Here is a 115,343-nt window from a genome sequence, read left to right as displayed (position 1 = left end):
CTGATATAAAAAGTGATAAAACCATTGAACGGATCGTTGTTTTTTATTCTGATGGAAGTTTCAAAAATTTCGAGAATTAACTCTATTCTTTTATTAGCTTTGCCTTTTAATACTTATGCTATGCGATTTTTAGTTCTTCTTCTACTTTTCCTTCTATTTAGTTGTTATGAAACCCCTCGAAACTGTAAAGATTATAAAACTGGTGAATTTTTTAGTGAAGTTGTTATAAACGACCAACTGTTTAAGTCTTCCTTTAAAAGAAGCAAAAATTTACAGGTTGAAGTTTATAATAACAAAACAGATTCATCACAGCTTAGATGGATAAACAATTGCGAAGTTATTTTTAAAACCATCAATCCAAAGAATATGGCAGAACAAAAGGATATTCATTTAAAAATCCTAACAACAACAGATTCTTCATATACTTACGAATACTCTTATGTAGGTGAGGTAAAAAAACAAAAAGGCATTGCTTATAGAGTAAAATAACGACTAATCAAATGGGTACAAAAAATATTCTATTAGATTGAATTTGAGTTGTTTATCTTGAGTGATTTCATAAGTCAAAAAAATCTCTCCCCAATACTCACCATCCGAAAAATCAGCAATAATCCATTTATGGTTTAACATTTTTACAGTGTTAATTAGCATCTTTCTGCCTTCACTAGCGGCGTAAGGTACTATGGGGTGGTCTCCTTTAACTTCATTTAACCTATAAAGCTCATCTTTAATAAAAGGAATCAGTTCATCAATATTATAGCCTTCATCTTCAAAATAACTAATAGCATCTTCGTTTCTGTCTAAATTAAAATGAGACACTTCAATGATATCATTTTGCAAAACAACTACTGAATCTTTATATTTTTCCAATTGTGCTTTATAGCCCACTAATTTGTTGTCCATATCTTCAAATACGCGCTTTGCATTTACATATTGAAACAATATTAGCAGTATGGCAAACACAAATAAATACATAAAAATTCTTGACTTCATCTTCTTTAATTTTAAATGGTTAACCGCAAGCCATCATAGGCTAAAAAAACATGTTCAGGCAACGACTTTTCAACGTCCTTATGAAATCCTAACAAATGACTAATATGCGTTAAATAAGCCTTTTCAGGGTTTACTTTGTTAATAAATTGCAATGCTTCCTCTAGGTTAAAATGCGACTGATGTGGTTTTATACGCAATGCATTCACAACCAAAACCTTAACGCCTTTTAACTTTTTTACTTCTTTGTCCTTAACGGTTTTCATATCGGTTAAATATGCAAAATCATTAAATCTATATCCAAAAACTTGTAGCTTGTTATGTTTTCCGTTTATAGGGACTACTTCCAAATCGTTCAGCATAAAAGGCTTCTTTTTAATGCGATTTGTAATAACCGTTGGAGCTCCAGGATATTTGTTTTCTGTACTAAAAATATAATCAAACCTTTTGTATAGTGCTTTTAGAACACGTTTGTGGGCATAAATAGAAATATCCCCTTGTCTAAAATAAAAAGGTCTGATATCATCCAAGCCCAAAACATGATCTGAATGTTCGTGTGTAAACACAATACCATCAATTTTATCGCACTTGGCTCTTAACATTTGATATCTAAAATCCGGACCACAGTCCACAACATAAGTATAATCACTCCACTCTACTAAAATAGAGACCCGTAAGCGCTTGTCTTTTGGGTTTTTACTCAAACATACAGGGTGTTTGCTTCCTATAATCGGAATGCCTTGTGATGTGCCAGTACCAAGAAAAGTAATTTTCAATTTTTAATAAAGTTTCACACAAAAATAAGCTTATTTTTATTTTTTGCCTTACTTATTTAATACCTTTGTGAATATTAGCAATAACCTATAATTGATATGGAAATAACCATAAAAGGAGACAAAGAATTTGATGATATTCCATCGTTAAAATCTAAGGCACTGAAAATTAATCTTAATGCAAATATTTACGGAACATTTGCTGAAATTGGAGCTGGACAAGAAACTTGTCGTCATTTTTTCAGAGCTGGTGGTGCTTCTGGAACCATTGCCAAAGCCATGTCTGCTTACGATAAAGATTTTAGTGATGCTATTTATGGCGCGGAAGATGATGGCCGTTACGTAACAGAAGCACGTTTACGAAAAATGCTTACCCATGAAATGGAACTCATGGAAAATAGATTAACTCGTGAAAAAAATCCAAATAAAATATTTTTTACTTACGCTAATACCGTTGCTACCATAGATTTTGCCAAACAATTTAAAGGCCATGGTTGGGTTGGTATTAAATATCAAGTAGAAGCCACTGGTGATTATAACGAAATTATTTTGCATTTGCGTTTTAAAGAAACAGATGCACGTTTGCAACAAGAAACACTTGGAATATTAGGGACAAACTTAATTTACGGTGCGTTTTACAAGTATAATGAACCTAAAAAATTGTTACGTTATTTATATGATCATTTAGATAAAGATCGATTGGAAATTGACACCATAAATTTTTCGGGTCCCGTTTTTAAAGATATTGATAACCGATTAATGAGCTTGCAATTGGTTAAAAATGGCATGACAGATGCCGTAATGTTTGGGCCTGATGGCACAAATGTACTTCCAGCAAAAGTGTTTTACAAGAAAAATATTTTAGCGTTACGTGGTAGTTTTAGACCTGTAACTAGAGTAAATATGGCTATGTATGAGAAATCATATGAAATGTTTATCAAGGAAAACAAGGTTGATGTTAATAAAACGGTAGTCGTTTTTGAAATTACCTTATCTAATTTAAGGGCTGAAGGTGAAATTGACGAACAAGATTTTATAGATAGAGCCGATTTGCTTTGCTCGTTAGGGCAGTCTGTAATGATTTCCAACTTCCAAGAATATTTTAAAGTTGTTGAATACTTTTCTAATTACACTAAAGCCAGAATGGGGCTAGCTATGGGCGTAAGCAATTTGATTGATATTTTTGACGAGAAGTATTATCGTCATATAAGCGGTGGTATTCTTGAAGCCTTTGGGAAATTATTCTTTAAGGATTTAAAAGTATACTTATACCCTATGCTCGATCCGAATACCGGAGAACTCATTAATAGTGAAAACTTAAAAGTATATCCACGTATGAAAGAATTATACAAATTCTTTAAATACAATGGAAAGGTTATTGATATAACGGATTATGATGAAACTATAATGAACATTTTTTCTCGCCAAATATTACAAATGATTTCTGATGGTGAACGTGGTTGGGAAGATATGGTTCCAGAAGGAACTGCAGAGCTAATCAAGGATTACCGCCTATTTGGCTATACCAGAAAACCTTTAACTTTAAGTAGAAAAAGAAAATAAACGATTTTTATTATTATAAACAAAAGCGGCTATTTTATAGAAATAGCCGCTTTTAATTTTTATGCTAATATTTGGGCAGCGTGATCTTTAGTTTTTACTTTTTCAATAACACGTTCTACGACACCTTTTTCGTTAATCAAAAAAGTCATTCTATGAATACCTTCATATTCCTTACCCATAAATTTTTTAGGTCCCCATACACCAAAAGCATTAATTACAGTTTTATCTTCATCAGCTAAAAGCGGGAAAGGGAATTCATATTTATTTTTAAAATTAGCTTGTCGCTTTGCAGAATCTGCACTTACACCTAATAATTCATAACCCTGGTCTTGCAAGACCTCATAATTATCTCTTAAATTACAAGCTTCAACGGTACATCCTGGAGTACTCGCTTTTGGATAAAAGAAAACCACTAATTTTTTTCCTTTATAATCGCTCAATGAAATAGTATTTCCTTGTTCATCTTTTGCCGTAAAATTCGGGACAGCATCACCTTGTTTTAATGTGTTCATAGTATTAACTTTGATTTTTAACAAAAATACAATTTATGACTAAAAAAGAGAAGGTTAACTTTGTTATTAATGAACTTTACAAACTCTACCCAGAAATTCCAATTCCTTTAGATCATAAAGATCCATATACTTTACTAATTGCTGTATTAATGTCTGCTCAAAGCACAGATGTAAGAGTGAATAAAATAACACCATTATTATTCAATAAAGCCGATAATCCATACGACATGGTTAAACTTACTATAGAAGATATTCGAGATATTATAAAGCCTGTTGGATTATCCCCAATGAAAAGCAAAGGCATCCATGGGTTATCAAAAATACTTATTGAAAAACATAATGGTTTGGTTCCTCAAAGTTTTGAAGCTTTAGAAGAACTTCCAGCCGTAGGACATAAAACAGCAAGCGTGGTCATGTCTCAAGCTTTTGGAGTTCCCGCATTTCCAGTTGATACACATATACATAGGCTAATGTACCGTTGGAATCTAAGCAATGGTAAAAATGTAGTTCAAACCGAGAAAGATGCCAAACGATTGTTTCCAAAAGAGTTATGGAATGAGTTACACTTACAAATCATTTGGTATGGACGTCAATATTCACCAGCAAGAGGCTGGGACTTAGACAAAGATATTATTACAAAAACTATCGGGAGGCAATCTGTGATTCAAGATTATTATAAAAATAAAAAGTCCTGATAATTTTTATTTTATCAGGACTTTTTGAAAACTCAATTTAGAAGTGCTTCAAACTTCATATTATTACAACTTATAACATTTAAAGCCTTTGAATAATTTAGAAGAAAATTAACCGTCTCTTCTTTCGGTTCAAGTTTGTTTAATTTTTTAATAGAATTTTCAGAGTAAAGTTTTGCCATTTTATACATTTATAGGGTTTATTCAAACCAATAACGTAGCAAAACTCACTTTATTGTACACTTAATACAAAAGCTGGTAACATTAGTTTGTTAAAACTATGTTGTGTTTATCTATTATCTTACGCAAATTAATTAATGCATAGCGCATTCTTCCTAATGCAGTATTTATGCTAACACCTGTTCTTTCAGATATTTCTTTAAAACTCATATCCTTATATATACGCATTAATAGTACTTCTTTTTGATCTTCAGGAAGTTCATCAACCAATCGTCTAACATCATTTTCAACCTGCTCTTTAATAATCGTTTTTTCAGCATTTAAACTACTATCACTAAGTACAGAAAAAATGCTAAACTCACCAGTATTATCAAATTTAGGCATGCGATTATTTTTTCTAAAAAAATCAATTACCAAATTATGCGAAATACGCATAACCCATGGCAAAAACTTACCTTCTTCATTATAAGCACCACGTTTTAGTGTCCGAATAACTTTTATAAAAGTATCTTGAAAAATGTCTTCTGCAACATCTTTGTCATATACTTTAGAATAAATAAAACTGTAAATTTTTTGCTTGTGCCTAATGATGAGTGTCTCTAAAGCTCTTTCATCGCCTTTAATATAGTTGCTAACCAATATAGCATCCGTAATAATTTCGTGTTGCATAATAATTACTTTTAGCGCACAGAAGAGGGCTTCTTTGCTTGGGGTTACATGTTTAAAAGTAATGTTCTGCGTATAGGCGAGTGTTTATTTAATAGCTTATTATGTTTCAAATATAACAACAATCATTCCTAAAATGCAAAAATTAACACCTTTTTTTAACATTTTATTCGATAATAATGCATTTTTTATGCTCAAATACTTATAGTATCTTTGCAAGATTATTTCCGTTAAAATCCTATGAACACTGCTATTTCAGAAGTAAACCCAAAAGAAAACATCATTATAAAAGGTGCCAAATTACACAACCTAAAAAATATTGATGTTGTTATACCAAGAAATAAGTTAGTGGTTATTACTGGTTTATCTGGTTCTGGAAAATCCAGTTTAGCCTTTGATACGCTTTATGCTGAAGGCCAAAGACGCTATGTGGAAAGCTTATCAAGTTATGCACGTCAGTTTTTAGGACGACTTAATAAACCTAAAGTTGATTATATAAAAGGAATTGCTCCTGCTATTGCCATTGAGCAAAAAGTAAATTCTACCAATCCGCGTTCAACCGTTGGTACAACAACAGAAATTTACGATTACCTAAAACTATTATTCGCTAGAATTGGTAAAACATATTCTCCTGCTTCTGGCTTAGAAGTAAAAAAGGATACAATTACAGATGTCTTGAATTATTTAAAAACCTTTACTGAAGGTAAAAAGTTATTACTCCTCGCTCCTATTTACCTAGAAGAAGGACGAACCATAGAAGATAAACTAAAAGCCTTGCAACAACAAGGTTATGCAAGGGTTAAAGTAAATGGTTCAGTAGTCAGAATTGATGAAGTCGAATCTATCAACAAAAAAGACACTATACACTTGGTCGTTGATAGAATCATCACTAAAAACGAAGAAAATTTTTATAATAGACTGGCAGATGCCATACAAACAGCCTTTTTTGAAGGTAAAGGCGAATGTATTATCGAAACGCTAAACGATAACAAACAACACCATTTTAGTAACAAATTTGAATTAGATGGTATTAATTTCCTAGAACCTAATGTTCATTTGTTTAGCTTTAATAACCCTTACGGCGCATGTCCGAAGTGTGAAGGTTATGGTGATATTATTGGTATTGATAATGATTTAGTAATTCCAAATACAGGGCTTTCAGTATACGAAAGTGCCATTTTTCCATGGCGAGGCGAAAGTATGAGCTGGTATAAAGACCAACTCGTAAATAATTCACATAAATTCGATTTTCCAATACACAAACCATATTTTGAATTAAGCGATGCTCAAAAACAACTCATATGGGCTGGAAATCAATATTTTGAAGGTTTAAATTCTTTTTTTACTGAGTTAGAGTCCAAGGCTTATAAAATTCAAAATCGTGTGATGTTATCGCGTTACCGCGGAAAAACCAAATGCAAATCCTGTGATGGTAAACGCTTACGTACTGAGGCCAATTACGTGAAAATAGCAGGGTCGACCATTACCGATCTGGTTGAAATGCCATTGGATAAATTAACAAATTTCTTCAAGCAATTAGAATTAAACGATTACGACACAAAAATTGCCAACAGGCTATTAAAGGAAATAAATAACCGATTATCATTTCTTGCCAATGTAGGTTTAGACTATCTAACATTAAACAGAAAATCAAATACCTTATCTGGAGGTGAGAGTCAGCGTATTAATTTAGCAACCTCTTTAGGAAGTAGCCTTGTGGGTTCTATGTATATTTTAGATGAGCCTAGCATTGGCTTACATCCAAAAGATACAGAACGCTTAATATCCGTTTTAAAATCATTACGCGATTTAGGAAATACGGTTATTGTGGTTGAGCATGACGAGGACATCATGAAATCTGCCGATATTATTATAGATATTGGTCCAGAAGCTGGAACTTTTGGAGGTCACGTAGTCGCTAAAGGCACCTATACAGATATTTTAGCATCAGAATCTTTAACAGCTAAATATTTAAATGAAGTGCTAAGTATTGAGGTTCCTAAAACCAGAAGGGCCTCAAAATATAGTGTTGACATTATAGGCGCCAGAGAAAATAACTTAAAGAATATTGATGTTAGCTTCCCGTTAGGTATGTTAACCGTAATTACTGGTGTTTCTGGTAGTGGCAAAAGTACACTTGTTAAAAAGATTTTATATCCTGCACTCCAAAAGAAATTAACCGATTTTGGTGATAAACCAGGCCAATTCACTGCCTTAGAAGGCGATTTCAGCAACATAAAACATATTGAGTTTGTTGATCAAAATCCAATTGGTCGCTCATCGCGTTCAAATCCTGTAACTTATATTAAAGCGTATGATGATATTCGTGCACTTTATTCAAAACAGAAACTCAGTACGATTAGGAACTACCAAGCCAAACACTTTTCTTTTAATGTAGACGGCGGACGTTGTGAAACTTGCAAAGGTGAAGGTGAAGTCACTATTGAAATGCAATTTATGGCAGATGTACATTTGGAATGCGAAACCTGTAAAGGCAAACGCTTTAAAAAAGAAGTTCTAGAAGTGAGATATGCTGGTAAAAGTATTGATGATATTTTAAACCTAACCATTGATGATGCCGTTGCATTTTTTGATGCTAACCAACAAACTAAAATTAAAACCAAATTGCAACCTCTGCAAGATGTAGGCTTGGGCTATGTTACTTTAGGGCAAAGCTCCTCTACCCTTTCTGGTGGCGAAGCTCAACGTATTAAACTGGCAACCTTTTTAGGAAAAGGAAATAACAAAGACAAAACACTCTTTATTTTTGACGAACCTACTACAGGTCTTCATTTTCATGATATTCAAAAATTGTTAAAGTCATTTAATGCGTTGATTGAAAAAGGACATTCCATTATAGTTGTAGAACATAATCTGGACCTTATTAAATGCGCTGACCATATTATTGACTTAGGCCCTAAAGGTGGTTTAACAGGCGGTAATCTAGTGGCATTTGGTACACCAGAAGCTATTATTAAAGTAAAAACTTCTGAAACCGGGAAGTATTTAAAAGAGAAACTCTAAAATACTAAACGCATTTCAGAATCTATCGAATAGCTGGCAGACCTTAACAATTTCAATAAAACAAAAAGGACCCTACTGCCATCATGATAACTGCAATGGGTACCACAAAAGTTAAATAAATAAAACTAACAAGGCAGGTTTTAAAAAAGCTTATAAAGTAACCTTGCTTATAAAAATTCTTAATGGCCAGAAACAAATAGAAAAATGTAGATAAAGCTATAAGAATACTTATAAAATCTGGTATTTTCCATATTAAATTAGCCAATAGGATTATACTAAAAACCGTAAATAAAAATGAGTAAAAATAAAAGCTAAATACCAAATGATGCGCAAAAGCACCACGCCTAAAAAACAGGATTTTTAAAATAAGCGCAAAAATGGGTAACAGTACAAATAAAGATATGGGTATATTGTCATAAAACGCTTGTAAAATCCCTTTGCCACTATGTTCCTGAAACTTCAACATTTTTGAATAAAACCTGCGTTTAAAAAATCCAGCATCATCTTCCATGCCCATGGCCCTTAATTTTTCAGCTTCAGGAGCGTTTATTTTGATTAACGAATCTACTTTTGTTTTATCATAATCAAATTCAAACGTATTAACACTATCCCTTTCTATAGTTGCATTTGTTATAATAGAATCTAGAGCTTTTAAATTGTTTTTATTAAGGCTTTTAATGATTGTACTATCTTTTAAGGTCTTTGATAGCTCTGTTAAGGCCACGGAATCTATGAGTTTGGGATCAATAGATTTCACAACATTATCACTTTCAAATCCTTTTTGAAGTGCTGTGTCAAAATCTTCAACAGATTGTCTGGCTATAAATGAAAACAAAAAGAAAAATACAACCGAAATAAACAAGTACAACTGCGCCGGATGCAAGTACAACAAACGTTTGCCTTCAATAAATTTACTGGCTAAATAACCAGGCTTAAATAATAGCGGGATAAAGCTTTTAAAAAAGCGAGCATCAAAAGAAAAATAATTACTTATGGTATTATAAAACAACACCTTAACAGTTAATTCGTCTTTGGCTTGTTGACCGCAATGTGGGCAAAACTTAAAACCATCTTCAAACTGTTGTTCGCAATTTTTACAAGTTTCTAGGTTGTTTTTCATTAAAAATGATTGGTTTTTATAAAAGTAAGGTTTTTTATTAATAAACATTATAAATCTATTCTATTATCATGTCGATATGAGGAATGGTATGATGACGACTATTACTGTTTTAAACAAAATGGTTAAGTGAAGAAACGCAAAAAGAATAAAAGATAATTTTTTAAGATTAAATCTAGAAACAAAGAACTCGAAGTTATATAACTTCGAGTTCTTTGTTTCATTTAACGGTTTGTGTTATAATCAAAGTGCATCAAGTCCCTCACTGTATCTATAAAGATTCTCCCTTAACCTAATCATAATTGGACTTTTTGGATTATAAGAGTTTACAAATCCCTTCATATCTTTGGTTAATACATTAAGATCTCTTTGCAAAGAAAATAAATCGATAGAGTTACTATAATTTATTTTAGACCGTTTTACATTCTCTTTTAAAGCTGATGCATATCTTTTTTCAATCCATACTTCTCTTGTCTGATCTTCATTCCTAATCGTGATTTGAGAATAATCTGAATTCGTCTGAAAGTATTCTGAATTCTTTCTACTTAAAAGAATATGAAAATTACAATATAGAGTTGAAAAGTAGTTTGATTTTGGCTGATGATAATTTCTGGCCTTCGAAAACAATCCATAATAAATATATTGAAAGAAGTATATGTTTGATTCGTCTGTCATAACATCTTTCATTGAAATCCTTTCATCTAATGGAAGTTTAGACCGTTTTATTTCGAATTCTTTTTCAAACTGTTCTTGTCTCTTTTTCTTTTCGGCTCTTAGCTTATTTTGCCGCATTTGTTCTTCCTTTTCTTCTTTTTGGATAAGTCTTTCTGTATTGGATGCTACTTTACTTTCAAACCCTGAGGTCGGTTTTACTACAAATGATAAATCACCATTTGTTCTATTAACAAAAGCATTAAAGTTATGTTCACCTTTATTGTATAATTCGATTTTATTAATATTTGGGAGATAGCAAAAAACTAGTGATCCTTTATTTGAAAAAATTTCATTTATTTTTTTTCCAGTCTCTTTTTTAATGGTGTTATAAAAGTTTGAATCGGTAGCATTAGGATTTCCCGAGTATGAATAATTTGCTTTAATAGTATTTATATTGAACATATCTTCTAACTGATTAACTTTAGTTGATATATTTATGCCTCTAATACCATAATTATAAAGCACCATTTCATCATCTTTATAGACATTTCTCATTATGGATCTTCTTCCAATGTTTAAGTTGCCTGCACTATATCTATCTTTAAGTTTTTGTAGATAATAGTCTTCAACCATTTTTGAAAAAGAATTAATTCCATCAATCTTTAATAGCTCAATATTTCCTAAACTATAAGTCTTGTAAATTATTTTAGGTGTATTGTTTTTTGCAAATTTTAATTTAGAGCCTTTTCTTAATTTTAAAGGGTTATTCCCATTATCTTGTATATAATTTATTTCTAAATAGACTTCATTCCCTTTCCTAATTAACTTTCCGTCAAAAAGGACAGATTTAGATGGGCCTTTATTTTTTTTTCTTTCTAAAATCTCAACCTTACCAAAGGCTATCTTTATTGGTCTTCTATAATAGGCGTTTATATCAGTTTCATAAACATGAATTTTAACTGTTTTTTTTTCTGTTTTATTTAGCTTGATTTCCGAAGTATATATACCACTAAATTCATTATCCGTTAATGGAATATTGAGTAAATCTGAGTAAGTATTCTGTGCTGACACCCAATTGATAATAACAAATAGATTAATTGAAATAAAAATAATTTTTTTCATTGTGTTAATTTCAAATGTTTACCAACTACTTGATATAAAATCTTTTTAATGTTTTATATCTAATGTTAAACGAATTTCAATAATTTTTCTAACAAAATCAATGTTTATCATTTCAACTTAAAAAAAGTTGTTAACTATTTTCCTAGGATTTACAGTCCATTAAATTTTACTCTCATTTTTTGGCACACTGTTTGTAATTACCAAATCGTATAACACCCTAAAACATTCTATTATGAAAAAACACATATTTTTATTAGCAGGTTTAATCCTTACAGGATTTACCGTTAATGCCGACGCACTTCATACTAACACCAATCCAACATCAACGTATTACGGAGGGTATAGTAATTCTTTCATCTTTAATGTGGATGGTGTTGAGTTTTCGGTATTCCGAGATGGACAATTCGATTTTAATATTTTAAGAGGAAATTCGCGTTTAAATGTTTCTATTGGATCGCCTAATGTAAACTTTAGCTTTAATTCAGGTTACGATTATAATGCTTATGTGCAGTATGATGAATTTGGAGCCATTATTCAAATAGAAAACATTCCTATTTATTATGATTACTACGGGCGTATCAGTCAAGCTGGAAATATAAACATATATTACAACAACTTTGGTTACATAAACCGTATAGGTGGATTGAATGTGTTTTACAGAAACCATGTATACTCACATTATACTGGATATATAAATGTGTATAACAGAGGATATATTCACAGACCATGGCACAGATTCTATAGCATTCCCGCTTATAATTACTGTGTGGTTTACAACAGGCCTTACAGACAATATTACAACCCAGTGCGTTATACCTATAACAGACCGTTTTACAACAACTACAGGCCTAGAACTGCTATTGCGAACAGACGTGGCAACACTATTGCAAGAAACAGAGGTTATGCAACCGTTAATAGAAGTAAAAGAAATGTAACGCAAATAAACAGAAGCGCTAATTCTAGACGATCTGTTGCTCAAAACACTACGGTTAGACGTAATGATAATACAGCAAATAGAAGAACAAGTACATCTACAGTTAACAAAAGTGCTAAAAGACTTAACAATACAAAGTCTACTCATATTGCAAAAAGAGATGTTACAAGAACACCTTCTAGAAGCAGTTCTCAAATTAGTAATACTAAACGAACACGACAAATCGTTAACACTAGAAGTACAAGACCTAGTAACAATATAACGAGAACAGTAACCCGTACCAGAAAAAATACGATTACCCAAAAACCAAACCGTTCAAATTCTCGTACATACACTAGAAGCAATAATAACACTAGAAATACACAAGTAGCTCAACGTACCATAAATAAACCGAGGGTTACACAAAATAAGCGTACTTCTGGCAATAATATAAGATCGACAACAAAAAGACGATCATAATAACTTTGGTTGGTTAGTTAAGAAAGCCCTGCAATATGTTTGCCTCAAAGCGACGTTGCGGGGTTTTCTGTTTTTAATTTCCTGCAAAAGCAATGACTACTTCAATTTCAAATAGCGTTTTATAAGTAACGATATATCTTCTGAAAAATTAAACTTATAAACTACAAAAATATAGATAACAGTAATTAAGATAGATTTTAATCCAATGTTAACAATGGGATGAAACGGAAACTCCCAGAAATAAAACAGCAATATACTTGCTACTATAAAACTTCCTATTTTTAATGTGTACCAAGTGAATGGAAAAATTTTAAATTTCCTGTACACAAAAAATAACTTGATGGAATTATATATAAAAACAGCCAAGAATGTAGCTATACCAGCGCCATTTATACCTAATAATGGAATAAAAATAATGTTTAGAATAATCATTAAAATTACCAGAATAACACCTAATACGAGCACGACCCTATAATAATCACTATTAAACAGAATAGCGTTATTACTGCCTAAAAGGGAATCGTACAATTTAGCAATACCAATTATAAACACCACAAACAAACCACCGCTAAACTCTTCTGGAATAATATAGTATAGTTGATTGATGTTCAAGATAATCAATAAAAAAACAAAGCCTCCTACAATAAATAGATTTAAAGAACTGCGTTTATATAAATCCTCTAAAGCGTCAAAATCTTTTTCATTTAAATACTTAGCAGATAATGGTAACAATATTTGATGCATAGCACGTTGGGGCACAGAAATAACCGCTGCAATATAAATAGCCACACTGTAATAGGCTATTTCCTTAATTTCAATATAATGTCCAAGCATTACTTTATCAATATCTAAAAGTATGGTAGCAATAGAGCCTGCAATTATTATTAAAAGTGAATATTTTAAGACACTAGACAAATTATTTAAACGCTTAAATGTAATGACCGGGAGTTTTATACTAAATGCATACGCGCTCATAATCAGCATTCTAAAAACATAAACCACTACTAGTCCAGCCATAAACTGCTCAAGGTTAATGACTTCAAAATGAAATAAAAACAACAAAACCATTGCACCAGCTCTATGGAACACTTCTTTCATAAAGTTTCCAAAAACGGTTTGCATTTGCACTTTAGCCCAAGCAAAAAACACTTCAAAATAAGCCAATGCAATTGCGATAAAGAATGTATGCCATAAATACCCTTTGATGATTTCATTTTCCCGAGAAAGAAAATCGCCAATACAATCATAACTCGTATAAATGATTAAAAATAAAGGCGTTATAATAAGTGTTGGCAAAACCAACATGAGCGTTAAAAAACTATTTATGGACACTCTTGTTTTAAAAGATGAATAAAATTTAACTAATGTATTGTGTACGCCAAATCCCATTAAAGGCATGATTACATAAGCTAAAGACAGCATATAGCCTACCATACCGTAATAGTCATCACTCAAAAATTCGGTGTAAAGAAACAGGGCGTTAATTGCTCCAATAAGAAACCCCAAATAAGTGTAAATAATGTTTTTAAAGGATTGTGAAGCAACGAGTCCCATTATAATAGTTTAGATAGCATTTGCGTAAGCGACTTTCTATGATACTTTTGCAACCCTATTGGATGCGATTGTAATGTTTTATTTTGAAAAGCCTTATAATGCTCTAAGATAATTCTTTTTAACGATTCGTTATCGTCATAATTAAAGTAACTACCCGTATTCGTTTCTTTAATGATTTTTTCAACATCGGCTCCTTTTGGTCCAATCGCCACGATAGGTCTGTTTGAAATCATGTATTCAAATAACTTACCAGGAATAATGCATTTAGTGTCTTTTGAATTGATTTCAATTAACAATAATATTTGTGATTTTTTTTGAAAATCAATAGCCTCTTTATGTGATACATAACCTATATTATTTATATAATCACTTAAATTATTTTTTTCAACAGAAGCCATTACGTTTTCACTTACAGAACCAATAAAATTCAGTTGAAAATCTTTTGAAAAATCAGCGTTTTCATTTACTAAATTACTTAGTGCTTTCCATAATATTTCTGGGTTTCGTTTTGATAATAATGACCCGATATGGGATAACGTGAATTTTGAATCTAATTTAAAAACTTCAGAAGATTCGTTATCATAACCATTAGTAATAACGGTAATAGGGCGCTTTGTTAGTTGTTGAAACTCGTTTTTGGTCGTAAAACTGGTTACAATAATCTGGTCGGCTGCATTTAAAACCTGTTTTTCTAAAGATTCATGCTTAGCTTTTGAGGATGCTGTAAGCTTCAATTGCTTATGATAACCAATAGTTGTCCATGGGTCTCTAAAATCTGCTAACCACTTCACACCCAGTTTTTCTTTTAGTTTTAAACCAATAAGGTGCAAACTGTGTGGTGGCCCTGTAGTTATAATGGTTTCGATATTTTCTTTTTGAATGTATTCTGAAAGATAGTTTACCGAAGGCTTTACCCATCCTACTCTGGCATCAGGAACAAAGAAATTACCGCGCACAAAAAGCATGATTTTCTCAATGAAAGATTGTTGCTTATTATCTGCAATAATGCCTTTACTAATAGTTTTTGAAGTTTTTTTCGAAAACAGTCCCGCCCATTTATATGGCTCATTTATGGGGTGTTTTAGAATAGTAATACCATTTGAGACTTCTGAAACTAAACTTTTATCTATTAAAGGATAGTTAGGTTTTTCAGGAACATAAACAATCGGAGTAATATTAAAATCTGGCAAATATTTTACAAACTTTAACCAGCGTTGTACTCCAGGACCGCCAGCTGGTGGCCAATAATACGTTATAATTAAAACGTTCTTAAGCCCTCTCTGTCCTTTTTTGGACACCTCTCCCATTGAGAGAGTATCACTCTGCAGATTCATTAGTTCTTCTAAATTTATAAAACAAACCACCAAGTAACAAAAACCCTAACAAAACAGAACTTGCTAATGCAATATTACTACCTGTTTTAACAACATCAGGGTCAAATCTAAACTCTATGGTGTGGCTTCCTGACGGAATGGCCATACCTCTTAAAATATAATTTACACGGATATGGTTGATGGGCTTTCCATCAATATAAGTCTTCCAACCATTGCCATAATATACTTCTGAAAATACAGCAAATCCATCATTTGAGTTGTTAGATTGATATTTCAAATAATTAGGTTTTACTACTTTCAATTTTATTGAAGCCAAAGAATCGACCAAAAATTCATTACTATAATCCTCATTCTCTCTTAATCCTTGAGGCTGGTAAATGGCCTTATTTTTATTATCCAAACTATCCAATAAGGTAATTTCTTCATTTGCAGAATCAACGCTTTCTAAAGTTTTAACAAACCAAGCATTTCCATTAGCATCATCATTCTGATAAGGAAATGGATTTCCTTTTTCATCCTGTGCAATAATATATTTAGTATTCAGCATACTCAATACATTGATGTTATTTTTTGAGATGTAAAAATTAAAAACTTCGCTATAACGTCTTAATTCCGCAGCATTATACCCATTTAATGAGTTGTGAAAATACGAGGGCTTTGATGGCCCTGAAACCAAATCAAAAACCCGATAATGTGTGGTATCTCTTAAAATATATGTATCGACTTCACTGACCTCAAACGGCTTACTCATTTTTATTCCTGAAACAAAATCATTGTTGTTCACGTAACGTCTACCAACACCAACCAAATCGAAAAGAACAAGAGCGCAAAATATAATAATTACCCACTTTTCTTTTAATTTATCTTTTAAAAACATATAAATAGTGCCTGCGGATAACAAGACCAAAATCAATGTTCTTAGTGTATCTTGAGTGTAAACAGTTTTTCTATCTGCTCTAATAGCATCAATAAAGTCTTGTCCGTAATTTTGGCGGTAAAAACCATCATTCGCTCCAACAAAATCAAATAAGGACGATTTAAACAACAAAAAAGCAACTGCTATTCCTCCTGTAATTAAACAGGTATATTTTAAAGCATTCAGCTTATCTTGTTTCTTTTCAAAATCATTAAATAATCGCACTAGTCCAAAAATTGCTAAGGCTGGGACGCATAATTCTAAAATAACCTGAATAGAACTAACAGCTCTAAACTTGTTATAAAGCGGCACATAATCAATAAAAGCATTGGTTAAAAGCCCAAAATTCTTACCATAAGACAACAATAATGATAACACTGTTCCGCCAACAAGCCACCATTTTAATCGCCCTTTTACTAAAAACAAGGCGAATACAAATAAAAACAATATTACAGCCCCAATATAGGCTGGCGCTTCTACGATAGGTTGGTCGCCCCAATACATAGGTGCATGTTTAGATTCTTGTAAGGCTTGGCTTGTGGTCGCTCCTAATTTTCTAAAAGCTTCGTAAGTAGCAGAGTCTTTACCAACATCTTCACTATTCCCACCACCCATAAAGCGTGGGATAAATAAATTGAATGTTTCTGCAATACCATAACTAAATTGGGTGATATAATCTCTATCTAAACCAGATGTGACTTCTTTTGGAGAGCCATTAGGGTTTATAGTCAATTCACTCTTGCTACGCTTACTTTCTTTCACATATTCATTGGTTGCTAAGATGTTTGTAGCATTTAAAGCAATAGAAATGACTACTGCCCCTACCAAAATTCCAACCGATTTGAAATAATGTGGCAACACCTTTTTTTTATAAGCATCAACAAGATAAGCTATTCCCAAAATTATGAATAACAACATTAAATAGTAAGTCATTTGAAAATGATTGGCCACTAGCTCCAATCCCATAGCTACGGTAGTTAATAAAAATCCTTCTATATATTTCTTCTGAAAAACTAGCAAAACACCACTTAAGACCAATGGCATATAGGCAATAGCATGTGCTTTACTATTATGTCCTACACCAAGGATAATAATTAAATACGTTGAAAACCCAAAAGCTATTGCGCCTAGTGCGGCAAGTTTAAAATCGACTTTTAATACCAGTAAAAACACATAAAAACTTAGCAAGTAAAGGAATAAATAATCAGCTGGACGCGGTAAAAACCGAAGTGCTAAATCTAATTTTTTAATATAATTATGAGGATATCTTGCGCCTAATTGGTAAGTAGGCATACCTCCAAAAGCACTGTTTGTCCAATATGTTTCTTCTCCTGTGGCAGCTTTAAAATCTTTTTGCTGCTTATTCATGCCAATGAATTGCACGATATCGTTTTGATATATAACCTTACCTTTTAATACAGGATTAAAGTATGCTAAAGAAATACCTATAAAGCCAATTAAAATAAGAAAATGAGGAAGTAGTTTTTTAATTGAAAATTGCATGAAATAGTTTTAAGAAGAATGATTTCGAAAATTAATCAATTTCTTCGTAATCAACATAATCTCCAACATCTTTATTTGAAGTTTTAGCTTTTGGGATTTTATCAATAGTAACCTCGCCTTCTTTTTTAGGTTTTTCTTGTCGTTGTTGACCTTGAAATCCACCAAATTGCTGACCAAAACGTTGTTCTGCCTTTTTAGCAACAAATTTTATTAAAAATGGCGAAAATAAACGTGCTAGAATTTTTATTCCAAAATAAACTAGAAGGATAATAAGTACCATTCTAATAAAGCCAGTTGCAGATGCAAATTGTAACATAACCATAATTTTATACAAAAATACAATTCTAATCATTTAAAAAACGCTCAAGAATGATAAAAAAAGTATAAAATATCTATATTTGAAACGCGTTTGATAAATACTGTTATTCATATAATTAAACCAATGACTATGAGCCCTTTTAAATCTATCCTATTTTTTTTGTTGAGTTTAATAACCACACAAGCCTATTCGCAATACACCGATGTCATAAATTCCAACAGACCAGGCACTTCTAGAAGCGCTTTTTCTGTAGGCACTAATGTGGCACAATTAGAAGTTGGCCCATATATTATAAACGAAAAAAGAACACCTACTGTAGCAAATGAAGTTTCAGGGTTTGGAATTGACTTTGCCGCTCGTTATGGGCTATTGTTTGAGGAATTAGAAATAAACGTTGAAGGGACTTACCAAAACGATACTAAAACATTTGCTTCAAACCTTTCTGCGGAAGAAAAACGCTCAAACTTCAAGTTTTTAGCTGTTGGCGCCAAATACTTAGTCTATGACCCTTACAAAAATGCTGAAGAAGATAAACCTAATCTTTATAGCTGGAAAGCAAACAGACAGTTTAAATGGAAATCTTTAATTCCTGCTGTTTCTGTATTTTTAGGGGCTAATTTTGATGCAAAAACCAACCCTTACACGGCTCCTGGTATTGAAGGTTTTAGTCCTAAAGTCATGATCGCAACTCAAAATAATTTTGCGGGCGGTTGGGTATTTGTAATGAATTTAATAAAAGATAGAATTGGAACTGATCAATCTGATTTTCAATACATATTAACCTTAACACATTCTTTTAATCCGAAATGGGTTATATTTGGCGAAACACAAGGTATTCAAAGTGATTTTTATGCCGATAACCTTTTTAGATTTGGTGGTGCGTATTTATGGGGGAAAGATTTTCAGCTTGATACAGCATTAACGTTCAATACCAAGGATACGCCATCAGTTTTTAGTGTGAATTTTGGAGCTTCTTACAGATTAGATTTTCATAAAGATAAAGAAGCAGATAATGATACTTCTGCCAAAAATGAAGGGAAAAGAAGAGCTAACCGAAAGGGTAAAAAGAAGAAGAAAAATAAAGAAGATCAAACACCTGAAGACACTGTTAAGAAAAGAAAAAAAGACGATATTGATTTTGATGATGACTAAGCCGTCAAAACATATCACTACACTATGATAACAATAAAAGAAGTACATACTAAAAAAGACTTAAAAGCTTTTGTAAAGTTTCCTTTTAAGCTTTATAAAGATTCTAAATACTGGGTTCCACCTATTATTAGTCAAGAAATTAAAACCTTTAACAAAAAAGAAAACCCAGTTTTTAATGATGCCGAAGCAAGATTGTTTTTAGCCTATAAAAACAATGAAATTGTTGGTCGAGTGGCAGCTATAATAAATTGGTTAGAAGTAAAAGAACAAAACCAAAAGAAAATGCGTTTTGGCTGGTTTGATTTTATAGATGATATAGAAGTCTCCCAAACACTTTTAAATGAGGTAGAAAAAATAGGAAAAGCACATAATCTGGAATATACAGAAGGCCCAGTTGGATTTTCTAACTTAGATAAAGTTGGTGTTATGACCGAGGGTTTTGAATCGATTGCACCAATGGTTACTTGGTATAACCATCCATATTACATAAAACATTATGAGACGGCTAACTTCAAAGTAGAAAAATCATATTCAGAAAGTAAGTTTCCTTTTAAAAATGTGAAGCCAGAATTCTTTTTTAAAGCACAGGAACTAATCAAAAGGCGCTACCAACTAAAAGCATTAAAACTTAACAAAACTGAGGAGGTTATGCTTTACGCTGACAAAATGTTTGACTTATTTAATGATAGTTATGCATCTTTATCCTCTTTTGTAGCTATTAATGATATTCAAAAAGATTATTTTAAGAAGAAATTTATAAGTTTTATAAATCCAGAATACATCAAATTTGTAGTCGACAAAGGCGATAATATGGTTGGTTTTGCTATAGTTATGCCTGCTTTTGCAAAAGCACTACAAAAAACCAAGGGCAAATTATTTCCTTTTGGGTTCAAGCACATTATGGATGCGAAAAAGAATAGTAAAGATGTTATTTTTTATTTAATAGGCATCCATCCTGATTACCAAAACAAAGGGGTTCATGCAGTAATATTTAATGAATACTACGAAACATTTAAAGAGAAAGGCATTGAAACTTGCTTTAGGACACCCGAACTAGAAGACAATGAAGCTATACACAGAATATGGAAGCATTTTGATCCAATAGTTTATAAACGTAGAAAAACGTTCAGAAAAAATATCAATTAAAAAAGAAAGCAAGCATCCAAAAATAAAAAAGTCCGATTTATAATTAAATCGGACTTTTTTATTACTATTATTTTTATAATTATTCGCCCATTGCTGCCATTACTGCAGCTGAAAGACGCTTGTAAGTTCCATTTTCTAACCGTTCTCTAATCGCATCAAAAGCATCTAAGGTTTCAGATACATCTTCTAATGTATGCGTAGCCGTTGGTATTAATCGAAGCAAAATTAATCCTTTAGGTATTACTGGGTAAACTACTATAGAACAGAATATTCCATAATTTTCACGCAAGTCTCTAACCAATGCCATAGCTTCTGGAATACTTCCTTTTAAGTAGACTGGAGTGACACAACTTTGGGTTGTTCCAATATCAAAACCACGCTTTTTTAAGCCTGATTGCAATGCATTAACATTCTCCCATAACTTGTTTTTTAGTTCGGGCATAGTTTTAAGCATTTCTAAACGCTTAAGCGCTCCAACAACTAATTGCATTTGCAATGATTTTGCAAACATTTGAGAACGTAAGTTGTATTTTAAATAATCTACAATCTCTTGATCACCTGCTATAAAAGCACCAGTGCTTGCCAACGATTTTGCAAATGTTGCGAAATACACATCAATATCATCTTGAACACCTTGTTCCTCTCCTGCTCCTGCTCCTGTAGCTCCTAATGTACCAAAACCATGTGCATCATCGACAAATAACCTAAAATTGAATTTCTTTTTAAGGGCTACAATTTCTTTTAAACGACCTTGCTCACCTCGCATCCCAAAAACACCTTCAGATATCACTAAAATCCCTCCACCAGTTTGTTCAGCCATTTTAGTGGCACGTTCTAAGTTTTTCTCTAAACTATTTACATCATTGTGTTTATATGTAAAACGTTTACCCATATGTAATCGTACACCATCAATAATACAAGCGTGTGCATCAACATCATACACAATAATGTCATCTTTAGCAACCAAAGCGTCAATAGTAGACACCATACCTTGATAACCAAAATTTAAAAGGTAAGCAGCTTCTTTACTAACAAAGTCAGCCAATTCATTTTGAAGTTTTTCATGCAAATCTGTATGACCAGACATCATTCTTGCTCCCATTGGATAAGCAGAACCATATTGAGCAGCAGCTTGAGCATCTACTTTTCGTACTTCAGGATGATTAGCCAATCCTAAATAATCATTTATACTCCAGGTAATAACATCTTTTCCTTGAAACTTCATACGATTAGAAATTTCTCCTTCTAATTTAGGAAACACAAAGTACCCTTCTGCCTGAGAAGCCCATTTTCCTAATGGTCCTTTGTCCTTATAAATTTTATCAAATAAATCTTTCATGTATTATAATGGTATTGCTATTAAAATTAGGACATAACTACAACTGATCAAATACTTTTTAGGGAACATAAACGTTTTAAGCGTTTAAGAAAATTAAAGAAATTTTAGTCTTAGTTAGTTACTGCAAAATTAATTATTTATCTGCTTTGAACATAATTTTTAAGGCTCTATTATCGATAAATTAAAAAAAGAGATGGTATTTTACCTATATAATAAAACACCATCTCTTTTTAATAGTTGTTTTTACTATTTTATATACTGAATATTTTGTGCAGCTGCTTCATTTTTACTGTCAAAAAACCCTTGTTCATTCATCCATTTATCAGAATAAACCTTACTCATGTATCTTGCGCCGTGATCTGGAAATATAATAACAACGTTATCATTCTTTTTAAATCGGCCTGCCTCACCTAACTGTTTAATAGCTTGCATTGCGGCACCAGAAGTATAACCTACAAACATACCTTCTGATTTAGCAATTAACCGTGCTGTATGAGCACTATCTTCATCAGTAACTTTAACAAATTCGTCTATAACATCAAAATCAGTAGCTGTTGGTATTAAATTTTTACCTAATCCTTCTATTCTATATGGGTAGATTTCTTTTTCATCAAACTCTCTAGTTTCATGATATTTCTTTATCACTGAACCAAAAGCATCAACACCAATAACTTTAATATTAGGGTTTTGCTCTTTTAAATATTTTGCTGTACCAGAAATAGTACCACCAGTTCCGCTACAAGCAACAAGATGTGTTATTTTACCTTCTGTTTGCCCCCAAATTTCTGGACCAGTTGATTTATAATGTGCATCAATATTTAATTGGTTAAAATATTGATTAATATACACTGAACCTTTAATTTCACTGTGTAAACGCTTTGCTACTTCGTAATAAGAACGCGGGTCATCTGCACTAACATGAGCTGGACAGACATATACTTTTGCTCCCATCGTTTTTAGCATGTCTATCTTATCTGGAGACGATTTAGAACTTACCGCCAAAACACAATCATAACCTTTTATGATACTCACCATAGCAATACTAAAACCAGTATTACCAGAAGTGGTTTCTATAATAGTATCACCTGGGTTTAGTATACCTTTCTTTTCGGCTTGCTCTATAATGTAAAGTGCTATTCTGTCTTTTGAAGAGTGTCCTGGGTTAAAAGATTCAACTTTAGCATAAAAGTTACCTTTAAACTTGGAAGCTATTTTATTAAGTTTAACAAGCGGTGTATTGCCTACTAAATCTAATACATTATCAAAAACTTGATTTCTGTGTTTCATAAATGCTTTTTAAAAATCGTTATATCTTTAAAAGATAAATACGACTTAAACGGCACAAAAATAAAACTTTTTTTTTTATTAACCATGAATTCCTTCTAAATCTAGTAAAAAGGCATATTCCATCGCAACTTCCTTTAAACTTTCAAAACGACCTGAAGCACCGCCATGTCCTGAATCCATATCGGTATGTAACAATAACTTGTTTGTATCTGTTTTTAAGTCTCTCAGCTTAGCTATCCATTTAGCAGGCTCCCAGTATTGCACTTGAGAATCGTGTAAACCTGTGGTTACAAGCATATTTGGATAAGCTTTGGCTTCTACATTATCATATGGCGAATAGGATTTCATATAATTATAGTATTTCACATCATTAGGATTGCCCCATTCGTCATACTCTCCTGTTGTTAACGGAATTGTATCATCAAGCATTGTAGTAACCACATCAACAAAAGGGACAGCTGCTAGTACACCATTATAAAGCTCTGGATTCTTATTAATAATAGCCCCCATCAATAAACCTCCTGCAGATCCTCCATAAGCATATAAATGTTTATTTGATGTGTATTTTTGTTTTATTAGATGTTTTGAGCAATCAATAAAATCATGAAAGGTATTTGACTTTGTTAGTAGTTTACCATTCTCATACCAAGCCCTTCCCAAATATTCACCACCTCTAACATGTGAAATGGCGTATATAAAACCTCTATCAAGTAAGCTTAAACGAATACTAGAAAATGAAGGGTCTATAGTTGAGCCGTAAGATCCATAAGCATATTGTAATAAAGGACTGGAACCATCAAGTTTTATACCTTTTTTGTAAACTATGGATATAGGCACTTTTACACCATCTCTAGCTATAGCCCAAATACGTTCGGATTTATAGTTTTCTTTTTTAAACTTGCCTCCAAGAACTTGTTGCTCTTTTTTAATCTTGTTCTGTTTAGTTTTAAAATTATAGTCGATTACAGCGCTTGGTGAAGTCAACGAATTAAAACCATAGCGCATAACATCGCTATCAAAATCTGGGTTATTGCCCAAATAAGCCATATATGTTTTAGAATTAAATTGTAAACAATAATCTTCCTCCCCATCCCAACTCATAATTCTTAAATTATTTAGCCCGTTTTCTCTTTCATTTATTACTAAATGTGTTTTAAAAATTTCAATATCTTCAATTAAAACGTTCTTTCTATGTGGAATCACATCATGCCAATATTCTTTTTCTGTGGTCTGTTCATTCGTTTTAAGAAGCTTAAAATTAGTAGCACCATCACAATTAGAAATGATATAAAATGAATCCTTATAATGTGCAATATTATATTCTAAATCTTTAGTTCTTTTTTGAAATATTTTAAATGCTTCATCAGGCGTATCAGCGTTTAAAATTCTATATTCAGAAGACAAAGTACTTGAGGATCCAATAACAATATACTTTTTAGATTTTGTTTTGTAAACAAAAGTGTTAAAGGTTTCATCTGCTTCATGAAAAACTTCTGTATCCGTTTTAGAATCTGTGTGTAGTTTATGCTTAAAAATCTTATGAGAACGCAAAGTCACTTCATCTTTCATAGCATAAAACAGTGTTTTATTATCGTTAGCCCAAGTTACACTACCTGTAGTATTTATAATTTCATCGGTATATATAACTCCTGTTTGCAGATTTTTGACTTTAATAGTATACTGTCGCCTACTAACCACATCTGTTGAAAAGGCAGCCAATGTGTTATCTGGACTTATAGAAATTCCACCTAAATTAAAATATGCATGGTCTTTTGCCATATCATTACAATCAAATAGAATTTCATCTTCAGCATCTAAATTTTCCTTTCTCCTAATATAAATGGGGTAATCTTTCCCTGCTTCATACTTAGTAATGTACCAGTAACCGTTTAACTTGTATGGCACTGTAGAATCATCTTCTTTAATTCGCCCTTTCATTTCTTCAAACAACTCATTTTGAAAAACTTCAGTATGTTGCATAACATCCTTTGTGTAGGCGTTTTCTGCATTCAGATAATCAATAACTTCTGGATTTTCCTTTTCATTTAACCAATAATAATTATCTATTCTTAAATCATCATGAATCTTTAATTCTTTTGATACTTTTTTAGCAATTGGAGCCTGAATTGTTTTTTTCAATGAAGATGTATTTATTAATGAATTTAAGGCTTCAAAAATAGAAAAATTAAATAGTTTTGTATTGAATAACTAAATATTAAAAAATTATGTTTGGAGATATGATGAATATGATGGGGAAACTTAAAGAAACCCAGAAAAGAGTTGAAGAAACAAAAAAGCGATTAGACACTGTTTTGATTGACGAGTCTAGTCGTGACAATAAACTTAGAATAACACTAACTGCTAATAGAGCTATTAAATCTATTGAAATTGATAATGAATTGTTAGAAGACAAAGAGCAACTCGAAGATTATTTAATTCTAACACTAAACAAAGCCATAGAAAAAGCTTCTAAAGTAAATGAAACCGAATTGGCTGCAGTTGCTAAAGAAGGCATGCCCAATATCCCAGGGATGGATATGTTTAAATAGTTAACAACATATGGATTGTTTTTGTATAAGAATTATAATAAATTGTACTAATAATTACCTAATTATCTGTCCGTGTATTTGTTTATTCTAAAAAACACTATTTTAAAACTTATAAAATGTAAATAAAATCGACCAAGTGTAATTGAAAACTCATAGGTCTAATAGTTTTACATTTAGTCTAAAAAAACGACCGCCACATGCCATATATAATATATTTGTAGGGTAAATTGTAAAAAACTATTAATATATTATTAAACATTTAACCAAACTTTTTCTATTAGCGCTATTTGTAATAGTCGCTTCATGTCAAGATGAGACATTAACAGAAAACTCCGAAAACACGTCTTCATTAGCTGAAATAGAGGCAGAATTAGAAGATGAGATTATCGTTTCTGACGGAGAAGAAGATGCAAGTCTTGTTCTTAACGAGGATAGTGAAATTATACTACAAAAAGAGCTTACTTTTTCTTCATTCAGTAATTCTACAAATGGAAGTTCTCCTAAAGCAATTAAAGAATGTAAAATTATTGATGCAGATAGATCGCCTTTTGGTGCTTAACAACAAGCTGCTAACTTTTGGTGGTCCAAAGATGGTGGTAACGATTATTTTGACCGATCTACTTATTTTTCGTCTACCGAGGATAACAAGTTAGTATTTACAGAATATGACAACGGAACAGCAAACATTAAAGGTTCAACTGTTTACGGAACTTGTGTCGTTGAAGTTAATGTATGGCTTAAAGATAAAAAGACATGGGCTGAATGGTCTGCTATTGGAGGCGAGCATAAATTTGAAGGAACTGCTGGAGATGCTGCCAACAAAGAAGATTTAAACTATTACGTAATTGATTCTGAAAGAAGTAGAGTAACTGCTAATGGAGGAGATTGTGTACAAGAAGGCACATTTGGCTTAGAACAAAGACCTGACCCTAATGATGGTAACACCCCTAACTATGGAGCACATATAGGTCCTGGTGGTGCAAATTACGATTCTAATATTGGTGCTAACGGACTTAGTACTTGGGGTTGGTTAACCGATTTAAGTAATAATAACGAGCGTCTTTATGTCATTGATTTTAACTTCCTTCTTGAATGTAAGGATATTGAAGAGTGTAAACCATGTACTGGTAAAGTTGATAAGTTAAAATTAAAGTTTGACTGGTGCAGAAGTAAAAGAGTACGCGTATACCAAAAAAGAGAAAATACATGTTACGGAACTAAGGTTTTTGATAAGGTATTACAGCCAGGTGAAAAATTCACTATAGAAGGTAAAAACACAAATGGTACATTTGGTAAATATATTTACATATATATAAACCACTGTTATTATACCAAAATTAAAACCAATTGCTACTTACAAATTGGCCCTGGATATTCTAAAGGTGTATTTGATCTCATTAGCGGTACAAGTACAGAAGGTGGAGAACTTTGTGAGTATGTTAAACCAGATTACAAATGTTACAGACACTGGAGTTGTAAATACTACAATAACTGTAGATATACATCATACTACGGTCATTAAAAAACACTTTAAGTGAATATATAAAAGGAGGTAATATTGATATTACCTCCTTTTATATATTATTAGATTAATAAGTACTTGTTTTGAATTAAGCTTCCAATATCCATTAAAAAAATGGATGTTTCTTAGAATGTATTTGAAATGGATAAGCAAAAGGGGGATAGCGAAAATTAATTCAAAATATCTAATAATGCCGTTATTTGATTAAAATCACTGACATTATGATGGGCTAAATACTTTTCATCAAAATTTGAATCTATATTTTTATGAATATTTAAACCATTATCCAATACTCTAATAGTTGTCCAATTGAGGCTATTTGGGGTAACGAAATCCTTTTTAATGTTATCGCCTATATAATAATAGTTAGCATCACCAAAGGTTTTTTCAAAGTACTTATAGTTTTTTGGATTGGGTTTTTCACTTCCAAATTCTTCCGAAACAATAATCTCTGTAAAATAATCTGCTATATCTAGAGCTTCTATCTTATTTCTTTGCTGTACACATCTTCCATCTGTTAAAATTCCCATAGGAACCCCTTTTGAATGTAAAAGCTTAATTAATGCAAGCCTGTCTTTAGATAATTTAATATTGGGTTTGTGATTTCTATATAGATATAAAAAATCTTTAATACTATATGAAGTTTGATATTTTTTAATGATGTCTTCGAATACATTTTTTTTGCCATCAAAAAGTTCGATCATATATTGATAAACAACAGGCTGATCAAGACTTAATTCATCACTAATAAGTAAAGCAATTTGATTATAGGCTGATTTTAAATAATCTCTCTCATTGTATAAGGTGTCATCTAAATCGAAAACAACAACTTTTTTAGCCTTCATAACCATGAACTAAAACTTCGTCATCATAACGAAGCATTAATAAATTATCTTCCCAATCGTGATGATATTCTAGCGTTTCGTTATAAATATATTCTTCAAGAATCCATTTTGGGTAATTTCCTCCAGCCAAGTATGACAATGGATAGCCTCCTCCAAATCTAGGATTGATTTCTATACCTTTAAGCGCTTCTGTTTCTTTATGCATAAATAATTGCAGTGTAATACACCCCCTAGCGCCTTTAATTGAAGCAAAATTATCCTCCACAAATTTTTTAATCCTATTCTTTTTGGTTATGCCTTTACTTACCTCTCCACCTCTTACTTCTATTCGTTTTCTTGGTATGACACATTTTAATTCGCTGTCTTTACTATAATATAAATCGCATGTGTATTCGTCATATAAGTCATGATCTAAATATTCAAAAAAGTATAATGAATCATTCTTGAAAAAATAGTCTAAAACTTGATTTTCGGTTTTCACTATATAATTATCAACACTATTACTCCCATTAATTGGTTTAACAAACATAGGTAACTTATAATCATCTTTCTGATATACTTGAGGTGATTCTAAATTATACTTTTCAAAGAAAACGGTTGATTTTAATTTGCTTTCAGCGATTTCAATAAAATACTCATCTGAAATTACAATAGATATATTATGGTTTAAAAAGCGTTCTTTATTTTGAGCTAACACTATAAGTTCCGTATCTATTGTTGGAATTATAAGTACAATATTGTTTTGAATACATTTATTAAGTAAATCTTCTATATAGCGTTCATCGCTCAACAAAAAGGTATCAAAATAACTATCTGCTACTTGAGCAGCCGATGACAATAATGGTGATGCATCTGACACAAAAACTTTAGAGTTTGCTGCTTTCGCTTTTATTTCTTGTTTAAAGGCTTTAACTAAGGACACCCTTCTTCCTGCAGATGTTATTAAAATATTATTCATTTTGGTTGATTTTATTGTAATGCACCTTAGGGTAATTTTAAAAAATTCAATATAAAATATGTAGTAAATATAGTATAAAAAGGTAATGACTAGCATTAATTTTATAAAAAAATTCGTCAGTTATTCTTTTTTTATACTTATAATATTTCTTGTTGCATTTTTTAGTGAAATTATTAAATATAAAATAGATTCCTTGTTTATTATAAAAACCAATAATCTATAATATAATGAATTATATTCATGTCCAATAAAATTAGTTATCGGGTAGGCCTTAACCTCTTTAAATAATGCTATCTTTTCTTTAATATATTTGGTTTTAAAATGTGCTGTAATCATATCCGTAATATTAAAAAAGGTAAATACGTCTCTTCTAAAAGTAATGTTATTTATAATTGTTTTATTATAAATATTTGATTCTTTTTTTAATTCATTTATTAATTTACTGGTATTTGAAATCATCATTTGTATGTATCCAAACCGTTTAGATATTATTTCAAAATTATTACTACGCATTAAAGAGTCTTGGGTTTGTACATAACGATGTATAGAACAAGGGACATATGCCACTGTTTCTGCTTTTAAAAATACCAATAGTGTAAATAAAACATCTGCATTATATTCGTTTTTGTTAAATGTGATATTTATCTCATCTAAAAAATCTTTCTTTATAAAATACCACCAAATCTCATGTCTTGAATGTCTATTGTTTTCTACAAATTCTGTTCCGGTACTTATTATAGCATCATGCGTTCTTATGGGTTCTAATAATTTATAATCCGTTAAATCTGATGTTTCTTTAGTTTTAAATCCTAGAATATCTAATTGGTTATCTGTTACAATTTCTAGTAATTTACCTAAACTGTTATGAACTAAATAATCATCGGCATCTAAATTATAGATGTATTCCCCTTTTGCTAACTTCAATAATTTATTTCTTGTTGTATAAGCTCCAGAATTAGATGCTACGTGTAATACTATATTTTTATGTGCTTTTAAATAATTATTAACAATTTTAACGGAACTATCATTGGATCCGTCATCCATAATAATAATTTCATAATCCTGTTCTGCTAAATCTTGATGTATTAAACTCTCTAAACAATTACCTATGTAGTTTTCTGCATTATACATAGGAATTAATATACTAAGCTTCATATAAAAAAATATAATTATTGACTAAAAATATGAGTATTACAAACAACCAATAAATAAATTCGTTAACTGGTATAATTAAACTTTTAAAACTATTGGGTTTGATTACTATATCTAATTTTAATTAAAATTATGACTTGTAGAGGCTATAATTTTTTTAATGTTCCAATAAGCTTTTCATGCATAGAACCTATGTAGTCCATATGCGTTACCATTCTTAATTTACGGCCTCCCATACTTATAATATAAATATTTTCATTAGCAAGACGTTGTACAAACTGATTTTCATTTACATCATCATTCAATTCAAAAATAACAATATTAGTTTCGATAGGCTCAACCATTTTAATGGTTGATAATTTTTTAAGCTCCTCTCCTATTTCTTTTGCTTTTTTATGGTCATCTATTAATCTATCAACATTATAATCTAAGGCATACAATCCTGCTGCTGCTAAATATCCAGCTTGACGCATGTTGCCACCAAAAATTTTCCGAATTCTAATAGCATTTTCCATGATTCCAGAATCTCCAACCAAAACAGATCCCACTGGACAACCTAAACCTTTACTTAAACATACCGATATGGTATCAAATACAAGCCCATATTGCTTAGTGGTTTCTTTTTTAGCCACTAAAGCATTCCATATGCGCGCACCATCTAAATGAAATCCGAGTTTATTATCATCACAAATGTTTCTAATCTTTAAAATCTCATCATAATCCCAGCATGCTCCTCCACCTTTATTTGTTGTGTTTTCAATTTCTACTAAGCTCGATTTGCTATAATAATAAGCATCTGGATTTATAGATTCTAAAACTTGTTTCGCACTAAACATACCTCTATTACCATCAATTAATTTACAAGATACGCCACTATTAAATGAAGCACCACCAGACTCATAATTGTAAATATGTGCATATTTATCACAAATAACTTGGTCTCCAGGGTTAGTATGCAATTTCAATGCTGTTTGATTGGCCATAGTGCCACTTGGAAAAAACAAGGCCTTTTCTTTACCAAACATTTTAGCTATTCGCTCTTCTAGTGTATTGACTGTTGGATCTTCTCTAAAAACATCATCACCTACTCGAGCTTGCATCATGGCATCCAACATGGCTTTTGTAGGTTTTGTTACGGTATCACTTCTTAGGTCTATTATCATATTTTTAATTTGAGGCTAAATATTTATACTATACATGGTAAAGTTTTACAATCTAAAAAAACTTTTATGTAATGGAATTCTAACAATTTAACGAAATTTCTGGAACTACAACAAGAAATTTATTTAATAACACCAATTATTTGTAATATTAATTTTTAATTATCAAACGCTATTAATAAATTTTAAAATTATGAAAAAAATTATTTTAAGCATGTTAGGGATTTGTTTTTTATTCCTTTCGTGTGAAACAGAATTTGTAGAACCTCAAGAAGAGGAAGCACTACTTACAGCATCTTCATCTAGCGACCATAAAAAAAAGAAAAAAGATGAAGAGGCTAAATACACCGAATGTATCGTAATTGATGCCGATAGATCGCCTTTTGGGGCACAACAACAAGCTGCCAATTTTTGGTGGTCTAAAACAGCTGATGGCTCAGACTATTTTGATCGATCAACGTACTTTTCATCAACCGATACTAATACTTTAGTATTTAGGGAATATGAAAATGGAACGGCTAATATATTAGGAAGTACCGTATATGGTACTTGCGTTGTAACTGTAGATGTATGGCTTAAAGATAAGAAGACTTGGGATGAATGGTCTGCTTTAGGCGGCGGACATAAAAAAGAAGGTACTGCTGGAGATGCATCGAATTCTGAAGATATGCATTTTTATATCATAGATTCTGCTAAAAGTACGGTTTCTGCTAGCGGTGGCGATTGTGTTCAAGAAGGTACATTTGGCTTAGAACAAAGACCTGATCCAAATGATGATAGTACACCAAACTTTGGAGCACATATTGGCATTGGTGGTGCAAATTATGATTCTGACCTTAATGCTATTGGATTAAGCACTTGGGGTTGGTTGACTGACAGACCTACATCATCAGATAATTGCAATGATTGTGATGGCAAAATCACTGAAATGTCTGTTGCTTATGATGGACCAGCTGGAGCCACTGTAGTTGTTACAGGAGACAAAGGAGGTTCTCAAACTTTTAATAACGTTCAACCTGGCGATACACTTACTGCTACATTAGGTGATGTCGGAAACTGGTGGTATTGGTCTGTAAATGGAGAAGATGATGCCAGTATTCATACAAGTTGTTCTGATGATATTTTAGGAAATGTGGATGCCGAAAAAAGTGATTTTGGAAGCTTAGGCAATTATCCAAATCCAGAACAAGATAAAAACAATGGAACTTTCCTTGTTGTTAGTCATACCGATGAGAATAACAATATATGTTCTAATACTCCTGGAGAGCGCCTTTGGTTAATTGATTTTAATTTCAAAATAGAATGTCCTGAAGTAGAATGTCAACCATGTGAAGGTAAAGTTACCGAGTTAGAACTAGAATATAATGGTGATGCTCCAGCAGATATAGTTGTAAAAACAAAAGGAAAAGGTAAGGATAAAGAAGGTGCTGTTGTATTTGAAGGTACAGTAATGCCTGGTGAAACATTTAGTTTTATTGGCAATGATGATAAAGGTACTTTAGGTACTGAAATAACCATTTATGCTAATGGATCTGTTGATGAAAAAATCCATACGAGCTGCTCTGTTCCAATTGGCCCAGGTGCTATATTTGGCGATTATACTGTTATAAGTGGTGCAAGCCGTGAAGGTGGTGAATTATGCCCAGAAGAAACACCTCCTGGTGACGATTGTAGCGAGTGCGAAGGCAAAGTTACTGATTTAGAGCTACAATACGATGGTGGCATAATAGCCGATATTGTTGTTAAAACAAAAGGAAAAGGTAAAGATAAAGAAGGTGCTGTTGTATTTGAAGGTACCGTAATGCCTGGTGAAACATTTAGTTTTGTTGGCAATGATGATAAAGGTACTTTAGGCACAGAAATTTCTATTTACGTTAATGGAAGTTTAGACCAAAAAATCCATACGAGTTGTTCTGTTCCTATTGGTCCTGGTGCTGTTTTTGGCGATTATACCGTTATTAGTGGTGCAAGCCGTGAAGGAGGCGAATTATGTGATACGGATTACAGTGAAGAAGATGAAGAACAAAATGATGATTGTGATTGTGATGGCAAACTTACTGAATTAGATTTATCGTATTCTGGAGCTAGTGCTTTAATTACTGTAAAAACAAAAGGAAAAGGTAAGAAGAAAAAAGGTGAGGTTTTATTTGAAGCCAATGTTAATAACGGAGGTATAATACAGCTAGTAGGAAATGACAAAAAAGGCACTTTAGGAACCGAAATTAAAATCTATATTAATGGTTCTGAAGCTGTTAAGATTCATACTAGTTGCTCGGATCCTAATGTTGTTCCTGGTTATAAGGTTGGAGACTTTGAGGTCATTCGAGGCGCAAGTCGAAATAATGGCGAGTTATGTGCCAATGATGATGGCGGTGGTCATTAATAAAACTTTATAGTCAATTAAAAAAGCCTAAGACGTAATATTTCTTAGGCTTTTTTATATTATAGAAGTTAAGCTTAAGTATAAAGTTAAAACATTGATTCTGTTTAAAATTTATAACAAAACTAAATCTATAATGTAAATACTTTATTTAGGCAATTAAGCGGTCAATCAATTTAATATTACAAAAAAACGCAACCAAATTGGTTGCGTTTTTTAATTTTAAGCTTGAGTCTTCCGACTTCAAACTTTATTTATTTCACTTCTTCGAAGTCAACGTCTTCAACGTCATTCCCTTCTGATTGAGCTTGTTCTCCTGCTCCTGCATCTGGTCCTGGTTGTGCTCCGCCTTGAGCTTCTGCTTGTGCTTTGTACATTTCTTCAGAAGCAACTTTCCAAGCTTCATTTATTTTATCTAAAGCTGGAGTAATAACTTCTAAATCTTTAGTTTCATAAGCTTTTTTCAATTCCTCTAAAGCATCGACGATTGGTTGTTTTTTATCATCAGATAATTTATCACCAAACTCTTCTAACTGCTTTTCTGTTTGGAAAATCATAGAATCTGCTTCATTTAATTTCTGAGCTTGTTCTGCTGCTGCTTTATCTGCTTCTGCATTAGCTTCAGCATCTGCTTTCATTTTCTCGATTTCCTCTTCACTTAAACCAGAAGAAGCTTCAATACGAATATCTTGTTTCTTACCAGTGGCTTTATCTTCAGCACTTACTTTAATAATACCATTAGCATCAATATCAAAGGTTACTTCAATTTGTGGTGTTCCACGTCTTGCTGGTGGAATATCACTTAAATGAAAGCGTCCAATTGTTTTATTATCGGCTGCCATAGCACGTTCTCCTTGTAACACGTGGATTTCTACAGATGGCTGATTATCTGCTGCTGTAGAGAATACTTGCGATTTTTTAGTAGGAATGGTAGTATTGGCTTCTATAAGTTTTGTAAATACATTACCCATAGTTTCAATACCTAAAGATAAAGGTGTAACATCTAAAAGTAATACATCTTTAACATCGCCTGTTAATACCCCACCTTGTATACCAGCTCCTAAAGAAACAACTTCATCAGGATTCACACCTTTACTTGGTGCTTTTCCGAAAAATTTCTCAACAGCTGCTTGTACTGCAGGAATACGTGTAGAACCACCTACTAAAATAACTTCATCAATATCAGATTTTGATAAACCAGCTGCTTTTAATGCAGACTCACATGGTTCAATAGTACGTTTTACTAAATCATCAATTAATTGTTCAAATTTAGAACGTGTTAACGTACGCACTAAGTGTTTTGGTCCGCTAGCAGTAGCCGTAATATAGGGTAAGTTAATTTCTGTCTGAGCAGAAGATGATAATTCAATCTTCGCTTTTTCAGCAGCTTCTTTTAAACGTTGTAAAGACATTGGGTCTTTACGTAAATCCATGTTTTCTTCAGCTTTAAACTCATCTGCTAACCAGTTAATGATTTTTTCATCAACATCATCACCACCTAAATGTGTATCACCATCGGTAGATAATACTTCAAATACACCGTCACCTAATTCAAGGATAGATACATCATGTGTTCCACCACCAAAATCAAAAACCACTATTTTTTGATCGGTTCCTTTTTTATCCATACCGTAAGCTAAAGCAGCTGCGGTAGGTTCGTTAATAATACGTTCCACTTTTAAACCCGCAATTTCACCAGCTTCTTTAGTCGCTTGACGTTGCGAATCGTTAAAATAAGCAGGTACTGTAATTACAGCTCTACTTACATCAGTACCTAAATAGTCCTCAGCAGTTTTCTTCATTTTTTGAAGAATCATAGCTGATAATTCTTGTGGTGTGTATAAACGTCCTTCAATATCAACTCTAGGGGTATCATTATCGCCTTTTACTACTTTATATGGTACGCGTTCTGCTTCTTTTTTAGATTCAGAATATTTATTCCCCATAAAACGCTTAATAGAATAAACGGTTTTAGTTGGGTTTGTAACGGCTTGTCTTTTTGCTGGGTCTCCAACTTTAATTTCACCATCTTCCACAAAGGCTATTACCGATGGTGTAGTACGTTTACCTTCTGCGTTTGGGATAACAACAGGTTCGTTACCTTCCATTACAGAAACGCAAGAGTTGGTTGTTCCTAAATCGATTCCAATAATTTTACTCATAATATATTTTTTAATTGTGTTGAATGTTCATTTTTAAATTCGAATTGTATAAGTCAATCTTTATGCCAACTCAAAAATGCTGACACAGTGTCAGATTTCATTCAATTTCCAGTCACAGTCGCAGTAAACAGTCTTACTCCTACACAATTAAACTTTGGTCTTAGGTCATTTATATTCTGTTTTTTTTTCTTTTGGCCTAACCACAAGGATTGGTCCGTGTAAATCTGCAAAATCCGTATTAAAATATATAATACTATTATAGCACTAAACCACCATTTATCTCTGCCTAACCTCTACAAACCTATGCGTATCAACCCCAAGAACTCTCATCCATCAAAATTCGTATCAAAAAAACATAATGCTATCAAAACAATCTATCTATATTTGTCTACACGATAACGATTGCCTAATTATGGAATGTATTTCTGTTTTTGATATGCTTAAAATTGGCGTAGGCCCTTCAAGCTCACATACACTTGGCCCCTGGCGTGCTGCCGAACGTTGGATTACAGAATTAAAGGACTCTGATAAATTTAATAAAATAGAATCCATTTCTGTAGATTTATATGGTTCGTTATCCCTTACAGGAAAAGGGCATGCCACAGATTTAGCAATCATGCTTGGGTTAAGCGGAGCAAACCCAGAAACAATCCCAGCAAAACAAATCCATAGCATAATTAATACTATTAAAAATACACAAACCCTTCTTTTTAATAACGAACAATCCGTAGTATTCCATCCTAAAACTGATATTATTTTTAATAAAAAATTTTTGGCCTTTCATGCCAACGGACTAAAATTCTCAGCAAATTACAACGGTAAAAAAACAACATCTACCTTCTACTCTATTGGTGGTGGATTTGTAGTGAAAGAAGAACGCAAAAACTCAAAAAAGAATTTTGAAATAAAATGTTCTTTCCCCTATCCTATTGATAAAGGCATCGAATTGCTTCAATATTGCAAAACATTAAATAAATCCATCTCAGACATTGTTTTAGAGAACGAAAAATCAATTCGCTCCAATACAGAAATTGATGCTGAACTAAAGCGTATTTGGGACATCATGTTAAACTCTATGTATACAGGTTGTCATACAGAAGGTCATCTTCCAGGCGGATTAAATGTAAAACGTCGTGCCTATGATATGCACAAAAACCTTCAAGGTACGTCGCCATATAACACACCTGTTGAATGGATTTATGCCATTAGAGATACAGAAGTTAAATTTCGGCAAATATTAAAATGGGTAAGTTGTTTTGCTTTAGCTGTTAATGAGGTTAATGCGGACTTAGGTCGAGTCGTAACGGCCCCAACCAATGGGAGTGCTGGTGTTATTCCTTCTGTTTTAATGTACTATTTAGTCATTGAAAATCACGATGGTAATTTTGAAGATATCAAACGTTTTTTATTAGTCGCTGGAGAAATAGGGAGTATCTTTAAAAAAGGTGCTACAATTAGTGCCGCTATGGGTGGTTGTCAAGCAGAAATTGGTGTATCGTCAGCGATGGCTGCTGGCGCGTTAACCGAATTACTTGGTGGTACACCAGAACAAGTTTTAGTAGCAGCAGAAATTGCCATGGAACATCACTTAGGGTTAACCTGCGACCCCATTTGGGGTTTAGTACAAATACCATGTATTGAACGTAATGCCATGGGTGCCATTAAAGCCATAAATGCTGCAGAACTGGCTTTGGATACCAATCCAGAAAACGCAAAAGTACCATTAGACAAAGTCGTAAATACTATGTGGGAAACCGCAAAAGATATGCATTCCAAATATAAAGAGACCTCAGAAGGCGGATTGGCTGTTGGTGTTTATTTAGCAGATTGTTAATCTATTTTACATTTAATTAAACTTCATAATAATATATTTTCATTAATTTAACTTAATAACATATTTGTTCAAGTAGTGTTAATTTTGAAATAATATTAAAGAAATAATAGCTTTTGATATTTGTACAACATCAAATATTAAAAGACATGAAAGATTTAAAAATAATTATAATTCTCTTAGTTTTACTTGTTTTGTCATTATTAATAAAACAAAAACAGTCCAATAACTTAAAAACAGGCGACATTGCTTTTATAGGTTTTAACGCATCACAAAATGACGGTTTTTCTATCATTACTTTAGCAAACATAAAACCAAATAGTATTATTTATTTTACAGATTCTGAGTGGAATGGCACACGTTTTGGGGCTGATGAAAGTAATATGTCCTGGAATTCTGGAAATACTTTAATTACTAAAGGAACAACAATTGTTTTCGATAATATAAGTAAACATCCAAAAGTAAACTTGGGAACAGTAAAAAACACTATAAAGTTATCAAAAACTGGAGAAGCTTTATTTGCATACCTTGGTAGTGCTCCAAAATTACCTAGTAAATTTTTAGCAGCTGTTGCCACCAATAGTTCAAGTTATGGTACACTTGCTAATACAGGATTAATAGAAGGTTTTACAGCAATAACATATCCAAAAGGTACTTTTTTTTCTGAATTAAACAATACTATTTTTTATACGAATAATGGATTCTTGCTGACCTTAAACAACATGAACAATTATAAACTAGAAACAATTAGTAATTATTTAAAAGAAAGCTTAGCTAATAGCAAGTAATATTTAATTCTCACAGCTTTCTTTACGGCGCGTATCAATCAAATAAATAATTTTCCACTGTTCTCCATCCTTAAATAACTGAAAAGAATTAACACCACAGTGACTAAACGCACCATTAAACCAAAACTCATAAGGTGTCCACGCATTAGCCATATTACCATCTACTTGAATACTATAATCCAATAAACGTTCATCCCATTTTTGGTCATCGGGTCTATTGGCAATAGCCGATACCAATTTAGTAGCATCATCAGTTACTAAAACATCTTTACCTGCTTTGTTTCTATAAGCTGTTTGCATTAATAGCTTATCTGCCATAACAGATTTCATCAATACCGTATCACCTTTATGAAAACCTTCAAAAAAAGTATCAACTGCTTTCTTTACTTCAAGGTTTTCATTAGTTTGTCCAAATAAAGTTGTCGTAATTAAAAGTGCCAAATAAAATATTATGCGTGCCATAGTCTATAAATTTTAAGCTAAAATAACTGATAACCAACAATCAAGACTTACCTTAAAGAAAAGTTTAACAGTATCTTGTTTATTTAGTATTTTTACATGCTAACTAAACTAAAAGGAACATGTCTGTAGCTAAAAAAGAATACAAGCGTATCACTGTAAAAACATTAGTCGATATGAAAGCCAATGGTGAAAAAATATCCATGCTTACGGCTTATGATTATACTATGGCAAAAATTGTTGATGGTGCAGGCATAGATGTTATTCTTGTAGGCGATTCTGCAAGTAATGTCATGGCTGGACATGAAACCACATTGCCTATAACACTAGACCAAATGATTTACCATGCATCGTCTGTAATTAGAGCAATAGATAGGTGTTTAGTAGTGGTTGATTTACCTTTTGGAAGCTACCAAAGTGATCCCAAAGAAGCTTTGCGATCTGCCATTAGAATCATGAAAGAAAGTGGTGCACACTCAGTAAAAGTTGAAGGTGGTCGCGAAATTAAGGACTCTATAAAACGTATTTTAAATGCCGGTATTCCTGTTATGGGACATTTAGGTTTAACACCTCAATCTATTTACAAATTTGGGACGTATACCGTGCGTGCTAAAGAAGAGCAAGAAGCTAAAGATTTAATTGAAGATGCTAAAATGCTTGAAAAAGTAGGCTGTTTTGCTATTGTATTAGAAAAGATTCCTGCTGAACTCGCAAAACAAGTGGCCGAAAGTGTTAGCATTCCAATTATTGGTATTGGAGCCGGACCATATGTTGATGGTCAAGTTTTGGTTCTTCATGATATGCTTGGTATGACACATGAATTTAATCCAAGGTTTTTGCGCCGATATTTACATTTATATGAAGAAATGACTAAAGCTATTTCGCAATATGTTGACGATGTAAAAACTCAGGACTTCCCCAATGAAAGTGAACAATATTAATAGTTGTTAGTTGTTAGTTGTTAGTTGTTAGTGAAAATTTGTAAAATTCGTGTCAAAAAAAATCCTTTCAAATAAAGACAACCTCCAAGTTTTATATGAAGACAATCACATCATCATCATAAATAAACGTGCAGGCGATATTGTACAAGGTGATAAAACGGGCGACAAACCCCTAAGTGATGTTGTAAAAGAATATATTAAATACAAATACAACAAACCTGGAAATGTATATTTAGGTACTGTACATAGGCTAGACAGACCTACCACTGGACTTGTTATCTTCGCAAAAACCAGTAAAGCACTTCCAAGGCTCAATAAATTATTTCTTTCTAAAGACATTAAAAAAACATACTGGGCCCTTGTAAAGAACATGCCACAAAAAGCCGAAGACACATTGGTTCATTGGTTAAAAAAGAACCCAAAAAACAATAAATCCAAGGCTCACCCTAAAGAAGTAACAGATAGCAAAAAAGCGATTCTTCATTATAAATTATTAAAAACATTAGATCATTATTATTTACTGGAAATTAATTTAGAAACAGGTAGGCATCACCAAATACGTACACAGTTATCAAGTATTGGAAGTCCAATTAAAGGGGACTTAAAATATGGCTTTAATAGAAGTAACACTGATGCTAGTATTAGTTTACATGCTAGGCGTATAGAATTTGTTCATCCCGTAAAAAAAGAACCCATTTCAATTGAGGCGCCTCTACCAAATGATGCTATTTGGAATGCTTGTTTGGTATAATTTAAATATCTTTAAAAAAAGATTTCGTATTGAATGACATACTACATATAATTGATAAGCAACGAGCGTTTTTTAAATCTCAGAAAACAAAAGATTTAGAATATAGGCTATCACTTTTAAAAACCTTAAAGGTTGAGATTTTTGCTAATGAACAAGTTGTACTTGACGCTTTGAATAAGGATTTTAAAAAGTCTGGATTTGAAGGGTATTTAAGTGAATTTGGACTCGTTATAACTGAACTAGATTTAGCTATTAAAAACCTAAAAAAATGGGTAAAACCAAAACGTATAAAAGCATCTTTGCTAACGTTTCCTTCTAAAGATTACATATACCAAGAACCTTACGGTAGCATCCTTATCATGGCCCCTTGGAACTATCCATTTCTTCTAGCCATGGAACCTCTAATTATGGCCATTGCCGCTGGAAACACCGTAGTTTTAAAACCTAGTGAATTAACTACAAACACATCAAACGTCATTAGTGCTATAATCAAAAAGGTGTTTCCAAAAGAAGTTGCTATGCCTGTTGAAGGCGGTGTAGAAATCTCAACTCAGTTATTAGCTCAAAAATGGGATTATATATTCTTTACCGGTAGCACAAAAGTTGGTAAAATTGTAGCTGAAGCTGCGGCTAAACATCTAACTCCTGTAACTTTAGAACTTGGCGGAAAATCGCCTTGTATTATTGACGATTCGATTGATTTAAAACTCGTTGCCAGAAGGTTGGTTTGGGGAAAACTTTTAAATGGTGGTCAAACCTGTATTGCTCCAGATTATATTATTGTAAAATCAACTGTTAAAGATAAACTTATTGAAGTATTAAAAGCAGAAATTATTAAAAGGTATGGTCATAATCCAAAAGAATCGCCTGATTTTCCAAGAATAATTAATGAACGGAATACACAACGACTTGCAGAGCTACTTAAAAACACTAACGTAGTCTTTGGTGGTGAAATTGATAAGAATGATTGTTACATTGCCCCTACCATAGTTGATGAACCTGATTTGAATAGTAAATTAATGCAAGACGAAATTTTTGGTCCTATTTTGCCCATATTAACTTATGATAATGAAGATAATATTGCACACATTATATGGAATTTAGACAAACCATTATCACTCTACGTCTTTTCAACACAAACTGCTTTTATTGAACAAACTATCAAAAAATACAGTTTTGGCGGTGGTGTAATTAATGATTTACTCATCCATTTTGGAAACTACAGATTGCCCTTTGGAGGGGTTGGTGCAAGTGGTATGGGAAACTATCATGGGAAATATGGCTTTACCACCTTTTCGAACCAGAAACCAATTATGAAGCGTGGTAATTGGTATGATCCGTCGTTTAGATATCCACCATACAAAGGAAAAATGAGCTTACTGAAAACGATTTTTAAATATTTTGGGTAAACTTATCTTGTCAAGATAAAGTACATCCCGATACCTATCGAGGGAGAGGCAATATTAGAATAGGGCAAACATTAAAAAAGCTTATCTTTATGTAATTTCTCCCTCTGATCGAAATGACAAACTAAATAAATAAAAAAATTAGGTTAAAGGATAGTTTAAAATTAATTCTACACCCGCATTAGGCTTGGAAGTTAAATCTAAGGTTGCATTAATTAAACCAGCCCTACTTTTCATATTAATTAAACCAGAGCCTTTTTCTACAGTATTAATATCAAACCCTTTGCCATCATCTTTTGCTGTGATAGTTAATTGTTTTGGTTGATAGTTTAAAGTAATATTCAGGTTTTTAGCTTGAGAATATTTTACTGAATTAGAAAGAAACTCTTGAAGAATTCTAAAAATAATAATCTCATGTTTTCTATTTGAAAATTCTACCGTATCACCTATTATTTCTAACTCAGCAGAAGTAAATTTCATTTTCTTTAAACGATTCAACTCATTCGTAATCGATTTTTCAAAACCAATGTTTAAAACGACTTCGTTATTTAAGGTTTTTGAAAGCGCACGTACTTCAGATAAACTTTCCTTAAGCGCATCGGACGTATCTTTAAATTTACCCTTAACATCTTCTTCTACCTGCATTTTTAAAATACTGAGTTGCATATTGGCAAAGGATAATAACTGCCCTATATTATCATGTAACTCCCAACCAATGTTTTTTAAGGTTTGTTCTTGAGTTTCGGTTTGTGCTTGTGTTATCTCTTCTTCAAAAGCTTGTTGCTGCTTAATCTGGTCTAGTAGCAATTTGTTTTTTCGTTTTTGAAAAACCACAAAAAACACAATAACTAATATGGTTACAATAACCAATACGGCTATCATATATACTAATAAATAACGTTCTGCAGCTGTACTAGCTAATCGTTCTGTGGTCTGCACCATATTAAAGCAAAAGTAAAGGTTGAATACATAAAAATATTAGCAAATAAATAGATTTGCCATCTTAGGAACATAAAATTCCAGTCTCTATTAGGGTTTCCAACTTCATAAGTAAAATAAATATCATAAAAGGTTAACGGAGTTATAATTAACCACCAAATAAATATTGTAAAACTAATATAGAAATTTAAAGATTTATAAAAAGTTAATATTTTATCACTTTGTAAAATTTCTAAAAAATAAAATACAGTACATGAAAAAATGATTATTGCTCCTAATATTTCTATTATTGAAAAAAATTGTTTAAAAAACTCATGCCAATTAAAAATTATGTAAACAATTGAAAATATAAAAAAGGAATGACCAAGAAACTTGATAATACTTTTAAATACATTAGTTCTTAATATTTTATAGTAATAATAGGAAAAAAACACTATCGCACCTATTTGCCAATATAAAGTGGCCCACCAATGATTTTTTTCAAAAACGGTTCCTATTAATAAGCTTAAAAAATTTTCAGCGGATACATACCATGTATACCCTCCTAAAAAATCACAAATAGTAAGGTAAACCAAAAAAAATATGAAATATTTTATATGTGAGTTTTTATATTTTTTATATAAAAACACTCCTGTAAAAGCTGCCATGGCTTCTACAGAATATGTTAAAAAACTATAATTTTTTAATAAAAACTCTTCCACAAAAATTATTGAGGAAAATTACCACTTCCTCCTGAACCGTTATTTAACGGTGGTACAGGTGGGTTCCCTCCAAGCCTTACAGTACTATTAAAAGGACTCATACTGCCTTTAGAAACAGACTTATCACCCGTAGGTGCAATAAACATAGTTGTTAAATTCTTTTTCTTTTGTCCTGCATTTTTACCATAAACGCCTAAGTATATTTGAATACCTGTCATAGTATAACCTAAACTATCAGACTTATGCTTAGCATAGGCTAAATAATTTTCAATATCATCTATAGACCACCATGTAGAACGATTATCTTTATTTCTTCCAAATTTCTTAGCTGCTGAGTCATTAGCCTTTTTCCGCTCATTAGTCCAGTTATTATTTAACGCTATAGCATCGTTAACAGAAATAACTCCTTTAGGCTTTATTATTTTGGTTTCCATAGCCTGTATATCATCACTTGGTCTAGGGCAAAAATAATACGTTAATACTGCTCCGATAATAAATCCGAAAATAATGTAAATTAGTTTTTTCATATTCTAAATTAGTTTAGTTAATAATAGCTCATCTAAAATAACAAAAAGATTTAATTTTCGTGGGGTTATATTTGTCTTTAAATAAAAAATTTACCGATATAATAAATCACTCAGGAAAACCGAGCATACCGCCCATACCAACCGTAAATAGCCAGCAGCCATAAATAGCATGCTCTATGGATACTAAAAGTGTAGATTGCGTTTTTCTATAAGTCATAGTAAATAATAAACCTCCTAAAAATGTTAATAAAATAACCAGGGTGTTTTTAAAAAATAAATGCGCTAAAGCAAACACAATTGCGTTTAAAAAAACTAAAAACCTCTTGTTATCAAAAAGGTTATGATATCTTTTAAAATAAAATGTTCTATAAATTAACTCTTGTGGGTAAACTGAAAAGAAACTGTATACTGATAATATAAAAATCCATAGCTTAGGTTTGTTTAGCAACACATTAAAAAGAGCCTCCTTATCTGTCATCCAAACAAAAATGGTAGTAATAATAGCTATTATAAAGCCTTTTATGAATGTTTCTTTCCAAAAGAGCTTCCAATTTAAATTAGGAGCTATTTTAAATTTTTCATTTTCAACTTTTAGTAAAACATATATAACATAAAGAAACCCTAGACATCCGATAGCTAATTTTAACCATAGGGAATAGTTTAAAGCAAAGCTAACAGGTACTAAAATAAAAATGACAAAAAACTCTAAAGTTTTATATTGGACCGATTTCATTTAAAAACTAATTACCGTGGTATGTTTTACTTCATTTATAACAAACATACTGTGTGTACTTCCAATATGATTAATTGTTGTCAATTTTTTTACCATAAACTCCCTAAAAGCAACCATGTCTTTTACCAGTACTTTTAATAAGTAGTCGTAATCGCCACTAATATGATAACATTCCAGTACTTCATTTAATCGTTTTACTTCTTCTTCAAAACTAACTACATAATCTTGACTGTGTTGAACTAGTTTTATATGACAAAATACGATAAAATTTTTATCGACTCTTTCTTTATTAACCAATGCCATATAACCGTCAATATAGCCCTCTCTTTCTAATTTCTTAATACGCTCATAAACCGCAGTTACAGAAAGCCCTAGTTTATTTGAAAGTTCTTTATTGGTTTGTTTGCTATCATGCTGAAGATACTCAAGTAGTTTTTTGTCTGTAATATCAAATATCATAATTGAAAATTTTTCATTAAAACACTTATTATCAATAAAAATACCATTTAATAATCTAATAATATAAATTAATATAGTTTTATTTTCATATTATATGTAATATCATTGTTTTATTATCTTATAATTCTGAATTTTGCTTATATTAAAAATAAAGAACCATGGCTTTTAAACCTGCTAATAATATTCAAGATTTACAGTATTTCGGAGAATTCGGAGGTGTTAATCCATCCATTTCAGATTCATCAACCTATACCTTCCTGTCAGCAAAAACAATGTTTGATACTTTTGAAGGCAACGCTGATGGTTGTTATTTATATTCGCGGCACTCATCCCCTTCTAACTTATATTTAGGTGAGGCTTTAGCAGCCATGGAAGGCACAGAAACTGCAAATGTTTCAGCTTCTGGCATGGGTGCTATTACACCTGTTTTATTACAACTTTGTAGTTCTGGTGATCATATTATATCAAGCAGAACAATTTACGGAGGCACTTATGCTTTTCTGAAAAATTTTGCACCTCGCCTAAATATTGAAACAAGCTTTGTTGATATTACAAAACTGGATGTGGTTGAATCGGCTATTACAAAAAATACCAAAGTATTGTATTGTGAGTCTGTTAGCAATCCACTTTTAGAAGTTGCTGATATAAAAGGCTTAGCGGCTATTGCTAAAAGACACGGTTTAAAACTCGTTGTAGACAATACCTTTTCTCCGTTATCGATATCGCCTGCTGTTTTAGGTGCTGACGTGGTTATACACAGCTTAACAAAATTTATAAATGGATCAAGTGATACTGTTGGCGGTGTGGTCTGTGGGACGCAAGACTTTATAAACGATTTGCGAAACGTAAATGATGGTGCTTCCATGCTATTGGGATCGACTATGGACAGCTTACGCGCTGCTTCTGTTTTAAAGAATCTGCGGACACTTCATATAAGAATGCAACAACACAGTAAAAACGGTATGTTTTTAGCAAAAAAGTTTGAAGCTTCTGGATTAAAAACAGTCTATCCTGGTTTAGAATCGCATCCATCGCACGAATTATTTAAAAGTATGATGAATACACAATATGGCTTTGGTGGTATGTTAACCATTGATGTTGGTTCTCTAGACAAAGCTAATGAGCTTATGGAACTCATGCAAAACAGAAACCTAGGATATTTAGCGGTAAGTCTCGGGTTTTATAAAACATTATTTAGTGCTCCTGGAAGTTCTACATCATCTGAAATTCCTGAAGACGAACAAAAAGCAATGGGCTTAAGTAATGGTCTAATTCGTTTTTCTATTGGGTTAGATGCCGATATTGAGCGTACTTACCAAGTCATGCGCGAATGCATGGAAGAACTCGGGATTATAGAACATACAGGAAAAGTATAATTCTTACAAACTCAATACTAAAATCATTTAATGGTTTTGTTAGACTATAGAAAAGCTTTTATTTTCCTTTAAGACGAATCCATAAAGCGTCTAAAGCATCAGATATATTATCCTCATTACGTTCAAAAGGCTTCATATTTATTTGATTATTTTCTTTATACAATAAAAACTTAAAAACTGAAGAATTCGAGTTTTCCTCATTTGTTAACGGATAGCGCAAATCATTGTATTGATATTCATTATCGCCTATTTTATATATACTGTAATAATGATTACTAAACCAAGCTAAATTTTTTATTCTATCAAATTGTTCTCCAGTTAAAGCCTTTTCCTTAGCTAAAGCTTTAAAATCAATAAATTGACTTTTTTTATCCAACAAGGAATAATAAGCAACATAATATAACGAATCCGATTCTGCCACGCCATACCATAACACATTATTAAAAATTGTAGGTTGGGTATAGTATCTATTAAAATCCAAATCTTTCTTAATTAAAGATTTTTTAAATACTGAATCCATATACACTTTATTCCCAAAAGTAAATAGCATATATACCGAACTCATTCCAATACCTAATTTTAACCAAAAACGCCTATGTTTAGAGGTTCTCCTAAAAAACATTAAAATAATAATACAAATTAAAAAAGGCAATGTATAAATGGGGTCTACAACGGCTATATTATTAAACGCTACTCTATAATTACTAAACGGCGCAAATAATTGTGTGCCATAAGGCGTAAAACAATCTAAAATAGGATGTGTGAATAAAGACCAGAAAAACAAACTGACCCAATCTGTTTGAGACGTTGTATCCTTTCGTTTTCCAGTATTGTATAATTTATGAGCAAACCACCCTAAAAAAAACGCCGCCAAAATAGAAAACAAAATAGAATGCATAAACCCTCTATGGAATAACATCGCATCAATTTCATTACCATAAAGCCAGCTCCCTACAAAAACGTCTAAATCAGGAATGGTACCTCCAATAGCACCAAATAACAAGGCTTTATTTCCTATTTTCTTTCCTAGCACCGCTTCACCACAAGCAGCTCCTAAAACAATTTGGGTTAATGAATCCATAATGTGTAAACAAATTTAACTAAGTCATTTATTTCTGATTTAAGATTAAAAATATTTCATTAATACAGAAATAAAAAACTTAAGCCAAACTTAAGAAACTAAACTAAAAGTGTGCTTCTTTTCAATTACCAAAATCAACAAAAACAGAATGATAATGTATAAAAAGAAAAAAAGAGTCAGTAAAAAGAAGAATAATACTACAAATAGCACAAATTTAATGGTTTATGACATGATACAATTTAAGACCCTAATAATCAAAATAAGTCACTTTGTTTTGAAAGGAAATAAGAAAATCGTAACATTACGTGACTAAAAATTTCCAAATGCAAGACGAAAATAATATTTCTGAATTTAAAGCCGATAACCAAAACATTATAGAAAACAAAGAATTAAGTTTTATAGAAGCTATGATTCCTGTAGTCATATTAATGAGCATGTTAGCTTATAATATTTTTTTTGTTGATGGTCAAGAATGGTTTGGAACCTATACCAATCAAATTATTTTACTTCTAGGCGGTCTTACAGCCGCTATTGTAGGCTTTTTCAATAAGGTTTCTATAAATAGGATGCTATTAGAAATATGGGAAAACCTTAAAAGTGTCTTCATTCCTATTATGATCTTATTTTTAGTGGGGGCATTGGCGGGTACTTGGTTAGTAAGTGGTGTTATTCCTGCTATGGTATATTATGGGCTACAAGTATTGAGCCCTGAAATATTTTTACCAGCTTCAATAATTATATCTGCAGTTATATCTATTGCCACAGGTAGTTCGTGGACCACATCTGCCACAGTAGGTATTGCATTAGTCGGCATTGGAACAGCTTTAGGTATAAACCCTGGTATGATTGCAGGTGCTGTTATTTCTGGTGCTTATTTTGGAGATAAAATGTCGCCTTTAAGCGATACCACAAACCTGGCTCCCGCTATGGCAGGAACCGATCTGTTTACCCATATCCGTTATATGTCCATTACAACAGTGCCTACTATAATAATTACATTAATTGTTTTTGGTATTTTAAGTGCAACAATAACGACATCAGGAAGCGCCGATGTTAGTAATTTATTAAGTACCATAAAAACCACATTTAATATCACACCTTGGTTATTCCTTGTTCCGTTATCTGTAATTGGGTTAATTCTACTTAAAACTAAACCGTTAGTAGCATTAAGCGCTGGCATTCTGTTAGCCGCAATTTTCGCATTCATTTTTCAGTCTGAAGTTTTAAATACGTTAGGAGATTCTAAATTTTCATCAATTTTTACATCAATTTTTAGAGACACTCAAATAACAACCGAAAACGAAAAACTAAATGATCTCTTTTCTGCAGGTGGCATGAAAGGTATGCTATGGACCATTTATTTAGTAATTTGCGCTATGGTATTTGGTGGTATTATGGATGGTATAGGTGCATTAGCTAGAGTAACAAAAGCATTATTATCTGTAGCCTCTTCCGTTTTTGGATTATTTGCCAGTACGGTTATTAGTTGCTTAGGATTAAATACCATTGCATCCGATCAATATTTGGCCATAGTCATTCCTGGAAAAATGTTTAAAAAAGCTTTTGATGATAAAGGCTTAGCCCCAGAAAACTTGAGTAGAACACTAGAAGATTCTGGAACAGTAACATCGGTACTAATTCCTTGGAATACCTGTGGCGCCTATCAATCTGGCGTTTTAGGTGTTGGCGTTGCCGAATATTTTATATATGCCATTTTTAATTGGCTCAGTCCTTTTACAACCTTGTTTTTTGCTGCTTTAAATATCAAAATCAAACAAATGACTTCAAAATAAGTAGTAACTAACTCATTTTCAATACACATAAACAAATACTATTAAACAATAAGTATTTAAAATTTTATTCGTGTTTGCTATTCTATAAATGCTGACTATTTTTGCAGACTTAAAAGCGAATTATTAATTATAAAATATAATACAAATGTCATTAGTAGGTCAAAAATTCCCAAATTTAAACGTTGACGCCATGAACGAAATGGGCGATACTTTTAAAGTAAATGTTCTTGAAGAAGCAGTTAACAACAATAAAAAAGTAGTCTTATTTTGGTATCCAAAAGATTTCACTTTTGTATGTCCAACTGAGTTGCATGCCTTTCAAGCAGCTTTAGGTGAATTCGAAAAAAGAAACACTATTGTTATTGGTGCATCTTGTGATACGCCTGAAGTACATTTTGCATGGTTAAGTACAGCAAAAGATAATGGTGGTATTGAAGGTGTAACTTATCCAATTTTAGCAGATAGCAACAGAAACCTATCTAGCGTTTTAGGAATTTTAGATATTACAAACGAAACCTATGACGAAGAAACTGGAACAGTTCAAGTTGAAGGCGATAACGTAACCTATAGAGCTACTTATATTATTGATGAAGATGGTATTGTACAACACGAAAGTGTAAACAACATGCCTTTAGGTAGAAATGTTGGTGAATACCTTAGATTAGTTGATGCCTTAACTCATGTACAAGAAAAAGGTGAAGTTTGTCCAGCAAACTGGGAAGAAGGAAAAGAGGCTATGAATGCCAATGCTAAAGCAACAGCAGATTATTTAGCGACACTTGCCAATTAAAAAGCCGAGATTTAAAAATTCCAAACATATCGTTTTGGAATTTGGGTTTTTAAAGTTGAAAATATAAAAGTTATGATAAAAGAATTAAGCGAAGATAATTTACAAAGCGTGATTGCCGAAAACGACACTGTAGTTGTGCAGTACTCTGCAACATGGTGTGGCAACTGTCGTATTATGAAACCCAAAGTAAAGAAACTAGCTTCTGAGCTAGAAGATGTTACTTTTGTTATTGCAGATGCGGAAAAGTTTCCAGAAAGCAGAAAGTTAGCTACAGTTGATAATTTACCAACCTTCGCCACCTTTAAAAATGGAACCTTTGTAAATCAAGTACAAACAAATAAGTTTGACGTCTTAAAAGGTTTAGTAAATGAAGTTACCAGTAATTAAACATTTAACGCAGTTTATTGAAGCCAATGATGAAGATTTTGTTGTTGAAACCATTGAAACTTTAGAAGCTTTAACCGAAGTACCTTCATTAAAAGATGAAGAATTAGATATTATTGGCGAATTAATCTCTAATATGTATGGCGCTATTGAAGTTAATAAAATGATTAAAGACGGTACACCTCAAAAAGAAGCTTTAAATGGTTTTATGAAACGTGTTATGGGTTCGATTGACACCTAATATCTAACTGAAAAAGAAAAATTAGTTTATTAAAAAGCCACTTCGAATAAAGTGGCTTTTTGTTTTACAAACTTGACTTTGTAAACATTTTCAACTACTTTCGTTTAACGACGCATATCCGAAAGCTGGCAATAATTAAAAACCCAAATAACTATGATAAAAAAAATCTTGCTTTTAATAATAGGAATCACTCTTTTTTATACCTGCGAAAAAACAGAAAAATTAAATCTATCAACAGTGTATTACAATGGAGACATTATTACCATGGTTGGTGATTCACCAAATTATATTGAGGCAATTGTTGAAAAAGATGGGAAAATAATTTTTACTGGTTCTAGTGAAGAGGCAATGAAAATTGCTGGAAAAGGTCACTATATGATTAATCTGGAAGGAAAAACACTCATTCCTGGTTTAATTGATGGTCATGCCCATTTTGCCAATTTTGGTGCACAAGCTATTGGTGCGCAATTACTAGCTTCACCAGATGCCAATGTTGATGATATGGAAACTTTGATTTCAGTTTTAAAAGCTTGGAATACTTCTGAAAACAGAGCGTTAACTGGCTGGATTTTTGGCACTGGTTTTGACGATTCAATCTTGAAAGAAAAAAGATTCCCAACTAAACACGACCTGGATGAAGTAAGTACAGAATTTCCAATTATGATAACACATATTTCTGGTCACTTTGCCGTAGTAAACTCAAAAGGATTAGAGAAATTGGGAATTGACAAAAACAGTAAAAATCCTGAAGGCGGAATTATAAGACGTGAAAACAACTCTACAGTACCCAATGGTGTTTTAGAAGAACTAGCTGCAATTCCTTACATGCTAAAAGCTATAGCACCCAAATCCGAGGAAGCAGTAATGAGGTTTTTCGAAGCCGGACAAGAAATGGCTTTATCTTACGGATATACGACTGCTCAAGAAGGGAGAGCCATGCAAAATCATGAAATGCTAGTAGCAATGGCTGAAAATGACAAATACAAAATTGATGTGGTAAGCTATATAGACTATGCATTTGTAGACAAATACATGGATAGTAAATGGAATAGTAAAGCGTATACTAATAAATATAGAATTGGTGGAATGAAAGTAACATTAGATGGTTCGCCACAAGGTAGAACAGCTTGGAGAACTGAACCTTATCTTGTTCCTCCACAAGGAATGCCTCATGATTATAGTGGTTATCCAGCAATACCTAATGACAGTATACTTTCTTATATATTTGAAAAAGGCTTCAAAAATAATTGGCAGATTCTATCGCACACTAATGGCGATGCTGCAATTGACCAATTTATAAGAATCATGAAGCCATTACAAGAAAAATATGGTAATGATAATAGACGTGATGTAATAATTCACGGGCAATATATTCGTGAAGATCAACTTAATGATGCTAAAGAAATGAAAATGATTGCATCATTATTTCCGCTACACACCTTTTATTGGGGAGATTGGCATACTCAATTAATAGGTGATTCTTTGGCTCAAAATATTAGTCCTGTAAAAACAGCACTAAAAAAAGGTATAGAAATTACTATTCACACAGATGCACCGGTTGCGTTACCCAATTTAATGCGTGTTTTATGGACAGCAGTAGAGCGGACTTCCCGTACAGGAAAAATCATTGGTCCTGATGAAAGATTAACACCATATGAAGCATTACAAGCAATAACAATATGGTCGGCTTACCAACATTATGAGGAAGACAGAAAAGGAAGTCTTGAAAATGGAAAACTTGCTGATTTAGTGATCTTAGATAAAAACCCATTAAAAGTAAAACCTAAAAACATAAAAGACATACAAGTCTTAAGAACAATCAAGGAAGGGAAAACTGTATTTAAAAAATAACTATTGCCAACAATGTCTATAGCTAATTGCTTGATAATGTTTAAAGATTAGCACGGAAATTTTATCGAATTCACTTTACGCTGTTTCTTTTTCCTATTTTAATACTCATAGCAACTAACCATAGACGAACACGTTAAACGAACACTTTAAAACCTATCCCAAAAGCACAATAATCTCGCTAAACTCTTTTTCTAAAGCATAACTCAAGGCTGTTTTTTCATGATTATCTTTTAAAGTCTTATCAGCGTTATGCTTCAATAGCAATGCAACCATTTTCGCTTGATTATACATCGTCGCAAAAATTAAAGGTGTTACTCCATTTTTATTTTTAGCGTTAACATCAGCGCCATATGTTATTAAATAATTTGCCAAATCGGTGTTTCCTTTAAAAGCCAAACCAATCAAAGCTGTATTACCTTGTGAGTCGGTTTCATCAATGGTTGCTTGATGTTCAACTAAAACTTTAACGACTTCGGCTTTATCAAAATAAGATGCAAAAATAAGCGGTGTAAACCCTCTAGCATCTTTGGCTTTGACTAAATCTGAATTCCGTTCAAGCTGCGCTTTGACATGATCTGCCTTACCCGATTGAATAGCACTGAAAAACAACTCTGTTTCGTTCATATTATTATTTATAATATAAAAAAGGGACAAGCATATAAGCTCGTCCCTTTTCTAAATAAATTATTACCTTATTTTAAATCAAAACGGTCTAAGTCCATCACTTTAGTCCAAGCTGCAACAAAATCTTTTACAAATTTATCTTGTCCGTCGTTAGCACCATAAACTTCAGCAACGGCTCTTAGTTCGGTATTGGAACCAAAAATTAAATCAGCTCGAGTTCCTGTAAATTTAACTGCACCAGTTCTACGGTCACGTCCTTCAAAAATAGTATCATCATTAGATGTTGCACTCCAAGTATAAGTGAAATCAAGAATATTGGTAAAGAAATCATTGGTTAAACTTCCAACATTATCTGTAAACACACCATAATCAGAACCATCATAATTTGCACCTAAAACCCGTAACCCGCCAACAAGCACAGTCATTTCAGGAATAGAAAGCGTTAATAAATTAGCACGATCTACTAATAGGTCTTCAGCAGCTACCTTTAGTTTTGAATTCATGTAATTTCTAAAGCCATCTGCTAAGGGCTCTAAATAACCAAAAGATTCCAAATCAGTTTGTTCTTGTATAGCATCTCCTCTACCTTGCGTAAAAGGTACTGAAATAGTATGACCAGCATTTTTAGCAGCTTCTTCAACACCAGCAACACCGCCAAGCACAATTAAATCTGCCATAGAAACAGTGCCACTAAATTCATTTTGAACACCTTCTAAAGCATGTAAGACTTTATTTAATACTTCAGGATTATTCACTTCCCAACTGCGTTGTGGCTCTAAACGTAAACGGCCACCATTAGCACCTCCTCGCATATCTGAACCTCTAAACGTAGAAGCTGATGCCCAAGCAGTACTTACTAACTGAGAAACGCTTAAACCAGAAGCTAAAATTATCTTTTTTAATGATGAAATATCTGCATCACTCAATGTATAATCTACTTTTGGAATAGGATCTTGCCAAAGCAACTCTTCTTTTGGAACTTCAGGTCCTAAATAACGATCTATTGGCCCCATATCGCGGTGTGTTAGTTTGTACCAAGCTCTTGCAAAAGCATCTTCAAAAGCTTTATGGTCGTTATGAAAACGTTTCGATATTTCTAAAAACCCAGGATCTTTCTTTAAAGCCATATCTGCTGTAGACATCATTAAGGCTTGCTTGCCGTTGGCATCACCCGCTTTTGGAGCCATACGTGCATTGGATGCTGCAGTCGGTGTCCATTGATGTGCTCCAGCTGGACTTTTAGTTAACTCCCAATCGTAGTTTAAAAGCACATCAAAATATTCATCATCCCAACGTGTTGGATTAGGCGTCCATGCACCTTCTAAGCCACTAGTAATGGCATCATCTAAAACACCAGTGCCATATGTATTTTTCCAACCTGTACTCATTTCTTCTATGGATGCGCCATGAGGTTCAGCACCAACATATTTATCTGGATCTGCTGCTCCATGGGCTTTTCCGAACGTATGACCTCCAGCAACTAAAGCTACAGTTTCTTCATCGTTCATAGCCATACGACCAAAGGTAATTCTAATATCATGTGCAGATTTTAAAGGATCAGGTTCTCCATTTGGTCCTTCTGGATTTACATAAATTAATCCCATATGTACAGCACCAAGATGGCCTTCCAAATCGCCGTCACTTGTATCGTAACGCTCGTCGTTATCTAACCAACCTGTTTCACTACCCCAATAAATATCTTGTTCTGGTTCCCAAACATCTTCACGCCCACCAGCAAAACCAAATGTTTTAAATCCCATAGATTCTAATGCGCAGTTTCCTGCTAGAATCATTAAATCCGCCCAAGAAATTTTATTTCCATATTTCTTCTTAACTGGCCATAATAATAATCTTGCCTTATCCAAATTTCCATTATCAGGCCAACTGTTCAAAGGTGCAAAACGATGTGTACCGGTTCCCGCACCACCACGACCATCGCCAACACGGTAGGTTCCCGCACTATGCCACGCCATACGAATCATGAATCCACCATAGTGCCCATAATCTGCTGGCCACCAATCTTGAGAGTCAGTCATTAGGTTGATAACATCTTGCTTTAGCGCTTTAAAATCAACACTATTAAAAGCCTTTGCATAATCAAAATGATTACCCATAGGGTTGGATTTAATAGCATTTTGGCGTAAGATATTTAGTTTTAATTCATTAGGCCACCAATCTCTATTACTTGTCCCGCGACCTGCGGCTTTCTTTTGGTCTCCACTTAAAAATGGGCATTTACTAGCATCGCCATTATGACTGTTATTATCCATGGTTTTAGTTTTTATATTTAATTTTCTATAAAGCTAATCAATTATCGCTTTCTTTCAACATCCGAAAAATTGATTATTCTTATTTGGCAATAATTTTTGGCTATAGTAAAATTTCAACATATAGAAATTAACTATTCATTTATCGAAAATTAATAAGCACTTCATTCGTTTACTTATAAGTATAATGTCTATTTTTAGCTTTCAATTTAAACATATAAAAATGGCAAATATCACTTTGGGTGGAAACCCTGTACAAACATCAGGAGAATTACCAGCAATAGGATCTCAGATAAAAGATTTTGAATTAGTAGCAATAGATTTATCTTCAAAAACGTTATCCGATTTTAAGGGCAATAGACTCATATTAAACATATTTCCTAGTGTGAATACGGGTGTATGTTCGGCATCTGTTAGACAGTTTAATACAGAAGCCAGCGAACTAGAACACACTAAAGTACTTTGTATTTCTAGAGATTTACCCTTTGCTCAAGACCAGTTTTGTGCTGCAGAAGGACTTGAAAACGTAATCATGCTTTCCGATTATAAAACTGGACAATTTGGAAAAGATTATGGATTAATTATGACTAATGGTATATTTGATGCTTTACTTTCAAGATCTGTAATTGTAGTTGACGAAAATGGTGCTGTTATTTATACAGAACAAGTTCCGGAAATAGGACAAGAACCTAATTACAAGGCTGCTTTAGAAGTCTTGTATTCATAATACTATAATGTCTAAAAAAGAATCCTTCTTTGTTAACCGATTAAAAAGTGTCGGCTACGCTTTTAAAGGCGCGATTTTACTTTTAAAAACTGAAGCTAGTATAAAAATTCAGTTTGTACTTGCACTTCTAGTTACAGCAGCAGGATTCTTTTTTAACATCTCTTCTACCGAATGGATTATCCAACTTTTAGCTATTGGATTGGTCATGAGTTTAGAAGGACTTAATACTGCTATTGAGGCCATTGCCGATTTTATTCATCCAGAACACCACAATAAAATTGGATTAATAAAAGATATTGCGGCAGGAGCTGTTTTTACTGCGGCTTTTTTTGCGAGCATTATTGGGTTAATCATATATATACCAAAGATTTTTTAATTATAGATAGTATAAGTACTAATACCCCTAGGATAAACGTTAGTAATTTGTATTTTTGTTGAATCTGTTTTTAACGATTTAGCTCTGGACTTGATTCAGGGTCTCATTTTGAAACTGTAATGCATTAATGGCGAAAAGCAAAACTAAAAAAGCACCTAAAAAAAAGACTAAATCACCTAGTTTTAAGTTATCAAGCCAGCAAAAACTGGTTTTAGGTAGCTTTCTGGTTATTATTGGATTACTCCTATTTATCTCATTTATTTCATTTTTATTTACCGGTGAAGCCGATCAAAGTACCTTGTCTGATTTTACATCTCGTGATATAAAAACCAAAAACTGGTTAAGTAAATCTGGTGCATGGTTAAGCGATTTTTTTATTCAACGTGGATTTGGTATAGCGTCCTTTATATTTTCTGGATTAGTTTTCTTGTCTGGAGTTTATGTTTTAATGAATATCAATAAAGAGAAACTTAGAAAACATTGGTTTTGGGGCATTTTAATTGTCATATGGTTATCTATTCTGTTAGGCTTCTTTGGAAACAAAAGCGATATCCTTGGTGGCACCATTGGTTTTGAAATTAATGGTTTCTTGCAAGATTATATTGGAAAAATTGGCACTTCACTCCTATTACTATTTGGATTAATAACCTATCTAGCCATTCGTTTTAAAGTAACTTTTGAAAGCTTTACCCGCGTTTTTAAATCTGCTAAAAAAGATATAAAAAAGGAATTTTCAGAATTAAAAGATAATGTTATAGTTCCCATAGACAACAATTTATCTGAAGAAGCTGAAGCTTTTAAAACGGCTTTTGAAATTCCTCTAGAAAACAAAGAAGTCCAAACAAAAAAAGACATTAAGCCTAAATCAGAACCGGCACCATTAGAAGTAAAGGTTAGTGAACCAGATGACTTAGAAGAACCGGAATTAGAGATTAAAGTTGAAGCTATAAAGGAAGAGGTTTCAGAAACGGATAATCTTGCCAACAAACTAGTTGAAGATTTTGGTCAATTTGACCCTACGCTAGAATTAGCAAAATATGAATACCCACCATTAGAGCTTCTTAAAAAGTACGACACAGAAGGAATTACCATAAACCAAGAAGAACTTGAAGAAAACAAAAACAGGATTGTTGATACTTTAAGTAATTATAAAATTGGAATAGCAAGTATTAAAGCAACCATAGGTCCTACAGTAACCCTTTATGAAATTGTACCCGAAGCTGGTATTCGTATTTCAAAAATCAAAAATTTAGAAGACGATATAGCTTTATCACTTTCTGCACTTGGTATTCGTATAATAGCACCAATTCCCGGAAAAGGCACCATTGGTATAGAGGTGCCAAATAAAAATTCTACGATTGTATCGATGCGCTCTGTAATCGCATCAAAGAAATTTCAAAGCTCAGAGATGCAGCTACCCATTGCTTTAGGAAAAACAATTAGTAACGAAACTTTTGTAGTAGATTTAGCAAAAATGCCTCACTTGCTTATGGCTGGTGCAACCGGTCAAGGTAAATCTGTTGGGTTAAATGCCGTTTTAACCTCATTACTTTATAAAAAACATCCAGCTGAAGTTAAATTTATTTTAGTAGATCCTAAAAAGGTTGAACTGACGCTTTTCAATAAAATAGAGCGTCATTATTTAGCAAAATTACCCGATAGTGAAGATGCCATTATAACGGACAATACTAAGGTTATTAATACATTGAATTCTCTTTGCATTGAAATGGATAACCGTTATGAAATGCTCAAAAATGCATTTTGCAGAAATATAGCTGAATACAACAAGAAGTTTAAGTCTCGAAAATTAAACCCCAATGATGGACATCATTTTTTACCTTACATTGTTTTGGTTGTTGATGAGTTTGCCGATTTAATTATGACTGCTGGTAAAGAAGTAGAAACACCAATAGCGCGTCTAGCTCAATTAGCACGTGCTATTGGTATTCATTTAATTATTGCCACACAAAGACCTTCTGTTAATGTTATTACCGGTATTATAAAAGCCAATTTCCCTGCTCGTATAGCCTTTAGGGTAACCTCAAAAATTGATTCGCGAACTATTTTAGATGGTTCGGGAGCCGACCAACTTATTGGTCGCGGTGATATGCTTTACACACAAGGCAACGATCTTATTCGTGTGCAATGTGCTTTTGTTGACACTCCAGAAGTTGAAAAAATAACAGACTACATTGGCTCTCAAAAAGCATATCCAGAAGCCTATATGCTTCCAGAATATGTTGGAGAAGAAAGTGGCACAAGTCTTGATATAGACATATCAGATAGAGATAAACTTTTTAAAGATGCAGCCATTGTTATTGTTACAGCCCAACAAGGTTCAGCTTCTTTATTACAACGAAAACTTAAACTAGGCTACAATAGAGCTGGTAGAATAATTGATCAATTAGAAGCAGCTGGAATTGTTGGCCCTTTTGAAGGTAGTAAAGCAAGGCAGGTTTTAATTCCAGATTTAATGGCCTTAGATAAATTTTTAGAAGACGAGATATAATTTAGAAAAATGAAAAAACTTATTACTATAGTATTAATATTGCTTTCAGTAAATACTTTTGCTCAAAATAGGGCTAAAGTTCTATTAAATGAAGTTTCAGAAAAAATAAAAAGTTATGAGAATATTTCTTTAGACTTTAAGTACATTTTAGAAAATACCTCTGAAAATATAAAACAAGAAACCAAAGGAGATGTTGTTATGCAAAACGACAAATATAGATTAAACATTCTTGGAGTTACCCAACTTTTTGATGGAAAAACATTATACAGTATTAGTCCTGAAGATGAAGAAGTTACTATTTCATCAGAAAACAGTGATGACAATGATGCTATTACACCAAGTAAAATGTTATCATTTTATGAAGATGGATACATGTATATTATGGATATGGTACAAAATATAAATGGAAGAAAAATTCAATACATCAAATTAACACCTATTGATTCCAATTCAGAAATCAAGACTATTCTTTTAGGTATTGATGCTCAAACAAAGCATATTTATAATTTAATTCAAGTTGGTGAAAATGGAACAAAAACAACACTAGTTGTTAATTCTTTTAAAACAAACACGCCATTATCAAAAACCTTATTTACCTTTGATGCCAATAAATATAAAGATTATTACATCAACAAACTAGATTAGGTAACCCCTTGAAAATACTAGATCGTTACATACTAACCACATATCTTAAAACTTTTATCAGCGTGTTTGTTATACTCATGCTGATTTTTATTTTACAAACCATTTGGCTATACATTAAAGAGCTTGCTGGTAAGGATTTGGATATTATGGTTATAGTCAAGTTTTTAGTTTATTTTATGCCTAAACTAATTCCACTGGTATTACCGCTTACCATCCTTTTGGCATCTATTATGGTGTTTGGAAGTTTTGCAGAAAACTACGAGTTTGCTGCTATGAAATCCACAGGTATTTCGTTACAGCGTGCTATGACTGGGCTTAGTGTATTTATAGTCATTTTAGCGGTTATTACCTTTTTCTTTTCAAACAATGTTATTCCTTGGGCAGAACTCAACTCTCATAATTTACGCCGAAATATTGCTAAGCTAAAGCCAGCTATGGTCATTGCAGAAGGCCAGTTTAATGAAATTGGCACCTATAACATTAAAGTTGAAGAGAAAATTGGAGAAAGAGACCTTAAAGATGTTACCATACACATAAAAGGGAAAAATGGAAGAAAAAATGCCACAACCATTAAGTCCAAAACGGGCAAACTAGTTAGTAGTGAAGAATCCGAGGTTATAAAGCTTATTTTATTTGATGGCCATTTCTACAACGATGTTTCCCGAAAAAGAATAAAAGACAGAAATAAAAACCCCTTTGTAAAGAGCAGCTTTGAAAAAAAGATTATCAATATTGATTTATCGACACTTAACAATGTTGATTTTGATGAGCAAACAAAAACCGATAATTACAATATGCTTAATGTTTCTGGTCTAAACAAAACTATAGATTCACTTACTAAAAAAAGTAAATCTAATTACGAGGCGCTTTCTATAAGTTTACACCAACGTGCTAATCTTAAAAACAAGATTAAGCAAAAAAGTAGAAAAAAAGATTCTGTCTATTCGGCTGCCATTTTAGATCTATTTACCACCAAAAAGAAAACCGAATTAGTAGATGCTGCATTTAGAGCCGTTACGAATTCAAAACAATTTATTCACACTAAAAAATCCTCAATCCAAACCTCCAAAGCTTGGCTTAACAGACATATAATTTCTTTGCATCAAAAATATGCCTTAGGGTTTGCCTGTATTATACTCTTTTTTGTTGGCGCGCCATTAGGTGCCTTAATACGCAAAGGTGGTATAGGTTTACCTATGGTCATTGCTATTCTCTTGTTTTTGACTTACCATTTTATTGGTATTTTTGCAACTAACAGTGCCAAAACAGGCGATTTTAATCCCATATTAGCAAGTTGGTTTTCAACATTAGTTATGTTGCCTCTTGGTATATTCTTAACCAAAAGAGCAACAGCAGATAGAGGTTTGTTTGAATTTGGAGGGGTTATAGAACCTTTAAAGCGTGCTTTTAATATTAAAGAAAAAAATACTGTAGACTATAAATTTTTATACAACTATAATAATGAGGAATTAGTCGATGTTGTCAATAACTACCAAGCATTAGGTCATGAAAAAATCAGTAGACATGAAGCTATTAAGGTTTTAAAATCCAGAGGTATAACAACAAAGCAATTTCAAGACGTGGGAATAGCTATCGATCAAAATTTTGAAACCTCAGAAGCTATTAAAAACAATTATAAGGACCATGCTGTATTTGCTATCGTGTTATATAGTATTGGTATTGTTTTACTAATATTATTCTTTGTATTTAAAAACAATAAATTATTGCCTTTGTCTATGGCCTCAATTGAGCTTAGCATTGTTTCATTGGTGTTGTTTATTGTTTACTTTATAAAATCATTTATTAATGCATCACAATTTTATAATCATATAAACAAAGAACATAAAAAGCCAAAGCTTATTATATTGCTTCTAGGCCTCCCCTTGTATATGATTACTTATATATTCTTAAATGAAAAGATAAAGGAAGACTTAAAACTAAATTGTTTAGAATCTTTAAAATAGCAATATCTTTGTAATATGATTGTAGAAACCATGACACAGAAAAGCATGACCAAGTTTAAGCTGAATACCATACACGAAGCTATTGATGATATTAGAAATGGAAAGGTTATTATTGTTGTTGATGATGAAAACCGCGAAAACGAAGGTGATTTTCTAGCTGCTGCAGATAAGGTTACACCAGAAATGATAAACTTTATGGCTACACATGGCAGAGGTCTTATTTGTGCGCCATTAACCGAAACCAGGTGTAAGGAATTAGAACTTAGCATGATGGTACGAAATAACACGGATCCTATGGAAACGGCTTTTACAGTATCTGTAGATTTACGAGGAAATGGGGTAACTACTGGAATTTCTGCAAGTGATAGAGCACATACCGTTAAAGCACTTATTGATAAGTCCACAAAGCCTTTTGATTTAGCGCGTCCTGGACACATTTTCCCATTGGTTGCAAAAGAAGGTGGTGTTTTACGTAGAACAGGCCATACTGAAGCTGCTATAGACTTTGCCAGATTGGCTGGTTTACAACCTGCAGGCGTGATTGTTGAAATCATGAATGAAGATGGAACCATGGCACGTTTACCTCAGCTATTTGAAGTCGCTAAAAAGTTAGATTTAAAGATTGTTTCTATTGAAGATTTAGTAGCATATAGAATGCAACATGATTCTTTAATTGAGAAAAAAGAAGATTTTCAGATGGAAACCCGATTTGGAAGTTTTAGATTAAGAGCCTACAAACAAACAACTAACAATCAAGTACATATAGCTCTAACAAAAGGACAATGGAAAGACAATGACCATGTCCTTACAAGAATAAATTCAACCCTAATTAATAATGATATTTTAGGAACACTTACTAATAATGCTGATAAGCAATTGGACGATATGTTTAAGGTTATAAATGATGCCGGTAAGGGTGCTATTATCTTTATTAATCAAGAGTCACAATCAATGAACATCCTTAAGCGCTTATCGTTCTTAAAAGAACATCAAGCTTCAAACAAGGTAACTAGAGCACCAAAAATTAATATGGATACTAGGGATTTTGGTATAGGCGCCCAAATACTCCATGATTTAAACATACATAAATTGCGCTTGATCTCTAATACCGAACAAACCAAACGTGTTGGTTTAATTGGTTACGGCTTAGAGATTGTTGAATATGTAAAGTACTAATTGATTAATACTTTTTTAACAGCTTTTTTACCTTCAGAATAAATATTAAGCAAGTACATTCCTGAACTTAAACTACCTATCTTAATAGAATTAACTGTTTTAGATTCTTTAAGTACCAACTTGCCAAAAATATCATAAACCTCAACATAATCAATATTAATATTGGTTTGTATATTAATTTCTGTACTCGCTGGATTAGGAAAAACTCTAATATTATTTATATTTAATTCATCAGTGCTTAGCGTATTTTGGTAAACCCTAACATAATCTATAACCATAGGGCTTTGAGTAAATGTAGGATCAATAGTTCCTGCTATCCCACCCATTGCTACATTTAATATAAAGTATTGTTCTAAATCAAATGGCCAAGTACTTGCATTTTTTACGGGCGGATTATAAGTATAAAAAGCAATACCATCTACTAAGAATGTAATCTGGTTAGGCGACCAGTTAACGGAATAAATATGAAAATTATTCGCCACATCACTAATTAATTGTGAATCTGTATTAACCGTATTTCCAAAACTAGATGGTGTGTGGATAGCACTTGATGTATGATTGGTAGCTCCAAGGCCATGTTCCATAATATCTATTTCGCCACATGCTGGCCAACTTGTTGTACCAAAACCTTGTGTTTGCCAATATGCCCCAACTTCACTAACATTTTTGCCTAAAGTCCAGATAGCTGGCCAAGTGCCATCACCTGCGGGTAATTTGGCTCTTACATCTACGCGACCATATGTAAAAGCAAATTTAGAATTTAAACGTGCTGATGTATAATCTAATGTTACACCATCTTGCATAAAGGTCTCACGCTTAGCTACAACATTTAAAAACCCATTTTCAACAAAAGAATTATCTAATCTATCTGTATAGTGTTGTTGTTCACCATTAAACCATTGTCCGCCATTTGGCCCTGTAGTTTGGTGGTGCCATTTAGCCCCATCTACTGCTGCTGGAATAGTACTATCAAACTCATCGGCCCAAACTAAATCTGTATACTCTATATCAATAGCATTAGGATCCGAGGCTACATTACCATCATTAATATCATCAATTCGAAACGCACCAGGAATATTACTACCGTCATCTATTCTAATAACTAATCTGCTATACGCACCAGTGCCTCCAACAGTAGAAAAGTCAAATGTTAAATCAGACCATGCACTTGGATTTACAGGCGTTGTAACAATCACTTCAACGTTAGGATTTGCTCCATTTTCTAATTTAACTACAATATCATGAGCATTTGCATCAAACGCATAAAATCGCATGGTTATTTCATCCTCAATATCTAAATCTATAGGTCTGTTCAAGTCTATATAATACCCTTGTTCATCCATGGAGTCTGATCGAAAAAATTGTCCAGTTTCGTTATTTGAATCTACTGGTCCTGGAAGAATCACAAAGGTACTGCCATTCCAAACAGTAAAATTATGGGATGGGTCTGAAAAATCTATTGGTGTTTGCTGAGAGAACGATAAATGAACAATTAATATAAATATTAGAACTAAACTTTTGTAAAGGACTTTCATAATTTTTTTTTATTAAAATTAAACATTTGTGTTTAACTTAAATGACTTATGCACTATACAAAAACTATACATTATAAGTGGTTTGAGTAATTACACTAATTATATTGAGTCCTTTTATGGGTTTATTCCTAAGCTAATCATCTATCAATAAGACTTTTATTAACAAATAACTACGTGCTTTGCCAATACTTAACAAAAAATAAAAAAAGGAAGGCTAAATATAGTAGATATTGCTTTTTAAATTAGTGTTTCAATACGGCTTTTATAGATTCTACCATTTTAAGTGCTCTGTTTTTCACGTCTTCTTCAGTCCAAGATAATTTTATTAAACACGAAATATTTCTACCAATAAAATGATCAGATTTTGAGAAATCTTTGTTTTTAAGAGATTCTAATCCTTTTTTTACTTCATTAGAAATTGGGTAAAGTGATTTTAAATCTTTTAGATGGTTCCATTTCCTAATATAATGCCAACTGTTATTATAATAATTCCAACAGGCATCAATACCGTTTTCATTAAAAGCTTGTGAAACTTTTGTTGCAGTTTCTAAATCTGGTAAAAAGAAATTTAAAAACGCACAACTTTCTTCCCCACCTTCTGGAACCGTTCTAAAAGTAACTTCTGGAATTTCTGAGAGCGCGTCTTTTAATATGTTGAAGTTTCTCTTTTGAATTTCTAAAAAATTAGGCAGACGTTTTACCTGTGCTAGACCTACAGCTGCATGCAGTTCTGATATTCTAAAATTATACCCTAAAAACGGATGGGTTTCAGCACCTCTATCATTACCGACATGGTCATGGCCATGATCACTGTAATGGTCGGCATTCAAATAGTAATCTTTATTGTTTGTAATAACGGCTCCGCCTTCACCACAAGTAATGGTTTTTACAAAATCGAACGAAAAACATCCTAAATCGCCAAGGCTCCCTAGAGGTTTTCCATTGTACGTGCCCCCTATCGCTTGACAAGCATCTTCTATTAATAATAGATTATGAGCGTTAGAAACAGCTTGTAATGCATCCATATCTGCCATACTTCCACACATTTGCACCACCATAATGGCTTTGGTTTTTGGAGTAATGGCTTTTTCAACTGCTTCTGGATTCAACCCTAAAGTATCATCTATATCAACTAACACAGGTATCGCACCAAGCATCATGATAGCTTCAAAACTGGCTACAAAGGTAAAGGTTGGCATAATGACCTCGTCTCCTGCTCCTACTCCAGCCGAAGCTAATGCTACGGATACCGCAGCAGTTCCACTAGAAACCAGTTGCACGTGTTTAGACTGAAATATATTCTGTAATTCAGATTCCAGTGCTTTGGCTTTCCAATGGCCATTACGCATGCCATCAAAACCATAGCGCATAAGCACGCCATTATCCAATACATCGTTTACTTCTTTTCGTTCTAAATCTCCAAATAATTCAAATCCTGGCATAATATTATTTTTATACTTTGTGTTTAATAAAGGCAACCTCCTTGTTGGCAGACTAGTAGCTAAAACATGTATTTATTTTATAACTCTATAACTGCTTCCGCTATTGGTTTTCTAACTTTTTCAAATTCTGAAAATTGATCATCTTCTGCACGATAGCCAATAGGTAAAAGCAATATAGATTTCAAGCCTTTTTTATCTAATTCAAGGATGTTATCATACATAGATGGCACAAAACCTTCCATAGGGCAAGAATCAATACCTTCTATAGCGCAAACCGTCATTAAATTACCTAAAGCAATGTAAGCTTGGTTGGCAGACCATTGCTGACGCTCTTTAACGGTCATGCCTTGCATCATCTTCATTAAATCCTCTCTGTAAGGTTTTAATATCGTTTCCGGTGTATTACGAATGTCTTTTATATTGTCGTAATAATGTTTAACATCTTCATCTAGAATATCTTTTTGAATACAAATAACCAATAAATGCGACGCTTCCAATACTTGTTTTTGTTTATAGGAAGCAGATACTAAAGACGCTCTAAAGGCTTTATCCTCTATAACCAATAATTTTATTGTTTGTAAACCAAAAGATGTTGCTGTTAGGTTAAAGGCCTCTTTTATAATATCCAGTTTTGTATTTGAAAGCTTTTTGCTAGTATCAAACTTTTTTGTTGCATAGCGCCATTTTAACTGCTTTATTGTATCCATAACGTAAGTGATGTGTTTCTGCAAAAATAAGGTTTGCAGTTTTCTTTTTTCCACATTGAGATATAAAATATAATGATTATTAAATGCTTAAAATTTATTACAAAAAACTAGTGCTTTTATTTGAAAGAATTAAAAAAGGGTTCTATATTTGCACCCGCATTCAGGCAAATAGTCTGATGAGGCACTCATGGAGAAATGGCAGAGTGGTCGAATGCGGCAGTCTTGAAAACTGTTGAGGGTCACACCTCCGGGGGTTCGAATCCCTCTTTCTCCGCCAAGATTTATTCAAAATCGACGAAAGTCCTGTAAACTTAATGTTTATGGGACTTTTTATTTTACCCAAAATATCAAAAACATGTATTATAAACCATTCTTTTGGCAACCTATTAGTGAACGTGTTTCAAACCTTAATTAATTTTTGTAAATGAAGTACTAAAAGTTGATTCATTTGTGGTTCACTTTATCCGTTTTTTGCACAAACACGACATCAAACGCTTTTTTGCTTCAAAACCTAACTCTTCTACAGTATTCATACCCGCATAAGGATTAAACCTGTTGGCAAATATACCTTCGAATCAAAACTTAGATTATTGTCTTCTTCTATTTCATAAGCTTTAATGGCTTTTGTTTCTAGAGAATTTTCTGTTTCTATTTTCTCGAAGACATCTTCAATAGAGATATTATTGTATTCTTCTTCTAAATCTGAATATTCATCATTGCCTAAAATTTAGGTTTGTTCGTAGTTAGCATTTAAATGTCATCATTTACTCCTACTGAAGTTAACAAACAAATATTCCGCTTACTAATGTTACAAGTACTGTTTTCATAATTTCTATTTTTAAATATTATTAATTGATTTCTTCTACAAATGTATGGCACGACAGCTTTATAAAACGTTCTTGAGTGAAGTGACCAAACATATAAGTCAAATGACTTTTAGGTGAAGTGAAATTAATTATCTTTGATTTTAATCATTTAAAAATATTTAAAGTTATGACATCGTATTCTTTTTTATCAAAATTTTGTGGATTGATTATATTAATGTTAATCTTAGGATGTAGTCCTAAAATTGGTCAATCTGGTTTTTTAAGTAGTTATGATAATTTAAAAGAAAGTGATGCTAATAGCTCTATGCTATCTTACATTAATCCTGATTTTGAGCGAGGTAAATATAAAAAAATTATGATTGATGATGTTATAACTAAGTTTGAAGCAAAAGCTAAAGGCCTAAAAATTGATAAAGAAAAACTAGATGAGTTAACAGCTTTTTTTAAATCTGAAATTATCAGTAGCCTAGCAACTGATTATACTATTGTAAATGAACCTGGAGCTGATGTTGCACAAATACAAATTGCAATTACAGAGATTGTTCCTAGTAAATTGTTTCAAAATATTTTTCCGGCAAGTGTGGTTATAAATACAGCTACTGGAAGAGGAAAAGGAGGGGCATCATTAGAAATGAAAGTGGTAGATTCTCAAACAAAAACTTTATTAGGTCAAGCTATTGATAATAGAAAAAATAGAGGTTATATTGAGTCTTTCAGTAAGTTTGGAAATTCTAGAGGCGTAATGACATATTGGGCAAACTTGCTTAAAGATCGTATTGATTTGTTCAAAACAGGACAATAGAATGTTTTATTCCAAATGGTATAAATTTAGCAGTATTAAATATTGTTGGTCATTATGTACACGATTGTATACAAATCAAACCATTATTCCAGCTTGGAAAATGGCAATACCAAAAAACAAATAACCTAGCCTTTACTTTTTATTCAGACAGGGGTATACAATATGCCTCTATAGAATTTAGAAAATTGATTAAGAAAAGCACTTTAATTACTCAAAGTATGGGTAGAAAGGCTAATTGTTGGGATAATGCTGTGGCTAAAAGTTTTTTTTAACGCTTAATGTTGAACTGATATATCATCCTAGTTTTAAAACTACTCAAGAAGTCAAATTAGCAGTCTTTGAATATATAAAAGTTTGGTATAATAGAAAACGTTTGCACTCAGCTTTAGCATATAAAACACCCAAAGAAATAGAATTAGATTTTCATCAAATTAAAATATGGCATAGGTCTTAGAAAATTTGTTCGAATTTTTATTGCAAATCCAATGGTTGTTTGCTATACAACGTAGACACGAATCAGACTTTCAGTCTGCTATACCTGTTCATAAAAAGAGACATTTGTCCTATTCGTGTATTCGTCGCTAGCTTTTATTAACTTACTGGGAGGAATCCCATTTTACCCATTTGAAAATCACGCATGGCTTCCATAATTTCTGTTTGTGTATTCATAACATAGGGTCCATAACTGGTTACATTTTCATTAAAAGGTTCTCCTGAAAGAAATAATAACTTACTAGTTTCCTTTCCTTTTATTAAAATCCCTTCACCATCTTGATTAAATTCAATGAGTTGATTTTCATTTAGTTTTAGGTTTTCAGAATCATTAATACGAGCATTACCTTTTAACAAATACAACATAGATTGATGAGATTCAGGTATTTTAATGGCGTACTCACCACCTACCTCAACATCTACCATAAAAGCATTTACAGCAGTTTGAGTGGCTATCTTGCCATAATTATGATCTAAGTCACCAGCAATAATTTGAATATTTACTTTGCCATCTTCAGATGAAACCACATTAAAATCTTCATGCTTTGCATGTTGATAATTAGCTGGAATCATTTTCTTTTCTGCTGGTAAATTCAACCATAACTGTATGCCTTCTAATGTCCCGCTTTTCTTCACAAAGGCTTTTGAAGGCCCTTCAGCATGAATAATACCGCGACCTGCCGTTGTCCATTGTACATCACCTGCTTTAACAATACTCTCGTTTCCTAAAGAGTCCCTGTGCAACTGTTCCCCTTGAATTAAAAATGTAATAGGCTCAAATCCTCTGTGTGGATGTGGTCCCAAATCAAAAGGATTGTTTGTTTCCGAAATATCATAAGGCCCATAGTGATGTAATAATATAAATGGATCGACCATTTCTAGTTTATTTGTTGGTAAGGGTTGACGCAACTTTATAGGTCCCATATTAACAAAATCACTTCGTTCTATTGTTTTTATTGTATTTAGTTTCATAATGTTTTTTTTTGAAATAGTTTCCATGGAAACTATTTGTTTAAATTTTTTTACCTGATTTTATCTAACATATCACTTAATTGCGATGCTTCTTTTTCTGTTAGGTTTTCTAATAAATCATCTTTAAAATCTTTTGAGATAACTTTTAAAAGTTTAAGGCCTTTGCTCGTTATTTCAATATGCACCACACGCCTATCATCAGGACAAGCCAGCCTATTGATCAATTGCTTTTCGCAAAGTTTATCCATTAATCGCGTGGCATTAGGTGCCCTTTCTAACATGCGCTCTTTTATTGTTTGTACTTTTATAGGGGCTCCTGCTCCTCTTAAAATCCTTAATATATTAAACTGCTGGGGCGAAATTCCATAAGGTTTAAAAAACGTATTTTGTTTGCTATTTATCCAATTAGCAGTATAAATAATATTGAGTAACGCCTTTATTTTAGGATTAGGAAATGTTGAATTTATATCTTTTGAAATATTGCCCATGCTTTATAGTACTTTTTTAAAGGCTTCAATAGCCTTATTTAAAGTTGCATGAAATGCTTCATCGGTCAATTTTCCGTTTGAAAAATGATCTTGGAATGATGGCAATGAAAACGTTGCCACAATATGCCCTCCCATATAAGGAAAACGAGCTTTAGCTACTTCTAAAACAGATGCACCACCTCGTCCACCTGGCGATGTAGCCATGAGTAGCATGGGTTTATCACTCCATAATTTACCATCAATTCTTGACATCCAATCAAAAATATTTTTAAATACGCTCGCATAAGCACCATTGTGCTCCGCTAAGGATAAAACAATACCATCAGCAGCTTTTATCTGCTCTAAAAAAGCATATGCATTATCTGGTATACCTTTCTCATTTTCTAAATCAATACCATAAACAGGCAAGTCAAAATCATTTAAATCTAAAATATTAACTTCAGTGTTTTCCACTAAGCTTGCAGCGTAAATTGCCAGTTGCTTATTGATTGATGTTTTGCTATTACTACCTGCAAAGGCTAAAATCTTCTTCATAATTAATTATTAATTCGTTTATTAAATATATAAGACACTATTAATAATACTAAAGCTAAAGCGGCACCACCTTGTTCCCCATCGCCTATCATATAGTGTGCAAAAAATGCTAAGATAAATGCAAAAAAGAAACCTGAATAAGCCCATTCCTTAATTGCTTTAAAATTAGGATTCCATAATGCAAATAATCCTAATAATTTTAATATCGCATAAGGATAGATAATGTAAATTGGATAACCAAAACTGGTAAATGCCATGACTATATCTTCATGCTTAAAAAAATACATGCTTACTGAAAACAGCATTAATGCCGTTAATAATCCTGTAGCGATGTAAAATATAATTTTGTCTCTATTCATGTTTATTTATTTAATTATCATGATGCAAATATAGAAGAAAATTATTTATTTTCCAAGGAAAATATTTCCATGTAATATTTTTGTGATTTCATTAACAATACCCATTATAATTTTTTGAAACTTTTGTACATTAGCATCAAACTATTATTTTATGGATATAAACTTCAATAAAAACGAAGATCATAATAAACTCTTACTTTCTGAACTCAAAAAAAGACTAGCAAAAGTTAGTTTAGGCGGCGGAAAAAGTCGTATTGAAAAATTACACTCAAAAGGTAAAATGACAGCCAGAGAGCGTATTAATTATTTGTTAGATCCCAAAGCGAAGTCGATTGAAATCGCAGCCTTTGCAGGTGAAGACATGTACAAGGAACATGGTGGATGCCCTTCTGGTGGTGTTGTCGTTAAAATAGGCTATATTAAAGGAAAACAATGCATTGTGGTTGCTAATGATGCTACCGTAAAAGCAGGGGCTTGGTTTCCTATAACTGGGAAAAAGAATTTACGAGCTCAAGAAATTGCTATTGAAAACAAATTACCCATTATTTACTTAGTGGATTCTGCTGGGGTTTACCTGCCCTTACAAGATGAAATTTTTCCGGATAAAGAACATTTTGGACGTATTTTTAGAAATAATGCTGTGATGAGTAGTATGGGAATTACGCAAATTTCTGCAGTTATGGGAAGCTGTGTTGCTGGAGGAGCTTACTTGCCCATAATGAGCGATGAAGCTTTGATTGTTGATAAAACCGGAAGCATTTTTCTTGCTGGAAGTTATTTGGTTAAAGCAGCTATTGGGGAAAGTATTGATAATGAAACTTTAGGTGGTGCCACGACACATTGCGAAATTTCTGGAGTAACCGATTATAAAGCAAAGGATGATAAACACGCCTTAGACACCATTAAAAACATCATAGATAAAATTGGTGATTATGATAAGGCTGGGTTTAATAGAAGTGATGCTAAAAATCCTAAAGAAACGCCTGAGGATATTTATGGTATTCTTCCTAAATCCAGAGCAGACCAATATGATATGTATGAAATCATTAAACGTTTGGTTGATAATTCAGAGTTTGATGAATATAAGGCAGGCTACGGACAAAGCATTATAACATGCTATGCACGTATTGATGGATGGGCTGTTGGTATTGTAGCAAACCAACGTAAACTTGTTAAAACCAAAAAAGGTGAAATGCAGTTTGGTGGTGTTATTTATAATGATAGTGCTGATAAATCTACACGCTTTATTGCGAATTGCAATCAAAAGAAAATCCCTCTAGTCTTTTTACAAGATGTTACGGGCTTTATGGTTGGTAGTAAAAGTGAACATTCTGGAATTATAAAGGATGGTGCTAAAATGGTAAATGCTGTTAGTAATTCGGTAGTTCCGAAATTTACCATAATCATTGGTAATAGTTATGGCGCTGGTAATTACGCCATGTGTGGTAAGGCTTATGACCCAAGGTTGATTGCGGCTTGGCCTAGTGCGGAACTAGCCGTGATGAGTGGAAACTCTGCTGCTAAAGTTTTACTTCAAATTGAAAAAGCATCACTTGAAAAACAAGGTGAAAAAATCACACCTGAAAAGGAAGCCGAATTGTTCAATAAAATAAAGGACCGATACGACAACCAAGTTTCGCCTTATTACGCTGCTGCACGCATCTGGACCGATGGGATTATAAATCCTTTGGATACCAGAACTTGGATTAGTATGGGTATTGATGCTGCTAACCACGCTCCTATTAAAAAGCCTTTTAATATGGGTGTGTTACAAGTATAACATGAAAATAAGGTTATTACTGTTTATACCAATCATATTATGTTCTGTTTTTAGTGGATTTAGTTTTGCACAAAATCATAAAATTTCAGATACATTCTATAGTTCTATATATTCTGGTGATTGGTCTAAATCTTATAGCCTTTTAAAACAATACAAACAGTCTGCTAATACTATTAAAAGCAAAGCCAAATACCATTGGTATCTAGGTTATTTATTACTCCAAAAAGGCGATTACTTTGAGGCTTATAAATCTTTTCTTGAATCTAGAACCTATTGTGTAAAACATGGACTATTAAAAAACCAAGCTAAGGCAGAATCAAGGTTAATTGAATGCCTTTACCTATTAAACAATAGAAATATATCATCAGAAGTAATAAACCTTATTAGTATTGATGAATTGATTGATTCTACCTGTAAAATTGCTGAAGAATTAGATGACGACGATATCAGAATTCATTGTGAGTACAATAAATCAACAAGAGCAGAAAACTTAAAAGATTATGAGTCAAGTTTAAACCACATTGAAAATATGGGAACTATATATCAAAAACAGAAAGATACTGTTAGATATATTGCCAATTTATTAAATATAGCACCAGCTTTAAGCAAACTTAAAAAATACCAAGAAGCTATTAATGTATTAAACATTACTGAATCTTATTACGATAAAAAAGATCCTGAGAATTATAGAAGTCGAATACTTGTTTACTCGCATAAGTGTGACCAATATTACTATTTAAACAAATTAGATAGTGCTTTAATAACTATTAAAAAGGCTAAAAACCTATTAAAAAACTACAATAATTTAAACTATAAAATTTTTGTTTACGAACAACTATGCGATGTTTATGAGAAAACGGAAACCTATCATGAAGCCTTTTTAGCATTAAAAAAACTTGAACAACTAAGAGATAGTGCACAACACCAAAGCCTAATTAAAGATATTGGGGAGATAAAAACCAAATATGAGAGTGCAGAAAAAGAAAAGGAAAATATAATATTAAAAAACAGACAACAAAAATATACATATCAAATCTATATTCTTATTGCGCTTCTCGTTCTTACTGGTTTTATTGGGTATATAATATATTCTAATTCTAAGAAAAAACAACTCTTAGCCATAAGAGACAAAGCTCTTGAAAAAGAAAAAAATGACAAACTTTTAAAAAACTTAGAATTACAAAGTATTGATGCTATGATTTCTGGACAAGAAAAAGAACGAAAACGTATAGCAGAAGACCTACATGATAATTTAGGAAGCACACTTGCTACTCTTAAACTATACTTAGAAACTTTAAAAGAGCGTGTAAAAGGCGATAATTCCAGTATGATTAAAAAAACCGAATCATTGCTCAATGAAGCTTATGAAAAAATAAGGTTTATGTCTCATTTAAGGCAACATGGAAATTTAGCCACTAAAGGTTTAATACCTGCAGTTGAAGATTTAGCTCATAAAATTTCTTATAGTAACAAAGTAGATGTTAGAGTTGCTCATCATATAGAAAACAAATCCCTTGAAAACAGTTTAGAATTAAATGTTTTTAGGATTATTCAAGAACTATTAACCAATGCTATAAAACACTCTAACGCTAAAAATGTAACGGTTAACATTACTTGTTTTGAGAATTCCATAAACATTTTGGTAGAAGATGACGGATCTGGGTTTGATACAAAAAAAATACATCCAAAACATGGAATTGGATTAAGCAATATTAAAAACGTGTTAAAACCTTAGAGGGTAAAATTAACTTTGAAAGTGTGCTAAATAAAGGTTCTGCAATTAGTTTAGATATTCCTTTATAGCTTATAAATGAAAAAAGAGCGACTACGCATTTAACACTAAAACTATTTTTTCGTATCTTAATGACTGTAAATCAACAACTTCAGTCATGAAAACTATAAAAACGTTAAATAAATGGGCTAATGCGCATACGTATTTGCCCTTAGATTTAGTTCGTGTTGCTCTAGGTGTGTTTTTATTTATTAAAGGCATTAATTTTATGGGCAATAGCGAAATGCTAATGGAACTTTTTAAACCTATACAGAATATGGCTGGTGGCATGTTAGTTATTCATTATGTGGCCCCAGCACACTTTATTGGAGGTATTCTTATCGCCACTGGATTATTAACACGTTGGGCAATACTGGCTCAATTACCGATTTTAATTGGTGCTATTATTATTAATTTTGTTGGTGATATGAATTCTAATAATTTGATATTGGCTTTAATCACATTATTAGCCTGTCTCTTCTTTTTACTTTATGGGTCTGGAAAAAATTCGCTTGATTATTATTTTAAAATGCAGCAGTAAATACGCTTAACTACATATTAATTCCATACTTCATTTTCAAGCCACGTAGCCGCTTGATTTAAATAAGGCACGTATAGACATGTATTAAAATGGCCTAAATCATCAGCTACATACAGTTCCACATCTGTTCCTATATTTTTATAATTATCTACAACTGTTATCATAGTTTCTAGAGGAAACAACTCGTCCTTTTCACCATGTATCACATACAATGGAATATCTATTTTAACATTTATAAGTTCGGGATTTAAAGTGTTATAAGAGCTTGACATGGGTATCGCAGCCGAAAAACGATTGGGATACCTTTCAGCATAAAACCAGGCGCCATTGCCCCCGTCACTATAGCCCATAATGGCTACTTTATTTTCATCTACTGGCAAGTTAGTCTTTACTAAATCTGTTAATGTTAAAATTTTTTCTTGTTCTGGAAGTCCGCCCCACGAAAAACCTTCGCTATTCGGACATAATAGAATGGCATCAATAGACGCTAGACCGGGTTCTTCTAAACATGCTGTATTTTTATGTATATCTGGATCTATTATAGAGGTGCCTCCATGCAAACAGATTATTAATGGTCGTTTATTTGTTTCGCTAGCCGATTCTGGAATAATAACCCTAAATCGCCAATACACATTACTGAAACTTCCTTCTATTTCCATATCATTAACACCACTGTTGAAGGTTAATAAACTAAAATCATTTATGGCATCTTGAAGGGATCTCGTATTTTTAAATGTGTCATCGTCTGATTTACTACAATTAAATAATAAACTGATACATAACACTTTTAGAATTATATATTTAAACGTTTTCATAAGCATTCTTATCTGCTTAAAAATAATATATAATTTTCTAATTAACGTGAATAATTTACAGGAAATCTATGTTAGTTTGTTGTTAGACAAAGATTCACAGAGGTTTTCGCTGAGACTCACGGAAGTTTCTCTGAATTCTTTTACAATAACTCGATGCACTATACAAATTTGCGTCTTAGTTAGAAAAAAAGTACTTATTTAATCTCAGTACCAAACGGAAACAATAATTGAATGCCTTTCTTCTGCGAGATAGCTTTTACTTTTTTAAGCATGTTATAGGTGTCTGTCCCTAACTCTTCTTTTAAAATGGTTTCTTTTGTTTTTATTATTCCTAACTCTTCTAACATTTTATCGAGGTCTTTTTCAAAAACAGGAAATTCTTTTATGTTGTAATCCTCAATTCCAGAAGCTTCAGCAGCATATTGCAAAGCTAAATCCAATCCTCCTAATTCATCAACCAATCCATTGGCCAAAGCATCAGTACCTGTCCAAACACGTCCTTGTGCAATGGCCTTAACAGCATCTTGTGTCATGCTACGTCCATCGGCAACCCGAGTCGTAAACAATTCATAGACATCAAAGACCCCTTCTTTAATAAAGGCACGTTGTTCATCATTTAAGGGTTCAAAAAAGCTGTAGGTCACTGCATTTTTATTGGTTACAACCTGTTCTGCATTAATCCCCATATTATCCGCTAATTCTTTTCCATTTGGCAACATCCCAAACACACCAATACTTCCTGTAATGGTTGTTGGTTCTGCTATAATCCTATCGGCATTACAGGCTATATAATACCCACCAGATGCAGCATAATTTCCCATTGATACAATTACGGGTTTAACTTTTTTAGTTAATTCTATTTCACGCCAAATAAGTTCGCTTGCCAATGCACTACCTCCTGGGGAATTTACTCGTAATACAATGGCTTTAATTCTATCATCTTCTCGTGCTTCTTTTAAAGACCTATTCATAGTGCCTTGTCCAACAGTATTTTTATCACCTTCTCCATAAATGATATCGCCTTCTGCATATATAACTGCTATTTTGTTTTTACTATAGTTTGCCAGTAATTTAGTAGCTGTATGCTCTGCATAATCTTTAATAGTAATGGATTCTAAATCATCGTTTAAGTCAACTCCAATAGCATACTTTATTCCATTTATATATTCATCATGATATCCAATTTTATCAATTAGATTAGATGCCTTAGCTAAACTTGGATTCCTTGCAAGTAAGCTATCTGCAATGGTGTTTAATCTATCCATTGGTATCCCTCTACTACTGGAAATATCGTGTTTTATTTCATTCCAAAGTGAATTTAAATACGCCGAAATTTGCTCTCTATTATTATCACTCATTTCATTTTCCAGAAAAGGTTCTACAGCACTTTTATATTTCCCTAATCTAACAACTTCCATTTTAAAGCCTGTTTTTTCTTGGAAATCTTTAAAATACAAACGTTCTGTAGATAGACCTTTAAACTCAAAAATCCCTACTGGGTTTAAATAAACGGTATCGGCCACAGAGCTTAAATAGTAATCTTTTTGTGTGTATATATCTGAATAAGAGACAATAAACTTGCCTGATGCTTTAAATTTCAATAAGGCATTTCTTAAAGCTTTTGTTTGCGATATGCCAGCATTAATAAAATGGTTTTCTATTGAAATACCTTTAATTTTATCATCGGTAGCCGCATAATCTATAGCATCAATGATATTAAAGAGTCCATTTTTTTTGTCTTCATTTAGAAATGAATATTCTGCAAACTCTGTTCTTCCTGCATAATCTCTAACAGGAAAATCCAAAGTTAATTTTAAAACAGAATTTGGTTTTACTTTGACAACTTCATCTGAGCTTCCTCCAAATAATACGCCTAAAACAATTAGGCTGATAAAACAAATAGCTAGAAACACAAAAATACCTGTTACTGTTGATAATACGCGTTTAATAAAATTCATAATTAAATATTTAAGGCTTCTAAAGTTTTCTTCCTATGGATCTTTCCTGATGCCGTTTCTTTAAAATTAGCTATAGTGATAACTTCTTTTGGTTTTTCGTATGTATCTAAGGTTTCAAAAATTGAAGGATTCAGGTTATTTGTTTTACTTTCTATAACCAATATTAATTTTTGCCCTAAAGTATCGTCTGGTTTTGATGCTATAAAAAACGCATCATCTATTTTATCCTGAAGTTTTTTTTCTATGACCTCCGGAAATAATTTTATGCCTCCGGAATTTATAACATTATCATATCTGCCCAACCATTGGAACTCAGTTTGGGAATAGATTTTAACAATATCATTAGTAATAATGACATTATCTGAAAGATGTGGGGCATCAATAACCAAACACCCTCTGTTATCTTGAGAAATATTAACCTTAGGTAAGGTTTTAAAATAGGAGACTTCACCTTGTTCTGGGTCATCAAAATTATTTAGCTTTCTTACGGCTATATGAGACACAGTTTCGGTCATCCCGTAAGTTTCATAAACATGTGGCTTTTTGTCTTTTATAGATTCAATTATGGTATTTGAAACTTGACCACCACCCACAATTACGGTTTTTATGTGTCGTAAATACTTTGCAAAGTTTTTAAGTTGCATGGGCGTAAAGGCACAGAACTCATAATCTTTTTCATAATCTATAAGCGGAAGTGCTGTCGGCTCGACCATATCCAATTCTAAGCCTAAAACAATGGCTCTTACCATCATCATCTTACCTGCAATAAAATTGGATGGTAAGCAATGTAATACTTTACTACCGGGTTTTAAATTAAAAAAATCGCCTGTAGCTATAGCGGAATTCACCATAGCTTGTTTTTTAATGTTTATTCTTTTTGGCTTACCTGTAGATCCAGATGTTTTTACTGTAATATGATCTTTAGCATCTAACCAATCAAGCAAAAAATTACCTAGTTCTTGTTGATAAGGCCTGCCTTCTTTAACATAGCTATAGGCAACTTCCATAAGGTCGTCGTGCTTATAACTTAAACCATCTAACTTAAATTTTAAATGTACATTGGTATAATTGGGTATCATATTTATTCTTCTAATATTTTGTAATTATCTTTTGTAGGCGCAACTATTTTTCCAAATAATTTATCTTTCCAATTCGTCCATTTATAAACTTTAGACAGTATAAAAAGTAATATTGGAAACACAACAAAAACGGGAACAAATATCTCTTCAAGTCCCATTTCTGAAGGGTCTGACAAATCTTTTAAAACCGAATGGGTTTGAAACGCTGTCCAGTCTGCCGTAACTAAAAGTGCTGTAAATAAATTATTAGCAGCATGAAACCCTAGAGCGAGTTCCATACCTTCATCCATTAACGTTATTATACCTAAAAACAAGCCTGTTCCAATATAATAAACCATAATAACCGGGCCTAATTTATCGACTTCTGGATTGGCAATATGTAACAACCCAAAAACCAATGAAGTTATTAATAACGGCACCCATTTATTTTTCACTAAAACACCTATCCCCTGCATTAAATAACCTCTAAACAAATACTCTTCAAAACTCGTTTGTAAAGGCACTAAAAGGATAGCAATAACACAAAGTATTAAAAATGGAACTAGATTGAAGTTTAATTGATAATCTTCTGGTGCCATAAAATAATCTAATAGAACTATACTACTAGACACAATTCCCCAAACAAAAAAGATAAGCCAAAACCGTTTCCAATCTATTTTTTTTCTGGACGTTGTTAAGCGTTTTATAGATTGTTTGTGTAAATATTTAACGGCCAATAAGAGTGCTAAAAGACCTCCTGCAAATGGTAGTAAAACAAAAACTAGGTTTACGTTAGGTTCAAATAAAGACATGATATAATTAGTATCTCCCATTTGGGAGATATCAATATTACCATTAGCCGTTTCAATACCAATGGCAATCATGTGCGGCATAGAAAAAACCGCAACACCTATAATGGCAATTATTACGCCGACTATGTAACGCCACCAATCGTGTAAAACATTAAAAGTTTGAGCTATATACATATTTATAAATTAATTCCGAATTTAAACCGGAAACTAGTTACTGATTTAAAACAACATTACTCATGTTGCATGTTTTTTAATTGCCAATTAACACTTTTATTGTACTGCAATGTACCATTTTTAACTTGCAATGGACTTTCGAAATTATTGGTAAATAAACTTCCTGTTCCGAGCCCTTGTGGCAAACCGCTTTTTTTTGTGTATGTGTATTGCGCTATGGCATTAAGCCCAATATTACTTTCTAAAGCACTAGTTATCCACCATCCGGTTTTTTGTTTTTCTGCACTATTTATCCAAACATCACTTCCACTAAAACCACCAACTAAACTGGGCTTTAAAATAATGTATTGCGGATTTATAGTTTGTAGCAATTCTTGCTTTTTTGTTACAGAAAAAATGCCAATTAATTCTTCATCTAAAGCAATAGGTAAAGGCGTTGTACTGCACAATCTAGCCATTTCTTGAATTTGCCCTTGTTTTATGGGCTGTTCTATGGAATGTAAATCGAATTCTGATAATCGCTTTAGTTTTTCTAAAGCTTCGGAAGGAGTGAATGCGCCATTGGCATCTACACGCAATTCGATGTCTTTTGATGTAAATTGCTTTCTTATGGATTTTATAAGATTGATTTCTTGTTGAAAATCGATAGCTCCAATTTTCATTTTTATACAATTGAAACCCGCTTCAATCTTGTCTTTAATTTGTTGTTTCATGAAAGCATCAGAACCCATCCAAATTAAACCGTTTATTGGTATTGAAGCTTCACTTTGTGTGAATTTAGAAGGAAATAATTCAAATGTATTAGGGTTTTCTAAAGATTTAAAAGCCATTTCCAATCCAAACTGAATACTTGGAAATTCAATCAGCTTATCCAATAGCACTTCTAAACCTAAATGTATGTTTTTACAAGTCCATTTGAGTTTGTCTTCATAATCTGGTCTATCATCAACTGAAAGCCCTCTAAAAATACCGCATTCGCCAATCCCTTGTTTATCTCCAGCATTTAAAATAAGAAACCAGGTTTCTTTTGTTTTTAAAATGCCTCGAGATGTACCACTTGCATGCTTAAAATTTAGAATGTATTTTTTATATGAAGCTTGCATACGTTTTTAATTAAAAACTATGGTGAAAACTCAATTGTAGTTGTGCTTTTCCCCAGTTTACTGTTTTTTGGTTCATCCAGCCTAATTGGAACTTCATACTTGGTTTTAAAACATAACCAAACCCGAGATAGGTTCTGTTTCTATCAAACAATTGTACGGTTTGGTTATTGCCTATATCTGTTTGACCATTAATAAACAATTCGTTATACAACGCAACGTAAATAGCTTTATTTTCAAGTGTACTTTTATTAACAGGGATATTCAAAAATATATTGTAGCGGTAACGTGTTCTGAAGTCTTGATTTTCAACAAAACGCTGTTCAAATCTAAAACGGTGTGTTAAATAAAACCTGTTACTCAATTTTTGGGGAAACAAGGCCTCTTGATAAATTCTACTTTCTGAAGTTGTTGCGTTACTCTCACCAAATTGTCCTGTTGTAATATTACCATATCCTAAGGTAAATAGGACATCGTTACTTTTAGGTTTAAATGTTAGACCTGAACGTATTAAAAGCTGTTCCAAGTCTCCTAGTATATCCCAATTTCGATATTGTAAATCCCCTTGTATACCAAATTGACTGTTCTTGAATTGGTACTTAAAAAAATACATATACCAAGCGCCAGTTTTAGACTGTTCTATTTGTGCATTTAATGGTGTAAAAAGATAACAAAACCCTAGTGTTAAAAGAAGTTTTCGCATGTAAAAATATTTAACAATTATAGCTCTATGGAACCGCCTATTTCCAAAAGCATTAAATCTTTATCCTTTTCGAAGAATTTACGCTTAGCAACTTCATGGTCAATTTCTATGTAACCAAACGTATCGTAATGGTATCCAAGTATTTTATCACACTCAACAAAATCGCTAGCTAAAATAGCATCATCTATGCCCATCGTAAAATTATCTCCAATTGGCAAAATGGCTAGATCCAATTTTGTTTGTAGCGGGATAAGTTTCATATCAAAGGTTAATGCCGTGTCTCCAGCTATATAAATATTTTTATGCTCGCCTTCAATCACAAAACCTCCGGGTTGCCCACCATAGCTTCCATCAGGAAAAGAGGATGTGTGTATGGCATTTACATATTTAACAGAACCAAAATCAAAAGTCCATCTCCCGCCATGGTTCATCGGATGCCCTTCTAATCCGAGGTTTGTGTAGTGGGTTACTATTTCGTAATTCGAAATAATTACCGCTTCAGTTCTTTTTGCAATAGCCTCAACATCTACAATATGATCTTGATGCGCATGTGTAATCAGTATATAATCCGCTTTAAGGTTATTAATATCAATTTCTGAAGCTTTTGGATTTGCAGAAATAAAAGGGTCTACAAGTATATTAACATCGTTAATTTGAATGCCCAAGCTGGCGTGTCCGTAAAATGTGATTTTCATGTTTTTTTATTCTGTAAAATAATGATTTTACTCCAATATTAAAAATTGTTTTTTGCCACTGCTTCTGCTTATCGTAATAAAACGTTCGCCGTCATAAACTCCATAGTAGGGTTTATAAAAGGTTTTTCCTTTATTATCTTGTATTTTATTATACTGCACTTTTCCTTTTTCATTAAATACAATATCAAATAAAGATGTAGATTCAAACCAACCTTTAGAGACCTTTACTCTACCATCACCTTTATCTGTTAAGTTTTTGCCCGAATTTAAAATAACATGTAACTCGTCATCCTTCACAAATGCATTATATGATGGTGAATTTGCTCGTTTAAATATACTTCTTCCCCATTCCAGCTCGCCTTCTTTATTTAATTTTATTACCAAAATATTATTGTAATGGTAAGTGGTTTGTGTATATCCTCCATTCATTCCATTGGAAACATAAACTTGTGTTATAAAAAATTCCTCGGCTAATAAATATATGTTTTCTTTACTATCAGTTATAACATAATCCACATAGTAGCTAGATAATTCTGCACCTTTATCTTTTTTACTCTTAGCTGTTTCTGTAGAATATAAATCTTTATATACCATTTCTGGTAATTTATAAGAACTTAACGCTTTAATATCCATACTTAAAGTATCTACATCATACATTAAAGTCCCTTTAATTCTACCGGCCTTCTTGTCTGAATAAAAACCAATTAACTGTATTTTGTTATTAATATTCGAAATAATTAGTGAGCTAATATGCCTCTCTTTATCAAAACTAACTTTTTTAGTCTGAATTTCAGAATTTGATATTTTATTAAATATGAAATCATAATTAGCCTTACCGTCTTTTTTTTGATACCTTCCTTCTAAAAATAATTTGCCAAGTGCATAAACAGTAGCATTATCATCAATTGATAAATCATTTGCTGAATAATATTTTTCAGTATTTTCTTGGAATTTTTTCTTGTAAATTAATTCTAATGTTTTAGAATTATAAACTCGAACTGTATATGAATTAGAATGTTTCTTAATATCATCTGTTGATACTACAAAATAGTCGCCATTAGGAGAAATAGCAAAACCTGTTTCTCGCTTATTACTGCCTGAGAAAATACTTTGTCTTTTTTCAACATCAGCCTTAAAAAGTTTTGTTTTTTTATATGTTTTATTAACCAAATTAAACTCATGACAATAAACAACTCTTTCTTTTCGTGATGGAGAAAATATTGTAAATATCTTCATGCTATTACCAAACGATAAATTAGCATGATACTTTTCTTTTGTTTCAATACGTATTAAACCATTTTTAATTCTTTCTAAAGATGCATCGAATACATCAAACAGCAAACCTTTTTTACTAATTCTAATAACACCTGTAAGACCATTAGGGGTTGAATGTATAGAAACCACTCTTTGAGACATTACTTTATCTGTAAACGCTTTACTTTCTGTTATTTTTAAATTTGTTTTGTTTTGTGAAAAACTTATAGTTGTAAAAATAAATACTAGAAAGCAGGTTATTTTTCTCATTCCTAATTGCAATTTTAAGTTTGAATTTATAATAAATGTCCTATGCCCATTAAAATTGCCAAAATTACTATAGTTAGTGCCAATTTTTTTAATTCTGGGTCTAGTAACTTAGGGTCTGAACTCGTATTTACTTTTTTTAGATGAACTAATAAAGGAATGTATGCTAAAATAAAAATTAAATTATATGGCGATGTATAATACAATATACCAAATAGGCTCGATAACACTATGGCTGTTATAATAAGAATATTATGGTAAGCTTTCGCCTTACTTTTTCCAAGTTTTACAGCTAAAGTGATTTTATTGGATTTTTTATCCGAATCTAAATCACGCATATTATTAAGGTTTAAAACCGCTGCACTTAGCAAGCCTATGGTACAAGCTGGCAAAAAGGTTACATGATCCAATTGTTTTGCAAATAACACATAACAACCTATAACACTTACTAATCCAAAAAAAACAAAAACAAAAAAATCGCCTAAACCTCTATAACCATATGCATTATCACCTATAGTATAACGCATTGCGGCAACTACAGATCCAATACCAATTGCAAAGAAAGTAAGTGTTAGAAAAAAATGTTTAACACCAAAGGCTGAATAAATGAGCATGAATGCTAACCCTATTGAAATTAAAATATTCATTCTGATAGCATTAAACAACTCATCTGGAGATATTTGTCCGGATTGTATAACACGCTCTGGTCCTATTCTATCATCATTATCAGTACCTTTAAGACCGTCCCCATAATCATTAGCAAGGTTGGATAATATTTGAAAACTCAAGGTTGTTAATATGGCCAGCACACAAATATCCCATCTAAAAACGCCATTATAATGCGCTAAGCATGAGGCTAATATAATACCGGATATTGATAATGGCAATGTTCGTAAACGTATTGCCGAAACCCAAATAGATAGTTTATTCATTAAGGAATCCATTTTTTATCAAAGTTAGGCTTTCGCTTCTCTAAAAAAGCGTTGCGTCCTTCTTTTGCTTCTTCGGTCATGTATGCCAAACGGGTCGCTTCGCCTGCAAAAACCTGCTGTCCAACCATACCATCATCTGTTAAGTTCATGGCAAATTTCAACATTTTTATGGATGTTGGCGATTTTTCTAATATTTCTTGTGCCCATGCATAAGCTGTACTTTCAAGTTCTTCATGAGGGATTACTGCATTAACCATTCCCATATCAAAAGCTTCTTGTGCCGAATAATTTCTTCCTAAGAAAAAGATTTCACGGGCTTTTTTCTGTCCAACCATTTTTGCTAAATATGCAGAACCATAGCCTCCATCAAAACTTGTAACATCGGCATCTGTTTGCTTAAAAATAGCATGCTCTTTACTTGCCAAGGTTAAATCGCAGACCACATGCAAGCTATGCCCACCTCCTACAGCCCATCCTGGAACCACTGCGATTACTGCTTTAGGCATAAAACGAATTAAGCGTTGCACTTCTAATATATTTAAACGGTGATAACCGTCCTCACCAACATAGCCTTGATGACCTCGTGCTTTTTGGTCGCCTCCGCTACAAAACGAATATACACCATCTTTAGTTGAAGGCCCTTCAGCAGAAAGCAAAACAACTCCTATATTTACGTCTTCATTAGCATCATAAAAGGCATCATATAATTCGCTAGTAGTTTTTGGTCTAAATGCATTTCGAACATTTGGTCTGTTAAATGCTATTCTAGCAACACCATTGCACTTTTTATAAGTGATGTCTTGGTATTCTTTAACAGTAACCCAATTTGGTAGCTCCATTTTCTTTATTTTAGTCAAAAATAAATTTTATTTCATTAATACACTTACTTCGTTATGAAAAATAATATTTTATTAGTTGTTTTTTCGCTTATTGCATCTATAAATTATTCGCAACCTTATGAATTTAAAACCATTATAGATTTAGAAACCACCGATGTTATTAACCAAGGCCATACTGGAACATGTTGGAGCTTTTCTGCTTCCTCTTTTTTAGAAAGCGAAGTTATTAGGCTTACGGGCAAAACCATTGATTTATCAGAAATGTATACAGTCCGTAACACTTACCCTAAAAAAGCTTTGAATTATGTTATGAGGCAAGGTAAGGGCCAATTTAGTGAAGGCGGTTTAGCTCATGATGTTTTAAATAGTGTTGAAGAATATGGAATCGTGCCAAATTCTGCATTTACAGGTTTAGAAGATGATGCCACCAAGCATAATCACTCAGAAATGATTGCTGTTTTAAAAAGTGTATTGGATACCTATATTAGTAATCCAGGCCAACAATTATCTTCTAAATGGAAACAAGTTACAGAACATATTTTAGATACTTATTTAGGAAAAAATGTGTCTACTTTTAACTATGAAGGTGTTGAGTATACGCCTAAATCCTTTTTAGAATACACCAAAATAAAACCGAAAGACTATATTACACTCACTTCTTTTACTCATAAACCGTATAATTCTCAATTCATATTAAACATTCCAGACAATTTTTCTAATGGTAGTTTTTACAATGTAGCATTAGACGATATGATGGAAACTGTTAATAATGCCCTTAAAAATGGGTTTACTATTGAATTGGATTGTGATGTGAGTGAAAAAACATTTTCAGCAAAACATGGTATTGCTGTTATTCCAAAGGATGCTAACAAAAATACTCAAGCGCTGACAACAATAAATCCCGAAAAAGTAATTTCCCAAAAGCTAAGACAACAAGAGTTCGAAAATTATAATACTACAGACGACCATTTAATGCACATAACCGGTATGGTAAAAGACCAAAATAATATCGTTTACTACAAGGTAAAAAACTCTTAGGGCAGCAATTCAAACAGAGTTGCGCATGGCGGATATATTTTTATGAGTGAATCTTATTTTAAATTGAAAATGATTTCTATTACCGTACATCAAGATGCAATTTCTCAAAATTTACGTCCTCTTTTATTAAAATAGCAAAAACACACATTCTTATTTGAGCATATAATAAAACTGAAAAATACGTAGTTATACGTATAGTCAAATATTTTTGGTTTGACTATTTTTGTTAATAAATAATATTAGTAATATCAAAAAATGTTGACAAAAAGTGTTTTTTATCGAAAAAAACATTAATTTTGTCGGAAACTAAACACCCAAAGCCTATGATATTAACAATTACTCTTTCAGTTATTGCACTTGTAATCGTCAATTTATTACTATTAAAGTTTAGTTGTAATAAAATCGAAAAAACAAGAAAAAAAGACAGAAAACCTGTTATATTTAGACCTTTGACATCCAGTCAAACAGTAGTACTTGCTCCTACTGGTAGTTAATAAAAAAACTTCTGTTTTTCTTTTTAATAATAATGTGACTTTTAAAAGTATTTTGGTGTCTTATATGTTAATTATTTTTTTAACATGATGCGCCTTATTTACTCTACTATTCTTGTATTCTCTTTAATTGCAAGCCTTTGTTTTCTAATCCATGTTTACCATAGAAACAAAAAAAGCTAAGTGCATATAAGCTACCAATCTATTTTCTTTTCCCCTTGGTCTTCCAACCAAATATTAGTATTTCTAAAATTCTTGTTTCCAAACCAATAACCTCTATTAGCACTTAATGGAGATGGATGCCCGGAGGTCAACACTTTATGCTTTTGACTATCAATCAAATTTATTTTTTTCTTAGCAAAACCACCCCATAGTAAGAAAACCACGCCTTCTTTTTGGTTATTTATGGTTTTAATGATTGTATCCGTAAAAGTTTCCCATCCTTTTTTTTGATGGCTTCCTGCTTGGTGAGCTCTTACCGTTAAAGTAGCATTCAATAGTAAAATACCTTGAGTTGCCCACCGTAATAGGTTACCACTTTTAGGATATGGAATTCCTATATCTAATTCAATTTCTTTAAATATATTAATTAATGATGGTGGATGGGCAATACCATCATTCACAGAAAAACATAATCCATTAGCTTGCTCATGACCATGATAGGGATCTTGACCAATAACAACCACTTTAAGATCATTAAAATGACAATAGTTAAACGCATTAAAAATTTGACTTTCTGGGGGAAAACAGGTATGGGTCCTATACTCAGACTTAACAAAACCTAATAAATCTTTAAAGTATGGCTTACTAAACTCTTCTTCTAAATGATGTTTCCAACTTTGGTGAATATCAACATTCATAATACATGAAAATTAGCTTAAAATTCTAACCAATAATTCCCTTAACAAATCGCCTTGTGGTATAGCATTTGAACCAACACCCTTGCTTTTTACATCAAACTCCCTCAAAGTAGAAACAATACTACTAACTTTGCGCATGGGGTAAAAACGTGCGGCTGTTATATATTCATTAACAAAATATGGGTTTATCTTTAATGCGGAAGCAACACTTCTTGGCGATTTTTCTTTTAATCCATGAAAATGAAGTAATTGCGAGAAAAAATTAAATAACAGTGATACGGTAACAACCATAGGGTTATCCTTAGGATTTTCTGCAAAATAATTAACGATACGATGCGCTTTAATAATATCCTTCTCTCCTATGGCTTTCCGTAATTCAAAATTATTATAGTCTTTGCTAATACCTATATTTTCTTCTATATGATCAGGAGAAATTTGGGTGCCTTCTGGTAAAATAATCTGAAGCTTTTCCAATTCATTATTTATTTTACTTAAATCTGTCCCTAAAAATTCCACAAGCATTTGCGCTGCTTTTGGCGAAATGGTATATTTTTTGGGAGATAATACACGACGAATCCAATCTGATACTTGGTTTTCATAAAGCTTTTTACTTTCATAAACTACACCTGTCTTTTTTAATGTTTTATAAAGTGTCTTACGTTTATCAAGTTTTTTGTACTTATAATTAACAACCAAAACAGTTGTGGGTTGAGGCTGTTCGGCATATTTAGCCAATTTTTCAATAGTACGGGATAAATCCTGGGCCTCTTTAACAATAACCACCTGATACTCTGCCATCATAGGGTACCGTTTGGCATTACCAACAATATCTTCAACGGATACATCGCGTCCATACAACACCATTTGGTTAAATCCACGCTCCTCTTCAGCTAAAACAGTAGTCTCAATAAAATCTGAAATCTTATCAATATAATAAGGTTCTTCTCCCATTAAAAAATAAATCGGTTTTAAATTACCGTTCTTTACATCTGTAACTAGTTGTTTTACTTCATCCAAATTGTCTTAACATTTTTAAGTTAAAAGTCCCAAATTCCTAGTGAATAATTAAATTTGGAATTTAGAAATTGTGATTTATCATTTTGTGGCTTAACTTTGAAAAATAAACATATGCAGTGTGCAAGAACTTAATTTTCCAAAGTATTCCTTTAGATTCAAAAATAGCGAAAATAAAGTTTCTATTTTCGATAGTATTCGTAAAAAATTTGTGGTTTTTCAGCCCGAAGAATGGGTGCGTCAGCATTGTATTCAATATTTAATTGAAGAAAAAGGATACCCTAAGTCTTTAATTAATATTGAAAAAGAGCTGACTATCAATACATTAAAAAAAAGATACGATATTGTCGTTTTTAATCCAAACGGAAGTATTCATTTAATTGTAGAATGTAAAGCACCTAAAATTGACATTAAACAAGATACTTTTGATCAAATTGCTCGTTATAATTTAGAGTTAAACGCCACCTATTTAATGGTTACTAACGGATTAAATCATTATTATTGCCAAATGGATTTTGAAAATGAAAGATATCGGTTTTTAAAGAACATTCCTGAATATAATAGTAAGCACTAAATCGTGTTCTGTTTATAATAGTAATGCAAAAGTACGTGAAAGATAACTAATAAATGTATACCATTAAGCCAACTAGCATATAAACACAAACTTGAAAATAGCCATTGTCATATTAAATTGGAACGGAAAAAAACTATTAGAACAGTTTTTACCATCGGTTGTAGAACATTCAAAAGAAGCTACTATTTATGTAGCAGATAATGCTTCTACAGATGATTCTGTTTCATTTGTAAAAATGGCTTACCCGTTTATAAACATTATTCAAAATAAAGAAAACGGTGGCTATGCGAAAGGCTATAATGATGCTTTACAACATATAGAAGCGGATATTTTTTGTCTTTTAAATAGTGATGTTGAAGTTACCGAAAATTGGCTCACTCCTATTATTAAGGCTTTTAAAGAGGATCCGAACACGGCTATTATTCAGCCCAAATTATTGGATTACAAAAAGAAAGATTACTTTGAATATGCTGGGGCTGCGGGAGGTTTTATCGACAAATATGGCTACCCCTATTGTAGAGGCAGAATTTTTAATACTCTAGAAAAAGACTTAGGACAATATAACGGTACTGCAGAAATATTTTGGGCATCGGGTGCTTGCTTTTTTATTACAAATAAAACCTTTAAAGAACTAAACGGTTTTGACGAACACTTTTTTGCACATTTAGAAGAAATAGACTTATGCTGGCGCACTAAAAATTTAGGTTATTCCGTTAAGTATGTTGGTCACTCAAAAGTTTACCATGTAGGTGGGGCAACTTTACAGGCATCTAATCCAAAAAAAACATTTCTGAATTTTAGAAATAGCCTGTTCGCACTTACCAAAAACGCAAAGGGCTTTTTACCAAAGCTTATTTTTATACGACTGATATTAGATGGTATTGCTGGAATAAAATTTTTATTAGAATTTAGGCCCAAACATACCTTTGCTATATTAAAGGCTCATTTTAGTTTTTACTATTATCTAAACCGAGTATTAAGGCAAAGAAAATCCATAAAAAATAAAATAAAATACTACCAAAGAACATCCATAGTGTTCGATTATTTCGTAATTAAAAAAAAGAACTATAAAAGTTTATAACTCGTTAGTAAAAGTTTTGTTAAAATGTTGAAAACGACCGATTTTTATATACTTTTGTGAAAATTAATACAAAAAGTTAATCCTTAAATAATTATGAAAAAAGTTTTATTACTTAGTGTATCTGTCATGTTATTATTAAGTTCATGTGTAACAAAAAAACAATTTACAGATCTTCAAGCAAAACAAAAAGAAACTCAAGATTTACTTAACTCTGCAACTGTAAAATTAAATACTTGTTTAGAAGACAGAGCTTCCTCATCAGCTAGAGCAAAAGCGCTAGAAGAGCAAGTCGCAGATTTACGTAAAAGTAATGACAACTTAACTGTGCTATCTGCTAAAGGTGCAAGTAATGTTGAAAAAACCTTAGAAAGCATTAAAGAAAAAGAGCTTAAAATTACACGTCTACAAGACGCCCTTACTCAAAAGGATAGCGTTACTTTAGCATTAGTAACAAGCTTAAAACGCGAAGTCGGTATTAATGACCCAGATATTGAAGTAAATGTTGAAAAAGGCGTGGTGTTTATTTCTATTGCAGATAAGTTATTATTCCAAAGCGGCAGCTACAATGTCACTACAAAAGCTAAGGATGTATTAGCTAAAGTAGCCAAAGTTGTAAATAGCAAACCAGATTTTGAATGCATGGTAGAAGGTCATACAGATAGCCAATCATACCAAAAAGGTGTATTATTAGATAACTGGGATTTAAGCGTAAAACGTTCAACATCTATTATTAGAGTATTACAAGAACTTGGTGTTAATCCAGGCCAGTTAATTGCTGCAGGACGTAGTTCTTATGTACCATTAGTGGATAATGAAACTGCTGAGAATAGAGCAAAAAACAGACGTACACGTGTTGTTGTACTTCCAAAAATCGATCAGTTTTATGACATGATTGAAAAAGAAATGAAAAATCTTGCAGCCGGTGGTAACTAAGCAACTTTAAAAAAATAAACGAAGCTCAACTAAAAGGTTGGGCTTTTTTTATGGCGTTACAAAAGGGTCAAGATTGCTAACTAGGCTCAAAATTTGCAATATCCTTTTAGTATAACACTTTATTTATCAAAAAAATTAACTGACTTCGTTTAACGATCGATAAAGTTCATTGAAATCATTGTTCTTTCATGGCAAGTTGATTAGCACCTCCACCAATCCAGCTTCCTGCAACAGTAGATAATCTCTTCCATAATTCTGTTCCTTCAACTGCAATCAAAACATCTGGAGCTACATAATTAAAAAAGAGTATAGCTAAAGAGCCTCCAATCATCACACCAATTGTTGCCATTAAAAACATAATTAATGCTTTAGAACCTAATTTAAACACACCTTCTAAATCGATACTCATTGTTAAAAACACTAACGATACTGGTAATAAAAATCGAGAAGACACATAATACAATTTACTGCCTCCTAAAAATTTCGAGTATTCGAATGACTCTATATTGTTAGCAAAACATAATCTTTTAAAGTCTCTAAATTAGTTACACCGTCTAAATTCCCATAAAGTGATTTCAAATGATTTATGGTTGCCGAAACATCAATCCATTTGTCTGCAATTAAACCAACAGAACTTAGTATTGAGGGAATAAAATAACATAATAAAAGTGCAGGAACTATATTATAAAACTTATTAAAACGAGGCAAACTCGATGTATAAAATATTAACGCTAGTGTTATGCTCAAAACACCAAAAAACAATAGTGTCGTTAGCAAATAAGGGAATATCACTATTTATTTTAGCTAAATTCATAAAGCGTTGTTTAGTATAAGCCTATTATTAAATATAATTTCTATTTCAAAATAATTTAAAAAATCTCCAAATTCCCTTTACCTTCTCTAATAATAATAGGTTCATCTTCCGATAAATCAATAACTGTAGAAGGTTCATTATCTCCATAACCGCCATCAATTACCAAATCCACCAAATTACCCCATTTTTCCAATATAAGTTCTGGGTCTGTGGTGTATTCTATAACTTCATCTTCATCGTGTATAGAAGTCGATATAATAGGATTACCAAGTGCTCTTACAATATCTAAAGCAATTGCATTGTCTGGCACCCGAATACCAACTGTTTTCTTTTTTTTAAAAGGGTTTGGCAAAGATTTAGCTCCTGGCAGAATAAAGGTATATGGTCCGGGTAGTGCTCGTTTTAATATTTTAAAAACTGAAGTATCAATTTGTTTTACATAATCACTTAAATTACTAAGATCATGACAAACAAAAGAAAAGTTAGCTTTTTCTAATTTCACCTGCTTTATTTGTGCTACACGTTCTAAAGCTTTTATATTGGTAATATCGCAGCCTAAGCCATAAACCGTATCGGTAGGATAAATAATAATACCGCCACGCCTAAGAACAGCTACAGCTTTCTCAATCTGTTTTGGGTTAGGGTTTTCTTCGTAAATCTTAAAAAACTCTGCCATGATTCATCAAACTTCTAATTAATTTAACCAATAACTTCCAATTTAGCAAAACGCAATAATAGTTTTTTTATACCACCATGTTGAAAGTTTATTTCAGCTTTAACATCACCCCCTGTGCCTTCAATTTTCATAACCTCTCCCGTTCCAAAGCGTATATGCTTAACCATATTACCAACTGCCAATTTACTATCGAATAAATTCGTATCCCGATTGCTATCGGAACTACTAGTTTTTGCAACAGGTTTTAAGTTTTTTGGCGTTGTTACTTGGAACTTTTCTGGTTCTTTTCTTGTTGTACTTCCTTTTTTAAATACGGGTTGCTTTGCGGGTTTGTATCTAATTTTATTTGGGTTTACATGAGGTGTTTCTGGATCTCCAAAAATATCCGCACTTAACATCGGGTTAAATCGACGTTCTTCAATAGGGGTAACAATATCTAAATACTGTTCGTCTATTTCTTCAATAAAACGGCTAGGTTCAGAATCTACTAATTTACCCCAACGGTAACGCGATAAGGCATAAGTTAAATAGGCTTGCTTTTCGGCACGTGTTAATGCTACATAAAACAGACGTCGTTCCTCCTCTAGTTCGCTACGTGTATTCATACTCATAGCACTTGGGAATAAATCTTCTTCAAGTCCTACCACAAACACCGTTGGAAACTCCAACCCTTTTGCTAAATGTATAGTCATTAAAGCGACATGGTCCGCATCACCTTTATCAGCGTCTAAATCGGTTGCCAAAGCTACATCTTCTAAAAATTCAGCCAAAGATCCTGTGGTATCAGCAATTTCCTTTTGTCCTTCAACAAAATCCTTCATACCATTTAAAAGCTCTTCAATATTTTCCATTTTGGCAACCCCTTCTGGCGTACCATCTTTATTGAACTCTTTTATTATCCCTGTAGTTCTTGTAACATGCTCTGCCAATTCAAAAACATCAGCCGTTTGATTTAATACTTGAAAACTTTCAACTAACGTAACAAAGTTTTGAAGTTTGGTTTTGGTTCCTGAGTTAATCTTAACATCCGTTTTATCGATGTTTTTCATGACCTCAAAAATGGTTCGGTTATAACCATTTGCAGATACAATCAACTTATCTACTGTCGTTTGTCCGATGCCACGAGGCGGAAAATTAATAACACGTTTTAAGGCTTCTTCATCTGCAGGATTAATTATCAATCGCAAATAAGATAAAACATCTTTAATTTCTTTTCGCTGATAAAACGACAAGCCTCCATAAATTCTATACGGAATATCTCGTTTTCGTAAGGCATCTTCTATGGAACGCGATTGCGCATTGGTTCTGTACAAAATAGCAAAATCACTGTTATTTAACTGATCTTGCATTTTATTCTCCCAAATGGTACTCGCTACAAAACGCCCTTCATCACCATCTGTTAATGACCGATTTACTTTTATTTTTGCGCCTTCATCATTAGCAGTCCAAACTATTTTATCAAGTTTTGTCTGGTTTTTATCTATGATTGAATTCGCTGCATTTACTATGTTTTTTGTGGAACGGTAATTTTGCTCTAATCGAAATACTTTTACATCATCATAATCCTTCTGAAAATTCAAGATATTATTGATGTTAGCACCACGAAACGCATAAATACTTTGCGCATCATCACCTACGACACATATATTTTGAAATTTATCGGACAAGGCTCTAACAATTAAGTATTGCGAATGATTGGTATCTTGATACTCATCAACCAATATGTATTTAAAACGATTCTGATACTTAGCCAAAACCTCAGGAAAACGTGTTAATAACTCATTAGTTTTTAACAGTAAGTCATCAAAATCCATAGCACCTGCTTTAAAGCAGCGTTCTACATATGCTTTATAAATATCCCCCATACGAGGTCGTCTGGCCATGGCATCAGCCTCCTTAAGTTCTGGGTTTTGAAAATAGGCACGCACGGTAATCAAACTATTCTTATAAGATGAAATTCTAGAACGTACTTGTTTGTATTTATAAATATCTTTGTCTAGTTGTAATTCTTTGATAATAGAAGCAATCAATCTATCAGAATCTTGAGTGTCATAAATCGTAAAATTACTTGGATAACCCAACCTATCTGCTTCAATCCGTAAAATTTTAGCAAACACGGAGTGAAACGTTCCCATCCACAAATTCTTAGCTTCACTTGCACCAACAATACTAGCAATACGGCCCTTCATTTCTCGGGCGGCCTTATTCGTAAAGGTTAGCGACAAGATATTAAATGGATCAATACCCTTACTCATCATATAAGCAATACGATAGGTAAGCACACGCGTTTTTCCAGAACCTGCTCCAGCAATAACAATCATTGGTCCATCAATTTGAATTGTTGGCTCTAATTGGGCGTCATTTAATTGGCTTAAATACTTTTCCAAATCATCTTCAATTTTATCACGTGAAAATAACCATTGTTATCCTTTTATTTAAGCGTAATTATTAATAATTATAAACAATTAACACTTGTGCTACGCTTTAGTAAATTTTGAATATCTTTAATGTTGAAAAAATTTTACCTTTCTTATGAAGCACCTCATATGTCTATTGTCTTTCTTCGGAATAATCAATATCTACGGACAGAATAATTTAGAAAAACAGTTTATTGATGTAGAATCCAAGGTCATTGAATGGCGCCAACATTTTCATCAAAATCCAGAATTATCAAATAGAGAATTTAAAACAGCCAATACCATTGCAGAACATCTAGAAGCTTTAGGTTTAGAAGTTAGCACAGGTATAGCGCACACAGGAGTCGTTGGCCTATTGAAAGGGAACTCTTCAGGAAAAACCATTGCTTTAAGAGCAGATATTGATGCGCTACCCGTTACCGAACGCAATGATTTATCATATAAATCGACTATTGAAACCGAATTCTTGGGCACTAAAACTGGTGTTGCCCATGCTTGTGGGCACGATGCACATACTGCTATTTTAATGGGTGTTGCAGAAATTCTTTCAAAAAACAAAGACCAGATTAAAGGTACGGTAAAGTTCATTTTTCAACCTGCGGAAGAAGGACCACCTCCTGGTGAAGAAGGTGGCTCCAAATTAATGATAAAAGAGGGCGTTTTAGAAAACCCTAAAGTGGACGCTATTTTTGGGTTACACATCAGATCTGGTGTAGATGTTGGTCAGATTCATTATAAACCAGGTGGTGCTATGGCTGCTGTAGAGCGTTTTACTATTAATGTAAAAGGCAAACAAACCCATGGTTCTGAACCTTGGTTAGGTGTTGACCCAATTCTTATTTCAGCAAAAATTATAGATGGTTTACAAACCATTATCAGTCGGGAATCCGAACTCATTAATGAAGCTGCGGTTATTAGTGTTGGTAAGATTACTAGCGGTGTTCGATTTAATATTATTCCTGAAAGCGCCGAACTTATTGGAACGCTTAGAACTTTAGACCCTAAAATGAAAACCCATATTATGAAACGCATGAAAGCAATGACCGAAACCATTGCTAAAGCTTATGGTGGCGAAGCTTCTATTGTATTTGAAAATTTCACGGCCGTTACTTACAACAATCATAATTTAGTTTCGCAAATGTTACCATCATTAAAGCAGGTTGCTGGACAAAACAATGTTCTACAAATAAAAGCAGAAACTATTGGGGAAGATTTTTCATATTATCAAGAAAAAATCCCAGGTTTTTATTTTTATTTAGGTGGAAAACCAAAAAATACAACCAACCCTCCACTCCATCATACACCTGACTTTTTAATTGATGAAAGTGGATTAATTTTAGGTGTAAAAGCATTTACACAAATAACTTTTGATTTTTTAAACAATTAAAATGGACGTACTATTAGATTTTTTATCAAACATAGCTTGGTGGGGTTGGGTTTTAATTGTTCTCGCAATTGTAGCCATACGCGATATATTTTTTCAGAAGTCACATACCATTAGCCACAACTACCCTATTGTTGGGCACCTACGTTACTGGTTAGAAAGCATTGGTCCAGAAATGCGTCAATATTTCGTGGCAAACAACAGGGAAGAATTACCTTTTAATCGAATAGAACGCGGTTGGATTTACGCTTCTGCAAAAAAAGAAAATAATTATGAAGGTTTTGGTACAGATAGAGATATTTATGCCCATCAACACATTTTTATCAATAATGCTATGATGCCTTATAAAGTAACCGAAAACCATCCTAACAAAATAGACAAAACCTTTTTGCCTTGTGCCAAAATTATGGGTGAATTCAATAAACGAAAAAGACCATTTCGTCCAGCATCGGTTATAAATGTATCTGCCATGAGCTTTGGTTCGCTTTCTGCAAAAGCAATAGAATCCTTAAACAAAGGTATTAAAATCGTTGGTGCTTACCACAATACAGGAGAAGGCGGTTTATCTCCATACCACAGCAACGGCGGCGACGTAGTATTTCATTTTGGAACGGGCTATTTTGGAGTTCGTACTGAAGACGGCGGGTTTTCTATGGAAAAAATGATACAATTGGTTAAAGACAATCCATTTATAAGAGCTATAGAAATTAAGTTATCCCAAGGTGCTAAACCAGGTAAAGGCGGTGTCTTACCAGGAGCTAAAATCACAAAAGAAATTGCAAATATTAGAGGTGTTGAGGTTGGTAAAGATGTCCTTTCGCCCCCAAACCATAAAGCATTTTCCAATGTACCAGAAATGGTCGATTTTATTGAAAATATAGCAGAAGCTACTGGTTTACCGGTAGGCATTAAAGCTGCTATTGGTAAATTAGACCAATGGCAAGAACTTGCTAACATGATGCTTAAAACCGGAAAAGGCCCTGATTTTATTACCGTTGATGGTGGCGAGGGTGGCACAGGTGCAGCTCCACCAAGTTTTGCTGACCATATGTCTTTACCTTGGGTTTATGGTTTTAGCGATCTATATCGTCTTTTTAAAAACAAAGGCCTGTCTGAACGTATTGTATTTATAGGAAGCGGCAAACTTGGATTTCCTGCCAAAGCTGCTATGGCATTTGCTATGGGTGCAGATTGTATAAATGTAGCTAGAGAAGCCATGATGAGTATTGGTTGCATCCAGGCTCAGGTATGTCATACAAACCGTTGCCCTAGTGGCGTAGCCACACAAAGCAAATGGTTACAAAATGGGATTGACCCAACTTTAAAATCTGAACGCTTAGCTCAATATTTTAAAACCTTTAGAAAAGAGTTTATTGAAATCACGCATGCTGCAGGACACGAACATCCTTGTCAATTTAAAATGGATGATATTGAAATAAATGTAGGAGACTACAACTTATCTAAAGAATTAAGCAGAACATATAGGTATGAGAAAACTACCGTTCCATTTAACGGTATGCAAACATTAAAGGATTGTATATATTTGGGAGGGAGTTATTAGTTTTCAGTTACTGTCGCTTTAAAAACTAGTTGCACAGAGATTCACTTGAAAAATAATCTCCTATTATACTATCCAATAATTTCTTGTAGAATAAACTTAAACCCATTAAGTTTGTAACTAAAACTATACCTTATGGAAATTAGTAGAATTATAGACCTTTTTTTATTTACCATTCCTTCATTAATCACTGGAATTATTGCTTATTATTTTTTTAGAGAGCACACAAAAAACGAAGATGGTCGTAGACGTTTTCTGCTTAAAAAAGACTTGCAAGTAAATGCCATGCCATTACGTCTTCAAGCTTACGAACGTATGGCTATTTTTCTGGAACGAATTTCACCATCTAAACTACTTGTAAGAACAACTCCAACATCTTCAAATAAAGAAGATTATGAATCTTTACTTATACAAAACATCGAACAGGAATTTGAGCATAATTTATCGCAACAAATATATATAAGTGACAAATGCTGGAGCATTATAACTACAGCAAAAAACGCTACTATTCAACTTATAAGAAAGGCTAGTATGCTTGAAAAAACAGATACAGCAAATAAATTAAGGGAAGTGGTTTTAACAGAAATGATGGAACGTCGTTCACCTAGTGATGCAGCATTATCTTTTATAAAAGATGAACTTTCAGATTTATGGTAAATTATCCAAACGCAACTCATTAGAACGGGCATACTCACACTTTTTCTTAGCATAATAATAGCCTTGTTGCCACCAAGAGGTCATTAATTTTTTATTAAATATTAATGAGTTTTCAGTAAGCTTAGCAGGTGTGTAATACAAATTAAGCTTAACGTCTTTATTTTTTGCCGCCAGCTTACCTATTAAAATATCACTACGTTCTACTTGATCTAATAAGTGCCCAAATAAACTAATCATTAACGAAAAAGGATTCTTACCAAGAACTTTGTTGTATTGCATACTTTCTGACTCCAAAATAATAGCGTCGATTTCTTTTGCGCCTCGCAAAATAGCTTCTCGAATTGGAACGACACAACCAAAAGCTCCATCAGCATATTCAAATCCATTTTTTTTGACCAATGACATAAAGGGAATATAATTACAAGAAATCCATATCCAATCACAAAATTCATCATAACTAAAATCTCTTATAGATTTATATTCTACGATGTTTTTAGATAAATTGGAAACCGTAACCACGACATCATCTTTGGTTTCACGTATTAATTTGAATTCATCATAAGTAAAATTCTTTTTTAAATAACGTCGCAGCGCTTTACTTTCTCCAAAAGTTCGTTTCATTTTAATAAACTGCCATAATGAGTTTAAAAAATCTATAGATACAAATTCCCTATTACCCTTTTTACGAAGTACAAAAGGGTTTACGCTAAAGATATTGCTTTGATTTACATTAGTAAATACTTTATGGATTTTATCAATTTTTCCAGCTGCAAGATGAGGTATTAATAAACTTCCGGTAGATGTTCCTAAAAACATATCATAATCCCTACCTTCTTCTTTAATTAAATATTCAGCAACACCCCCTGCATATGCACCTTTACTGCCTCCTCCTGATATTACCAATGCTCTCATTTAAGTTTTCTTATGTCTTTTAAAGTCTCCAGATAAAGATATTATTTTCTTCTGAAAATCATTTAAAATATTAAAAAACTATCCAAAATGATTTATATCGAAAAATTACATACCTAATAATGGGGATATATTCATAAAAATGATATTAATTCTATTAAAATAATGTTTCATTAAAAAAGAATATTTATTTTAGTGTTTGCTATTAATATATTTTTTCTACATGAAAAAGAATCTTTTTCTTACATTCGTCTCTTTTTTTATAATAACCCTATCTGTTTTTGCTTTAAATAACATTGGTTTTACACATAAAGAAAAAATCATTTCCACTACAGATAACTCAATTGCAGATGATTCACTTCCGCCAGCTGCATCAATTTCTGGTTCAACTGAAGTCTGCAGAAATGACACCCCTTTTCCTCAAATAACCTTTACAGGTTCTGGAGGAAATGAACCTTACACCTTTACATATACTATAAATGGTGGGGCAAATCAAACCATAAGTACAATTGGGACAAATGATTCTGTAAGCATAAATGTTAACACTAATACTGTAGACACTTTTATCTACCAACTTATTTCTGTTACAGACAGCACCAATGACACAACAAATACAAGCGATACTGCAACTGTTGTTGTTAGTGAACCTACTGTAGATTTTACATTTAATAATGCTGGTGCATGTGCTGGAACTTCTGTAAATTTCACTTCAAATGTTACAGGAAATGGACCGTTTACATATAGCTGGACTTTTACAGACGATGGCAGTACAAGCACAGCCAATAATCCAACCCATATCTTTACATCTGTAGGTTGCGGTACTGAAAACGTAAACGTAACGCTTACTGTTACCGACACTAACGGTTGTAGTAATTCCATAACCAAACCTGTTCTTGTTCAAGAAAAACCAAACTTATCATTTATTGACACAGATAATCAGTTTAACCCATTCAACAACTGTGGAAACAATACTACAGACCCTTCCTATACTATTAATGTTGGCATAGATAATGTTTCTTCTGCTTGTATAAACTCTTATAATATAGATTGGGGAGATGGTAGCACCATTGAAACCAATGCTACCTTTCCAGCCACACATACATATACACAATTAGGATCTTTTAATATGAGAATAACTGGTATAGGAGCTAATTGCGACAATACGGTTACTTATTTAATAAAAAACTCAAGTAACCCGACTGGCGCTATTGTTAACCCTGGAAATACCGTAAATTTATGTACGCCTATTTCTCCTATTGAATTTGCTATTGGCTCTTGGGCCACTAACCCACCCGATACCAATTATTTTGTCGACTTTGGAGATACTGTTACCGAAACCTATACGCAAGCACAATTAGAAGCATCCGTTTATTTTAATGCTTCGGACCCTGCAAATTCACAAGATTTTCCTATTCCACATACATACACCGAATCTAGCTGCCCAAATAGCTACACCGTTTTTTTAGCTATTACAACATCTTGCGGACAGACCAATTTAACAGCTGGCCCTATTGTTATTTTAAGAAAACCTGAAGTAGATTTTGATGATCCACCTATTAGTTGTGTTAATACTCCAGTTCAATTTGTTAACACATCAATGAACGGATACAGTAACGACTGTAGTGTTAATGATGGTTATTTTTGGGATTTTGGAGACGGAACAACATCTACTCAAAGAGACCCAAGCCATATATACACCAATCCCGGAACCTATACGGTTTCGCTATATGCTGAAAACTCTTGTGGCGTTACCAATACCATAACTAAAACCATATGTATTGAACCAGCACTAATAGCAGCATTTAACTTAAACACAAACAATGGCTGTTCGCCGCTTGCTGTTGAAACAACGAATAATACAGATTTAAGCGAAAGTTGCGGAAACGACACATACCTATGGGAGGTTACTTATAGTTCTGACTTTTGTGGTACAGCACCTGAAAACTGGAGTTTTACAAATGGTACAGATGAAAACTCGGCTTCGCCTTCCTTAAGTTTTATTACAGCTGGCACATATACACTAACTTTAACAACAACAAATTCTTGTGGAAGTGATTCAATTTCTGATACCATAGAAGTAAAAAGACCTCCAACTACAAGTATTAATCCTGTTTCTGATTTTTGTGGAATGGCATCTATAGACCCCATTGCTACGGTCAATACATGTGCCCCAAACTCAGAAACCCCAACATATACTTGGAATTTTCCTGGTGGAACACCCGCAACTGCAAACACTTTAAATCCTGGCACTATAGTTTATGCCACTCCTGGGAATTACCAAATAACATTTAGTGTAACGAATAACTGTGGAACAACTACAGATACTGAAGACTTTGCAGTAAACCCCATTCCAACAATTACGAACACCAATCTAACGCAAACTATTTGTTCTGGGACAGACACTTCAGAAATCACTTTAACCTCAGATATTACAAACACAACATATACATGGACAACTACAGCTCCAGTTGGAGTCACTGGATTTATAGCTTCTGGAAACACAGATATTATTCCTGTTCAAACTATTTTTAACTCAAATACCATTTCTCAAGATATTTTATATACTATTACACCATCAGTTGGTGGTTGCGATGGCAGTTCAGTAACCTTAGTTATAACTGTGGATCCTGCTCCAGAATTCACCAGCCAACCTTTACCTGAAACCGTTTGTTTAAATGGGCCACTAAACACATTATCTGTTACCGTAAACGGCCCAGGTACGCCAACCTATCAATGGTATAGTAACCCAATAAATTCAAATACTGGCGGCACTTTAATTACCGGAGAGATCTCTTCAACTTACACCCCTCCAAATAGCTCTGTGGGTATTACTTATTATTATTGTGTTGCATCATTTACATCTGGAGCTGGTTGTAATGAGATTACTTCTAATACGGCAAGAATAGAAATCGTTGATGGCATTCAAATAGACACCAACCCTATACCAACACAAAGTATTTGTAATGGTGGCGATATTGCTTCCGCGCTTTCTGTAACACATTCTGGGGGTACGGGCACAATAAGCTACCAATGGTATAACAATACTACCAATTCTAATACTGGAGGAACAATTATAGCTGGAGCAAATAATATCAACTATACCCCTCCTACTTTTAACGTTTCTGGCAACTATTATTATTATCTAATCATTTCACTTACTGGAAGTGGTTGTAGTGACACAACAAGTGAAGTCGCTGAAGTAATTGTTGTAGACGACCCTATTATAACTACACAACCTATAACCACCCAAACACTCTGCCAAGGTATTACACCACAAGATTTAGAGGTAACAGTTAGTGGCGGATTAGGTAATATATACAACTACCAATGGTACAGTAATACCACAAACTCAAATTCTGGCGGAACATTAATCTCTGGAGCAACAAACAGTATATTCACACCACCAACCACAACCGTTGGAACATTATATTATTACGCTATTATCACCCAACCAGGTGCGGGTTGTAGTGTGGTTAGCAACACATCGGAAGTCAATGTAAATCCTGCTCCAATTTTTACGACACAACCTATTTCAGATACCTATTGTTTAGGCGATGCATTAAATCAGCTTTCCATTTCTTACGCAAACGGCGTAGGCACACCAACCTATCAATGGTATTCTAATACTGTAAACGATTCAACAACGGGAATGGCCATTACTGGTGAAACTGACACCTCTTATAATCCACCTTCAGGAACAGTCGGCACTATGTATTATTACGCTATTATTACTTTTTCCTCAGGTGGCTGTACTCAGATCACTTCTAATATTGCAGAAATCACAATCAATCAAACACCAAGTATCAATCCAAAAACAGATATTATTTGTAGCGGTAATGCGTTTACTATTGCACCAGATAATTCTGGAGGCGACATTGCTCCTGTTGGAACAACTTACACATGGACCAATCCTGTCATCAATCCCTTAGGCACTGTAACTGGTGCTTTAAATGAAAGTACTCCTCAAAATAACATCAGCCAAACCTTGGTAAACAATACCACAAATCCTTCAACTGTAACCTACACAGTTACACCAACTTCTGGTATTTGTATTGGTAATGATTTTCAAGTTACCATAACAGTTAATCCATCAATTAGTATTAGCGACAATCTTATAAACAGCGACTGTTATTTATCAAATACTGGTTCAATTGACATATCGATAGCTGGTGGCGTACCATTTACAACAGGAAATCCATACCAGATTTCTTGGACCGGCCCTAATGGCTTTACTAGCTCAAATGAGGATATTAGTAATTTAGAACCTGGCAACTACACCTTAATCATTAATGATCTTGGCGGTTGTCCATTCACAAGAAACTTTACAATTACCGAGCCTAATGAATTGATTTTTAGTACCATCGATTTCGATCCTGAAACCATTTCTTGTTTCGGAGCAAATGACGGCACCATTGGCCTCGAAATATTTGGAGGAACAACACCATACACTTATAATTGGACAAGAAATGGAATGGCCTTTGCAACTAACGAAGATTTAACAAACCTTGGTCCTGGCAATTATGAAATAACCGTAACTGATGCTAATAACTGCACTCCTATTGTTCAAAATTTCTCAATAATCGAACCTGCAGAATTGAATGCTAACCTTACAAATCAAGTCAATATTATTTGCTTTGGGGATGCTACAGGCGAAATTAATGTTAATGTTTCCGGTGGGCGATTAATTGAGGTTAGCGCTGGAACCTTTGATTATGCTTACTCCTGGATAGGACCCAATGGATTTACCAGCAATCTTCAAAATCTAACAGGGTTATTTGCTGGCACCTACAACCTAACGGTAACCGATAAATCCAATTGTACAGATACCTTAGAAGTTATTTTAATTCAAACCGATGAAATTATTATAGATTATACTGCAACAGAAATTGAATGTTATGGTGATAACGATGCCTCTATAACTATTAACAATATATCTGGAGGGAATCCGCCTTACACCATTGCTTGGAGTAATTTAGGATCCGGAATGGCACAAACAAATTTATCTGCAGGGACTTATATTATTACTATAACAGACAATACCAATTGCATAAAACAAGCCAATATAGTTATTGATGAAGCTCCAATTTTCAGCATAACACCAGACGTAAATAATGTGTCTTGTTTTGGAGAAAGTGATGCACGAATTGTATTAAATCTCATTGGTGGCATAGCCCCCGTAACACTCGCTTGGGATGATGATGCTACTGCAGGCATTGAACGCAATAACATTGGACCAGGCACCTATACCGTAACCATTACGGATGGCACGCCTTGTATTATCACTGAAACTTTTACAATTACCGAACCTGATGAACTAGCACTTTCAGCTAATACAACAGATGCTCTAGATTGTAATGATTCCAATAGCGGAGCCATTAATTTAATTGTTACAGGAGGCACACTACCTTTAACATATTCGTGGTCAAATGGAGCAACTACAGAAGATTTAAACAACATTCCTCCAGGAAACTATTCTGTTACCATAAATGATGCTAATAATTGTCAAATTTCTGGAGATTGGCCTATCAATAGGTTTACCCCTCTAGAAGTCAATGTAGATACAGTTACCGATTTTGATTGTGACACCAAAACAGTTGACCAATCTTTTGTTGCTCAAGTATCTGGAGGCGTGCCTCCTTACACTATAAATTGGTCTAGTGGAGTAGTTAGTGGGACAAATGGCGAAACAATGAACACAAACCAAAACGGTTTGGTTATTATTGATGTTTCTGATAGCTTAGGTTGCACAACCAATTTTTCATACAATGTAGAAATTCCTGTTTTAGGTGATGCAGATTTCACAGTAACATCAAATGCATTCAGTACATTCGGGTTTTATTCTATACAAGATCCTATTCAGTTTACAAATACTGCTATTGGTGATTATATTTCAGTGTCTTGGGATTTTGGAGATGGTAATTTTTCAGCAGAAGAAAACCCAGCTCATATATATATTAACGAAGGCAATTACACCGTAATACAAACCGTAACCTACCCATTTGGATGTGTTTACACTAAACAGATTATTCTAAATGTCGAAAAAGGTTATAGTATTGTAATGCCAAACGCCTTTACTCCAAATGGAGATACCATGAATGCTTATTTTGTTCCAGAATCAATTGCATTAAGCGATATCACACTCAACATTTATGACACTTGGGGCAGTATGATTTATTCTGAAAAAGGAGACAATATAAAAGGTTGGGATGGCAAAATAAACGACGCAGAAGCCGAAAATGGAAATTATTATTTCACGCTTGAAGCCAAAACATTTTATGGAGCTACCATTACTAGAAAAGGGGCATTTGTATCAATTAAATAAAGTAACTACAAAAGATGAAATTTAAAATAGCGACCCTAATCCTTATAAGTTACTTTTCAATAAAAGTACATGCTCAAGATCCCATTTTTTCTCAATACTTTTTAGTTCCTGAAACTTTAAACCCAGGATTTTCTGGTTTTGAAGACGCTTCGTATTTTGGTTTAATTCATAGAACACAATGGCCTAGCCTGGATTTAAGAGTAGATACCGAATACGCTTTTTATAATTCTTGGATTGAAGATGTAGGTGGTATTGGTTTTAGCATTTTAAACCAACATGAAAACAATACCAACTACAACCATTTACAAGGCAACATAAACTTTGCTTACCATGTAAGATTGGCTAACGATTGGTATTTCAGACCCGCTGTTGAAGTTGGTTTTGGGGCAAAATCCTTTAACTTTGGAAACTTAGTTTTATCTGATCAAATTAATATTAATTCCGGAACCATAAATCCAAGTTCATCCGATCCATTCGCTATTAATGCTAATAGAAAGATAAACTTTTTTGATTTTACAGCTGGTTTTGTTTTCGATAAAAAAAACACCAGAAATGACACCGATTTATGGCTGGGTGCTTCAATAAAACACTTAAACAAGCCCAATATTTCATTTGTTGAAAATGGCAATGTACCGTTAGATATTTTTTATTCATTACATGCCAATTACAAATTCCCGTATTTTGATTATAATGACATGATTATTTCTGCAAACTACATGCAACAAGGCGAATACAATCGATTAGATATTGGCGCGACCATAAAGCTAGAAAAATTAATGCTAGGCGCTATGGCTGTTACTAATCCTGCGAAAAACAATTCAAATAGCCATTTACTAACTTCAATAAATGCCTTTGTAGGTCTAGAATTTGAACAATTACGTTTTGGATTTTCTTATGATGTAAACACGACAGATATTGGCAGAACCGATGGTGTTTACGAACTTTCAATCACCTATTTAGCAGGTTGTTTAATTTGTAGAAACCCTGCTAATCTGGAACGACGAAAGTAATCACAGCAAAACCCCGAATGCTCTCGACCAAACAATAACATTACTAATCTTTAAGCATCCTTTTAGCAAACTTTGAAAACTGCCAATTATGATGCTTGGTTACCTGTTTTAAACGCTCTTTGCATAACATGTTACAAGCTTGTATTTCATTTAAATATTGAAACGCATTTTGTCTAATTTCAAAACCATATTTCGGACTTGTATAATTAATCAATTCATTAAAAAATTGCTTTTTGTTTTCTAGTTGATAATCTTCCGTAATTAAAGCTAGTGTCAACCAAAGCATTCGAATATTTTTATCATTAAACCCTTGAATATCTTTTGTTTTGTTTAAATATTTATTTCGCTCTTTAGGAAAGCTTTTCCATAAATTAAATAAGGCAACTTCAATAGTTAAATATGATTTGTCATCCAAAAGTGATTCGTAATCTGTTTTTAATTTTACAGGAACTTTTGGCAAAGATTGAGCAATGGCTTGACGAACTTTTAAATGGTTTTTAAAATCCTCCTTTTTTATATGATTAGGAATTTGCGAAACGATTTTTCTTTTAGCTTTCTTAGAAATTCCGGATAACAAATATTTCTTACACTTGGATGTATACACCTCACAGTCAACCATTAAATACTCTTGAATAAAAGTTGACTTAGCCAAACTATCCAAAGCTGCATCATAATCAAATTTTTTATTGAGAAGCCACGTTTTTACAAAGCCACTTAAATCCTTTTCACTGGCAATTTCTAATTCTTTTATAAAATCATTGGTTTCTACATTTTTAAATTTGTGGGTTTCTAAATATGTTTTAACAGCAGTTTTAAAAGCCTTGTTTCCTACTTTTTCTCTTAACATATGCAACGCCCAAGCCCCTTTTTTATAAAATGTCGTACTACTTGATTTTGGGTCTAATAATGACGTGCTGCCTCCTGCTCTATCTTGATCTAACAATTCCTGAGCGTATTCGTATAATCGCCAATAGTAATAATCATAACCAAACACGCTACGTTCAGCCAATAATGCGTAATAGGTTGCAAAACCTTCTTGTAACCAATGATGTGTTCCTGAAGTTTCAGTAATTAAATTACCAAACCATTGATGCGCTAATTCATGGGCATTAACATTCACATAATTTTTATCTACAAAAGCAATAGAATCCACTACAAAAGCATCCGAAAAAATAGTAGTACCAGTATTCTCCATACCTGCATATAAAAAATCTTTTACAGGGACTTGCTTATAATTTTGCCACGGATATGAGACGCCTATTTCGTTTTCCAAAAAGTCAAACATCTGTTTGGTATATCGATAGGTCGGCTCAACTTTTAATGAATCTTCTGGATAATAATACATCTCTAAAGAAATACCGCTTTTGGAATACTCTGTTTTTTTATGGTATTTACCAATAGCTAATGCCAATAAGTAACTTGACATAGGCTTTTGCATATCGTAATGCCAGGTTGTTGTAGTTTCGTTAATTTGTTTATCTGCTAGATAACCATTAGCAATGACTTCATAATCTTTGTCGAAAGTGACTGATAAATCAAATTCAATTTTATCGTTCATATCATCAATACTTGGCAGCCAATTGCTAGTGTATTTACCCTGACCTTGTGTCCAGACTTGCCTGTTTCCATCTTGATAATCCCAATCTATGAAATACATAGCTTTTTTAGGGTTAGTTACAAAACCAATATCTACTTGATATGTTTTTCCTTTTTCAAAATTAGCTCTAATAACAATTTGCTTACCATTATAATCATGATAAATTTTCTCGCTAAAAAGAGCTTCTAAATGAATAAAATTGTTAGCATCAATAAAAATCGAATCGATATCCTTTAATATTTCAAATTCGTAAATTACAGTCCCTTTTATTTCTTTTCCAAAAGGCATGATTTTCAAATCTGCTTTAGCTGTTTTAAAATCAACATATTCCGTTTGTTGTGCAAATACAAAAGAAGAAATACATAGAAATAAAAGAAGCATTAAGTTTTTCATATTTAAAATCTAACAAGTATTAGACCAAATTACCACTTTAATAAGAATCTTAAAAGTTCCAACATGATAAGATTCACCTTTTCGTGAGAATTAATTAAATTCGCTTTTATGTCTGTCAACCTTCAAACCCCTATAGATTACTTAAAAGGCGTTGGTCCAAATCGTGCCGATTTACTACGCAAGGAGCTGGGCATTCATACCTATCAAGATTTAATTAACTTATTTCCAAACAGGTATATAGATAGAACGCAATATTACAAAATCAATCAATTGCAACGTAATAACGCCGATGTACAAGTTGTTGGAAAAATCACTGGGTTTAAAGAGGTTGCCCAAAAACGAGGAAAACGATTGGTAGCAACGTTTCAAGACGACACAGGCACCATGGAATTGGTTTGGTTTCGTGGACAAAAATGGATTAGAGAAAACTTAAAGCTAAACAAACCTTATGTTGCTTTTGGAAAAACCAATTGGTTTAATAGAAAATTCAATATGGCGCATCCAGAATTGGAACCGCAAGAAGAACATGAAAAAAACCTACGTTCTGCCATGCAAGCCATATACCCTTCTACAGAAAAACTATCGAATAAAGGCATTTCAAATCGTGTGATTAGCAAAATCATGCAACAATTATTTTTGGAAACCAATGGAAAGTTTGCGGAAACTTTACCAGATGGTTTACGTTCTGAATTAAAATTAATTAACAAGCAATCTGCTCTTTTTAATGTGCATTTTCCAAAAACCCAAGAACTACTTTCCCGTGCTCAATTTCGACTAAAATTTGAAGAGTTATTTTATATTCAATTGCAATTAATCATTAAAAATCTAATCCATAAATCCAAGATAAAAGGCTTCCCTTTCGAACATGTTGGCAACTATTTTAATTCCTTTTTCAAAGATCATTTACCTTTTGAATTGACTCGAGCACAGAAACGTGTTTTAAAAGAAATTCGTGCTGATTTGGGAAGTAATGCTCAAATGAATCGCCTTTTACAAGGTGATGTAGGTTCAGGAAAGACCATTGTAGCTTTTATGGCAATGTTAATAGCACTTGACAATGGTTTTCAAGCCTGCTTAATGGCCCCAACTGAAATTTTGTCAGTCCAACACTTTAATGGATTGCAAGAGTTTTGTAACAAGTTAAATATCAGCATTTCACTATTAAAAGGTTCAACTAAAACTTCAAAAAGACGAATTATACATGAATCATTAGAAAATGGCGAATTACAGATACTTATTGGCACACATGCATTACTTGAAGACAAAGTAAAATTCAAGAATTTAGGACTTGCCATCATTGATGAACAACACCGATTTGGGGTTGCACAGCGAAGTAAATTATGGCGTAAAAACACATCTCCCCCACATATTTTGGTAATGACTGCAACACCAATTCCACGAACTTTAGCTATGTCTGTTTATGGTGATTTAGACATCTCCATAATTGATGAATTACCACCTGGTAGGAAGTCTATAAAAACAGTTCATCGTTATGATAAAAACAGGCTCAATGTTTTCAAGTTTATTCGTGATGAAATTGACAAAGGACGACAGATATATATTGTCTACCCTTTAATTCAAGAAAGCGAAAAAATGGATTATAAAGATTTGATGGACGGCTATGAAAGTATCGCTAGAGACTTCCCTATGCCCGACTATCAAATATCAATTGTGCATGGTAAAATGAAACCTGCAGATAAAGACTATGAAATGCAACGGTTTATAAAAGGCGAAACACAAATTATGGTAGCCACTACCGTTATTGAAGTTGGTGTTAATGTACCTAATGCTTCGGTAATGATTATTGAAAGCGCCGAACGTTTTGGGCTATCGCAATTACACCAACTCAGAGGCCGAGTTGGTCGTGGTGCAGAACAGAGTTACTGTATCTTAATGACGAGTCACAAATTGAGTAGCGATAGTAAAACACGTTTAGAGACTATGGTAAGAACCAACGATGGCTTTGAAATCGCCGAAGTCGATTTACGCTTACGTGGACCAGGAGACATCATGGGAACACAACAAAGCGGTGTTTTAAACTTAAAAATCGCAGATATTATTAAGGATAGTCATATTTTACAGCTCGCCAGACACCACGCTAAAAGCACTCTAAAAATAGACCCCACACTCTCTCTTCCTGAAAATAATGTCATTTTAAACACTTATAAACAACTTGGTAAGTATAAAAATATTTGGAATTATATCTCTTGAATACTGAAGACCGAATACTAAATACTAAAATAGCTACATTTGCTAAAAACAAAGAATATGCTTGGTTTAAAATTAGCAACAGATCCACGTTGGATAAACATTGTAGAGTCAAATATTGAAGAAATTTTAACAGACCATGCTTGGTGCGAGCAAAAAGCCGCAACCAATGCCATAACCATAATCACCCTAAACTCGGAACATGAGGATTTAGTTACCGACCTACTCCTTTTAGCTCAAGAAGAATTGGAACATTTTCAAATGGTCCACGATATTATTAAAAAACGTGGTTATAAATTAGGTCGAGAACGCAAAGACAGCTATGTTAATGAGCTTTATAAATTCATGAACAAAGGTGGAAACAGATTACAAAGCATGGTGGACAGACTATTGTTTTCTGCCATGATAGAAGCAAGAAGCTGTGAACGCTTTAAATTACTCTCAAAAAAAATAAGCGATCCAGAATTATCAAAATTCTATCATGACTTAATGATTAGTGAAGCTGGGCATTATACCACATTTATAGGTTTTGCACGCAAATATGGAAAAGACATTGATGTTGATAAACGCTGGCAAGAGCTTATAGATTTTGAAGCTGAAGTGATTAAAAACTATGGTAAATCCGAAACTATTCATGGATAAAAAAGCCCAACCAAATTAATGATTGAGCTTTTAATAACTGTTGTAATTTGATTGATGATTTTTTTATGAAGCCTCTAACTCAGCTAAAAGTTTTTCTGAATTTGCCTTAACATTAGCAGGCGGATTAAGTGATAACGATTTTTTTAAATACTTAATAGCATTCTTCTTATCGCCCATAGTTTTATAACATTCACCTAAACTATCATAGGAATTAGCGTCTGTTGGGTTATTTGCTATGTTTAACTTAAAATATTTAAGTGCTCTATCGTAATCCTTGGCTCCTAACATTTGATACCCCAAAGTATTCAATTGGTTTTTATTGGCCATACCAGCGGCTTCATCCATGAGCTTGGCATAGTCTTGAGTTTTACCAAGCTTATTAAGAATCTGTCCTTTTATGGCTAGATTGTTAAATGTTTTCTGACTATAAAAATTTCCTGCAATAGCACCATCAATCCAACCTAAAGCCTCTTTTAAGTCGCCGCCATTATTTAAAGAAAAACGAGCCATATTCTCCCAGTTCTGTCTAATAAAACCTGTATTGCCAATCGATTTATCTCTAAAATCATTTAAAACAATATCGGTAACATCGAATTCAACTTTAAAAGGAATTTCTTTTTTCTCCCAAAACAATGAAGCCGTTGTTGCTTTAGGCTGCACATTAGTAAACTCATAAGTCAATAACTCTTTATGCGCAGCCGTTTTAGTCACCACATCGGCACGTAGAACATCATGAGAAGCATCATAATAAAAACTTCCCCAAGCATTAGCATCATGAGATAAAATAATGGTCGCGTTGTTTTCATCTTTAACTTCAATATGTAAACCATAAGTCCCCGCTTTAATAGGATTTCCTTCTAGTTTAGCATTATGAGAAAATGTAATGGTGGTATTTTCGTTAGCTCCAGCGCGCCAAGGTGCTTCAGTAGCCGTTCCAAAACCAAGATTGTTCATCCCATAAGGCACCAATTTTCCCCATACTTCACGACCATTTACACTTGGTCTTGAATAGGTTATTGAAACATCAGAAATACCAACCCTTTGGGATACAGTAGCTTGTTGACTTCCGCGTGGCAGGTTTAATTGTGCAAATGCGCTAAAACTTAAACTAAGTAAAAGACACATAAATAATGTTGTAAGGTTGTTGTTCGTTTTCATATTTTAAAATGATTTATTGATTGAGTTTTCAAGGTATGTAGAAATCGCGACCACAGATGTTAGGGTTTTGTTAAACAAGTTACCCAAACTGTTAATTAACTATTTATTAAGAAGGTTTTAACAGAGCAAACTATCTCAAACAGAATGTTTAACTTTGCGTTTCTTATTTCTATACGCTATACTAAATAATGATTCATATTCACGAAAAAACATTACAAGATTTAGAGTTTCAAACCGTTTTACAGCAGGTTAGCGAGCTTTGTATCACGCCACTTGGACATGAAAAAGCATTAGAGATTTTACCTTATAAAACAAAGAACGAATTACAAGTATCGTTACACCTCACTAACGAATATCTATCCTCTTTTTATAACGATAATCGTATACCAAATCATGGTTTTGACACCATTGCAAAAGAATTGAAGTTTTTGCGTATAGAAAACACCTATTTAGAGGTTCATGGCTTAAAAAAAATTGTAGCCATGTCTATTTCGGTCAATGCCATTGTAACCTTTTTAAAGAAATTTGAAGACTACTACCCCACTTTAAATCAATTTGCATCGCATATTGAAGTCACTAAAATACTTATTGAAAAAGTAGATGCTATTGTAGATCGGTTTGGCGATATAAAAGACAATGCCTCGAATTTACTTTTCGATTTACGACAATCCATAAACCGAATTAAGGGCAAAATAAACGCCAGTTTTAGCAGTGCATTAAATACTTATCATAATCTGGAATATTTAGATGATATTCGAGAATCTGTAGTGGACAACAAACGTGTTTTGGCGGTAAAGGCCATGTACAGACGCAAGGTTAAAGGTGCTATTATGGGCGGTAGTAAAACAGGAAGCATTGTTTATATTGAACCCGAAACAACACTACAATACTCTAGAGAACTCAATAATTTAGAATATGAAGAGCATGAAGAAGTTATAAGAATTCTAAAAGAAGTCACCGATTATATTCGTCCGTTTTTACCATTACTAGAAGATTATCAACGTTTTTTAATAGCCATTGATGTCATTTCAGCAAAAGCGAAATATGCAAAATCCATGAATGCTATCCTTCCTGAATTCTCGGAAGGCAGAACCATGTTTTTGCGAGATGCCTACCACCCATTACTGTATTTAAACAATTTAGAAAAGAAAGAAAAAACATTTCCGCAAACCATAGAACTAAAACAAGATAGCCGGATTATTGTAATTTCCGGCCCAAATGCTGGAGGAAAAAGTATTACGTTAAAAACCGTTGGCTTATTACAAGTCATGTTACAAAGCGGTATGTTAATTCCTGTACATGAACGAAGCAACGTTTGTTTATTTGATAGGATTTTAAGTGATATTGGCGATAATCAATCTATTGAAAACCATTTAAGCACCTACAGTTACCGCTTAAAGCAAATGAATTATTTCTTAAAGAAATGCAACAAGAACACCCTCTTTTT

General features: G+C 32.8%; 95 protein-coding genes, 1 tRNA gene and 1 pseudogene (2 of these 97 running past the window's edge). 45 read left to right on the top strand and 52 right to left on the bottom strand.

Going from position 1 to position 115,343, the window contains the following annotated elements; all coding sequences use genetic code 11:
- Together ABD941_RS12525 and ABD941_RS12520 are read left to right on the top strand one after the other, a co-directional pair.
- Positions 1 to 80, top strand: the final stretch of a protein-coding gene (locus tag ABD941_RS12525; protein WP_345274481.1) for a helix-turn-helix domain-containing protein. It extends 301 nt beyond the left edge of the window; 80 of the gene's 381 nt are visible here — the last part of the coding sequence; its start codon lies beyond the left edge, outside the window; the stop codon is at positions 78 to 80.
- Between the two features lie 40 nt (positions 81 to 120).
- On the top strand, positions 121 to 489 hold the full coding sequence (locus ABD941_RS12520; protein WP_345274480.1) for a DNA topoisomerase IV: 369 nt from the start codon (positions 121 to 123) through the stop codon (positions 487 to 489).
- 3 nt (positions 490 to 492) lie between these two features.
- Here the strand turns inward: ABD941_RS12520 and ABD941_RS12515 are convergent, their stop codons facing one another.
- Together ABD941_RS12515 and ABD941_RS12510 are read right to left on the bottom strand one after the other, a co-directional pair.
- Positions 493 to 993: a hydrolase gene (locus tag ABD941_RS12515; protein ID WP_345274479.1), complete on the bottom strand. Its 501-nt coding sequence runs from the start codon at positions 991 to 993 to the stop codon at positions 493 to 495.
- Between the two features lie 11 nt (positions 994 to 1,004).
- Positions 1,005 to 1,766: an MBL fold metallo-hydrolase gene (locus ABD941_RS12510; RefSeq protein ID WP_345274478.1), complete on the bottom strand. Its 762-nt coding sequence runs from the start codon at positions 1,764 to 1,766 to the stop codon at positions 1,005 to 1,007.
- Between the two features lie 96 nt (positions 1,767 to 1,862).
- Here ABD941_RS12510 and ABD941_RS12505 point away from each other — a divergent pair, with 96 nt between their 5' ends.
- Positions 1,863 to 3,326, top strand: coding sequence for a TonB-dependent receptor (locus ABD941_RS12505; protein ID WP_345274477.1), 1,464 nt, complete (start codon positions 1,863 to 1,865; stop codon positions 3,324 to 3,326).
- Positions 3,327 to 3,385: 59 nt separating this feature from the next.
- Here the strand turns inward: ABD941_RS12505 and bcp are convergent, their stop codons facing one another.
- Positions 3,386 to 3,838, bottom strand: a complete 453-nt coding sequence (gene bcp / locus ABD941_RS12500; RefSeq protein WP_345274476.1) for a thioredoxin-dependent thiol peroxidase — start codon at positions 3,836 to 3,838, stop codon at positions 3,386 to 3,388.
- Between the two features lie 35 nt (positions 3,839 to 3,873).
- Between bcp and ABD941_RS12495 the strand changes: the two genes are divergently transcribed.
- On the top strand, positions 3,874 to 4,533 hold the full coding sequence (locus ABD941_RS12495) for an endonuclease III domain-containing protein (protein ID WP_345274475.1): 660 nt from the start codon (positions 3,874 to 3,876) through the stop codon (positions 4,531 to 4,533).
- 261 nt (positions 4,534 to 4,794) lie between these two features.
- On the opposite strand, the gene ABD941_RS12490 is transcribed toward ABD941_RS12495, so the two are convergent.
- Positions 4,795 to 5,379: an RNA polymerase sigma factor gene (locus ABD941_RS12490; protein WP_345274474.1), complete on the bottom strand. Its 585-nt coding sequence runs from the start codon at positions 5,377 to 5,379 to the stop codon at positions 4,795 to 4,797.
- 237 nt (positions 5,380 to 5,616) lie between these two features.
- Here ABD941_RS12490 and uvrA point away from each other — a divergent pair, with 237 nt between their 5' ends.
- Positions 5,617 to 8,400: an excinuclease ABC subunit UvrA gene (gene uvrA, locus ABD941_RS12485; protein WP_345274473.1), complete on the top strand. Its 2,784-nt coding sequence runs from the start codon at positions 5,617 to 5,619 to the stop codon at positions 8,398 to 8,400.
- A gap of 52 nt (positions 8,401 to 8,452) precedes the next feature.
- Here the strand turns inward: uvrA and ABD941_RS12480 are convergent, their stop codons facing one another.
- Together ABD941_RS12480 and ABD941_RS12475 are read right to left on the bottom strand one after the other, a co-directional pair.
- A complete protein-coding gene (locus ABD941_RS12480) occupies positions 8,453 to 9,520 on the bottom strand; it encodes a DUF3667 domain-containing protein (protein WP_345274472.1) in 1,068 nt (355 codons plus the stop codon).
- Between the two features lie 240 nt (positions 9,521 to 9,760).
- Entirely contained in the window at positions 9,761 to 11,293 is a 1,533-nt protein-coding gene (locus ABD941_RS12475; protein WP_345274471.1) for a hypothetical protein, read from the bottom strand.
- A gap of 232 nt (positions 11,294 to 11,525) precedes the next feature.
- Between ABD941_RS12475 and ABD941_RS12470 the strand changes: the two genes are divergently transcribed.
- Positions 11,526 to 12,686, top strand: coding sequence for a hypothetical protein (locus ABD941_RS12470; protein ID WP_345274470.1), 1,161 nt, complete (start codon positions 11,526 to 11,528; stop codon positions 12,684 to 12,686).
- Between the two features lie 96 nt (positions 12,687 to 12,782).
- Here ABD941_RS12470 and ABD941_RS12465 read toward each other — a convergent pair whose 3' ends face one another.
- Genes ABD941_RS12465 through ABD941_RS12450 form a run of 4 tightly spaced genes read right to left on the bottom strand, consistent with a single transcriptional unit; the run spans position 12,783 to position 18,309 of the window.
- On the bottom strand, positions 12,783 to 14,240 hold the full coding sequence (locus tag ABD941_RS12465; protein ID WP_345274469.1) for a lipopolysaccharide biosynthesis protein: 1,458 nt from the start codon (positions 14,238 to 14,240) through the stop codon (positions 12,783 to 12,785).
- Positions 14,240 to 15,547, bottom strand: a complete 1,308-nt coding sequence (locus tag ABD941_RS12460) for a glycosyltransferase family 4 protein (RefSeq protein ID WP_345274626.1) — start codon at positions 15,545 to 15,547, stop codon at positions 14,240 to 14,242. The genes ABD941_RS12465 and ABD941_RS12460 overlap by 1 nt, the downstream gene beginning before the upstream one ends.
- 10 nt (positions 15,548 to 15,557) lie before the next feature.
- Positions 15,558 to 17,993, bottom strand: coding sequence for a YfhO family protein (locus ABD941_RS12455; RefSeq protein ID WP_345274468.1), 2,436 nt, complete (start codon positions 17,991 to 17,993; stop codon positions 15,558 to 15,560).
- Between the two features lie 31 nt (positions 17,994 to 18,024).
- Complete coding sequence (locus ABD941_RS12450; protein ID WP_345274467.1) at positions 18,025 to 18,309, bottom strand: DUF4834 family protein; 285 nt, start codon at positions 18,307 to 18,309, stop codon at positions 18,025 to 18,027.
- Between the two features lie 132 nt (positions 18,310 to 18,441).
- Between ABD941_RS12450 and ABD941_RS12445 the strand changes: the two genes are divergently transcribed.
- Together ABD941_RS12445 and ABD941_RS12440 are read left to right on the top strand one after the other, a co-directional pair.
- Positions 18,442 to 19,464 (top strand): transporter, encoded by a 1,023-nt coding sequence (locus ABD941_RS12445; RefSeq protein ID WP_345274466.1) that lies wholly within the window; start codon positions 18,442 to 18,444, stop codon positions 19,462 to 19,464.
- 24 nt (positions 19,465 to 19,488) lie between these two features.
- Positions 19,489 to 20,610, top strand: a complete 1,122-nt coding sequence (locus ABD941_RS12440; protein ID WP_345274465.1) for a GTP cyclohydrolase — start codon at positions 19,489 to 19,491, stop codon at positions 20,608 to 20,610.
- Between the two features lie 79 nt (positions 20,611 to 20,689).
- Here the strand turns inward: ABD941_RS12440 and capB are convergent, their stop codons facing one another.
- The 3 genes from capB to ABD941_RS12425 form a co-directional block, all read right to left on the bottom strand.
- Complete coding sequence (gene capB / locus ABD941_RS12435) at positions 20,690 to 21,949, bottom strand: cysteate-C-fatty acyltransferase (protein ID WP_345274464.1); 1,260 nt, start codon at positions 21,947 to 21,949, stop codon at positions 20,690 to 20,692.
- 246 nt (positions 21,950 to 22,195) lie between these two features.
- On the bottom strand, positions 22,196 to 23,236 hold the full coding sequence (gene capA / locus ABD941_RS12430; RefSeq protein ID WP_345274463.1) for a cysteate synthase: 1,041 nt from the start codon (positions 23,234 to 23,236) through the stop codon (positions 22,196 to 22,198).
- 78 nt (positions 23,237 to 23,314) lie between these two features.
- Positions 23,315 to 25,375, bottom strand: coding sequence for a S9 family peptidase (locus tag ABD941_RS12425; protein WP_345274462.1), 2,061 nt, complete (start codon positions 25,373 to 25,375; stop codon positions 23,315 to 23,317).
- An 86-nt stretch (positions 25,376 to 25,461) separates the two neighbouring features.
- Here ABD941_RS12425 and ABD941_RS12420 point away from each other — a divergent pair, with 86 nt between their 5' ends.
- The gene (locus ABD941_RS12420; RefSeq protein ID WP_345274461.1) at positions 25,462 to 25,785 is read left to right on the top strand and encodes a YbaB/EbfC family nucleoid-associated protein; all 324 of its coding nucleotides are present in this window, start codon (positions 25,462 to 25,464) and stop codon (positions 25,783 to 25,785) included.
- Positions 25,786 to 27,477: 1,692 nt separating this feature from the next.
- On the opposite strand, the gene ABD941_RS12415 is transcribed toward ABD941_RS12420, so the two are convergent.
- The 4 genes from ABD941_RS12415 to ABD941_RS12400 form a co-directional block, all read right to left on the bottom strand.
- Positions 27,478 to 28,152 carry an HAD family hydrolase gene (locus ABD941_RS12415; RefSeq protein WP_345274460.1) on the bottom strand — a complete coding sequence of 225 codons (675 nt, stop codon included), beginning with the start codon at positions 28,150 to 28,152 and terminating at the stop codon, positions 27,478 to 27,480.
- The gene (locus ABD941_RS12410) at positions 28,142 to 29,110 is read right to left on the bottom strand and encodes an ATP-grasp domain-containing protein (RefSeq protein WP_345274459.1); all 969 of its coding nucleotides are present in this window, start codon (positions 29,108 to 29,110) and stop codon (positions 28,142 to 28,144) included. Before ABD941_RS12410 ends, ABD941_RS12415 begins: the two co-directional genes overlap by 11 nt.
- A 120-nt stretch (positions 29,111 to 29,230) precedes the next feature.
- Positions 29,231 to 30,265: a glycosyltransferase family 2 protein gene (locus ABD941_RS12405; protein ID WP_345274458.1), complete on the bottom strand. Its 1,035-nt coding sequence runs from the start codon at positions 30,263 to 30,265 to the stop codon at positions 29,231 to 29,233.
- A gap of 143 nt (positions 30,266 to 30,408) precedes the next feature.
- On the bottom strand, positions 30,409 to 31,425 hold the full coding sequence (locus ABD941_RS12400; protein ID WP_345274457.1) for a threonine aldolase family protein: 1,017 nt from the start codon (positions 31,423 to 31,425) through the stop codon (positions 30,409 to 30,411).
- A 190-nt stretch (positions 31,426 to 31,615) separates the two neighbouring features.
- Between ABD941_RS12400 and ABD941_RS12395 the strand changes: the two genes are divergently transcribed.
- Positions 31,616 to 33,805, top strand: a complete 2,190-nt coding sequence (locus ABD941_RS12395; RefSeq protein WP_345274456.1) for a DUF7467 domain-containing protein — start codon at positions 31,616 to 31,618, stop codon at positions 33,803 to 33,805.
- 251 nt (positions 33,806 to 34,056) lie between these two features.
- Here the strand turns inward: ABD941_RS12395 and dnaK are convergent, their stop codons facing one another.
- Positions 34,057 to 35,964 carry a molecular chaperone DnaK gene (dnaK, locus tag ABD941_RS12390; protein ID WP_345274455.1) on the bottom strand — a complete coding sequence of 636 codons (1,908 nt, stop codon included), beginning with the start codon at positions 35,962 to 35,964 and terminating at the stop codon, positions 34,057 to 34,059.
- Between the two features lie 412 nt (positions 35,965 to 36,376).
- Here dnaK and ABD941_RS12385 point away from each other — a divergent pair, with 412 nt between their 5' ends.
- On the top strand, positions 36,377 to 37,798 hold the full coding sequence (locus tag ABD941_RS12385; protein ID WP_345274454.1) for an L-serine ammonia-lyase: 1,422 nt from the start codon (positions 36,377 to 36,379) through the stop codon (positions 37,796 to 37,798).
- Between the two features lie 146 nt (positions 37,799 to 37,944).
- Positions 37,945 to 38,583: a hypothetical protein gene (locus tag ABD941_RS12380; RefSeq protein ID WP_345274453.1), complete on the top strand. Its 639-nt coding sequence runs from the start codon at positions 37,945 to 37,947 to the stop codon at positions 38,581 to 38,583.
- Between the two features lie 3 nt (positions 38,584 to 38,586).
- Here ABD941_RS12380 and ABD941_RS12375 read toward each other — a convergent pair whose 3' ends face one another.
- The gene (locus ABD941_RS12375) at positions 38,587 to 39,045 is read right to left on the bottom strand and encodes a nuclear transport factor 2 family protein (RefSeq protein ID WP_345274452.1); all 459 of its coding nucleotides are present in this window, start codon (positions 39,043 to 39,045) and stop codon (positions 38,587 to 38,589) included.
- A 119-nt stretch (positions 39,046 to 39,164) separates the two neighbouring features.
- On the opposite strand from ABD941_RS12375, the gene panB reads away from it, so the two are divergent.
- The 3 genes from panB to ABD941_RS12360 are packed head-to-tail and all read left to right on the top strand — an operon-like array spanning position 39,165 to position 42,143.
- Positions 39,165 to 39,983 (top strand): 3-methyl-2-oxobutanoate hydroxymethyltransferase, encoded by an 819-nt coding sequence (gene panB, locus ABD941_RS12370; RefSeq protein ID WP_345274451.1) that lies wholly within the window; start codon positions 39,165 to 39,167, stop codon positions 39,981 to 39,983.
- 49 nt (positions 39,984 to 40,032) lie between these two features.
- Positions 40,033 to 40,734, top strand: a complete 702-nt coding sequence (locus ABD941_RS12365; protein ID WP_345274450.1) for an RluA family pseudouridine synthase — start codon at positions 40,033 to 40,035, stop codon at positions 40,732 to 40,734.
- A 29-nt stretch (positions 40,735 to 40,763) separates the two neighbouring features.
- Positions 40,764 to 42,143, top strand: coding sequence for an aldehyde dehydrogenase (locus ABD941_RS12360; protein ID WP_345274449.1), 1,380 nt, complete (start codon positions 40,764 to 40,766; stop codon positions 42,141 to 42,143).
- A gap of 138 nt (positions 42,144 to 42,281) precedes the next feature.
- Here the strand turns inward: ABD941_RS12360 and ABD941_RS12355 are convergent, their stop codons facing one another.
- The 4 genes from ABD941_RS12355 to ABD941_RS12340 form a co-directional block, all read right to left on the bottom strand.
- Positions 42,282 to 43,082, bottom strand: a complete 801-nt coding sequence (locus tag ABD941_RS12355) for a sensor histidine kinase (RefSeq protein ID WP_345274448.1) — start codon at positions 43,080 to 43,082, stop codon at positions 42,282 to 42,284.
- Positions 43,083 to 43,785: 703 nt separating this feature from the next.
- Positions 43,786 to 44,307, bottom strand: a complete 522-nt coding sequence (locus ABD941_RS12350; protein ID WP_345274447.1) for a hypothetical protein — start codon at positions 44,305 to 44,307, stop codon at positions 43,786 to 43,788.
- A 106-nt stretch (positions 44,308 to 44,413) separates the two neighbouring features.
- The gene (locus ABD941_RS12345) at positions 44,414 to 45,040 is read right to left on the bottom strand and encodes a CPBP family glutamic-type intramembrane protease (RefSeq protein ID WP_345274446.1); all 627 of its coding nucleotides are present in this window, start codon (positions 45,038 to 45,040) and stop codon (positions 44,414 to 44,416) included.
- Positions 45,041 to 45,499: an Lrp/AsnC family transcriptional regulator gene (locus ABD941_RS12340; protein ID WP_345274445.1), complete on the bottom strand. Its 459-nt coding sequence runs from the start codon at positions 45,497 to 45,499 to the stop codon at positions 45,041 to 45,043.
- A gap of 158 nt (positions 45,500 to 45,657) precedes the next feature.
- Here ABD941_RS12340 and ABD941_RS12335 point away from each other — a divergent pair, with 158 nt between their 5' ends.
- A complete protein-coding gene (locus tag ABD941_RS12335; RefSeq protein WP_345274444.1) occupies positions 45,658 to 46,875 on the top strand; it encodes an aminotransferase class I/II-fold pyridoxal phosphate-dependent enzyme in 1,218 nt (405 codons plus the stop codon).
- A gap of 58 nt (positions 46,876 to 46,933) precedes the next feature.
- Here the strand turns inward: ABD941_RS12335 and ABD941_RS12330 are convergent, their stop codons facing one another.
- The gene (locus tag ABD941_RS12330; protein ID WP_345274443.1) at positions 46,934 to 47,956 is read right to left on the bottom strand and encodes a metal-dependent hydrolase; all 1,023 of its coding nucleotides are present in this window, start codon (positions 47,954 to 47,956) and stop codon (positions 46,934 to 46,936) included.
- A 323-nt stretch (positions 47,957 to 48,279) separates the two neighbouring features.
- On the opposite strand from ABD941_RS12330, the gene nhaC reads away from it, so the two are divergent.
- The 5 genes from nhaC (at position 48,280) to ABD941_RS12305 (ending at position 53,015) form a co-directional block, all read left to right on the top strand.
- Positions 48,280 to 49,749 (top strand): Na+/H+ antiporter NhaC, encoded by a 1,470-nt coding sequence (nhaC, locus tag ABD941_RS12325; RefSeq protein ID WP_345274442.1) that lies wholly within the window; start codon positions 48,280 to 48,282, stop codon positions 49,747 to 49,749.
- A gap of 145 nt (positions 49,750 to 49,894) precedes the next feature.
- A complete protein-coding gene (locus ABD941_RS12320; RefSeq protein ID WP_345274441.1) occupies positions 49,895 to 50,539 on the top strand; it encodes a peroxiredoxin in 645 nt (214 codons plus the stop codon).
- A gap of 72 nt (positions 50,540 to 50,611) precedes the next feature.
- Positions 50,612 to 50,926: a thioredoxin family protein gene (locus ABD941_RS12315; protein ID WP_345274440.1), complete on the top strand. Its 315-nt coding sequence runs from the start codon at positions 50,612 to 50,614 to the stop codon at positions 50,924 to 50,926.
- Positions 50,907 to 51,164, top strand: coding sequence for a DUF6952 family protein (locus tag ABD941_RS12310; protein WP_345274439.1), 258 nt, complete (start codon positions 50,907 to 50,909; stop codon positions 51,162 to 51,164). The genes ABD941_RS12315 and ABD941_RS12310 overlap by 20 nt, the downstream gene beginning before the upstream one ends.
- A 153-nt stretch (positions 51,165 to 51,317) precedes the next feature.
- Positions 51,318 to 53,015: an amidohydrolase gene (locus ABD941_RS12305; protein ID WP_345274438.1), complete on the top strand. Its 1,698-nt coding sequence runs from the start codon at positions 51,318 to 51,320 to the stop codon at positions 53,013 to 53,015.
- 153 nt (positions 53,016 to 53,168) lie between these two features.
- Here the strand turns inward: ABD941_RS12305 and ABD941_RS12300 are convergent, their stop codons facing one another.
- Positions 53,169 to 53,639: an ankyrin repeat domain-containing protein gene (locus tag ABD941_RS12300; protein WP_345274437.1), complete on the bottom strand. Its 471-nt coding sequence runs from the start codon at positions 53,637 to 53,639 to the stop codon at positions 53,169 to 53,171.
- 68 nt (positions 53,640 to 53,707) lie between these two features.
- Positions 53,708 to 55,909 (bottom strand): catalase/peroxidase HPI, encoded by a 2,202-nt coding sequence (gene katG, locus ABD941_RS12295; protein ID WP_345274436.1) that lies wholly within the window; start codon positions 55,907 to 55,909, stop codon positions 53,708 to 53,710.
- A 220-nt stretch (positions 55,910 to 56,129) separates the two neighbouring features.
- On the opposite strand from katG, the gene tpx reads away from it, so the two are divergent.
- From tpx to ribB, 6 genes are all read left to right on the top strand, one after another.
- Positions 56,130 to 56,633 (top strand): thiol peroxidase, encoded by a 504-nt coding sequence (tpx, locus tag ABD941_RS12290; protein WP_345274435.1) that lies wholly within the window; start codon positions 56,130 to 56,132, stop codon positions 56,631 to 56,633.
- Positions 56,634 to 56,640: 7 nt separating this feature from the next.
- A complete protein-coding gene (locus ABD941_RS12285; RefSeq protein WP_345274434.1) occupies positions 56,641 to 57,009 on the top strand; it encodes a diacylglycerol kinase in 369 nt (122 codons plus the stop codon).
- Between the two features lie 127 nt (positions 57,010 to 57,136).
- Entirely contained in the window at positions 57,137 to 59,518 is a 2,382-nt protein-coding gene (locus ABD941_RS12280; protein ID WP_345274433.1) for a DNA translocase FtsK, read from the top strand.
- 9 nt (positions 59,519 to 59,527) lie between these two features.
- The gene (gene lolA1, locus ABD941_RS12275) at positions 59,528 to 60,163 is read left to right on the top strand and encodes an outer membrane lipoprotein periplasmic chaperone LolA1 (protein ID WP_345274432.1); all 636 of its coding nucleotides are present in this window, start codon (positions 59,528 to 59,530) and stop codon (positions 60,161 to 60,163) included.
- 8 nt (positions 60,164 to 60,171) lie between these two features.
- Positions 60,172 to 62,127: an LptF/LptG family permease gene (locus ABD941_RS12270; protein WP_345274431.1), complete on the top strand. Its 1,956-nt coding sequence runs from the start codon at positions 60,172 to 60,174 to the stop codon at positions 62,125 to 62,127.
- Between the two features lie 15 nt (positions 62,128 to 62,142).
- Positions 62,143 to 63,303 (top strand): 3,4-dihydroxy-2-butanone-4-phosphate synthase, encoded by a 1,161-nt coding sequence (gene ribB, locus ABD941_RS12265; RefSeq protein ID WP_425557109.1) that lies wholly within the window; start codon positions 62,143 to 62,145, stop codon positions 63,301 to 63,303.
- Here the strand turns inward: ribB and ABD941_RS12260 are convergent.
- The 3 genes from ABD941_RS12260 to ABD941_RS12250 all read right to left on the bottom strand — a co-directional run bounded on the left by ABD941_RS12260 (position 63,300) and on the right by ABD941_RS12250 (position 66,987).
- The gene (locus ABD941_RS12260; RefSeq protein WP_345274430.1) at positions 63,300 to 64,838 is read right to left on the bottom strand and encodes a glycoside hydrolase family 16 protein; all 1,539 of its coding nucleotides are present in this window, start codon (positions 64,836 to 64,838) and stop codon (positions 63,300 to 63,302) included. The genes ribB and ABD941_RS12260 overlap by 4 nt on opposite strands.
- 242 nt (positions 64,839 to 65,080) lie before the next feature.
- Positions 65,081 to 66,280, bottom strand: a complete 1,200-nt coding sequence (locus tag ABD941_RS12255; protein WP_345274429.1) for a DegT/DnrJ/EryC1/StrS family aminotransferase — start codon at positions 66,278 to 66,280, stop codon at positions 65,081 to 65,083.
- A gap of 77 nt (positions 66,281 to 66,357) precedes the next feature.
- Positions 66,358 to 66,987, bottom strand: a complete 630-nt coding sequence (locus ABD941_RS12250) for an NAD(P)H-dependent oxidoreductase (RefSeq protein ID WP_345274428.1) — start codon at positions 66,985 to 66,987, stop codon at positions 66,358 to 66,360.
- Between the two features lie 189 nt (positions 66,988 to 67,176).
- Between ABD941_RS12250 and ABD941_RS12245 the strand changes: the two genes are divergently transcribed.
- The 3 genes and pseudogenes from ABD941_RS12245 to ABD941_RS12235 all read left to right on the top strand — a co-directional run.
- Positions 67,177 to 67,264: transfer RNA gene (locus tag ABD941_RS12245), tRNA-Ser, on the top strand.
- Between the two features lie 716 nt (positions 67,265 to 67,980).
- Positions 67,981 to 68,616, top strand: a complete 636-nt coding sequence (locus ABD941_RS12240; protein WP_345274427.1) for a DUF3313 domain-containing protein — start codon at positions 67,981 to 67,983, stop codon at positions 68,614 to 68,616.
- A 140-nt stretch (positions 68,617 to 68,756) separates the two neighbouring features.
- Positions 68,757 to 69,070: pseudogene (locus tag ABD941_RS12235) on the top strand (transposase); the annotation flags it as partial.
- 137 nt (positions 69,071 to 69,207) lie between these two features.
- Here ABD941_RS12235 and ABD941_RS12230 read toward each other — a convergent pair.
- From ABD941_RS12230 to ABD941_RS12215, 4 genes are read right to left on the bottom strand one after another with little or no spacing between them, the layout of a single operon-like run.
- The gene (locus ABD941_RS12230) at positions 69,208 to 70,080 is read right to left on the bottom strand and encodes a pirin family protein (RefSeq protein WP_345274426.1); all 873 of its coding nucleotides are present in this window, start codon (positions 70,078 to 70,080) and stop codon (positions 69,208 to 69,210) included.
- A 50-nt stretch (positions 70,081 to 70,130) separates the two neighbouring features.
- Entirely contained in the window at positions 70,131 to 70,568 is a 438-nt protein-coding gene (locus tag ABD941_RS12225; protein WP_345274425.1) for a MarR family winged helix-turn-helix transcriptional regulator, read from the bottom strand.
- Between the two features lie 3 nt (positions 70,569 to 70,571).
- Positions 70,572 to 71,102, bottom strand: coding sequence for an NADPH-dependent FMN reductase (locus ABD941_RS12220; RefSeq protein WP_345274424.1), 531 nt, complete (start codon positions 71,100 to 71,102; stop codon positions 70,572 to 70,574).
- A 2-nt stretch (positions 71,103 to 71,104) separates the two neighbouring features.
- Positions 71,105 to 71,461, bottom strand: a complete 357-nt coding sequence (locus tag ABD941_RS12215) for a DoxX family protein (RefSeq protein WP_345274423.1) — start codon at positions 71,459 to 71,461, stop codon at positions 71,105 to 71,107.
- A 151-nt stretch (positions 71,462 to 71,612) separates the two neighbouring features.
- Here ABD941_RS12215 and ABD941_RS12210 point away from each other — a divergent pair, with 151 nt between their 5' ends.
- The 3 genes from ABD941_RS12210 to ABD941_RS12200 all read left to right on the top strand — a co-directional run bounded on the left by ABD941_RS12210 (position 71,613) and on the right by ABD941_RS12200 (position 75,553).
- Positions 71,613 to 73,241 carry an acyl-CoA carboxylase subunit beta gene (locus ABD941_RS12210; protein ID WP_345274422.1) on the top strand — a complete coding sequence of 543 codons (1,629 nt, stop codon included), beginning with the start codon at positions 71,613 to 71,615 and terminating at the stop codon, positions 73,239 to 73,241.
- Between the two features lies 1 nt (position 73,242).
- Positions 73,243 to 74,976: a sensor histidine kinase gene (locus ABD941_RS12205; RefSeq protein WP_345274421.1), complete on the top strand. Its 1,734-nt coding sequence runs from the start codon at positions 73,243 to 73,245 to the stop codon at positions 74,974 to 74,976.
- A 154-nt stretch (positions 74,977 to 75,130) separates the two neighbouring features.
- A complete protein-coding gene (locus ABD941_RS12200) occupies positions 75,131 to 75,553 on the top strand; it encodes a DoxX family protein (protein WP_345274420.1) in 423 nt (140 codons plus the stop codon).
- 17 nt (positions 75,554 to 75,570) lie between these two features.
- Here ABD941_RS12200 and ABD941_RS12195 read toward each other — a convergent pair whose 3' ends face one another.
- From ABD941_RS12195 to ABD941_RS12150, 10 genes are all read right to left on the bottom strand, one after another.
- Positions 75,571 to 76,368 (bottom strand): carboxylesterase family protein, encoded by a 798-nt coding sequence (locus tag ABD941_RS12195; protein ID WP_345274419.1) that lies wholly within the window; start codon positions 76,366 to 76,368, stop codon positions 75,571 to 75,573.
- A gap of 194 nt (positions 76,369 to 76,562) precedes the next feature.
- Positions 76,563 to 78,326, bottom strand: a complete 1,764-nt coding sequence (gene sppA, locus ABD941_RS12190) for a signal peptide peptidase SppA (protein ID WP_345274418.1) — start codon at positions 78,324 to 78,326, stop codon at positions 76,563 to 76,565.
- A 2-nt stretch (positions 78,327 to 78,328) separates the two neighbouring features.
- Positions 78,329 to 79,405 carry an AMP-binding protein gene (locus tag ABD941_RS12185; RefSeq protein ID WP_345274417.1) on the bottom strand — a complete coding sequence of 359 codons (1,077 nt, stop codon included), beginning with the start codon at positions 79,403 to 79,405 and terminating at the stop codon, positions 78,329 to 78,331.
- A gap of 2 nt (positions 79,406 to 79,407) precedes the next feature.
- A complete protein-coding gene (locus ABD941_RS12180; RefSeq protein WP_345274416.1) occupies positions 79,408 to 80,370 on the bottom strand; it encodes a CPBP family intramembrane glutamic endopeptidase in 963 nt (320 codons plus the stop codon).
- Positions 80,371 to 80,426: 56 nt separating this feature from the next.
- Positions 80,427 to 81,473 carry an o-succinylbenzoate synthase gene (locus ABD941_RS12175; protein WP_345274415.1) on the bottom strand — a complete coding sequence of 349 codons (1,047 nt, stop codon included), beginning with the start codon at positions 81,471 to 81,473 and terminating at the stop codon, positions 80,427 to 80,429.
- A 10-nt stretch (positions 81,474 to 81,483) separates the two neighbouring features.
- Positions 81,484 to 82,173 (bottom strand): DUF2490 domain-containing protein, encoded by a 690-nt coding sequence (locus ABD941_RS12170; protein ID WP_345274414.1) that lies wholly within the window; start codon positions 82,171 to 82,173, stop codon positions 81,484 to 81,486.
- A gap of 17 nt (positions 82,174 to 82,190) precedes the next feature.
- Complete coding sequence (locus ABD941_RS12165) at positions 82,191 to 82,868, bottom strand: metal-dependent hydrolase (RefSeq protein ID WP_345274413.1); 678 nt, start codon at positions 82,866 to 82,868, stop codon at positions 82,191 to 82,193.
- Positions 82,869 to 82,895: 27 nt separating this feature from the next.
- Complete coding sequence (locus ABD941_RS12160; RefSeq protein ID WP_345274412.1) at positions 82,896 to 84,392, bottom strand: hypothetical protein; 1,497 nt, start codon at positions 84,390 to 84,392, stop codon at positions 82,896 to 82,898.
- A 26-nt stretch (positions 84,393 to 84,418) separates the two neighbouring features.
- A complete protein-coding gene (gene menA, locus ABD941_RS12155; protein ID WP_345274411.1) occupies positions 84,419 to 85,321 on the bottom strand; it encodes a 1,4-dihydroxy-2-naphthoate octaprenyltransferase in 903 nt (300 codons plus the stop codon).
- Positions 85,321 to 86,160, bottom strand: coding sequence for a 1,4-dihydroxy-2-naphthoyl-CoA synthase (locus ABD941_RS12150; RefSeq protein WP_345274410.1), 840 nt, complete (start codon positions 86,158 to 86,160; stop codon positions 85,321 to 85,323). Before ABD941_RS12150 ends, menA begins: the two co-directional genes overlap by 1 nt.
- A 54-nt stretch (positions 86,161 to 86,214) precedes the next feature.
- Here ABD941_RS12150 and ABD941_RS12145 point away from each other — a divergent pair, with 54 nt between their 5' ends.
- Positions 86,215 to 87,198, top strand: coding sequence for a C1 family peptidase (locus tag ABD941_RS12145; protein WP_425557108.1), 984 nt, complete (start codon positions 86,215 to 86,217; stop codon positions 87,196 to 87,198).
- A 685-nt stretch (positions 87,199 to 87,883) separates the two neighbouring features.
- On the opposite strand, the gene ung is transcribed toward ABD941_RS12145, so the two are convergent.
- A complete protein-coding gene (gene ung / locus ABD941_RS12140) occupies positions 87,884 to 88,549 on the bottom strand; it encodes a uracil-DNA glycosylase (RefSeq protein ID WP_345274409.1) in 666 nt (221 codons plus the stop codon).
- A gap of 12 nt (positions 88,550 to 88,561) precedes the next feature.
- Positions 88,562 to 89,566, bottom strand: coding sequence for a DNA polymerase III subunit delta (gene holA / locus ABD941_RS12135; RefSeq protein ID WP_345274408.1), 1,005 nt, complete (start codon positions 89,564 to 89,566; stop codon positions 88,562 to 88,564).
- Positions 89,567 to 89,684: 118 nt separating this feature from the next.
- On the opposite strand from holA, the gene ABD941_RS12130 reads away from it, so the two are divergent.
- The 3 genes from ABD941_RS12130 to ABD941_RS12120 all read left to right on the top strand — a co-directional run bounded on the left by ABD941_RS12130 (position 89,685) and on the right by ABD941_RS12120 (position 92,151).
- Positions 89,685 to 90,137, top strand: a complete 453-nt coding sequence (locus ABD941_RS12130) for a type I restriction enzyme HsdR N-terminal domain-containing protein (RefSeq protein ID WP_345274407.1) — start codon at positions 89,685 to 89,687, stop codon at positions 90,135 to 90,137.
- 91 nt (positions 90,138 to 90,228) lie between these two features.
- Positions 90,229 to 91,218, top strand: a complete 990-nt coding sequence (locus tag ABD941_RS12125) for a glycosyltransferase family 2 protein (protein ID WP_345274406.1) — start codon at positions 90,229 to 90,231, stop codon at positions 91,216 to 91,218.
- Between the two features lie 93 nt (positions 91,219 to 91,311).
- Positions 91,312 to 92,151, top strand: a complete 840-nt coding sequence (locus tag ABD941_RS12120) for an OmpA/MotB family protein (protein WP_345274405.1) — start codon at positions 91,312 to 91,314, stop codon at positions 92,149 to 92,151.
- 175 nt (positions 92,152 to 92,326) lie between these two features.
- Here the strand turns inward: ABD941_RS12120 and ABD941_RS12115 are convergent, their stop codons facing one another.
- From ABD941_RS12115 to ABD941_RS12100, 4 genes are all read right to left on the bottom strand, one after another.
- Complete coding sequence (locus ABD941_RS12115) at positions 92,327 to 92,614, bottom strand: DUF819 family protein (RefSeq protein ID WP_345274404.1); 288 nt, start codon at positions 92,612 to 92,614, stop codon at positions 92,327 to 92,329.
- Positions 92,615 to 92,652: 38 nt separating this feature from the next.
- On the bottom strand, positions 92,653 to 92,928 hold the full coding sequence (locus tag ABD941_RS12110; RefSeq protein WP_345274403.1) for a hypothetical protein: 276 nt from the start codon (positions 92,926 to 92,928) through the stop codon (positions 92,653 to 92,655).
- Between the two features lie 92 nt (positions 92,929 to 93,020).
- Positions 93,021 to 93,641, bottom strand: a complete 621-nt coding sequence (locus ABD941_RS12105; RefSeq protein ID WP_345274402.1) for an L-threonylcarbamoyladenylate synthase — start codon at positions 93,639 to 93,641, stop codon at positions 93,021 to 93,023.
- A 23-nt stretch (positions 93,642 to 93,664) separates the two neighbouring features.
- Positions 93,665 to 96,028 carry an ATP-dependent helicase gene (locus ABD941_RS12100; RefSeq protein ID WP_345274401.1) on the bottom strand — a complete coding sequence of 788 codons (2,364 nt, stop codon included), beginning with the start codon at positions 96,026 to 96,028 and terminating at the stop codon, positions 93,665 to 93,667.
- Between the two features lie 145 nt (positions 96,029 to 96,173).
- Between ABD941_RS12100 and ABD941_RS12095 the strand changes: the two genes are divergently transcribed.
- From ABD941_RS12095 to ABD941_RS12085, 3 genes are all read left to right on the top strand, one after another.
- On the top strand, positions 96,174 to 97,445 hold the full coding sequence (locus tag ABD941_RS12095; RefSeq protein ID WP_345274400.1) for an amidohydrolase: 1,272 nt from the start codon (positions 96,174 to 96,176) through the stop codon (positions 97,443 to 97,445).
- Between the two features lies 1 nt (position 97,446).
- Positions 97,447 to 99,003 carry an FMN-binding glutamate synthase family protein gene (locus ABD941_RS12090; RefSeq protein WP_345274399.1) on the top strand — a complete coding sequence of 519 codons (1,557 nt, stop codon included), beginning with the start codon at positions 97,447 to 97,449 and terminating at the stop codon, positions 99,001 to 99,003.
- A gap of 132 nt (positions 99,004 to 99,135) precedes the next feature.
- Positions 99,136 to 99,657 carry a DUF7935 family protein gene (locus ABD941_RS12085; protein WP_345274398.1) on the top strand — a complete coding sequence of 174 codons (522 nt, stop codon included), beginning with the start codon at positions 99,136 to 99,138 and terminating at the stop codon, positions 99,655 to 99,657.
- Here ABD941_RS12085 and ABD941_RS12080 read toward each other — a convergent pair.
- Complete coding sequence (locus ABD941_RS12080) at positions 99,649 to 100,569, bottom strand: patatin-like phospholipase family protein (protein WP_345274397.1); 921 nt, start codon at positions 100,567 to 100,569, stop codon at positions 99,649 to 99,651. The genes ABD941_RS12085 and ABD941_RS12080 overlap by 9 nt on opposite strands.
- Positions 100,570 to 100,789: 220 nt before the next feature.
- Here ABD941_RS12080 and ABD941_RS12075 point away from each other — a divergent pair, with 220 nt between their 5' ends.
- Both ABD941_RS12075 and ABD941_RS12070 read left to right on the top strand, forming a co-directional pair.
- Positions 100,790 to 106,888 carry a PKD domain-containing protein gene (locus tag ABD941_RS12075; RefSeq protein ID WP_345274396.1) on the top strand — a complete coding sequence of 2,033 codons (6,099 nt, stop codon included), beginning with the start codon at positions 100,790 to 100,792 and terminating at the stop codon, positions 106,886 to 106,888.
- A gap of 14 nt (positions 106,889 to 106,902) precedes the next feature.
- The gene (locus ABD941_RS12070) at positions 106,903 to 107,898 is read left to right on the top strand and encodes a PorP/SprF family type IX secretion system membrane protein (protein ID WP_345274395.1); all 996 of its coding nucleotides are present in this window, start codon (positions 106,903 to 106,905) and stop codon (positions 107,896 to 107,898) included.
- A gap of 43 nt (positions 107,899 to 107,941) precedes the next feature.
- On the opposite strand, the gene ABD941_RS12065 is transcribed toward ABD941_RS12070, so the two are convergent.
- Positions 107,942 to 109,888, bottom strand: coding sequence for a M1 family metallopeptidase (locus ABD941_RS12065; RefSeq protein WP_345274394.1), 1,947 nt, complete (start codon positions 109,886 to 109,888; stop codon positions 107,942 to 107,944).
- A gap of 108 nt (positions 109,889 to 109,996) precedes the next feature.
- On the opposite strand from ABD941_RS12065, the gene recG reads away from it, so the two are divergent.
- Together recG and ABD941_RS12055 are read left to right on the top strand one after the other, a co-directional pair.
- A complete protein-coding gene (gene recG, locus ABD941_RS12060) occupies positions 109,997 to 112,099 on the top strand; it encodes an ATP-dependent DNA helicase RecG (RefSeq protein WP_345274393.1) in 2,103 nt (700 codons plus the stop codon).
- A gap of 57 nt (positions 112,100 to 112,156) precedes the next feature.
- A complete protein-coding gene (locus ABD941_RS12055) occupies positions 112,157 to 112,738 on the top strand; it encodes a MiaE family protein (protein WP_345274392.1) in 582 nt (193 codons plus the stop codon).
- A gap of 63 nt (positions 112,739 to 112,801) precedes the next feature.
- Here ABD941_RS12055 and ABD941_RS12050 read toward each other — a convergent pair whose 3' ends face one another.
- Positions 112,802 to 113,896, bottom strand: coding sequence for a DUF2911 domain-containing protein (locus tag ABD941_RS12050; RefSeq protein WP_345274391.1), 1,095 nt, complete (start codon positions 113,894 to 113,896; stop codon positions 112,802 to 112,804).
- Positions 113,897 to 114,084: 188 nt separating this feature from the next.
- Between ABD941_RS12050 and ABD941_RS12045 the strand changes: the two genes are divergently transcribed.
- On the top strand, positions 114,085 to 115,343 hold the 5' portion of the coding sequence (locus ABD941_RS12045; protein WP_345274390.1) for an endonuclease MutS2. It continues 910 nt past the right edge of the window; 1,259 of the gene's 2,169 nt are visible here — the first part of the coding sequence; its start codon is at positions 114,085 to 114,087; the stop codon falls past the right edge of the window.

It is taken from the genome of Flaviramulus aquimarinus (genome assembly GCF_039543205.1).
In the GTDB taxonomy this organism is placed as follows: Bacteria; Bacteroidota; Bacteroidia; order Flavobacteriales; family Flavobacteriaceae; genus Flaviramulus_B; species Flaviramulus_B aquimarinus.
This window is presented reverse-complemented; position numbering and strand designations above follow the sequence as displayed.

Coding starts and splice junctions, on each gene's coding strand:
- ABD941_RS12520 (WP_345274480.1), top strand. CDS start 121: ATGCGATTTTTAGTTCTTCTTCTACTTTTCCTTCTATTTAGTTGTTAT.
- ABD941_RS12515 (WP_345274479.1), bottom strand. CDS start 993: ATGAAGTCAAGAATTTTTATGTATTTATTTGTGTTTGCCATACTGCTA.
- ABD941_RS12505 (WP_345274477.1), top strand. CDS start 1,863: ATGGAAATAACCATAAAAGGAGACAAAGAATTTGATGATATTCCATCG.
- bcp (WP_345274476.1), bottom strand. CDS start 3,838: ATGAACACATTAAAACAAGGTGATGCTGTCCCGAATTTTACGGCAAAA.
- ABD941_RS12495 (WP_345274475.1), top strand. CDS start 3,874: ATGACTAAAAAAGAGAAGGTTAACTTTGTTATTAATGAACTTTACAAA.
- ABD941_RS12490 (WP_345274474.1), bottom strand. CDS start 5,379: ATGCAACACGAAATTATTACGGATGCTATATTGGTTAGCAACTATATT.
- uvrA (WP_345274473.1), top strand. CDS start 5,617: ATGAACACTGCTATTTCAGAAGTAAACCCAAAAGAAAACATCATTATA.
- ABD941_RS12480 (WP_345274472.1), bottom strand. CDS start 9,520: ATGAAAAACAACCTAGAAACTTGTAAAAATTGCGAACAACAGTTTGAA.
- ABD941_RS12475 (WP_345274471.1), bottom strand. CDS start 11,293: ATGAAAAAAATTATTTTTATTTCAATTAATCTATTTGTTATTATCAAT.
- ABD941_RS12470 (WP_345274470.1), top strand. CDS start 11,526: ATGAAAAAACACATATTTTTATTAGCAGGTTTAATCCTTACAGGATTT.
- ABD941_RS12465 (WP_345274469.1), bottom strand. CDS start 14,240: ATGGGACTCGTTGCTTCACAATCCTTTAAAAACATTATTTACACTTAT.
- ABD941_RS12460 (WP_345274626.1), bottom strand. CDS start 15,547: ATGGGAGAGGTGTCCAAAAAAGGACAGAGAGGGCTTAAGAACGTTTTA.
- ABD941_RS12455 (WP_345274468.1), bottom strand. CDS start 17,993: ATGCAATTTTCAATTAAAAAACTACTTCCTCATTTTCTTATTTTAATT.
- ABD941_RS12450 (WP_345274467.1), bottom strand. CDS start 18,309: ATGTTACAATTTGCATCTGCAACTGGCTTTATTAGAATGGTACTTATT.
- ABD941_RS12445 (WP_345274466.1), top strand. CDS start 18,442: ATGAGCCCTTTTAAATCTATCCTATTTTTTTTGTTGAGTTTAATAACC.
- ABD941_RS12440 (WP_345274465.1), top strand. CDS start 19,489: ATGATAACAATAAAAGAAGTACATACTAAAAAAGACTTAAAAGCTTTT.
- capB (WP_345274464.1), bottom strand. CDS start 21,949: ATGAAAGATTTATTTGATAAAATTTATAAGGACAAAGGACCATTAGGA.
- capA (WP_345274463.1), bottom strand. CDS start 23,236: ATGAAACACAGAAATCAAGTTTTTGATAATGTATTAGATTTAGTAGGC.
- ABD941_RS12420 (WP_345274461.1), top strand. CDS start 25,462: ATGTTTGGAGATATGATGAATATGATGGGGAAACTTAAAGAAACCCAG.
- ABD941_RS12415 (WP_345274460.1), bottom strand. CDS start 28,152: ATGAAGGCTAAAAAAGTTGTTGTTTTCGATTTAGATGACACCTTATAC.
- ABD941_RS12410 (WP_345274459.1), bottom strand. CDS start 29,110: ATGAATAATATTTTAATAACATCTGCAGGAAGAAGGGTGTCCTTAGTT.
- ABD941_RS12405 (WP_345274458.1), bottom strand. CDS start 30,265: ATGAAGCTTAGTATATTAATTCCTATGTATAATGCAGAAAACTACATA.
- ABD941_RS12400 (WP_345274457.1), bottom strand. CDS start 31,425: ATGATAATAGACCTAAGAAGTGATACCGTAACAAAACCTACAAAAGCC.
- ABD941_RS12395 (WP_345274456.1), top strand. CDS start 31,616: ATGAAAAAAATTATTTTAAGCATGTTAGGGATTTGTTTTTTATTCCTT.
- dnaK (WP_345274455.1), bottom strand. CDS start 35,964: ATGAGTAAAATTATTGGAATCGATTTAGGAACAACCAACTCTTGCGTT.
- ABD941_RS12385 (WP_345274454.1), top strand. CDS start 36,377: ATGGAATGTATTTCTGTTTTTGATATGCTTAAAATTGGCGTAGGCCCT.
- ABD941_RS12380 (WP_345274453.1), top strand. CDS start 37,945: ATGAAAGATTTAAAAATAATTATAATTCTCTTAGTTTTACTTGTTTTG.
- ABD941_RS12375 (WP_345274452.1), bottom strand. CDS start 39,045: ATGGCACGCATAATATTTTATTTGGCACTTTTAATTACGACAACTTTA.
- panB (WP_345274451.1), top strand. CDS start 39,165: ATGTCTGTAGCTAAAAAAGAATACAAGCGTATCACTGTAAAAACATTA.
- ABD941_RS12355 (WP_345274448.1), bottom strand. CDS start 43,082: ATGGTGCAGACCACAGAACGATTAGCTAGTACAGCTGCAGAACGTTAT.
- ABD941_RS12350 (WP_345274447.1), bottom strand. CDS start 44,307: ATGAAAAAACTAATTTACATTATTTTCGGATTTATTATCGGAGCAGTA.
- ABD941_RS12345 (WP_345274446.1), bottom strand. CDS start 45,040: ATGAAATCGGTCCAATATAAAACTTTAGAGTTTTTTGTCATTTTTATT.
- ABD941_RS12340 (WP_345274445.1), bottom strand. CDS start 45,499: ATGATATTTGATATTACAGACAAAAAACTACTTGAGTATCTTCAGCAT.
- ABD941_RS12335 (WP_345274444.1), top strand. CDS start 45,658: ATGGCTTTTAAACCTGCTAATAATATTCAAGATTTACAGTATTTCGGA.
- ABD941_RS12330 (WP_345274443.1), bottom strand. CDS start 47,956: ATGGATTCATTAACCCAAATTGTTTTAGGAGCTGCTTGTGGTGAAGCG.
- nhaC (WP_345274442.1), top strand. CDS start 48,280: ATGCAAGACGAAAATAATATTTCTGAATTTAAAGCCGATAACCAAAAC.
- ABD941_RS12320 (WP_345274441.1), top strand. CDS start 49,895: ATGTCATTAGTAGGTCAAAAATTCCCAAATTTAAACGTTGACGCCATG.
- ABD941_RS12315 (WP_345274440.1), top strand. CDS start 50,612: ATGATAAAAGAATTAAGCGAAGATAATTTACAAAGCGTGATTGCCGAA.
- ABD941_RS12310 (WP_345274439.1), top strand. CDS start 50,907: ATGAAGTTACCAGTAATTAAACATTTAACGCAGTTTATTGAAGCCAAT.
- ABD941_RS12305 (WP_345274438.1), top strand. CDS start 51,318: ATGATAAAAAAAATCTTGCTTTTAATAATAGGAATCACTCTTTTTTAT.
- ABD941_RS12300 (WP_345274437.1), bottom strand. CDS start 53,639: ATGAACGAAACAGAGTTGTTTTTCAGTGCTATTCAATCGGGTAAGGCA.
- katG (WP_345274436.1), bottom strand. CDS start 55,909: ATGGATAATAACAGTCATAATGGCGATGCTAGTAAATGCCCATTTTTA.
- tpx (WP_345274435.1), top strand. CDS start 56,130: ATGGCAAATATCACTTTGGGTGGAAACCCTGTACAAACATCAGGAGAA.
- ABD941_RS12285 (WP_345274434.1), top strand. CDS start 56,641: ATGTCTAAAAAAGAATCCTTCTTTGTTAACCGATTAAAAAGTGTCGGC.
- ABD941_RS12280 (WP_345274433.1), top strand. CDS start 57,137: ATGGCGAAAAGCAAAACTAAAAAAGCACCTAAAAAAAAGACTAAATCA.
- lolA1 (WP_345274432.1), top strand. CDS start 59,528: ATGAAAAAACTTATTACTATAGTATTAATATTGCTTTCAGTAAATACT.
- ribB (WP_425557109.1), top strand. CDS start 62,143: ATGATTGTAGAAACCATGACACAGAAAAGCATGACCAAGTTTAAGCTG.
- ABD941_RS12260 (WP_345274430.1), bottom strand. CDS start 64,838: ATGAAAGTCCTTTACAAAAGTTTAGTTCTAATATTTATATTAATTGTT.
- ABD941_RS12255 (WP_345274429.1), bottom strand. CDS start 66,280: ATGCCAGGATTTGAATTATTTGGAGATTTAGAACGAAAAGAAGTAAAC.
- ABD941_RS12250 (WP_345274428.1), bottom strand. CDS start 66,987: ATGGATACAATAAAGCAGTTAAAATGGCGCTATGCAACAAAAAAGTTT.
- ABD941_RS12240 (WP_345274427.1), top strand. CDS start 67,981: ATGACATCGTATTCTTTTTTATCAAAATTTTGTGGATTGATTATATTA.
- ABD941_RS12230 (WP_345274426.1), bottom strand. CDS start 70,080: ATGAAACTAAATACAATAAAAACAATAGAACGAAGTGATTTTGTTAAT.
- ABD941_RS12225 (WP_345274425.1), bottom strand. CDS start 70,568: ATGGGCAATATTTCAAAAGATATAAATTCAACATTTCCTAATCCTAAA.
- ABD941_RS12220 (WP_345274424.1), bottom strand. CDS start 71,102: ATGAAGAAGATTTTAGCCTTTGCAGGTAGTAATAGCAAAACATCAATC.
- ABD941_RS12215 (WP_345274423.1), bottom strand. CDS start 71,461: ATGAATAGAGACAAAATTATATTTTACATCGCTACAGGATTATTAACG.
- ABD941_RS12210 (WP_345274422.1), top strand. CDS start 71,613: ATGGATATAAACTTCAATAAAAACGAAGATCATAATAAACTCTTACTT.
- ABD941_RS12205 (WP_345274421.1), top strand. CDS start 73,243: ATGAAAATAAGGTTATTACTGTTTATACCAATCATATTATGTTCTGTT.
- ABD941_RS12200 (WP_345274420.1), top strand. CDS start 75,131: ATGAAAACTATAAAAACGTTAAATAAATGGGCTAATGCGCATACGTAT.
- ABD941_RS12195 (WP_345274419.1), bottom strand. CDS start 76,368: ATGAAAACGTTTAAATATATAATTCTAAAAGTGTTATGTATCAGTTTA.
- sppA (WP_345274418.1), bottom strand. CDS start 78,326: ATGAATTTTATTAAACGCGTATTATCAACAGTAACAGGTATTTTTGTG.
- ABD941_RS12185 (WP_345274417.1), bottom strand. CDS start 79,405: ATGATACCCAATTATACCAATGTACATTTAAAATTTAAGTTAGATGGT.
- ABD941_RS12180 (WP_345274416.1), bottom strand. CDS start 80,370: ATGTATATAGCTCAAACTTTTAATGTTTTACACGATTGGTGGCGTTAC.
- ABD941_RS12175 (WP_345274415.1), bottom strand. CDS start 81,473: ATGCAAGCTTCATATAAAAAATACATTCTAAATTTTAAGCATGCAAGT.
- ABD941_RS12170 (WP_345274414.1), bottom strand. CDS start 82,173: ATGCGAAAACTTCTTTTAACACTAGGGTTTTGTTATCTTTTTACACCA.
- ABD941_RS12165 (WP_345274413.1), bottom strand. CDS start 82,868: ATGAAAATCACATTTTACGGACACGCCAGCTTGGGCATTCAAATTAAC.
- ABD941_RS12160 (WP_345274412.1), bottom strand. CDS start 84,392: ATGAGAAAAATAACCTGCTTTCTAGTATTTATTTTTACAACTATAAGT.
- menA (WP_345274411.1), bottom strand. CDS start 85,321: ATGAATAAACTATCTATTTGGGTTTCGGCAATACGTTTACGAACATTG.
- ABD941_RS12150 (WP_345274410.1), bottom strand. CDS start 86,160: ATGGAGCTACCAAATTGGGTTACTGTTAAAGAATACCAAGACATCACT.
- ABD941_RS12145 (WP_425557108.1), top strand. CDS start 86,215: ATGAAAAATAATATTTTATTAGTTGTTTTTTCGCTTATTGCATCTATA.
- ung (WP_345274409.1), bottom strand. CDS start 88,549: ATGAATGTTGATATTCACCAAAGTTGGAAACATCATTTAGAAGAAGAG.
- ABD941_RS12120 (WP_345274405.1), top strand. CDS start 91,312: ATGAAAAAAGTTTTATTACTTAGTGTATCTGTCATGTTATTATTAAGT.
- ABD941_RS12105 (WP_345274402.1), bottom strand. CDS start 93,641: ATGGCAGAGTTTTTTAAGATTTACGAAGAAAACCCTAACCCAAAACAG.
- ABD941_RS12095 (WP_345274400.1), top strand. CDS start 96,174: ATGAAGCACCTCATATGTCTATTGTCTTTCTTCGGAATAATCAATATC.
- ABD941_RS12090 (WP_345274399.1), top strand. CDS start 97,447: ATGGACGTACTATTAGATTTTTTATCAAACATAGCTTGGTGGGGTTGG.
- ABD941_RS12085 (WP_345274398.1), top strand. CDS start 99,136: ATGGAAATTAGTAGAATTATAGACCTTTTTTTATTTACCATTCCTTCA.
- ABD941_RS12080 (WP_345274397.1), bottom strand. CDS start 100,569: ATGAGAGCATTGGTAATATCAGGAGGAGGCAGTAAAGGTGCATATGCA.
- ABD941_RS12075 (WP_345274396.1), top strand. CDS start 100,790: ATGAAAAAGAATCTTTTTCTTACATTCGTCTCTTTTTTTATAATAACC.
- ABD941_RS12070 (WP_345274395.1), top strand. CDS start 106,903: ATGAAATTTAAAATAGCGACCCTAATCCTTATAAGTTACTTTTCAATA.
- ABD941_RS12065 (WP_345274394.1), bottom strand. CDS start 109,888: ATGAAAAACTTAATGCTTCTTTTATTTCTATGTATTTCTTCTTTTGTA.
- recG (WP_345274393.1), top strand. CDS start 109,997: ATGTCTGTCAACCTTCAAACCCCTATAGATTACTTAAAAGGCGTTGGT.
- ABD941_RS12055 (WP_345274392.1), top strand. CDS start 112,157: ATGCTTGGTTTAAAATTAGCAACAGATCCACGTTGGATAAACATTGTA.
- ABD941_RS12050 (WP_345274391.1), bottom strand. CDS start 113,896: ATGAAAACGAACAACAACCTTACAACATTATTTATGTGTCTTTTACTT.